The 113,535-nt window shown below is 67.1% G+C and carries 100 protein-coding genes and 1 pseudogene (1 of these 101 cut by a window edge); 39 read left to right on the forward strand and 62 right to left on the reverse strand.

What is annotated here, in order from left to right:
* The first annotated feature begins 116 nt into the window (after nt 1-116).
* The 3 genes from clpB (at nt 117) to IHV25_RS06555 (ending at nt 5,728) form a co-directional block, all read left to right on the forward strand.
* Nucleotides 117-2,696, forward strand: coding sequence for an ATP-dependent chaperone ClpB (clpB, locus tag IHV25_RS06545; RefSeq protein ID WP_192534315.1), 2,580 nt, complete (start codon nt 117-119; stop codon nt 2,694-2,696).
* 544 nt (nt 2,697-3,240) lie between these two features.
* Nucleotides 3,241-4,830: a hypothetical protein gene (locus IHV25_RS06550; protein WP_192534316.1), complete on the forward strand. Its 1,590-nt coding sequence runs from the start codon at nt 3,241-3,243 to the stop codon at nt 4,828-4,830.
* A gap of 145 nt (nt 4,831-4,975) precedes the next feature.
* A complete protein-coding gene (locus IHV25_RS06555) occupies nt 4,976-5,728 on the forward strand; it encodes a methyltransferase domain-containing protein (protein ID WP_192534317.1) in 753 nt (250 codons plus the stop codon).
* A 238-nt stretch (nt 5,729-5,966) separates the two neighbouring features.
* Here IHV25_RS06555 and IHV25_RS06560 read toward each other — a convergent pair whose 3' ends face one another.
* Complete coding sequence (locus IHV25_RS06560; protein ID WP_192534318.1) at nt 5,967-6,503, reverse strand: disulfide bond formation protein B; 537 nt, start codon at nt 6,501-6,503, stop codon at nt 5,967-5,969.
* Between the two features lie 536 nt (nt 6,504-7,039).
* Here IHV25_RS06560 and IHV25_RS06565 point away from each other — a divergent pair.
* From IHV25_RS06565 to IHV25_RS06605, 9 genes are all read left to right on the forward strand, one after another.
* A complete protein-coding gene (locus IHV25_RS06565) occupies nt 7,040-8,020 on the forward strand; it encodes a DMT family transporter (protein WP_192534319.1) in 981 nt (326 codons plus the stop codon).
* 357 nt (nt 8,021-8,377) lie between these two features.
* Entirely contained in the window at nt 8,378-9,922 is a 1,545-nt protein-coding gene (gene gpmI / locus IHV25_RS06570; protein WP_192534320.1) for a 2,3-bisphosphoglycerate-independent phosphoglycerate mutase, read from the forward strand.
* 419 nt (nt 9,923-10,341) lie between these two features.
* Complete coding sequence (locus IHV25_RS06575; protein WP_192534321.1) at nt 10,342-11,697, forward strand: murein hydrolase activator EnvC family protein; 1,356 nt, start codon at nt 10,342-10,344, stop codon at nt 11,695-11,697.
* Nucleotides 11,694-13,064, forward strand: coding sequence for a S41 family peptidase (locus IHV25_RS06580; RefSeq protein WP_192534322.1), 1,371 nt, complete (start codon nt 11,694-11,696; stop codon nt 13,062-13,064). Before IHV25_RS06575 ends, IHV25_RS06580 begins: the two co-directional genes overlap by 4 nt.
* A 34-nt stretch (nt 13,065-13,098) precedes the next feature.
* Nucleotides 13,099-14,898: a divergent polysaccharide deacetylase family protein gene (locus IHV25_RS06585; protein WP_192534323.1), complete on the forward strand. Its 1,800-nt coding sequence runs from the start codon at nt 13,099-13,101 to the stop codon at nt 14,896-14,898.
* On the forward strand, nt 14,898-15,386 hold the full coding sequence (locus IHV25_RS06590) for an RNA pyrophosphohydrolase (protein WP_192534324.1): 489 nt from the start codon (nt 14,898-14,900) through the stop codon (nt 15,384-15,386). The genes IHV25_RS06585 and IHV25_RS06590 overlap by 1 nt, the downstream gene beginning before the upstream one ends.
* A gap of 20 nt (nt 15,387-15,406) precedes the next feature.
* Nucleotides 15,407-16,318, forward strand: coding sequence for a tetratricopeptide repeat protein (locus tag IHV25_RS06595; RefSeq protein ID WP_192534325.1), 912 nt, complete (start codon nt 15,407-15,409; stop codon nt 16,316-16,318).
* A gap of 18 nt (nt 16,319-16,336) precedes the next feature.
* On the forward strand, nt 16,337-17,620 hold the full coding sequence (locus tag IHV25_RS06600) for a M48 family metalloprotease (protein ID WP_192534326.1): 1,284 nt from the start codon (nt 16,337-16,339) through the stop codon (nt 17,618-17,620).
* A gap of 364 nt (nt 17,621-17,984) precedes the next feature.
* Nucleotides 17,985-19,457, forward strand: a complete 1,473-nt coding sequence (locus tag IHV25_RS06605) for a GGDEF domain-containing protein (RefSeq protein WP_192534327.1) — start codon at nt 17,985-17,987, stop codon at nt 19,455-19,457.
* Nucleotides 19,458-20,186: 729 nt separating this feature from the next.
* Here IHV25_RS06605 and IHV25_RS06610 read toward each other — a convergent pair.
* The 7 genes from IHV25_RS06610 to IHV25_RS06640 form a co-directional block, all read right to left on the reverse strand.
* Nucleotides 20,187-21,032, reverse strand: coding sequence for an arylamine N-acetyltransferase family protein (locus IHV25_RS06610; RefSeq protein WP_192534328.1), 846 nt, complete (start codon nt 21,030-21,032; stop codon nt 20,187-20,189).
* Between the two features lie 206 nt (nt 21,033-21,238).
* Nucleotides 21,239-22,135 carry a prephenate dehydratase gene (locus IHV25_RS06615; RefSeq protein ID WP_192534329.1) on the reverse strand — a complete coding sequence of 299 codons (897 nt, stop codon included), beginning with the start codon at nt 22,133-22,135 and terminating at the stop codon, nt 21,239-21,241.
* Between the two features lie 60 nt (nt 22,136-22,195).
* The gene (locus IHV25_RS06620) at nt 22,196-22,942 is read right to left on the reverse strand and encodes a 3-deoxy-manno-octulosonate cytidylyltransferase (protein WP_192534330.1); all 747 of its coding nucleotides are present in this window, start codon (nt 22,940-22,942) and stop codon (nt 22,196-22,198) included.
* A 14-nt stretch (nt 22,943-22,956) separates the two neighbouring features.
* A complete protein-coding gene (locus tag IHV25_RS06625) occupies nt 22,957-24,129 on the reverse strand; it encodes a nicotinate phosphoribosyltransferase (protein ID WP_192534331.1) in 1,173 nt (390 codons plus the stop codon).
* Nucleotides 24,126-25,538 carry a class II 3-deoxy-7-phosphoheptulonate synthase gene (locus IHV25_RS06630; protein ID WP_192534332.1) on the reverse strand — a complete coding sequence of 471 codons (1,413 nt, stop codon included), beginning with the start codon at nt 25,536-25,538 and terminating at the stop codon, nt 24,126-24,128. Before IHV25_RS06630 ends, IHV25_RS06625 begins: the two co-directional genes overlap by 4 nt.
* Before the next feature lie 161 nt (nt 25,539-25,699).
* On the reverse strand, nt 25,700-27,499 hold the full coding sequence (locus tag IHV25_RS06635) for a stimulus-sensing domain-containing protein (RefSeq protein ID WP_192534333.1): 1,800 nt from the start codon (nt 27,497-27,499) through the stop codon (nt 25,700-25,702).
* Between the two features lie 3 nt (nt 27,500-27,502).
* Entirely contained in the window at nt 27,503-28,249 is a 747-nt protein-coding gene (locus IHV25_RS06640) for a response regulator (protein WP_192534334.1), read from the reverse strand.
* A gap of 442 nt (nt 28,250-28,691) precedes the next feature.
* On the opposite strand from IHV25_RS06640, the gene IHV25_RS06645 reads away from it, so the two are divergent.
* The 8 genes from IHV25_RS06645 to pseI all read left to right on the forward strand — a co-directional run bounded on the left by IHV25_RS06645 (nt 28,692) and on the right by pseI (nt 38,832).
* A complete protein-coding gene (locus tag IHV25_RS06645; protein ID WP_192534335.1) occupies nt 28,692-30,824 on the forward strand; it encodes a hypothetical protein in 2,133 nt (710 codons plus the stop codon).
* Nucleotides 30,825-31,027: 203 nt separating this feature from the next.
* Nucleotides 31,028-32,026 carry a UDP-N-acetylglucosamine 4,6-dehydratase (inverting) gene (gene pseB, locus IHV25_RS06650; protein WP_192534336.1) on the forward strand — a complete coding sequence of 333 codons (999 nt, stop codon included), beginning with the start codon at nt 31,028-31,030 and terminating at the stop codon, nt 32,024-32,026.
* A gap of 49 nt (nt 32,027-32,075) precedes the next feature.
* Nucleotides 32,076-33,188 carry a UDP-4-amino-4,6-dideoxy-N-acetyl-beta-L-altrosamine transaminase gene (gene pseC, locus IHV25_RS06655; RefSeq protein WP_192534337.1) on the forward strand — a complete coding sequence of 371 codons (1,113 nt, stop codon included), beginning with the start codon at nt 32,076-32,078 and terminating at the stop codon, nt 33,186-33,188.
* A complete protein-coding gene (locus IHV25_RS06660; RefSeq protein WP_192534338.1) occupies nt 33,185-34,084 on the forward strand; it encodes an aldo/keto reductase in 900 nt (299 codons plus the stop codon). Before pseC ends, IHV25_RS06660 begins: the two co-directional genes overlap by 4 nt.
* Nucleotide 34,085: 1 nt before the next feature.
* Entirely contained in the window at nt 34,086-35,402 is a 1,317-nt protein-coding gene (locus IHV25_RS06665; RefSeq protein ID WP_192534339.1) for an aminotransferase class III-fold pyridoxal phosphate-dependent enzyme, read from the forward strand.
* A gap of 188 nt (nt 35,403-35,590) precedes the next feature.
* The gene (gene pseF / locus IHV25_RS06670; RefSeq protein WP_192534340.1) at nt 35,591-36,289 is read left to right on the forward strand and encodes a pseudaminic acid cytidylyltransferase; all 699 of its coding nucleotides are present in this window, start codon (nt 35,591-35,593) and stop codon (nt 36,287-36,289) included.
* Between the two features lie 3 nt (nt 36,290-36,292).
* The gene (gene pseG / locus IHV25_RS06675) at nt 36,293-37,783 is read left to right on the forward strand and encodes a UDP-2,4-diacetamido-2,4,6-trideoxy-beta-L-altropyranose hydrolase (RefSeq protein ID WP_192534341.1); all 1,491 of its coding nucleotides are present in this window, start codon (nt 36,293-36,295) and stop codon (nt 37,781-37,783) included.
* Entirely contained in the window at nt 37,783-38,832 is a 1,050-nt protein-coding gene (gene pseI, locus IHV25_RS06680) for a pseudaminic acid synthase (protein WP_192534342.1), read from the forward strand. The genes pseG and pseI overlap by 1 nt, the downstream gene beginning before the upstream one ends.
* Before the next feature lie 70 nt (nt 38,833-38,902).
* Here the strand turns inward: pseI and IHV25_RS06685 are convergent, their stop codons facing one another.
* Together IHV25_RS06685 and IHV25_RS06690 are read right to left on the reverse strand one after the other, a co-directional pair.
* Complete coding sequence (locus IHV25_RS06685; RefSeq protein ID WP_192534343.1) at nt 38,903-39,577, reverse strand: NAD(P)H-dependent oxidoreductase; 675 nt, start codon at nt 39,575-39,577, stop codon at nt 38,903-38,905.
* A gap of 64 nt (nt 39,578-39,641) precedes the next feature.
* Nucleotides 39,642-41,933, reverse strand: a complete 2,292-nt coding sequence (locus IHV25_RS06690; RefSeq protein WP_192534344.1) for an ATP-dependent helicase — start codon at nt 41,931-41,933, stop codon at nt 39,642-39,644.
* A 145-nt stretch (nt 41,934-42,078) separates the two neighbouring features.
* Between IHV25_RS06690 and IHV25_RS06695 the strand changes: the two genes are divergently transcribed.
* Nucleotides 42,079-42,459, forward strand: a complete 381-nt coding sequence (locus tag IHV25_RS06695) for a HigA family addiction module antitoxin (protein WP_338048600.1) — start codon at nt 42,079-42,081, stop codon at nt 42,457-42,459.
* A gap of 529 nt (nt 42,460-42,988) precedes the next feature.
* Here IHV25_RS06695 and IHV25_RS06700 read toward each other — a convergent pair.
* Both IHV25_RS06700 and IHV25_RS06705 read right to left on the reverse strand, forming a co-directional pair.
* Nucleotides 42,989-43,171 (reverse strand): light-harvesting protein, encoded by a 183-nt coding sequence (locus tag IHV25_RS06700; RefSeq protein ID WP_242018851.1) that lies wholly within the window; start codon nt 43,169-43,171, stop codon nt 42,989-42,991.
* A 72-nt stretch (nt 43,172-43,243) separates the two neighbouring features.
* The gene (locus IHV25_RS06705; protein ID WP_242018852.1) at nt 43,244-43,393 is read right to left on the reverse strand and encodes a light-harvesting protein; all 150 of its coding nucleotides are present in this window, start codon (nt 43,391-43,393) and stop codon (nt 43,244-43,246) included.
* Nucleotides 43,394-44,110: 717 nt separating this feature from the next.
* On the opposite strand from IHV25_RS06705, the gene IHV25_RS06710 reads away from it, so the two are divergent.
* The 3 genes from IHV25_RS06710 (at nt 44,111) to IHV25_RS06720 (ending at nt 47,409) form a co-directional block, all read left to right on the forward strand.
* Nucleotides 44,111-45,847 (forward strand): NAD-dependent epimerase/dehydratase family protein, encoded by a 1,737-nt coding sequence (locus IHV25_RS06710; protein ID WP_192534347.1) that lies wholly within the window; start codon nt 44,111-44,113, stop codon nt 45,845-45,847.
* Nucleotides 45,848-46,627: 780 nt separating this feature from the next.
* Nucleotides 46,628-47,074, forward strand: coding sequence for a DMT family transporter (locus IHV25_RS06715; protein ID WP_192534348.1), 447 nt, complete (start codon nt 46,628-46,630; stop codon nt 47,072-47,074).
* Entirely contained in the window at nt 47,071-47,409 is a 339-nt protein-coding gene (locus tag IHV25_RS06720) for an SMR family transporter (RefSeq protein WP_197974980.1), read from the forward strand. The genes IHV25_RS06715 and IHV25_RS06720 overlap by 4 nt, the downstream gene beginning before the upstream one ends.
* Before the next feature lie 126 nt (nt 47,410-47,535).
* Here the strand turns inward: IHV25_RS06720 and rpmE are convergent, their stop codons facing one another.
* The 8 genes from rpmE to IHV25_RS06760 all read right to left on the reverse strand — a co-directional run bounded on the left by rpmE (nt 47,536) and on the right by IHV25_RS06760 (nt 53,479).
* Nucleotides 47,536-47,754 carry a 50S ribosomal protein L31 gene (gene rpmE / locus IHV25_RS06725; protein ID WP_192534349.1) on the reverse strand — a complete coding sequence of 73 codons (219 nt, stop codon included), beginning with the start codon at nt 47,752-47,754 and terminating at the stop codon, nt 47,536-47,538.
* Between the two features lie 169 nt (nt 47,755-47,923).
* Complete coding sequence (locus IHV25_RS06730; protein ID WP_192534350.1) at nt 47,924-49,375, reverse strand: alanine/glycine:cation symporter family protein; 1,452 nt, start codon at nt 49,373-49,375, stop codon at nt 47,924-47,926.
* A gap of 403 nt (nt 49,376-49,778) precedes the next feature.
* Nucleotides 49,779-50,273 carry a GNAT family N-acetyltransferase gene (locus tag IHV25_RS06735; protein WP_192534351.1) on the reverse strand — a complete coding sequence of 165 codons (495 nt, stop codon included), beginning with the start codon at nt 50,271-50,273 and terminating at the stop codon, nt 49,779-49,781.
* Nucleotides 50,264-50,914, reverse strand: a complete 651-nt coding sequence (tsaB, locus tag IHV25_RS06740; protein WP_192534352.1) for a tRNA (adenosine(37)-N6)-threonylcarbamoyltransferase complex dimerization subunit type 1 TsaB — start codon at nt 50,912-50,914, stop codon at nt 50,264-50,266. The genes IHV25_RS06735 and tsaB overlap by 10 nt, the downstream gene beginning before the upstream one ends.
* A 4-nt stretch (nt 50,915-50,918) precedes the next feature.
* The gene (gene ddpX, locus IHV25_RS06745; RefSeq protein WP_192534353.1) at nt 50,919-51,545 is read right to left on the reverse strand and encodes a D-alanyl-D-alanine dipeptidase; all 627 of its coding nucleotides are present in this window, start codon (nt 51,543-51,545) and stop codon (nt 50,919-50,921) included.
* Nucleotides 51,546-51,790: 245 nt separating this feature from the next.
* Nucleotides 51,791-52,210 carry a dihydroneopterin aldolase gene (gene folB / locus IHV25_RS06750; RefSeq protein WP_192534354.1) on the reverse strand — a complete coding sequence of 140 codons (420 nt, stop codon included), beginning with the start codon at nt 52,208-52,210 and terminating at the stop codon, nt 51,791-51,793.
* 46 nt (nt 52,211-52,256) lie between these two features.
* On the reverse strand, nt 52,257-53,069 hold the full coding sequence (locus tag IHV25_RS06755) for an SDR family oxidoreductase (RefSeq protein WP_192534355.1): 813 nt from the start codon (nt 53,067-53,069) through the stop codon (nt 52,257-52,259).
* A gap of 203 nt (nt 53,070-53,272) precedes the next feature.
* Nucleotides 53,273-53,479, reverse strand: coding sequence for a DUF3126 family protein (locus IHV25_RS06760; protein ID WP_192534356.1), 207 nt, complete (start codon nt 53,477-53,479; stop codon nt 53,273-53,275).
* Nucleotides 53,480-53,648: 169 nt separating this feature from the next.
* Between IHV25_RS06760 and IHV25_RS06765 the strand changes: the two genes are divergently transcribed.
* Nucleotides 53,649-54,980, forward strand: coding sequence for an AAA family ATPase (locus tag IHV25_RS06765; protein WP_192534357.1), 1,332 nt, complete (start codon nt 53,649-53,651; stop codon nt 54,978-54,980).
* Between the two features lie 130 nt (nt 54,981-55,110).
* Here IHV25_RS06765 and IHV25_RS06770 read toward each other — a convergent pair whose 3' ends face one another.
* From IHV25_RS06770 to IHV25_RS06850, 17 genes are all read right to left on the reverse strand, one after another.
* The gene (locus IHV25_RS06770; RefSeq protein WP_192534358.1) at nt 55,111-55,950 is read right to left on the reverse strand and encodes an undecaprenyl-diphosphate phosphatase; all 840 of its coding nucleotides are present in this window, start codon (nt 55,948-55,950) and stop codon (nt 55,111-55,113) included.
* A gap of 97 nt (nt 55,951-56,047) precedes the next feature.
* A complete protein-coding gene (gene rodA, locus IHV25_RS06775; RefSeq protein ID WP_192534359.1) occupies nt 56,048-57,211 on the reverse strand; it encodes a rod shape-determining protein RodA in 1,164 nt (387 codons plus the stop codon).
* A complete protein-coding gene (gene mrdA / locus IHV25_RS06780) occupies nt 57,211-59,280 on the reverse strand; it encodes a penicillin-binding protein 2 (protein ID WP_192534360.1) in 2,070 nt (689 codons plus the stop codon). The genes rodA and mrdA overlap by 1 nt, the downstream gene beginning before the upstream one ends.
* Nucleotides 59,277-59,831, reverse strand: coding sequence for a rod shape-determining protein MreD (gene mreD / locus IHV25_RS06785; RefSeq protein ID WP_192534361.1), 555 nt, complete (start codon nt 59,829-59,831; stop codon nt 59,277-59,279). The genes mrdA and mreD overlap by 4 nt, the downstream gene beginning before the upstream one ends.
* Before the next feature lie 89 nt (nt 59,832-59,920).
* Nucleotides 59,921-60,811: a rod shape-determining protein MreC gene (gene mreC / locus IHV25_RS06790; RefSeq protein WP_192534362.1), complete on the reverse strand. Its 891-nt coding sequence runs from the start codon at nt 60,809-60,811 to the stop codon at nt 59,921-59,923.
* A 91-nt stretch (nt 60,812-60,902) separates the two neighbouring features.
* Complete coding sequence (locus tag IHV25_RS06795; RefSeq protein WP_197974983.1) at nt 60,903-61,943, reverse strand: rod shape-determining protein; 1,041 nt, start codon at nt 61,941-61,943, stop codon at nt 60,903-60,905.
* A 282-nt stretch (nt 61,944-62,225) separates the two neighbouring features.
* Nucleotides 62,226-63,245: a ketol-acid reductoisomerase gene (gene ilvC / locus IHV25_RS06800; protein WP_192534363.1), complete on the reverse strand. Its 1,020-nt coding sequence runs from the start codon at nt 63,243-63,245 to the stop codon at nt 62,226-62,228.
* 116 nt (nt 63,246-63,361) lie between these two features.
* Complete coding sequence (ilvN, locus tag IHV25_RS06805) at nt 63,362-63,880, reverse strand: acetolactate synthase small subunit (protein ID WP_192534364.1); 519 nt, start codon at nt 63,878-63,880, stop codon at nt 63,362-63,364.
* A gap of 35 nt (nt 63,881-63,915) precedes the next feature.
* Nucleotides 63,916-65,685 carry an acetolactate synthase 3 large subunit gene (locus IHV25_RS06810; RefSeq protein WP_192534365.1) on the reverse strand — a complete coding sequence of 590 codons (1,770 nt, stop codon included), beginning with the start codon at nt 65,683-65,685 and terminating at the stop codon, nt 63,916-63,918.
* A gap of 52 nt (nt 65,686-65,737) precedes the next feature.
* The gene (gene miaA, locus IHV25_RS06815) at nt 65,738-66,712 is read right to left on the reverse strand and encodes a tRNA (adenosine(37)-N6)-dimethylallyltransferase MiaA (RefSeq protein WP_192534366.1); all 975 of its coding nucleotides are present in this window, start codon (nt 66,710-66,712) and stop codon (nt 65,738-65,740) included.
* The gene (gene ccmI / locus IHV25_RS06820; protein ID WP_192534367.1) at nt 66,709-68,274 is read right to left on the reverse strand and encodes a c-type cytochrome biogenesis protein CcmI; all 1,566 of its coding nucleotides are present in this window, start codon (nt 68,272-68,274) and stop codon (nt 66,709-66,711) included. Before ccmI ends, miaA begins: the two co-directional genes overlap by 4 nt.
* A complete protein-coding gene (locus IHV25_RS06825; protein WP_192534368.1) occupies nt 68,274-68,780 on the reverse strand; it encodes a cytochrome c-type biogenesis protein in 507 nt (168 codons plus the stop codon). Before IHV25_RS06825 ends, ccmI begins: the two co-directional genes overlap by 1 nt.
* Nucleotides 68,777-69,367 (reverse strand): DsbE family thiol:disulfide interchange protein, encoded by a 591-nt coding sequence (locus tag IHV25_RS06830; RefSeq protein ID WP_192534369.1) that lies wholly within the window; start codon nt 69,365-69,367, stop codon nt 68,777-68,779. Before IHV25_RS06830 ends, IHV25_RS06825 begins: the two co-directional genes overlap by 4 nt.
* A complete protein-coding gene (locus IHV25_RS06835; protein ID WP_192534370.1) occupies nt 69,364-71,319 on the reverse strand; it encodes a heme lyase CcmF/NrfE family subunit in 1,956 nt (651 codons plus the stop codon). The genes IHV25_RS06830 and IHV25_RS06835 overlap by 4 nt, the downstream gene beginning before the upstream one ends.
* Nucleotides 71,316-71,816, reverse strand: a complete 501-nt coding sequence (gene ccmE, locus IHV25_RS06840; protein WP_192534371.1) for a cytochrome c maturation protein CcmE — start codon at nt 71,814-71,816, stop codon at nt 71,316-71,318. Before ccmE ends, IHV25_RS06835 begins: the two co-directional genes overlap by 4 nt.
* Nucleotides 71,813-71,989: a heme exporter protein CcmD gene (gene ccmD, locus IHV25_RS06845; protein WP_192534372.1), complete on the reverse strand. Its 177-nt coding sequence runs from the start codon at nt 71,987-71,989 to the stop codon at nt 71,813-71,815. The genes ccmE and ccmD overlap by 4 nt, the downstream gene beginning before the upstream one ends.
* A 20-nt stretch (nt 71,990-72,009) precedes the next feature.
* On the reverse strand, nt 72,010-72,726 hold the full coding sequence (locus tag IHV25_RS06850) for a heme ABC transporter permease (protein WP_192534373.1): 717 nt from the start codon (nt 72,724-72,726) through the stop codon (nt 72,010-72,012).
* Between the two features lie 230 nt (nt 72,727-72,956).
* Between IHV25_RS06850 and IHV25_RS10730 the strand changes: the two are divergent.
* Nucleotides 72,957-73,055: pseudogene (locus IHV25_RS10730) on the forward strand (helix-turn-helix domain-containing protein); the annotation flags it as partial.
* Between the two features lie 129 nt (nt 73,056-73,184).
* Here the strand turns inward: IHV25_RS10730 and IHV25_RS06860 are convergent.
* The 10 genes from IHV25_RS06860 to IHV25_RS06905 form a co-directional block, all read right to left on the reverse strand.
* A complete protein-coding gene (locus IHV25_RS06860; RefSeq protein ID WP_192534374.1) occupies nt 73,185-73,616 on the reverse strand; it encodes an ExbD/TolR family protein in 432 nt (143 codons plus the stop codon).
* Nucleotides 73,613-74,083, reverse strand: coding sequence for an ExbD/TolR family protein (locus IHV25_RS06865; protein WP_192534375.1), 471 nt, complete (start codon nt 74,081-74,083; stop codon nt 73,613-73,615). The genes IHV25_RS06860 and IHV25_RS06865 overlap by 4 nt, the downstream gene beginning before the upstream one ends.
* The gene (locus IHV25_RS10655; protein ID WP_338048601.1) at nt 74,067-74,759 is read right to left on the reverse strand and encodes a MotA/TolQ/ExbB proton channel family protein; all 693 of its coding nucleotides are present in this window, start codon (nt 74,757-74,759) and stop codon (nt 74,067-74,069) included. Before IHV25_RS10655 ends, IHV25_RS06865 begins: the two co-directional genes overlap by 17 nt.
* Before the next feature lie 407 nt (nt 74,760-75,166).
* On the reverse strand, nt 75,167-75,424 hold the full coding sequence (locus tag IHV25_RS10660; RefSeq protein WP_192534376.1) for a TonB family protein: 258 nt from the start codon (nt 75,422-75,424) through the stop codon (nt 75,167-75,169).
* Between the two features lie 931 nt (nt 75,425-76,355).
* Nucleotides 76,356-77,027, reverse strand: coding sequence for an MOSC domain-containing protein (locus tag IHV25_RS06880; protein WP_192534377.1), 672 nt, complete (start codon nt 77,025-77,027; stop codon nt 76,356-76,358).
* A gap of 2 nt (nt 77,028-77,029) precedes the next feature.
* Nucleotides 77,030-77,932: a DUF364 domain-containing protein gene (locus IHV25_RS06885; protein ID WP_192534378.1), complete on the reverse strand. Its 903-nt coding sequence runs from the start codon at nt 77,930-77,932 to the stop codon at nt 77,030-77,032.
* 66 nt (nt 77,933-77,998) lie between these two features.
* A complete protein-coding gene (locus IHV25_RS06890) occupies nt 77,999-80,092 on the reverse strand; it encodes a TonB-dependent receptor plug domain-containing protein (protein WP_192534379.1) in 2,094 nt (697 codons plus the stop codon).
* Nucleotides 80,089-80,934 (reverse strand): ABC transporter ATP-binding protein, encoded by an 846-nt coding sequence (locus tag IHV25_RS06895; protein WP_192534380.1) that lies wholly within the window; start codon nt 80,932-80,934, stop codon nt 80,089-80,091. The genes IHV25_RS06890 and IHV25_RS06895 overlap by 4 nt, the downstream gene beginning before the upstream one ends.
* A complete protein-coding gene (locus tag IHV25_RS06900; protein WP_192534381.1) occupies nt 80,931-81,935 on the reverse strand; it encodes a FecCD family ABC transporter permease in 1,005 nt (334 codons plus the stop codon). Before IHV25_RS06900 ends, IHV25_RS06895 begins: the two co-directional genes overlap by 4 nt.
* Nucleotides 81,928-82,893 carry an ABC transporter substrate-binding protein gene (locus IHV25_RS06905; protein WP_192534382.1) on the reverse strand — a complete coding sequence of 322 codons (966 nt, stop codon included), beginning with the start codon at nt 82,891-82,893 and terminating at the stop codon, nt 81,928-81,930. Before IHV25_RS06905 ends, IHV25_RS06900 begins: the two co-directional genes overlap by 8 nt.
* 381 nt (nt 82,894-83,274) lie before the next feature.
* Here IHV25_RS06905 and IHV25_RS06910 point away from each other — a divergent pair, with 381 nt between their 5' ends.
* Nucleotides 83,275-85,017, forward strand: coding sequence for a sigma-54-dependent Fis family transcriptional regulator (locus tag IHV25_RS06910; protein ID WP_192534383.1), 1,743 nt, complete (start codon nt 83,275-83,277; stop codon nt 85,015-85,017).
* Nucleotides 85,018-85,317: 300 nt separating this feature from the next.
* Here the strand turns inward: IHV25_RS06910 and hcp are convergent, their stop codons facing one another.
* The 8 genes from hcp to IHV25_RS06950 all read right to left on the reverse strand — a co-directional run bounded on the left by hcp (nt 85,318) and on the right by IHV25_RS06950 (nt 97,429).
* Nucleotides 85,318-86,979 carry a hydroxylamine reductase gene (gene hcp, locus IHV25_RS06915; RefSeq protein WP_192534384.1) on the reverse strand — a complete coding sequence of 554 codons (1,662 nt, stop codon included), beginning with the start codon at nt 86,977-86,979 and terminating at the stop codon, nt 85,318-85,320.
* A 133-nt stretch (nt 86,980-87,112) separates the two neighbouring features.
* Complete coding sequence (locus IHV25_RS06920) at nt 87,113-87,550, reverse strand: RrF2 family transcriptional regulator (RefSeq protein WP_192534385.1); 438 nt, start codon at nt 87,548-87,550, stop codon at nt 87,113-87,115.
* 419 nt (nt 87,551-87,969) lie between these two features.
* On the reverse strand, nt 87,970-88,665 hold the full coding sequence (gene narI / locus IHV25_RS06925; RefSeq protein ID WP_192534386.1) for a respiratory nitrate reductase subunit gamma: 696 nt from the start codon (nt 88,663-88,665) through the stop codon (nt 87,970-87,972).
* Nucleotides 88,662-89,372: a nitrate reductase molybdenum cofactor assembly chaperone gene (gene narJ / locus IHV25_RS06930; RefSeq protein WP_192534387.1), complete on the reverse strand. Its 711-nt coding sequence runs from the start codon at nt 89,370-89,372 to the stop codon at nt 88,662-88,664. Before narJ ends, narI begins: the two co-directional genes overlap by 4 nt.
* Nucleotides 89,373-89,374: 2 nt before the next feature.
* Nucleotides 89,375-90,946, reverse strand: coding sequence for a nitrate reductase subunit beta (narH, locus tag IHV25_RS06935; protein ID WP_192534388.1), 1,572 nt, complete (start codon nt 90,944-90,946; stop codon nt 89,375-89,377).
* On the reverse strand, nt 90,943-94,701 hold the full coding sequence (locus IHV25_RS06940; protein ID WP_192534389.1) for a nitrate reductase subunit alpha: 3,759 nt from the start codon (nt 94,699-94,701) through the stop codon (nt 90,943-90,945). Before IHV25_RS06940 ends, narH begins: the two co-directional genes overlap by 4 nt.
* 17 nt (nt 94,702-94,718) lie before the next feature.
* Complete coding sequence (locus IHV25_RS06945) at nt 94,719-96,107, reverse strand: NarK family nitrate/nitrite MFS transporter (protein ID WP_192534390.1); 1,389 nt, start codon at nt 96,105-96,107, stop codon at nt 94,719-94,721.
* Nucleotides 96,104-97,429, reverse strand: coding sequence for an MFS transporter (locus IHV25_RS06950; protein ID WP_192534391.1), 1,326 nt, complete (start codon nt 97,427-97,429; stop codon nt 96,104-96,106). Before IHV25_RS06950 ends, IHV25_RS06945 begins: the two co-directional genes overlap by 4 nt.
* A 244-nt stretch (nt 97,430-97,673) precedes the next feature.
* Between IHV25_RS06950 and IHV25_RS06955 the strand changes: the two genes are divergently transcribed.
* From IHV25_RS06955 to IHV25_RS07010, 12 genes are all read left to right on the forward strand, one after another.
* Nucleotides 97,674-99,239 (forward strand): nitrate- and nitrite sensing domain-containing protein, encoded by a 1,566-nt coding sequence (locus IHV25_RS06955; protein ID WP_420825417.1) that lies wholly within the window; start codon nt 97,674-97,676, stop codon nt 99,237-99,239.
* A gap of 96 nt (nt 99,240-99,335) precedes the next feature.
* Complete coding sequence (gene moaA, locus IHV25_RS06960; protein ID WP_192534393.1) at nt 99,336-100,331, forward strand: GTP 3',8-cyclase MoaA; 996 nt, start codon at nt 99,336-99,338, stop codon at nt 100,329-100,331.
* Nucleotides 100,332-100,339: 8 nt separating this feature from the next.
* Nucleotides 100,340-101,395 carry a bifunctional molybdenum cofactor biosynthesis protein MoaC/MoaB gene (gene moaCB / locus IHV25_RS06965; RefSeq protein WP_192534394.1) on the forward strand — a complete coding sequence of 352 codons (1,056 nt, stop codon included), beginning with the start codon at nt 100,340-100,342 and terminating at the stop codon, nt 101,393-101,395.
* Nucleotides 101,379-102,644: a molybdopterin molybdotransferase MoeA gene (locus IHV25_RS06970; RefSeq protein ID WP_192534395.1), complete on the forward strand. Its 1,266-nt coding sequence runs from the start codon at nt 101,379-101,381 to the stop codon at nt 102,642-102,644. Before moaCB ends, IHV25_RS06970 begins: the two co-directional genes overlap by 17 nt.
* Nucleotides 102,638-102,874, forward strand: coding sequence for a MoaD/ThiS family protein (locus IHV25_RS06975; RefSeq protein WP_192534396.1), 237 nt, complete (start codon nt 102,638-102,640; stop codon nt 102,872-102,874). The genes IHV25_RS06970 and IHV25_RS06975 overlap by 7 nt, the downstream gene beginning before the upstream one ends.
* A gap of 4 nt (nt 102,875-102,878) precedes the next feature.
* Nucleotides 102,879-103,331 carry a molybdenum cofactor biosynthesis protein MoaE gene (locus IHV25_RS06980; protein WP_192534397.1) on the forward strand — a complete coding sequence of 151 codons (453 nt, stop codon included), beginning with the start codon at nt 102,879-102,881 and terminating at the stop codon, nt 103,329-103,331.
* The gene (gene mobA, locus IHV25_RS06985; RefSeq protein WP_192534398.1) at nt 103,328-103,888 is read left to right on the forward strand and encodes a molybdenum cofactor guanylyltransferase; all 561 of its coding nucleotides are present in this window, start codon (nt 103,328-103,330) and stop codon (nt 103,886-103,888) included. The genes IHV25_RS06980 and mobA overlap by 4 nt, the downstream gene beginning before the upstream one ends.
* The gene (locus IHV25_RS06990; protein ID WP_192534399.1) at nt 103,885-104,238 is read left to right on the forward strand and encodes a DUF7009 family protein; all 354 of its coding nucleotides are present in this window, start codon (nt 103,885-103,887) and stop codon (nt 104,236-104,238) included. Before mobA ends, IHV25_RS06990 begins: the two co-directional genes overlap by 4 nt.
* A 167-nt stretch (nt 104,239-104,405) precedes the next feature.
* Complete coding sequence (gene modA, locus IHV25_RS06995) at nt 104,406-105,197, forward strand: molybdate ABC transporter substrate-binding protein (protein WP_192534400.1); 792 nt, start codon at nt 104,406-104,408, stop codon at nt 105,195-105,197.
* Nucleotides 105,198-105,203: 6 nt separating this feature from the next.
* Entirely contained in the window at nt 105,204-105,902 is a 699-nt protein-coding gene (modB, locus tag IHV25_RS07000; protein WP_192534401.1) for a molybdate ABC transporter permease subunit, read from the forward strand.
* On the forward strand, nt 105,899-106,969 hold the full coding sequence (gene modC / locus IHV25_RS07005) for a molybdenum ABC transporter ATP-binding protein (protein ID WP_192534402.1): 1,071 nt from the start codon (nt 105,899-105,901) through the stop codon (nt 106,967-106,969). The genes modB and modC overlap by 4 nt, the downstream gene beginning before the upstream one ends.
* 371 nt (nt 106,970-107,340) lie before the next feature.
* Entirely contained in the window at nt 107,341-107,772 is a 432-nt protein-coding gene (locus tag IHV25_RS07010) for a carboxymuconolactone decarboxylase family protein (protein WP_192534403.1), read from the forward strand.
* A 212-nt stretch (nt 107,773-107,984) separates the two neighbouring features.
* Here the strand turns inward: IHV25_RS07010 and IHV25_RS07015 are convergent, their stop codons facing one another.
* The 7 genes from IHV25_RS07015 to IHV25_RS07045 all read right to left on the reverse strand — a co-directional run.
* A complete protein-coding gene (locus IHV25_RS07015) occupies nt 107,985-109,568 on the reverse strand; it encodes a recombinase family protein (RefSeq protein ID WP_192534404.1) in 1,584 nt (527 codons plus the stop codon).
* 504 nt (nt 109,569-110,072) lie between these two features.
* Nucleotides 110,073-111,449, reverse strand: a complete 1,377-nt coding sequence (gene traI, locus IHV25_RS07020; RefSeq protein WP_192534405.1) for a TraI/MobA(P) family conjugative relaxase — start codon at nt 111,447-111,449, stop codon at nt 110,073-110,075.
* Entirely contained in the window at nt 111,446-111,823 is a 378-nt protein-coding gene (locus IHV25_RS07025; protein ID WP_192534406.1) for a plasmid mobilization protein, read from the reverse strand. Before IHV25_RS07025 ends, traI begins: the two co-directional genes overlap by 4 nt.
* Nucleotides 111,824-111,929: 106 nt before the next feature.
* Nucleotides 111,930-112,385, reverse strand: coding sequence for a hypothetical protein (locus tag IHV25_RS07030; protein WP_192534407.1), 456 nt, complete (start codon nt 112,383-112,385; stop codon nt 111,930-111,932).
* Nucleotides 112,386-112,488: 103 nt separating this feature from the next.
* A complete protein-coding gene (locus IHV25_RS07035) occupies nt 112,489-112,749 on the reverse strand; it encodes a hypothetical protein (RefSeq protein WP_192534408.1) in 261 nt (86 codons plus the stop codon).
* Nucleotides 112,750-112,948: 199 nt separating this feature from the next.
* Entirely contained in the window at nt 112,949-113,518 is a 570-nt protein-coding gene (locus tag IHV25_RS07040) for a hypothetical protein (protein ID WP_192534409.1), read from the reverse strand.
* On the reverse strand, nt 113,493-113,535 hold the end of the coding sequence (locus IHV25_RS07045; RefSeq protein WP_192534410.1) for a hypothetical protein. 218 nt of this gene lie beyond the right edge of the window; the window shows 43 of its 261 coding nt (coding positions 219-261); its start codon lies off the right edge, out of view; the stop codon is at nt 113,493-113,495. The genes IHV25_RS07040 and IHV25_RS07045 overlap by 26 nt, the downstream gene beginning before the upstream one ends.

The following is a 113,535-nucleotide window of genomic DNA, read 5'->3' on the forward strand; positions in this document are numbered from 1 at the left end:
AAGGCTTGAAATTCCAGCGGGAAGACCCGATCCTTTTCCTGTGGGGCGACGTTGCCGCTGACGGAACGTCCCCCCGGTCTTTGACATGTGATCTGTAAAGACGAAAGGACTTCACCGTGGATATGGAAAAACTGACCGAGCGCACCCAGGGCTTTCTTGTGGCAGCCCAGACCATCGCGCTGCGGGAGAATAACCCCGAGATTACCACAGAGCATATTCTGAAGGCCCTTCTGGACGACAAGGAGGGCATGGCCGCAACCCTGATCCAGAACGCGGGCGGTGATCCCCGCCGGGCGCTCGACGCTGTGACCGCCGAGGTCGGGAAGCTGCCGAAGGTGCAGGGCGGCGCAAGCCGGGCCTCGTGGACGTCGTCCGCCATGCGCACCCTGGACCAGGCCGGGACTCTTGCCCAGAAGGCGGGGGACTCGTTTGTCACGGCCGAACGGCTTTTGCAGGCCCTGTCCCTGGCCTCGGGCACGCCCTCCGAGCGCATCTTGAAAGAGGCCGGCGTCTCGCCCCAGGCCCTGAACAACGCCATCAATGACATGCGCAAGGGGCGCACCGCGGATTCGGCCACCGCCGAAAGCCAGTACGACGCCCTGAAGAAGTACGCCACCGATATCACGGCCCTGGCCCGGGAGGGCAAGCTGGATCCGGTCATCGGTCGCGACGAGGAAATCCGGCGCACCATCCAGGTTCTGTCCCGGCGCACCAAGAACAACCCGGTCCTGATCGGCGAGCCCGGCGTGGGCAAGACCGCCATCATCGAGGGCCTGGCGCTGCGCATCGTCAACGGCGACGTGCCCGAGAGCCTGAAGGGCAAGACCCTCATGAGCCTGGACCTCGGGGCGCTGGTGGCCGGCGCCAAGTTCCGCGGCGAGTTCGAGGAGCGCCTGAAAGCGGTCCTGAATGAAATCTCGGCCGAGGACGGGCAGATCATCCTGTTTATCGATGAGATGCACACCCTGGTGGGCGCGGGCAAGGGCGAGGGCTCCATGGATGCCTCCAACCTTCTCAAGCCGCCCCTGGCGCGCGGCGAGCTGCGCTGCGTGGGCGCCACCACCCTGGACGAGTACCGCAAGCATGTGGAAAAGGATCCGGCCCTGGCCCGGCGTTTCCAGCCGGTCTTTGTCTCCGAGCCGACGGTGGCGGACACCATCTCGATCCTGCGGGGCATCAAGGAGAAGTACGAGCTCCATCACGGGGTGCGCATTGCGGACTCGGCGCTGGTCTCGGCGGCCACCCTGTCCAACCGCTACATCACAGACCGGTTCCTTCCGGACAAGGCCATCGACCTGATGGACGAGGCGGCCTCCCGGCTGCGCATGCAGGTGGACAGCAAGCCCGAGGCTCTGGACGAGCTGGACCGCCGCGTCATCCAGCTGAAGATCGAGCGCGAGGCCCTTCTGAAGGAGGACGATGCGGGCTCGAAATCCCGGCTGCGGGAGCTGGAGGATGAGCTCTCGGTTCTGGAAACCCGGGCCGAGGCCCTGAACGCGGAGTGGGAAAGCCAGAAAACCGCCCTCTCCCAGGCGACCCATCTCAAGGAGAAGCTGGACCAGGCCCGTATCGAGCTGGAAAACGCCCGGCGCAATTCGGACTGGGCCCGGGCCGGCGAGCTGGAATACGGCGTGATCCCCGAGATCACCCGCAAGCTGGAGGAGGCCGACCAGGCCAACGAGAACGCCGCCACCCCCCTGGGTGAGGTGGTGACCGAGGAAACCATTGCCGAGGTGGTCTCCCGCTGGACTGGCATTCCGGTCGACCGCATGCTGGCGGGCGAGCGCGAGAAGCTTGTCCATATGGAGGACGCCCTGGGCGCCCGGGTGATCGGGCAGGCCGAGGCCATCACCGCCGTCTCGAACGCGGTGCGCCGGGCCCGGGCCGGTCTCCAGGATCCGAACCGCCCCATCGGCTCGTTCCTGTTCCTGGGGCCCACCGGCGTGGGCAAGACCGAGCTGACCAAGGCTCTGGCCGCGTTCCTCTTCGACGATGAGACCGCCCTGATCCGCATGGACATGTCCGAGTACATGGAGAAGCACTCGGTCTCGCGCCTGATCGGGGCGCCTCCGGGCTACGTGGGCTACGACGAGGGCGGAGCCCTGACCGAGGCCGTGCGGCGGCGCCCGTACCAGGTCGTCCTGTTCGACGAGGTCGAGAAGGCCCACCCGGACGTGTTCAACGTTCTGCTCCAGGTGCTGGATGACGGCCGCCTGACCGACGGCCAGGGCCGCACCGTGGACTTCCGCAACACGCTGATCGTCCTGACCTCGAACCTGGGGGCCGACCTTCTGGCGGCCCAGCCCGAGGGCGAGGACTCCAGCGTCGTGCGCAACGATGTGATGGAGGTGGTCCGCGCCGCCTTCCGCCCCGAGTTCCTCAACCGGCTGGACGAGATCCTTCTGTTCCACCGCCTGTTCCGGGACAACATGGCCGCCATCGTGGACATCCAGATTGCCCGCCTCGCCGGACGGCTGAAGGAGCGCAAGATGACCCTGGAGCTGGACGACAGCGCCCGCGAGTGGCTGGCGGAACGGGGCTACGATCCCGCCTACGGCGCGCGTCCGCTGAAGCGGGTCATCCAGCGGTCCCTCGAGAACGTGCTGGCGGACCGGATCCTGAGGGGCGAGCTGGCGGACGGCCAGACCATCCGGGTCTCGGCCGGGTCGGACGGGCTGGAGATCCGGGGCGCGTAAAGGCGCGCGCTTAGCCGGTGGAGTGTGGGCGGGGCGGGGTCACGGGACTCCGCCCCGTCTGTTTTGGTGGGCCTGCGCCCGGTTGGGTACGGCGGGCCTGCGCGCCCCGTCGGGTATGGAGGGGCTGCGCGCTGGTCCCGCGGGGCCTTCCCCGTGTGCCGTTCCCTTGCCGTTTCGGGCCCCCCGCGCCGCCGCGCGTCTTTGGCCGCGGACCCGCAGGGCGCCGGTGCGCACAGGGCCGCGACGGGACGCGAAAACCGGCCACGGACACAGGGGATGCGTGTGGATTCGGAGGTGTGTCCCCGGTTTCTGCCCTGTTCGGGCCCCCTTTTCTCGCCGTGGCGCGGCGTTTTCCGGGCGCCGGTCCGGCTCTGGCGCGATTCGTTTTGGTGTGCCTCGCGTATGACGCTTTTATGGAAGCGTTGATACGAGACCCGCTCTAAAAACTGTGATAGGGTTTTGGGTTCGGATGGCATTCTATTGAAAACGGACAAAGCGGGGTCGTCATCCGGCCCATTCAACTTGTACTGAACAGGCACTTTTCGTGAATCGCGACACGGTAAACTCGAAAGTCCTCGACCTTCTCTCCAAGTTCGGCTCCCTTGACCGGGACGCGCTGATGGCGGAGATCGCCCAGGTGGATGCGAACAAGATTCTCCAGTCCGGGGTTCTTGTGGACAAGACCAACAAGGTGCAGCTGGGACAGGTCGCGGTGATGGAGTCCCTCCTGTCCATGGCGGTCGGGGGCAAGCCGTCGGTGACGCTGCCCCGGTCCCTGGATCCGGTGCGTGACGCTCTGATCTTGTTCCTCAAGCTCAACAACACGGAACGCTTCGGGTTCTCCGCCGACGACACCCCCAAGTCCTGGGCGTTCCGCATCATGGACACCCTGTTTGGCGAGTTCATCCAGCGCAACGCCCTGTCGTTCAAGGACCGCCTTGTTCTGGTGAACGTTGCGAGCAACCCCCTGTGGGAGGGCGCGTTTGTCTACGCCCTTCGGCTTTACCTTGAGGTGGCCATGCGGGGCCGGCCCTTCGTTGTGGCGGTGGAGAAGCCCGCGGTCACGGCGACGGTGAACACCTTCCGCTCGTGCCTGGAGGCGCGCCGGGCCAAGCTCCCCAAGCTGAAGTACGGCAACCCGCTGGCCTCGTTCAAGGAGATCACCGAGTACGCAATTGGCCAGTACTTCAATGGCCTCGATCTGAACGATGCCATGAGCCAGTCCCTGGTTCAGGCCCAGCTTGGGACGTCGGGCCCGGCCGGGAAGGAACGTTTCGAGTCGTTCCTCGCGCAAAACAAGATCACGCCGGAGATGTTCCCCACGACCGCCACCCAGCTGTACGAGCAGGTCACCCGCTCGGTGCAGTTCCGGGGGACGGAAGAGGAGCTGTCCAACGTCCTTTACCTCTATGCGCGCCAGACCCAGCAGGAAAAGCGCATGGAGGCCATGTTCCAGAACTTTGCCGAGGCCTCGTTCCCGGTTGCGGCCAAGATCAGCCGGATGATCTCGTTCTCCGGGCTGGATCTGGACGAGGCCGCCACCATGCTTCTGCGCTGGATCGGCGAGACCGCCGTCCTGTCGGACGTGCGCAGCGCGTCGACCAAGGACCGGATCGAGGCCATCATCACCACCGTGACCCGGACCGAGCTTTCGGACCTGATGGCCTTCCGCTCCGGGCGCATGAACCCGGCGTCCCTGGAGTCCGGCTCGCTTTCAACGTACGTGTCCGGGCGCATCAAGATGCTGCCCCTCAACGCCATGAACGCCAAGATGGAGAGGGTCTCGACCGCCCTGATGGGGCAGATGGAGGCCTCGGCCACGTTCATTGCCCGTCCGGGGACCAATATCCCCAAGGACATGACCTACGGAATCGACGAGTTCTTCCGCACCTTGCGGGCCGTCTTCCGCGATATCTTCGAGGCCGCCGACAAGAACCGGCAGATCCAGACCCAGAGCCTGGACGATTTCCGGGCCCGGTTCGGTCCCCTGTCCGTTATTTCCGTTCTGTACCCCCGGGATCCCAAGATGCCCCTGTCCGCCTGGATCGGTCAGGCCCGCCAGGATCTGTCGGATGTCTCCAACTTCGTGTTTGAAAAGCAGATGCTGGATTTCCAGAAGGCATCGGCGCTCTAGGGGGCTCCGGTCTGCGGTCGGGTCCGGGATCCATCCGGTGCATTGGCCCGGCGGGGCCCGCGGCGGCAGCCCTCCCCCGACGCCCGATGCCCGGCGGCTGCGGACGTGTGCGTGCCCCCGCGGGGGTGAGGGAGGATCAAGGGCCGTGAACAGCACAGAGCTTCTGGTGGATTTTTTCAGGGGAGTGGCGCGGCAGGGGCCCGGCGGCGACGCCGAGACAAAACGCGCCCTGGAGCTGGCCGGACTTGACCGGTCCCGCCCCCTGCGGATTGCGGATCTGGGATGCGGCACCGGATCCTCCGCGCTGGTTCTGGCCAGCGAGCTGGATGCCACCCTGACCGCCGTGGACATTTTTCCCCCGTTTCTTGAGGATCTCCGCGCCCGGGCCCGGGACTGCGGCGTGGAGGACCGGATCACCACGGTGGCCGGGTCCATGGACAGCCTGCCGTTCCAGGACAGCGAGTTCGACGTGATCTGGTCCGAGGGGGCCATCTACAACGTGGGCTTTGCCAACGGGATCCGGTCATGGAGCCGGTTCCTGAAGCCCGGCGGCGTCCTTGTGGTGTCCGAGATCACCTGGCTCGGTTCCCGGCGGCCGCAGGAGCTCCAGTCCTACTGGGAGTGGGAGTACCCCGAGATCGACACCACGTCCTCGAAGATGCGGGTTCTCGAGCAGCACGGCTACACGCCCTGCGCCTATTTCGTGCTGCCGGACCGCTGCTGGCTGGACAACTACTATCACCCGCTGAAGGAGACCTTCGGCTCGTTTCTCGAGCGTCACGGCGACAGCGACCAGGCGAGGGCCATCGTCGAGGCCCAGGAACGGGAAATGGGCCTCTACGAGAAGTACGGCGCGTACTACGGCTACGCGGTCTACGTGGCGCGCAAGGCTCTCTAGCCGGCACGACCGGCGCGCGCGCCCGGGGCGTTTGACCGGGCTGTTCCCCCGGGTGGCGGACGCGGGTGCCAGTGCGGCCGCGGTTCCGTGGGCCGGCGTGAGACAGGCGTGGGACAGGCGCGGTGTCAGGCCGGGCCCGTTGTGCCACTCCCGTTGCCCCGGTCCCTCGTCTTCTGTCTCGCGCCCGGCGTCGGGGTGCCCGGTCCGCCCACGGCCCGGGCGGGCGGACGCGTGCGCCTCAGGGCTTCGGTGCGCGCGTCCCCAGGGCCCGAAGGGCGATCCCGAGGCCCAGGGCCGAGACCAGAGACCCCGCTGCGTTCAACTGGGCCAGGGTGATGGGCACTCCGGCGGACAGGAACTGGGTGTCGTCGCACCGCGCCGCCCGGCGACCCGGAGCGTCCAGCGCCTGCGTCAGGGCCTCGATGCTCTCGATGGGCGCTTGCGATGAGGCCGCGCACAGGGCATCCCCCGCCCACCAGTGGAGCTCGACGCCCACATGATAGAAGGCGAGCACTGCCCCGGCGCCGGTAATCAGGGCGCTGGCCACCAGAAGGCGGACACGGGTTTCGGGGGCTGTTCGCCCCATGACCGCCAGCGCCGAAAGCCCCAGGACCGCGTACCAGGGAAGCCGCTGGTAAAGGCACAGGTCACAGACCGGATAGCCCAGCCCCTTTTCCATCACGAGCGCCGCGCCAAGAACGGCGGTCGCCAGAAGAAGCGCGAGAGCGGCAAGGGTGCGGGTCGGATCCCGGGTGTCGCGGGCAAGGCGGGTCATGGGCTGCGTCTCCGGAGCTGGAGGGCCGTCCCCGGGTTCCCGACCCTGTCGGGGCCGGTGGGGGCCGGAGTGGAACGGACGGAGTGGAACGGTACGGAACGAAAGAAAACGAAACGGACTGGCGGTGCCCGGGGGCGCTCCGGGCGCTCGGGCCCGGCGTCGTCCCGGGTGGGTCGTCACGGGTCGCCGCCCCGATGGTGATCGTCCCGAGGCGCTCACGCCCGCCGGGTCCGGGGCGGGCCCCGCCGGGGACCGCGCCGTTCGTTTATAGGCCCGTTTGCCGCCCGGATGAAGGAAAAGGCGGCGTCGGGCGCCTGAATCGCTCGAGCCGGTTGTGGTGTCGCCCCCGGGTATTGGCAACCGGCATAATCGGTGCGACTCGAGGTTATTGGGTTTGACTTTTGCGTATATCGGTGAGCATGATTCCGGTTGAGAACTGGGAAAGCCAGCACAAAACGGGACACGGATCCGCCTGGCCGGAACGTGTCCGAGGCCGCACAGGTCCGGGCACAACGGACGGCGCCGGGGAGGGAAACATGACGCGCAAGGAGATGCTCTCATTTGTCGCCTTGCTGCTGTGTGCGACGGTCTTCATGGGATCCTCGTTCCCTGCGGGCAAGTTTCTGCTCTCCCACGAGCATCTGCCGCCGTTTTTCCTGGCGGGCTGGCGCTTTGTCTCCGCCGGTCTTGTGGTTCTGTTCTTCTGCCTTGTGCGCTACGGGCACGAGACCGTGGTGCCCCGGTCCGGAGGCTCCATCCTGCGCGGCCTTGGGGTGGTGACGGTGATCGGCTGTCTCCAGACTACCGCCGCCATGGGCTTCCTGAACCTGTCGATGGAGCGGATTGATGCCTCCATTGCCTCGGTCCTGTTCTTCACCAATCCCCTGTGGGTCATGCTGGGGGCCCACCCCCTGGGCATTGACCGGATGCACACCCTGCGCGCCGTTGGCCTTGTGGTGGGCATCGCCGGGGTGGCCCTGTGTCTCGGGGTTCACGGCATGGGCAGCATACCGGGGCTTCTGTTCGCGCTGATGGGGGCCATGAGCTGGGCCCTGTGCACGCTGGTCACCAGCCGGTTCCTGCGCTTTGACAAGCCTCCGTTCACCCTGGCGGGCTGGCAGATGCTGATCGGCGGCGTTGTGCTTCTTGGCATTGCGGCCCTGCGCTCCGAGAGCTTCGTCATGGCGTCCATCACCTCTGCGGGGCTGTTCAATCTCCTGTGGCTGATCCTCCCCGCCTCGGTGGGCTCGTTCACCCTGTGGTTTGTGGCCCTGAAGCGCGGCGGCCCGGCGTTCACCAGTTCGTTCCTGTTTCTCGCGCCGCTGTTTGCCTCCCTGATGTCCGTTGTCCTGCTGGGGGACACGCCCGGTCCCGGTTTCTTCGCGGGCGGCGCCCTGATCTTCCTGTCGATCTATCTCGTGAACACCCGGACGATCCGCCTTCCCCGGCCGTTGAGGTGCCTCCTGTCCCGTCGTCGCGGGGCGGTCGCCGGGCTGGAGGGCGAGGCCTCGCCCTGACTGCGGCCCTGATTTCCGGGTGCGCCGGATCCGCCGGGGCGCTGGAGCGGGGCGTTCGGTGGGTGCGCCGGATCCGCCGGTGCGATGGAGCGGTGCGCTCGGCGCGCACGGGGGGCCGCCCCCTCTGCGGGGCGCCCTCACCCTCACCCTCACCCTCACCCTCACCTCGTCCCGTCCTCGTCCTGAGTCCCCCCTTGGAGTGCTCTCCCCTCCGCGTGCAGGGGAAACGCTGGCGTGGGCACGGATTCTTTTTGACCTTGGCCCGAAGAGCCTCTATCTCAAAACCATAGGGCACGCTTTCGAATGGCTCCGGACGTGTGCCCCCGCCCTTCGGAACCGATTTTCAGGGACATGATCATGACCGGCCCCACCCGTAAGACCCCCCGCCCGATGGTGTTGTGCATTCTGGATGGATGGGGGCACCGCGAGGACAAGGCGGACAACGCCATTGCCCTGGCCCGGACCCCCACTTGGGATCACCTCTACGCGACGTGTCCGCGCACGCTGATCCAGACCAGCGGCCTTGCCGTGGGGCTGCCCGAGGGCCAGATGGGCAACTCCGAGGTGGGCCACATGAACATGGGCGCCGGTCGCGTGGTGATGCAGGAGCTGCCCCGCATTGACCAGGCCGTTCAGGACGGATCCTACAAGACGGCTCCGGCCATGGTGGACTTTGTCGCGAACATGCGCGCAAGCGGCGGAACCGCCCACGTCATGGGCCTGGTGTCCCCGGGCGGCGTCCACTCCCATCAGAAGCACATGTCCGCCATGGCCCGCTACCTGGCGGAGCAGGGCATTCCGGTGAAGGTCCACGCGTTCCTTGACGGCCGCGACACGCCGCCGCGCTCGGCCCCCGGCTTCCTGAAAACCTTCATGGAGGACGCCGGCGACCAGGTTCCCGTCGTGACCGTGACCGGGCGTTTCTACGCCATGGACCGGGACAACCGGTGGGACCGGGTGGAGCAGGCCTGGAAGGCCATGGTCCGGGGCGAGGGGCAGCCCGCGTCCGACGCGATTTCGGCGGTTGAGTCCTTTTACGCGACCCACGACAAGGGCGACGAGTTTGTCATTCCCGCGGTGATCGGCGACTACCGCGGCATGGCGGACGGTGACGGCATTTTCTGCGTCAACTTCCGTTCGGATCGGGCGCGCGAGATCACGCGGGCGCTTCTCCAGCCCGGGTTCGCCTGCTTCCCGGTAGCCAACCCGAAGTTTGCCGCCGCCATGTCCATGACCGAGTACTCCGCCGAGCACAACGCCTTCATGAGCGTGCTGTTCCCGCCCGAGTCCCTGAAGAACATCCTGGGGCAGGTTCTTGCGGACCATCATCTGACCCAGCTCCGCCTGGCCGAGACCGAGAAATACGCCCACGTGACCTTCTTCTTCAACGGCGGGCAGGAGACCTGTTTCGAGGGCGAGGAGCGCATTCTTGTCCCCAGCCCCAAGGTGCCCACCTATGACCTCCAGCCGGAGATGTCGGCTCCCGAGGTGGCCGGAAAGCTTGTGGAGGCCATCGAGAGCGGTCGCTTCGACGTGATTATCGTCAACTTTGCGAACGGGGACATGGTCGGGCATACGGGCATTCTCGAGGCTGCGGAAAAGGCCGCCGAGGCCGTGGATGCGGCCCTGTCCCGCGTGGTTCCGGCCCTGGAGAAGGTGGGCGGCTCCATGCTGCTGACGGCGGATCACGGCAACGCGGAACTGATGCGCGATCCCGAGACCGGACAGCCCTACACGGCCCACACCACGTTCCCGGTGGATCTGCTTTTGATCAACGCCCCCGAGGGGGTTGGCCTGAAGGACGGGGGCCGGCTGGCGGATCTTGCGCCGACCCTCCTGGACCTGATCCAGGTGAAGCAGCCCGCCGAGATGACGGGGCGCTCCCTTCTGCGCCGCGACTGACGGCTGCTGTGACCCGCGGGCCGGGGCGTCTCCCGGCTCCGTCTGATCCGTTTCCCCGCCCCTGATGCCCGGGGGCGGGGCTGCTGGTCCCTCCGGCTTTTGGCGCTCCCGCCGGCGGCGCCGGGGAGAGCGTGCCGGTCTGTCCGGGCCGGGCCCGGTCCGGACCCCGGGGCCGCAGCCGGGGTTAGGCGGCCCGGTTCGCACCGCCCGTTCCCGGTGCTTCGGAAAACTGGGTGGGAGTGCCGCGACACAGTGGACGGCCCGCCCTCGTGCAGGCACAATGCAGTGCGATTCGAATCAACGCAGTGCCAGGGCGCCGGTCCGCACGCTGCGGGCGCTTTGCGACCCCGCCGACCCGACCTGACCTAACCTGACCAACCTGACCCTGCCGACCCGACCGACAACGAGGAATGGTGTCCATGTCCACGACCACAGCCGCCCAGTTGCGCGGTGCCCGTGTCTCCGGGGGCCGGGGTGTGCCCGGGGCTCTGGCCGGTGTGCTGTTGGGGGCGGCGGTTCTGCTGCCTGCAGATCCGGCGTGGGCGGTGGACCGGCGCGACCTCCAGAATGTCGAGCAGGAGCTGAGCCGCCAGAAGGCGGAGGGCGAGCGCCTGCGCCGCGAGGCCGCCTCTGCCCAGGAGGAGGCCCGCTCCCTGTCGTCCCAGATGGTGGATCTGGCCCGCCGGATCCAGGACCAGGAGGAGGCCCTGTCCGCCCTTGAAAAGCGGCTTTCGGCCCTGAAGCGCGAGGAGCAGTCCATCCGCGATGCCCTTGCCCGGCGCCAGGATCAGACCGTCGGGGTTCTGGTGGCGGCCCAGCGCCTTGCGCTTCGCCCGGCGGAAACGCTTCTGGCCCAGCCCACGTCGCCGTCGGACACGGTCCGGGTGGCGATCCTTCTGCGGGAGGCCATTCCCCACATTCGCCGCAATGCGGATGCCCTGACCTCCCAGCTGGGGGCGCTGCACCACCTGGACACGGCGATTCGCGCCCAGAGAGCCCAGATCCGCTCCACCGGCGACAAGATCCGCTCCCAGCACGTGGCGCTGCAGACCCTCACCCGGGACAAGCAGTCCCGGGTTCAGGACTTGCGCCGGCGCTCGAAGGACGTGGAGCAGCGCATGGGCAGCCTCACCCGCGAGGCCAGCGACATGCGCGACCTTCTGCGCCGCCTGGACGAGGAAAAGGAACTCCAGGCCCGGGAGGAGGCCAGTCGCCGCGCCGCGCAGCAGGCCCGGGACGAGGCCGTGCGCAAAGCCGCCGAGGCGCAGCAGGCCACCGGAACCAAACCGGACAGCGGACAGGCCACGGTCTTTGTGCCGCCGCCCCCGCCCGCCCCGGATCCGTCTTCGGCCGCCCGTCCGTTTTCGGGGGCGCGGGGGGCTCTGGTGTCCCCGGCCCGCGGCGACACGGTGGCCAGCTGGGGCCAGAAACTCGAGACCGGCGAAACGGTCAAGGGCCTGCGCATCGCAACCCGGTTCGAGGCCCAGGTTGTGGCGCTCTACGACGGGCAGGTTGTTTTCGCAGGACCGTTCAAGGGATACGGCAATCTCTTGATCGTCGATCACGGCGAGGGCTATCATAGCCTGCTTGCGGGACTGGGCCGAATCGACGTGTCTGTTGGTCAGTCTCTCACCGCAGGCGAGCCGGCAGGAATCATGCCCGCATCGACGGTTAGCTCGGCGCCGCCGGTTCTCTATGTGGAATTGAGACGAAAAGGCCAACCCATCAACCCTCTTCCCTGGCTCTCGGCCAGTAAAGGCAGCACATCCGGATGAAGCTCAAGACCCTGATCACCGCAGGTGCCATCGCCGTCTTCGCGTTTACGGCGGGATACTCGGTAAATACGCAGGCGTTCGCGCAAGGCGGGCGGACCTACGAACTCATGGACCTGTTTGCGGACGTTTTTGAACGCGTCAAACGGGACTACGTTGAAGACGTCAGCGACGAAAAGCTTATCGAGGCGGCCCTGAACGGCATGCTGACCTCCCTGGATCCTCACTCGGCGTACCTGAACGCAAAGAACTTCGAGGACATGCAGATCCAGACCAAGGGGGAATTCGGCGGCCTTGGGATCGAGGTCACGATGGAGGACGGCCTGGTCAAGGTCGTCTCGCCGATCGATGACACGCCGGCGGCGCGCGCGAAGATCCAGCCCAACGACCTGATCACCCACCTGGACGGGGTGTCTGTCATGGGCATGGGCCTGACCGACGCGGTGGAGAAAATGCGCGGCAAGCCCGGCACTGACATCCGGCTCACCATTTTCCGCAAGAGCGAGGAGCGCACGTTCGACGTCACCCTGACCCGTGCGGTGATCACCATCAAGTCTGTGCGCGCCCATCTCGAGGAAGGCGACATCGCCTATATCCGCATCACCACCTTCTCGGAGAAGACCGGTGAGCGCGTGGCGAAGGCGCTGAAGGATCTTGAGAAAGAGGCCAGGAAGCCCATTCGCGGCATCATCCTTGACCTGCGCAACAACCCGGGTGGCCTTCTTGACCAGGCCGTGTCCGTGTCCGACCTGTTCCTTCAGGGCGGGGAGATTGTCTCCACCCGCTCGCGCGATCCGAACGACACCCAGCGCTTCGACGCCCGCCCGGGCGACGTGGCCGCCGGCATCCCCATGGTGGTGCTGGTGAACGGCGGTTCGGCGTCCGCCTCGGAAATCGTGGCCGGTGCGCTCCAGGATCACAAGCGCGCCACGCTGGTGGGCATGCAGACCTTCGGAAAGGGCTCGGTGCAGACCGTCATGCCGCTTCCCGGACACGGGGCCATGCGCATCACCACCGCGCGGTACTACACGCCTTCGGGCCGGTCGATCCAGGCGGTGGGCATCACGCCCGACATTCTCCTGGACGCGGACGGCGTGGCGCACGAGCCCGTGCCTCACGGCGAGGCGCTCCTGCCCAACGCCCTCACCCAGACCGAGAACGAGCGCGTGAAGCCTGCGGCCGCTCCCGTGGCGCCCGACGCCGGCAAGAAGGGCAAGGACGGTGCCCGCCCGGATGCCGCGTCCAAGAAGGACAAGGGCGCCGCCGGTTCCGGCAAGCCGGGGCAGGACGAGAAGAAAGAGGACTTCCAGATGAAGAAGGCCATCGAACTGATCCGCAAGGGCGAGGCCCTCGGAGGTGCGGGGCAGTAACGCCCCGCATCCTGCGCACCCCCGGGGAGGCTGAATGCACCGACGTCCTGTCACATCTCAACCCGACGACGCGTCCGGCGGTGGCCTCGGGCTGCCTCCAACCCTGAAAGGGGAGTCCCGGGAGAGAAAGGACTTCGATCCGTCGGGCCTTCCCCGGTCCATGCCGGAACTGGTTCCCGGAGCCCTCGACGACGGGCGTCCGGGAGCCCTTCGCGACGGTGGGTTCTCACCGGCGGCGGTTCCGTCCGCCCCCGGACCCCACCGGCTGCCCTATGTGCTGCTGGCGCTGGCCCTGGTCCTGTCCATCGGGCCGGGAGCGATCTGGTTCCTGCTGCATGACGACGAGGCCGCCCGGAAGAACGTCGAGATTTCCCAGATGAATGCCTCCGCCGGGGGCATCTTCAAGCCCATCGGGAGCGCCGCCGGGCGCGGCGCCGGTTCCGCGGATGACATGGGGCTGGAGGATGACCTTGATCCCGAGGCCCTGTCCAACCTCACCAACTACGACACCAGCGCGCACGGCGATACGGCTGCGCCCGCCGGAGGCAACGGTGCGTCTGCCGGTGATGCGGATGCGCCTGCCGCCGCACCCGGGACCGCGCCCTCACCGGATGCCGGTTCCGCGGATGCGAGCCCGGCGCCGGAGCCGGGGGCGTCTTCTCCGGAGACCGGAACTGCCCACACCGCTTCGGACCCGCAGCCCGACACGGCCGGGGCCGCCCGAGGCCCGGAGCCCCGTGCTGATGCCCCGGCTCCCGAGGCTACCCAGGCCCCTTCGCCCGCACAGCCCCCGTCGGCGGATACCGCTGCGGGTGGGGCGGTGCACGAGACCAGCCCGGTCAGCGCCCTGGCCTCCGGCGTGCCGGTCTCGGCCCCCCTTCTGCTGGCCGCCGACTGGATCGAGACCACGGTTCCTCCGCGGGCCCTGGAGCCGGGCGAGACCCCGGGACGCATGCCGCGCTATGCGGACCTGCCCGCGCCCCTGCGGCCCCAGTCCCTGCCGCCCGCCCCCGTGGCCGACCTTGTGGAGCAGACGGACCAGGGCGCGCTTCCGGTGATTGGTCCGGGGGGGAAGACCCCGTGGCAGACCTATGCCCGTCCCTTTGAGAACCCCAAAGACCTGCCCCGGGTGGCGATCATCCTGACGGGTCTTGGCATCAACGCCGAGGCGACAAAGGCGGCCATCTACCGCACGCCGTCGGAAATCACCCTTGCCTTCTCGCCGTACGGATCGTCTACGGAAGACTGGATGAAGCGGGCCCGGGCTGCGGGTCACGAGACCCTGATAGAACTCTCGGTGGACGCCGCAAGCGCGAACGGCGAGCGGGTCGATCCCGGCCCCCTGGCCCTGAGGGCCGCCGCTCCGGCCGAGCAGAACGTGGCCCGCCTGCGCTCCCAGATGGTGGTGGGCGCCGGGTATGCGGGCGTCCTTCCGGCCTATGCGGGAGCCTTCACGGACTCCCCGGCCGCGTTGCGCCCGGTGCTGGCCGAGCTGAAGGAGCGCGGCCTTCTGTACATCCAGCGGGGCAGCGTCGAGGCGGTCAACGCGAATTCGGATGTGACGCCGGCCCTGAACCAGGTCATGTCCGTCCTGGATGACCCCTCCTACCAGAAGGCGATTGCCGCCCGGCTGCGGGCCCTGGAGGAGGAGGCCCTGATCAACGGCTACGCCATTGGCGTCCTGCGGGCGACCCCCCTGACCCTGGCCTGCCTTTTTGACTGGTACGATCGGCTGAACGCGCGCGGTGTGCTTCTGGCCCCCGTGTCCAGCACCGTGTCCGGTCCGGCGGTGCCCCTGCCGGTTCCGGAACCGTCCGAGGGAGAACAAAAATAATGGATGATGTGTCGTCTTCTTTTTCCCACCTTCCCTACCGGCGCGGTGTGGGGATCATGCTGGTCAACGCCGAGAACCGGGTCTTCGCCGGGGAGCGCCTCGACATCCGGGGCGCCTGGCAGATGCCCCAGGGCGGGATCGACGAGGGGGAGAACCCCGTTGATGCCGTGTACCGCGAAATGGAGGAGGAGATCGGCACCCGAAAGGCCGAGATCATTGCCGAGACCCCCGATTGGCTGACCTACGACCTCCCCCGGGAGTCTGTCGGCAAGTTCTGGAAGGGCCGCTACCGGGGCCAGGCCCAGAAGTGGTTTGCCCTGCGCTTTACCGGCTCTGACGCCGACATCAATATCCAGACCGAGCACCCGGAGTTCATCGCCTGGCGCTGGATGACGCCCGTGGAGCTGAACGCGCAGATTGTTCCTTTCAAGCGCGATCTGTACGCGGCGGTCTACCGCGAGCTCGCGCCACATGTTCCGTTCCGGTAGGCGGGGCAGTGTGGGAGGATTTGCCAGGCCTGTGGATCATTCCCGCCGGAGCCTTTGCCGGTGGCGTGGTCGGCTATCTTGCATGGCGGCTGTTCGTGTCCGATCCGGGGGCCGGAGACGGGGCTTCTGATCTGACCCTGTCGGCCCCCGCGCCCCGCGGGTCCGCGCCCGCGGCCGGGGGGCTCCCCCGGGATGGGGGCACGCCTGACGCACCGTCTTCGGTCGCATCCGCGGCCACGCCGTCGTCTTCGGGCGCGTCTGCGGCAGGGCCCAAATCCGGGGCCCGTCGCTCCGCCGCCGTCGGTCCGGCTTCGTTGCAGCTTCCCGAGCCGCCGCCCCTTCCGGCCCGCGTGGATCCGGCGGACGTGGCCCGCTCGCACACGGCCCGGGCCGTCCACCACGAGGCCGAGGGGGAGATCCCCCAGGCCCGGGACCACTTCCTGAAGGCCCTGTCCCTTTACGAAAGCGCGGGGGATGTGCACGGTGTGCTGCACACCTGCGACCTTCTGGCCTCCCTCCATGTGTCCGCCCGGGATGTGGCGGGGGCGGAAACCTACTGGCGCTACGCCCTATCCCTGGCCACGGCGCGGGGCCTGCGCACCCGGGAGATCAGCCTTCTGGGGCGTCTCGGGCTGGCGGCTGCCGGCGACGGGCGCTGGGACGACGCCCGCGAACTTCTGGGCGAGGCCCTGAAGATGGAGGAGGCCGCCTGGGGCATTCCGGTGACGGACCAGCCGGACGGGCCTCCGGGGCATCACGGGGCGTCCCGCAGCCTCCCGGACACGGCCCTGGCGTTCCTGGAGCGGGCCGCCGGTCTGGCGCCCGAGGGATCGGAGTTTGCCCGGTACTGCGCCGGGGTTCTGGAGCGGGTTCGGATCCGGGTCTCTCCGGGTCTGGCCGGATCGACGGGATCCGGCAACGGCAACGGCTAGAGGAACAGAGGGCCTTTCATGGTGTCCCCCACAAATAACGGCTCCCGCTCCGCCCTGCCTCTTCCGGGCCTGGAGAACGGAGGAACCCTCAACGGCCTGTTCGTGGCCGGTCCGGGCTTTCCGGCGGTGGCGGTTCTCATTTCCGGAACGGTCCGGCGCCTCGAGATCCGCGATCAGGACGGCTTTCTCATGGCCACCTGGGACTGGGCCGGTGTGGTGGTGGTGCGTCCGCCCCAGCCTCCGGACATGTCGGGGCTGTGCCTTGCGGACCGGCGCTTTCCCTCCCAGCAGCTTGTGGTGACGGACCCCACGCCGCCTCCGGCGCCGCCGCGACCTGCGGCCGAAACCGCGAGCGCCCTTGGCCCCGTCCCCGATCCTGGAGCGGTGCGCCGCATCATCCGGCAAAAGGCCCGCCGTCCCGGCCCCGGCCCTCACTCCGGCGCTCGGGATGCCGGGGGCCGGGCGCCCCGGGAGCGCCGGCCCATGACGGCGGTGCAAAAAGCCGTGCTGGCCTGCGTCGTGTGTGTGCTGGCGGGAACCCTGGCTTTGGTTCCGTTCGCCCGGGATCCGGCCCAGGTCGGGCGCCTGTCCGTGCTGGTGTCCAGTGGGATGGAGGACCGGTGGGGCACCGCCCTTGTCCAGCAGCTGGAGGGCTCGGGACTTCGGGCCTGCACCGGACAGGACGGTACGGCGGTTCTGAACCGCCTGGCCCTGCATCTCGCGGCCTTCCTGGGGCCGCAGGCGACGGCGACGGTTCTGCCCGTCCACTCGGACGTGCCCCAGTGCCTTGCGCTGCCGGGGGGGCATATCGTCGTCACCGGCGCGTTTCTGAGGGCGCTGGAGTCTCCGGACGATGTGGCCGCGGCCCTGGCCCTGGCCCTGGCCCAGGGAGCCGGGCGCAGCGAGGTTTACGCGGTCTTGCGGCGCCAGGGGGTGCGGGCCCTTGCGGCGCTGGTGACCGGCGCCCACTCCGCCGGGAGCATTCGCCTCGAGACGCTGCTGCGCACGGTGCGGGCCGATCCCGATGATCTTCTGGCTGCGGACCGCACGGCGCTGACCCTTCTGCGGGGCGCCGGGTTCCGCCAGAGGGCGCTGGGTGTCCTGCTTCTGGATGCGCGGAAAAATCCCGCCTTCAACCAGCCTCTGGACGACCCCCTCCTGCGCCCCTGGGGGTACACCCAGCCCGTGTCCTCCCAGCGCATGCGGGCCCTTCATGCCGCGCCCCGGGGGGGTGAGAGCCCCATGTCCTGGACGGACTGGCAGGCGGTTCGGAGCCTCTGCGGCCCGGGGGAGGGCAACTAGGGCGCTCCGGTTGGCCGGGCCGGGCCCGGGTGCCCTCCGGTCCGGTCGCGCCCTGTTGGGCGCAACCCGGCGGTGAAAAAACGGTTGCCGGATTTCCCGGCGGCAGGGCGGGTTTTCTGTCGTTTGTCCCTCCGGGGTGGGGCGTCCGGGTCCGGCTGGCCGGACGCGGGTTTTACGGGTGACTCTGGTTTTATGCCCAGAAACGGTTTAAATATAAGGGTGCCCTCACCTGCCGGTCCGGGCGTGCCCGAACCGCGCAAGGCGGTTTCCAGAGCCCTGCCCGGGGCGGGATGACCGGAGCCCGGGCCCTCCGGGGCCGGCGACAGGCCGTGCACGCCGGTGTGATCAGGAAACGGATATTTTTATGGAAAGCAGATCCGACAAATTCCAACTGGGCCTGAAAACGCGAATTTTCCTGGGCTTCCTGTCCTTCCTGCTCCTGCTCTTCGGAACCGTGGGGATCGGTGTCTACTACGTCGCCATGGACGAGCTGAGGAACAGCGTGAAGAGCCGCCTGAAGTTCAGCGCCGCCGTGATCGGTCAGGCCCTGAGCGCCAGTGACCTGGAGGCCATCCGCTCCCCCGAGGCCGTGACCAACCCGCACTATCAGGCCGTCTTGCGCCAGCTGCGGGTTCTTCGGGATCTGGATCCTGATATTGCCTATCTCTACATCCTGCGGCTCGAGGCGGGCCGGGTCTTCTTCGTGGTGGACACGGATGAGGGCAAGCGCCAGGCCCTGCCGGGAACCGAGTACGTGCCCGAGGCCTCGAACCTGTATCGCGGGTTCACGGCCGTGGCGGTGGACGATGCGCCCGCCGCCGACGAGTGGGGTGTCCTGCTGTCCGGCTATGCGCCCCTCAAGGGCGGCGAGGGCCGCTACCTGGTGGGCATCGACATGCGCGGTGACACGGTCATGGAGCAGTACGCCACCTTGAAGCTGGCGGCGCTTTTGGGGCTTTTCGTGTCCATCATCGTCGCGGTTCTGTTTGCCCGGTTCCTGGCGTCCCAGGTGATGAGGCCCATCGACAGGACGGTCGAGAAGTGTGAGGCCATCGCCGCCGGGAACCTGAATGTGCGCCTGACCGACCACACGTACCGGGAACTCGGGCGCCTGTTCCGGTCGTTCAACAAGCTGGCCGAGGCCCTCGCCCGGACAAAGCGCAGCGAGGAGGCGGCCTTCGAGAAGCTCCGCACCGCCAAGGAGGATATGGAGCGCCAGATGCGCCAGTGGAACGCCGAGTTGCGGGAGCTGAACGAGCGCCTTGTCAACGAGAGCGCCGAGCGCCGCAGCGCCCAGACCGAGCTGGAAAAGGCCGTGGTGGTGGACGAACTGACCCGCCTTGTGAACCGTCGCGGCATGATCCAGAGGCTGGGGCACGAGGTTCTCCACTCCCGCCAGAGCCGCCGGCCGTTCACCCTGCTGCTGTTGGACATGGATGACTTCAAGCAGGTGAACGACACGCTCGGTCACGACGCGGGGGACATGGTCCTGTCCGAGGTGGCCATCCGGATCAAGGGGCTTCTGCGCGGTCAGGACGTGACCGCGCGCTGGGGCGGTGACGAGTTCGTCATCATGCTGGCGGACACCCGCTTCGAGAACGGACTGCTTGTGGCGGAGAAGATCCGCTCCCGGATCAAGGACAGCCCTTTCTTCGCGGGCGGCCAGGAGGTCCGGGTCAGCGTCAGCATCGGCGTCGCCGAGTACGAGGGCGAGTACGATGTGGACCAGGTGCTCCGGCGCGTGGACGAGGCCCTGTACCGGGCCAAGCTGGGGGGCCGCAACAAGGTCATGGGCGCTTCCAACCGGGACGAGATCCAGCCCCCCGCGTCCGAGTGATCGGGGGCGGGGGCACGGCGGGGGTACGGGGTGCGTAACTGCTTTTAGGATACCCTTGCGCCGGTTGGGGCTGTTTTCCCTTTGCGGCGGGCGTGGCCGCTCCGGCGTGCCCGTGGCGGGGCCGGGGCTGCCTCCTTTTCCCGTCCACGTTCCGCATTGCCGCTCTGTGTGCCCGCGTTCAGGGTGCCCCGGTGGCGGGGCCCTGTGTAAACGGGCGGGGGGGGATAGAGCCCTGTCGCGTCTCCCGGCCGGGCCTGCGTTCCTGCCCCGGCTCCGCGCTCCTATGCGGCGGGCCTGGGTCGCCCTGTTTCCGGTTTCTGGCCGGTCCCGGACCGGGGCTGTGAGTGCACGCTGTCTCCGGCCCCTGTGGGTTTTTCCCCTGTCTACGGTGTTCTATCGTCCGACGGCGCCTCCGCTGCCTTCAGCTTTCGCGTGCACTCCGTGGGTCTGGAGTAGTCCCCCAAAGCCGCGTTGGCTGCCACACCGGTGTTGGCTCCGGTTTCTGGCCCGTCCTCGCGTGGGCCCCGGGGTGGGGGCGGTTGCGTCGGGATGCTCCCGAGGCGAACCCGCGTGCGTGCGGTCGGGCACGGCGCACAAAAAAACGCGCCCGTGGGGCGCGTTTTCGGAGGTCTGTCACCCCGGAGGTGCCAGGGGATCACCCGGGCGGGAACCGGCCCCTTACCGGTGTCGGTTCCTTACCAGGGCCAGTCCCTTACCAGTGCCAGTCCCCTACCAGTGATTGTCGGGATCGCCCCAGCCTTCGGCGCCGAAGGGGGAACTGCGCGGTCCCTCGGGAACCAGGCAGAACTCCTGCTTCAGGCAGGCCAGGAACTCGGCCTCGTCCTTGAACAGGGTTTCGGTGATCACGCCGTTCTTGTTGCGCCGCAGGGCTCTCGGGGTCGCGCTGATGCGTCCATCCCGGAGCGCCAGGGATGCCAGAGGCTTCTTGACGAACATGGACTTGGGCGACGTCTGCTGGAAGCGGCAGGGCTCCTTGAAGAACAGCAGGGGCCGGGGCTGCGTCCCGAAGACATAGCGGGCCTCGCAGTCATTCGACGACTCGCCACAGACCTTGAACAGGGCCAGCCAGTCGTCCTGCGGGTTCTGCTCGTGCTTGTAGGGGCCGATGCGGAAACGCTCGCCCTCGGGGATGCGGTCCTCCAGGGCCCCGCGCTCGCACAGCGGGTGACGGAAGGACTGGCCGTTGCCCACGTCCACGGCGAAGTTCCGGCCTCCGAGAGGAACGCGCAGGAACATGTGGAGGTCATCCAGGTAGTCGTGCATGAGCGACGGCAGCATCTGGGCCGACATGTAGTCCACCGCGAATCCGATTTCCCGGAGCGCCCAGGCCATCAGGATCGAGTTCTCATAGCAGAACCCGCCCCGGTTCCGCTCGACAATCTTCTCGTAGGCCGCATCCAGATCGAGAGTGATCGTGTTGGCGCCGTAGTGGATATCGAGGTTTTCAAACGGGACGGACAGCAGGAAACGCTCTTGAAGGGTGGACAGGGTTTCCATGTCCGGGCGGGCTTTTCCGGTGTAACCGATGCGTTCGAAAAAACGTTTCAGGTTCATAGACATCCTCCAAATGGAAATATAAAAAATATAACATGAATGATGCCGTGGTCCTACCAAAAAGGCGGCGCCGGAGCGGGCGCGAACCCGCGGCTGCCCCCTCCTGACCCCCCCTCGCCCCCGGGAGCCGCGAGGGCTCCGTTTCCGGGGACACCGGTGGGAAAGGCTGTGTCCGCGCCCGATGGTCCCTGGAGCCGGAGCCGTCCTCAGGCGGTCTCCCCGTCCGGGCTGGCCAGACGTTCCTTGATCCGGGCCTCGAACCGGTAGGGGTGCGCCGGATAGACGCCCAGGATGTGCAGCTCGTGGGTGAAGTGGCGCAGTTCCTCGAAGGCGTGACACATCTGGGGATCGCTGGGGCGGCCCTCCACGTCCGCGTAGAAGCGGGTGGCCACGAAGCTTCCGTCCACCTGGTAGCTTTCCAGCTTGGTGATGTTGATGCCGTTGGTGGCAAAGCCTCCCAGCGCCTTGTAGAGCGCCGCCGGAACGTTGCGCACACGGAACACGAAGGACGTGACCGCGGCCAGGTCGCTGCGGGGCTCCACCGGCTCGCGGGCCATGATGAGGAAGCGGGTGGTGTTGTGGGTCTCGTCCTCGATGTTGCCCTGAAGGCTCTCCAGGCCGTAGATGTCGGCGGCCAGGGCGCTGGCGATGGCGGCCTCGTTGGTGCGCTTGTTCTCGGCGAGCTCGCATGCGGCTCCGGCGGTGTCGGCGTGGACGACCGCGTTCAGGCCCCGGGCCTTGATGAACTTGCGGCACTGGCCAAGCGCGTGGATGTGCGAGCGCACAATGCGCACGTCCTCAAGCCGGGTGCCCGGATTGACCAGCAGGTGGTGGGAGACCTTCAGGAAGTACTCCTGGACGATGTGCAGGCCGGTGCCCGGCATCAGGTGGTGCACGTCGGCGACCCGCCCGGCCACCGAGTTCTCGATGGGCATCATGGCATAGCGGGCCCGCCCCTCGCGGACGGCGGCAAAGACGTCCTCAAACGCCGGGCAGGGCAGCACCGCCATGTTGGGAAACAGCTGCGTGCAGGCCATGTGCGAGTACGCGCCCGGAAGCCCCTGGAAGGCCACGGTCTGGAGAGGATCGTTTTTCGTCGTCATGGGTCACCCGAGAGCAGGGAGGGGACAGGGGGGCGCGGAGCCCGCACCCCCTTTCGGAGTTCAGGATTCCATCATCTGGCGCGCGCGGGCAAGGTCGTCGGCCGTGTCCACGCCCAGGGGCGCGGTGTTCACGAGGACGGCCTGGATGCGCAGCCCGTGTTCCATGGCCCGGAGCTGCTCCAGGTTTTCCCGGCGCTCGAGCACGCTGGTGGGCCAGCGCACGAAGGACTCCAGGGCCTCGCGCTTCCAGACATAGACCCCGATGTGGTGGTAGTGCGGACCCTCGCCCGAGGGCACCGGGGTGCGCGAGAAGTAGAGCGCCGGCGCGCTGGTCTCGCCCGGTCGGAAGCCGACGGCAGCCTTCACCACGTTGGGGTTGGTTTCTTCCGAGGGATCGGTGATGGCGCAGACCGGGGTCGAGATGTCCATGTGGGGCGCGTCAAGAAGGCCCTGGTAGGTCCGGCTCAGGATGGCCGGATCCAGCGTGGGCACGTCGCCCTGCACGTTCATGACCACGTCAAAGCGGCTGTGGCCGGGGTCGATCTTTCCCAGAGCCTGCCAGACGCGGTCCGATCCCGAGGGAAGGTCCGGGTCCGTGAGAACCGCGTTGCCTCCGGCCTTCTCGATGGCGGTCACGATCTCCTGATCTCCGGCGGCGACGAACACGGGGCCCACGTTGGCCTCCATGGCGCGGCGCCAGACCTGCACGATCATGGGCTCCCCTGCAATCAGGGCCAGGGGCTTGTTGGGAAGACGGGTGGCCTTGAGCCGGGCCGGGATAATCACAACGGGAGAGGGCGAACTCATGACTTGCAGATCCTTTAGCGCCCGGAGCGGGGGGTGAGAAGAAATTCGCGACCGATTTTCACCCGGCTTTCTCCGTTGTACCGGATGACATCGGCGGTGGCGTAGGTTTCGTTCCAGTTTTCCGGCAGATAGGAGCCGGTGCCGATCACGTCAATGGGGGCCCGGGCGTAGCCCATGGCCCGGCACTTGGCGGCGGAGAAGCCCGACGAGGCCACGATCTTCACGTTGGGGAAGCCGGCCTCGTTCAGGCTTTCGCGCACGTGCCACAGGGCGGCGGCCGAGACGCCGGTGCCGATCAGATAGCGCAGCTCGGTTTCCGTGCGGTAGGCGCGGATGGCGCCCGGTGCATTCCGGTCCAGCACCTCGTAGGACCGCTGGGGGCCCAGGCCCTCCACATAGCGTCCGCCGTGGGTGTCCAGGCGCAGGCTCAGGCGTCCCTGGGCCGCAAGCTCGGGGAAATGGGCGCAGACCGCAAGGCCGTCGGTGATTTCCTGGCCGAAGTAGTCCACCAGCACCACCAGGTTCACGTCCGGGTGGGTCTCGTGGAACATCTGGGCGGCCCGCAGGGTCGAGCCCGCATAGCCGATCAGGGCGTGGGGCATGGTCCCGAAGCCCTCGGCCTGGTCGAAGAACCGGGCGGTGGCGTCGGTGGCGTTCCCGACAAAGCCCTTTGCGCCCCGGGTGGTCTGGGCGGCCCGGCTGCCGACCGAGGCGGCGTAGGCCATCAGCTCGGCCATCTCGGTGCCCGCGCAGTGGCGGGCGTCCATGGCCAGGAAGGCGACCTCGGGAAGCTCGACGCACATGCTGAAGGCGTTGTAGGCGGCCACGCACGCGGCCCCCAGCTTGCCCAGCAGCAGGGTTTCCAGCTCGGCGAGGGCGGCGAAGGATCCGGTGATGTACAGAAGCGGCTCACCCGCTCCGACCCAGTCCCCCTCCTTGTAGAGGCACTCGATCGCCACGTCCGCGTTCTTTTCCCGGGCGAGGGTCTCGAGCCACAGCAGGGCAAGCCGGGGCGCGAAGACCACCGGGCGGCGCATGAACACCGCGTAGGTGACCTCCGCGTCCCCGTAGCGTTCGATGACGGCCCGGGTCCGGCTGAAATACTTGTCCGTCCAGCGCGGCACCTGGTCGAGGGTCGGCCAGACTTCGGCCAGGTGCGTTTCGTCCGGGGACCGTCCCTGCGTCATCGGGGGCAGGATCCGGTGAGAGCCCGGGTGGCCTCGGCGATGGAGCGTTCCCGGGACCGGGTGCGCTCGTCCTTCAGGGCCTCGGCGATCAGGAAGGCCAGCTCCAGGGACTGGCTCGCGTTCATGCGCGGGTCGCAGTGGGTGTGGTAGCGGTCCGCCAGACGCGCCTCGGTGATCTCCTGGACGCCGCCGGTGCACTCGGTCACGTCGGCGCCGGTCATCTCGAAGTGGACGCCGCCCGGGTGGGTTCCCTCCTCGCGGTGGATGCGGAAGAACTCGCGCACCTCCTGGAGGATGGCCCCGAAGTTCCGGGTCTTGTAGCCGTTGGAGGCCTTGATGGTGTTCCCGTGCATGGGGTCGGAGCTCCAGACCACCGAGCGTCCCTCCCGCTCGACCGCGCGGATCAGTCCGGGCAGGGCGTCGGCAATTTTCGTCGCGCCCATGCGGATGATCAGGGTCAGGCGGCCCGGGTCGTTTTCCGGGTTCAGGGCGTCACACAGGCGGATCACCTCGTCGGGCGAGGCGTCGGGGCCGATCTTCACGCCCACCGGGTTGCGGATGCCCCGGAGGTACTCGATGTGGGCGCCGTCCAGGTTCCGGGTCCGGTCGCCGATCCACAGGAAGTGGGCCGAGCAGGCGTACCAGTCGCCGGTCAGGGAGTCGACGCGCGACAGCACCTCCTCGTAGTTCAGGAGCAGGGCCTCGTGGGACGTGTAGAACGACGTCTCGTGGATCTGGGGCACGGACTCCGGCGTCAGGCCGCAGGCGCGCATGAAGTCCAGCGCCTCGGCGATGCGGCCGGCGAATTCGGCGTAGCGCTCGGCGGCGGGGTTGCCCTTGACGAAGTCCAGGGTCCAGCGGCCGACCTGGTTCAGGTCCGCAAGGCCGCCCTTCGAGAAGGCGCGCAGCAGGTTCAGGGTCGCCGACGACTGGTTGTAGACCTTCAGCAGGCGCTCCGGGTCCGGCCTGCGGGCGTCCGGCTCGAACTCCATAGCGTTGACCATGTCGCCGCGGTAGCTGGGCAGGGCGAGGCCGTCCCGGCTCTCGGTCGGCTCCGAGCGGGGCTTGGCGAACTGGCCCGCCATGCGCCCGACCTTGATGACCGGCAGGGCCGCGCCAAAGGTCAGGATCACCGCCATCTGGAGCAGGACGCGGAACGTGTCCCGGATGGTGTTGGCCGAGAACTCGGCAAAGCTCTCCGCGCAGTCGCCGCCCTGGAGGAGGAACGCCTTTCCAGCCGCCACCCGGGCGAGTTCGGCATGGAGGGAGCGCGCCTCGCCCGCAAACACAAGCGGAGGATACTTGGACAGCATCTGCTCAACGCTTTTGATGTGTTCCGGATCGGGGTATTCGGGCATTTGCCGGGCGGGCTTCGAGCGCCAGCTCTCCGGCGTCCACTGCGTGGCCATGTTCGGGAGTCCTTTATTTTTTCCTGTCGCGGTTGAAATCTGGTTCCGAAGTGATAGCCCAATGAGGGCTCCGGTGACCAGAGAAAAAGCGGGTTCCGGGCCGGGCTTCCGGGGGGCGGAAGGCGGCCCGTGGGCAGGAGTACGGTGGGGTGGGGAGTCGCTCAGCCCTCCGGTTCGGGAGGGTTGGCCGCGGGCAGGTCCACGGTAAATCGGGCGCCCAGGGTCTCGCCCGCCGGATCCTTGCGGTTTGCCGCGCAGATCCGCCCGTCGTAGGTCTCGACGATCTGGCGGGAGATCGCAAGGCCAAGGCCCGAGTGGTTGCCAAACGCCTCGGCGGCGGGGCGTTCGGAGTAGAAGCGGGTGAAGATCCGCTCGAATGCACCCGGCGGAATGCCCGGGCCCTGGTCGTCCACGGTCACAATGACCCGGTCCACGATCTGCGCGGCCTCGATCCGGATGGTGCTGCCCCGGGGCGAGAACGAGAGGGCGTTGGCAATCAGGTTCCGGAAGACCTGGGCCAGGCGGCCCTCGGTGGCGTGGACCTCGAGGATGTTGTCCGGCTCGGCGAGCTCCAGCCGGAGTTTCACACCGTGCCGCTCGGCCTCGCTTTCATAAAGCTGGACCAGGGCCTTTAGCAGGGGGCGCAGGGCCAGGGTTTCGCCGCCGCCCCGGGACAGCTCGGCGTCCAGCCGCGAGGCGTCGCTGATGTCGGTGATCAGGCGGTCCAGGCGCTGGACGTCGTGCAGCACCACGTCCATCAGGCGCTTCTGCTTCTCGGGATCCTTCATGCGCGCGGCCGTCTCCACCGCGCTTTTCAGCGAGGTGAGGGGGTTCTTCAGCTCGTGGGACACGTCGGCGGCAAAGCCCTCGATGGCGTCCATCCGGGCCCAGAGCGCCTCTGTCATGCCCCGCAGGGCGCCGGACAGGTCGCCCAGCTCGTTGTTCTGGCTGGAGTAGTCGGGGATCTCGTGGGAGCGGCCGCTCCGGGAGTTGCGGACCCGGTCCGCCGCCCAGGCCAGGCGCACCAGCGGCCGGGCAATGGTTCCCGCAAGGTACAGGGACAGGGCGATGGTGATCATCAGGGTGACGGTGAAGATCTCCAGGACCATGACCCGCATCTCAAACAGGTTGCGGACGATGTCCTCGCCGTTGCTGGAGATGAGCACCGTTCCCAGCAGCGGCGGCTGGGCGCCGGGCGCTGCCACAGGGGACGCGGGCGGGGATCCGGCCGCGGAGCGGGGAGGGGCGTCCGGCAGCACGGAGAGCGCGGGAATGGGCACGGCCACCGACAGGATCAGGGCCTGCTCGGCGGTGATCCGCAGGGCGTTGGCGGGCCCTGCGCCGGACAGGGCCTTCACGGCCTCCGGGTAGTCGGCGGCGGAGGGGTGCGGAATGTCCGGCTCCAGGGGCAGGCCCCGGGCGTCGGGCTTCAGGGGGATCATGGACTGGTACAGGCGCTTGGCCATGATCAGGCCCAGGCTCTCCCCCTCACTGCCCTGGTCCGCGTCCTCGGCCCCGACCGAGACACCGGGGTGGCTGTCGGCCACCAGGGTTCCGTCGGCGGCGAAGATCCGGGCCCGGATCCGGGCCAACTCCGCCATGGAGAGGAGCGTGGCGCGGGCCTCCGCCGGGTTGGGGAACGGGTGGGGGGCCGCTGTGTCATCCGGGGCGTGGGCGGCGGTCCCGGTGCCCGGGGGGCAGACCGTCCGCGAGATGGCCGCGGCAATCAGGGAGGCCTCGGTCTCCAGGGTGGAGAAGGCGGTCTCGTAGAGGGTCCGCTTGTAGAGATTGAGATAGAGAAGCCCCGCCGCCAGGAACAGGGGCGCGATCAGGTTGATCAGCAGGATGCGGCGCGTCAGGGACGAGCGGAACAGGCCACGACCGCGCCCGCGCGACCAGGTCGCCTTCTTTGCGGCGTTGGGACCGCCGCCGGAGGAGGGCTCGGGGCGGACCGGCTCCATGGGTCAGTAGTCCGTCCCGTCGATGCCGTCGTCCCGGTCGCGGATCGCCGCCGGATCCTTGTAGCGGTAGCCCACGCCATAGAGGGTCTCGATTTCCGAGAACGACCGGTCCGCATCCCGGAACTTCCGCCGCAGCCGCTTGATGTGGCTGTCAATGGTGCGGTCGTCCACGTAGATGTTCTCGCCGTAGGCGGCGTCGATCAACTGGTCGCGGCTTTTGACGTGGCCGGGCCGGGTGGCGAGCGCGTGCAGGATCAGGAATTCGGTCACGGTCAGGTCCACCGGGTGACCCTTCCAGGTGCACAGGTGGCGGTCCGGATCCAGAACCAGATCCCCGCGGGCCATGGCGCTTTTCGAGGGCTCGGTCTCGGCGACCTCGCCGCGCAGGTCCGCCCGCCGCAGAAGGGAGCGGATCCGCTCGATCAGCAGCCTCTGGGAGAACGGCTTCTTGATGTAGTCGTCCGCGCCCAGGCGCAGCCCCATGAGCTCGTCCACCTCGTCGTCCTTCGAGGTCAGGAGGACGATGGGCATGCGGGTGCGCTCCCGGAGTTTCTGGAGAAGCTCCATGCCATCCATGCGGGGCATCTTGACGTCCAGCACCGCAAGGTCGGCGGGCCGGCGCAAAAGACCCTTCAGGGCTTCCGCTCCATCGTTGTAGGTCGTGACGTGAAAGCCCTCCTCCTCGAGCATCAATGAGATCGAGGTCAGGATGTTGCGGTCATCATCAACGAGAACGATATGTCGCTCCACGGCATTTTCTCCTGGCAGGCTGAGAAAAAGATATAGTTTGAGCGGCGTCGCGCGTCAATGTTTCCCCCTGTGCTCCGGTTCGGACGTGTTCGACTTGAGCGGGCGGGGTGTCGCGGTCGGGCGAGCCGGGGCGCTCATGCCCTGAAGGGGCAGGCTTCTCGCGCTCCCCCAGCCGGTTTCCGGCTCTCCACAGGCTCCCCGCTGTCCCCCGTGCACAGGCCCATCCCGGGATAGGGGGCTTGCCCACGGGGCGTCTCCGGCCTCCCGCAGTTTTGTGCGGCCCCGGCCGGGAGGGAGCGGCAGGGACCGGCCGGACCGGCCCGCCGGATGCTGCTGAATGTCTTGCTCGTAATGTAATGCCTGGGTTCTTGCCTGCCTGCGGGGTCCGGTTTCATACTGCGCCCGATTTCCCCTGTCTTCTCCTCCGGAGCGTTGAATTGGTATGAAGGTTTTGAGTCTGGCCTCCCTGTCGAACACGTGGGGGTTTCACGGCTATCAGGAGGCCACCCTGCTCAGGGCGCTCGCGCTTCGTGGGGCGACTGTCGACTACTATGGCTGTGATGCGCTGTCCGGAATCTGCGCCGTTACCCCGGTGGAGCGTTCCCGCAAGGAGCAGGAGGCGTTTTGTCGGCGATGTTTCCGCCGGGGCTCTGCCCGGGCCGCAGAGGCCGGGCTGTCCCTGCGCTCGCTTTGCACGCAGGTTTCCGCCGGGGATCGGGACTGTGCCCGCACCTGGGCAGCGTCCCTGACGCCGGAGATGTTCTCCCGTGCGGTCTACGGGCTCTGGGCCCTGGGTGACTGGGTGGTGGGAACTGTCCTGTCCCAATTTCGGCTGGCAAGCTATGAGCCCGGCAACCCGGATGTGGACGCAGCCTTCCGCCGCTATCTGGAGGGCGGCCTTCTTTGGGCTCTGACGCTGGAGAGGCTTCTGGACCGTGAGGCCTATGACCGGATCGTGCTGTTCAACGGGCGCCATTCAAATGAACGGATTTCCCGCGAGATTGCCGGGATGCGCGGAATCCCCTTCTACACCCACGAGGCCGGGTGGGTTCCGGAAACCATTATCATGGCCCGCAATACCGCGACGGGGGCCACGTCCCGCCTGTCGGAACTGGTCCGGGACTGGGAAGACGTCCCCCTGACCCGCGATGAGATCGAGGAGATCGTGCTTTACCAGTTCCAGCGGGAGTGGGGCAGCCAGACCTCGGTGGGGGGGACGGCCTTTGCCAGCCTGAACTTCGATTCGGATGCGGATCTGTATCGCAAGCTCGGGATCGCGCCGGAAACCTCTGTCTGGGCGGTGTTCCCGTCCTCCACCGATGAGTTGAGTGCCGATCCGGAGTTTGCCAAAGTTCACCCCCCTGGCGAGCAGAACGCCTGGATTCTGAGGGTGCTGGATGAGGCTGCCCGCTATCCGCATGTCCATGTGGTCTTGCGTGTGCATCCGAACATGGCGAGGGGCGGCCTCTATACCCGTGAGGCCCGGGAGGACATCGCCTTCTACCAGTCCCTCAAGGAGAGCGGCCGGGAGCGCCTGACTGTCATTGATGCAGAGGATCCCTTCTCCACCTATGGCCTGATGAAAATCGCGGATGTGGGGCTTTCCTATGCCTCCACGTGTTCTCTGGAGATGGGGCTGCACGGCAAGCAGAACTGCTACGGCTCGCGCCTGTTCCTCAGTGAGTTCCGGGGGACGGAGGTTCTGACCACCCGCGAGAGCATCGCCGAGGCGTTTGCCCGTTACGCTCTGATTCCCAAGGGGTTCCGAAGTGCGGCTTTCCAGCGTCCGGCGTTCCGGCTCCTTTATACCCTCCGCAATCTCTGGGGTTTTCCGTTCCCCTTTGTGGCCATGCCCAACGCCCGTTCCGCACGTCTTGCCTGGCGTGAGCCGGGGGAGCTTGCCCCGAACCGTGATCCGGTCCTGGACTTCCTGTGCGAGGCGGTTCTGACGAACGCGCCGCCACGCCGTCTTCCCGGTCCTGCCGAGCAGGCGCGAACCCGGGAGGACGAGGACCGGATCTGGAGCCAGCCTCTGGACATCGAGCGCGAGGGGCTCAGGCTCGTGCTGGAGAGGGGGACATACGCCCTGCCTCCGGACGGGGTGATCCGCCTTACCTCCCGTGGCGGCAACGGGCAGACCTATGTGCTGGGGGGCTGGCGAAAGCCCCGGGCGGGGTACCGCGCCCTCCAGAGATCCACGGCCCGACTGGCGTTCCAGGCGGGGGACGGGAAGCCGGTTTCAGGGATCACCGTTGATTGTTTCGCCCGGGCCGGAGTGGAGGTGGAGGTGACCCTCAACGGACACTCGCTCACCCGGTTTCCCGGCACGGGCGGGATCGTGAGGGTCTGTCTGCCGGTCTCGGACGGGATTCTGGCCGGACTGAATGTTCTGGCATTCGAGGCGCGGCCGAACGCAGGATCGGTTAAGGATATGGGGCCGCGGGGGCTGTCTCTCGGGGTTCTCCGGCTGGCGTTCTCACAGCCGGGTCGCGAGGCGGTTTTGCCCTCCATGGCTTCGACTCGTTTGCGTTTCGCGCCGCTTCTGGCCGCGCTGAAGCTGGCCCGCAGGCTCTAGGGCGCAGGGCTTCCAAGCGGATGTTGACAAAGCCCCGGCCCGGTTCTAGAGCAGGAGCAGACTGGGGAGCCGGCGTCCGGCCGGTATCAAAACCTCCCTTGTGTCGGTCCGGTTTGGCAAAAATGCTCCCTGCGCGCCTCCACGCGCCTTCCTCCGGGGCGGAGTCCCGGCGGACATGATCTCTCCGTGACAAGGCTGTTCTCATGATTTTCGACGACAAGGCCGTTCTGGTTACCGGCGGCACCGGATCCTTCGGCAGAAAATTCGTTTCGCATCTGCTGGAGCACGCGCGGCCGCGCAAGGTCGTCGTCTTCTCCCGTGACGAGCTCAAGCAGTACGAGATGGCCAACCTGCCGGAGTTCAATCCGGCCAACCGGCCCGAAATCCAGTATTTCATTGGTGACGTCCGGGACATCGAGCGCCTGCGCACGGCCTTCCGGGGTATCGATTTTATCGTTCACGCGGCGGCCCTGAAGCAGGTGCCCGCGTGCGAGTACAACCCCTTCGAGGCCATCAAGACCAACGTTCTTGGGGCGCAGAACATCATCACCGCCGCCATCGAGTGCAACGTCCAGCGGGTTGTGGCCCTGTCCACGGACAAGGCGGCGGCTCCGGTCAACCTGTACGGGGCGACCAAGCTGTGCTCGGACAAGCTGTTCGTTGCGGGCAACATCATGTCCGGCACCGCGCCGACCCGGTTTGCGGTTGTGCGCTATGGCAACGTGGTGGGCTCCCGGGGGTCGGTGTTCCCGTTCTTCCTGAAGCAGGCGAGGGAGAAGGGCCGTCTGTCGGTGACGGACCCGCGCATGACCCGCTTTTCCATCACCCTGGGCGAGGGGGTCCGGTTCGTTATGGACAGCTTCCGCCGCATGCGGGGCGGGGAGGTCTTTGTTCCCAAGATCCCGAGCTACCGGATTTTGGACGTGGCCGAGGCCATCGGCCCGGGGCTTCCGGTGGACATTGTGGGCATCCGCCCCGGTGAGAAGCTGCACGAGGCCATGATCACGGCGGATGACGCGCGCAACACGGTGGAGCTTGCGGACCGCTACGTGATCCAGCCCGAGTTCAACTGGTGGGACGCCTCCTTTGTGTCGGAGGGCACGCCCTGCCCGGATGATTTCTCGTATGTCTCCGGGACAAACGACCGCTGGCTGACGGTCGAGGAACTCCGGACCCTGTGCCAGCAGGAATGCGCCCTCTGAGCCGCGGTGCGGTTCGTCATTGTGTGTCCGCCCCGGATGGAGAAAAGCTGTGAGCGAACGTTTTCTTCCCTATGGACGCCAGAGCATCGATGACAGCGATATCAAGGCGGTTGTCGAGGTTCTGAAATCCGACTGGCTGACCACGGGGCCCGCGGTCGCCCACTTCGAGGAGACGGTGTGCGCCTTCACCGGTGCCGCTCATGCGGTGGCGGTGTCCAGCGGGACGGCGGCTCTTCACGTGACCATGATGGCCCTGGACATCGGCCCCGGTGACGAGGTCATCGTGCCGCCGGTGACCTTCGCGGCCACCTCCAATGCGGTGCTGTACTGCGGGGCCAGGCCCGTGTTCGCGGACGTGGACCCCCGGACCCTGCTTCTGGATCCGGAGGCGGTGGCGGCGGCCATCACGCCGCGCACCCGGGCCATTGTGGGGGTGGACTATGCGGGCCAGCCGTGCGACTGGGACGCCCTCAGGGCTCTGGCCCGCCGTCATGGGCTGGCTCTGGTGGCCGACGCCTGCCACGCGCTGGGCGGCGAATACCGGGGGCGCCGGGTGGGCACCCTGGCGGACGTGACGGTGTTCAGCTTTCATCCCGTCAAGCCCGTGACCACGGGCGAAGGGGGCATGGCCCTGACCGACGACCCGGGCCTTGCCGAGCGGATGCGTCATCTGCGGGGACACGGCATCACCAGCACCGCGGCCCAGAGAGAGGCCGCCGGGGGCTGGTTCTATGAAATGACCAGTCTGGGCTACAACTACCGCATCTGCGATATCCAGTGCGCCCTGGGGACGAGCCAGATGGCCCGCCTGCCGGGCTGGGTGGAGCGGCGCAATGCTCTCGCACGCCGCTATGATGCGGCCCTTGCGGGGACGGCGGTCCGTCCCCTGGAGACCCTTCCGGATATCCGGCACGCCCGTCACCTGTACGTGGTGCGCACGCCGGATCGGGACAGCCGGTTCCGGGCGCTGCGGGCCGCGGGCATCGGTGTGAACGTGCATTACATTCCGGTGTACCTGCATCCCTACTACCGTTCCCTCGGGTACGAGCCGGGCCTGTGTCCGGTGTCCGAGGCGGCCTTTGCCGAGATCCTCACGCTGCCCCTTTGGCCGGGGATGGAGGACGGGGAGGTGGACCGGGTTGTCCGGGAGCTTCTGTCGTGAGCGCCTCGCGTCTTGTCCTGGGGACGGCCCAGCTCGGCCAGCCCTACGGGGTTGCCAACCGGACCGGCCAGCCGGACGCGGATCAGGCGACCGCCGTGGTCCGGGCAGCGCTGGAGTGCGGCGTCACGGGCTTTGACACGGCGCGGGCCTATGGCACCAGCGAGCAGGTTCTGGGGCATGCCCTCGGGGCTTTGGATGCGCAGGCGCAGGCGCGCATCGTGACCAAGCTCCCGCCCGAGCTGACCCTGGCCGACGCCGAAAACATGGACACCATGGTGGAGATCTCCCTGTGCCGCCTGGGCGTGGAGCGCCTGGACTGCCTGATGTTCCACCGCGAGGAGCACCTTGCGTACCTGGAAGAGCCGGGTTTTGTGGTCTATTTCATGGCTCTGATGGAGTCTGGCCTGACCCGGTCCCTGGGCTGCTCGGTCTACACGCCGGAGCGGGCCCTTGAGGCTCTGGACAACCCTTTCCTTCATGCCATCCAGATCCCGGCGAGTGTCTTTGACCGCCGCTTCGAGGACGCCGGCGTCTTCGAGCGCGCCGAGGAGGCGGGAAAGACCGTCCACATCCGCAGCGCCCTGCTTCAGGGTGTTCTCTGCCTCGCTCCCGGGGATCTTCCGCCCTACCTTGCCCCCCTTTCGGACTCGGTGCGGGCGCTTCATGCCCTGTGCCGGAGCCTCGAGGTTCCGGTTGCCGTTCTGGCGGTCCGGTGGCTTCTTGCGCGCTATCCGTCCGCGCGGGTTCTTTTTGGCGCCGAGACGCCGGAGCAGGTCCGCGAGACCGCCCGCGCCGCCCGGGGCCTGCACCTGTCCGGGGACACCCTGTCCGCCCTGGACCGGCTGGTTCCTCCCCAGGAGAACCGGTTGCTCAACCCCTCGCTCTGGAGACACTGACATGTCCCGCTCCCGCCAGCTTCAGGACCGGGCCCGCGCCCGCATTCCCGGCATGACCCAGCTTCTGTCGAAGCGCCCGGACATGTTCAGCTATGGCGTCTGGCCCGGCTACTACGAGAGCGCGAAGGGCGCCCGGATCCGGGACGTGGACGGCCGCGAGTACCTGGACATGTCCATCGCGGGCATTGGGGCCTGCGTGCTGGGCTACGCGGACGACGAGGTGGACGATGCGGTCCGCGCGGCCATCTCCAAGGGGGTGGCGAGCTCCCTGAACTGTCCGGAGGAGGTCGAGCTTGCGGAGCTTCTGTGCTCGCTTCACCCCTGGGCCACGATGGTGCGCTACACCCGCTCGGGGGGCGAGGCCATGGCCATGGCGGTACGCCTGGCCCGGGCCCACACCCGGCGCGACGTGGTGGCCTTCTGCGGCTATCACGGCTGGATGGACTGGTATCTTGCGGCCAACCTGGCCGGGGACTCCGCCCTGGACGGGCACCTGATTCCCGGCCTGGATCCGGCCGGCGTTCCCCGGGGTCTTGCGGGCACGGCGTTCCCGTTCCGCTACAACCACCCGGAGGAACTGGAGCAGATCGCCGCCGACAACCCGGACCGTCTGGCCTGCATCGTGATGGAGCCCATTCGCTCCTGTCCGCCGGCTCCCGGATTTGTGGAGGCCGTGCGCGCCCTGGCGGACCGGACCGGCGCCGTGCTCATCATGGACGAGATTTCCGCCGGGCTGCGCTACACCACCGGAGGCGCCCACCTGGTGCTCCACAACGGGGTGACGCCGGACATGGCCGTCTTCTCCAAGGCCCTGGGCAACGGTTACGCCATGTCGGCGGTCGTGGGGCGCTCCGACGTGATGCAGGCGGCACAGGACACCTTTATTTCCTCCACCAACTGGACCGAGCGCATCGGCCCGGTGGCGGCCCTTGCCACGCTGCGCAAGCATCAGCGCCTGGCCGTGCACGAGCAGTTTGCCCGCCATGGCCGGGCCATCAAGCAGGGCTGGCTGGACGCGGGCGCGCGCCACGGGCTTCCGGTTCAGGTGGACGGCATGGAGGCCATGGCCCACTTCAGCATCGACGGGCCGGACTTTGCCGCCAGCAAGGCGTACTTCGTCCAGCTGATGAAGGAGCAGGGCATTCTGGCCTCCAACCTCTGCTACCTGATGGCCGCCCATACGGATGCGGACGTGGAGCAGTACCTCGGGGCCGTGGACCGCTCGTTCAAAACCCTGGCGGAGGCCCGGGAGTCGGGCACGGTCCGGGACCGGCTGGAGGGCGAGCCCTCGGCGGCCGGCTTCCGGCGCCTGGCCTAGGGCTTCGTCTCCGGCAGCGTCGGAAAACTGCGGGGCACCGGGAAAGCCCGGGGGCAGGGGGGCGCCGTCCGTCTCCCCGGTGGTCCTGCAACAACCGGGCGGGGTTTATCCGGGTGGTGTTCGCCTGTATCCTTTGCCCGGCTCCGGGGTCATGCGGGGCGGCTGTTGTCTTTCGGGAGAACCGGGGCATGAGTGCCATTGCCATCATCACCGCGCGGGGCGGATCGAAACGGATCCCGCGCAAGAACATCCGGCCGTTTCTGGGGCGCCCCATGATCGCGTGGCCTATCGGGGCGGCGCTGGAGTCCGGGGTGTTCGACCGGGTTGTGGTCTCCACCGACGATCCGGACATCGCCGCGGTCGCCCGGGCGGCCGGGGCCGAGGTGCCCGCGCTGCGGCCCTCGGATCTTGCGGACGACTACGCCCCCGCCCACAAGGCGGCCCGCCACATGCTGGAGCTGCTGCGGGAGACCGATCCCGCCATCCGCCATTTCTGCCACATCTATCCGACGGCTCCCCTGCTTTCGGCCGATCTCCTGAGGCAGGGAATGGAGCGCCTGCGCGGGGGCGGCTTCCGGAGCCTCTGGGCCGTGGTGCCCGTTCCCTACCCGGTGTTCCAGCTGATGGGGGCCAGCGGGTCCGGCAGTCTCTACCGTCTGTTTCCTGACGACAAGGCGGCCATGCGCTCCCAGGACATGCCGCAGTCCTACGTGGATGTGGGGCAGGCCTATTTCTTCGAGGTGGACCATTTCCTGGAGCACGAGCTGGCCCTTGGCGAGCATACGGGCCTGATCGAGGTTCCCCCGGACAGCGCGGTGGACATCGACACCGAGGAGGACTGGATCCGCGCCGAGCGGATCGCCACCCGTCTGGCGGCGGAGGGCTGAGACGTGAGCCCCCGTGCCCGCAGCGGCGTCCTGATTTGCGCTGATACCTCGCCCCGCATGGGGACGGGGCACGTGATGCGCTCCCTCGCCCTGATCCAGTCCTGCCGGGCGGCGGGCATCCCGGTTCACCTTGCGAGCCGGATGGATGTCTCCTGGGTGCGCGAGAGGCTGGCCACCGAGGGAGTCCCCTTTTCCCCGTTGTCCGACGCCATTCCCCGCCAGGAAAGCCCGGACGTGCTGCTGGCGCACATCCGGCAGACGGGGCTGGACCCGGCCTGGGTCGTCCTGGACGGATACCACTTCGGCCCCGACTGCCAGAGCGCCCTGCGCGAGGCGGGCTACCGGGTCCTGGTGGTGGACGATTACGCCCACCAGCCCGTGTATCACTGCGATGCGCTTTTGAACCAGAACCTGGGGGCCGAGCATCTCTCCTATCACGGCGACATCGGCCTGCGCCTGTTCGGCCCGCGTCATGCGCTCTTGCGCCGGGAGTTCCGGGAGGCCCAGCGCTCCGTCACGCCCCACTGCGGGAAGACGCCGGTGCGCAGCCTTCTGCTGACCTTTGGCGGGGGCAGCTTTGCGGACGTCCTGCCGTCCCTGGCTCCGGCGCTGGCCCAGCCGGGCCTGGCGGGCTGCACCCTGCGGGTGATCGGCGGCTCCATGAGGGAGCGCCAGGTCCGGGAGGCCCTGGAGGACTGCCCGGCCCGGGTGGAGGTTCTCTACCAGGTGCGCGACATGCCCGCCCTGATGGAGCAGACCGACCTGTGCATCACCGCCGGCGGGTCCACCTGCTGGGAGCTGTGCGCCCTCGGGGTGCCGTTCCTGACCGTCGAGATCGCCGAGAACCAGCGGGCCGCCATCCGGGAGCTGGAGCGCTGTGACCTGGCCTGGCCCTTCAGCGCGGACCGGCTGGCGGGGTTCCTTGCCTCCCCGTCCCTGACCGCCCGGGTTTCGGAGCGGCTGCTGGCCATGGGTGTGGGCGCGGGCGAGGCCGAGCTCATGCGCCTGTTTTCCTCTCCTGCCCTCGCGCTTCGGGACGTGGGGCCGGGGGACTGTGACCCTCTGCTGGACCTGGCCAACGACCCGGCAGTTCGGGGCAACTCCCTGACGACGGACGCCATCGCCCGCCCGGAGCACGAGGCCTGGTTTGCCCGCATGCTGGCCTCCGGGCAGCCGTTTTACATCCTGGAGGCCGACGGCCGCTTTGCCGGGTATGTGCGCTTCAGCGTCAGCGGGCGCCGGGCCACCGTGAGCATCGCCCTGTCCGCTTCCGTCCGGGGGAAGGGGATTGGTGCGCGCGCCCTCTCCCTCGCCCTCGCCCGGCTGTTCGCCTCCGGGGCCGCCGACCGGGTCGAGGCGGTCGTTGTCGCATCGAACGCCGCGTCGGAGCGCCTGTTCCGCCAGGCGGGGTTCACCCTCCAGCGGGAGTGGGGTGAGGGCGGCCGCACCCTGTTGCTGTTCACGATGGATGCCGCCACGTTCGGGAAAGAGTGATGATGAACGCCACCCGCTTTGACCAGTGCCTGAAAGGCCCGTCGCCCCGGGCCTACCTGATTGCCGAGGTCTCGGCCAACCACAACGGCAGCATCGAGCGGGCCGAGGCCATTATCCGTGCCGCCGCCGAGTCCGGGGCCGATGCGGTCAAGCTCCAGACCTACACCGCCGACACCCTGACCCTGGCCTGCGACAACCCGTTCTTCCGGATCCAGGGCACCCTGTGGGAGGGGCGCACTCTCCACGATCTTTATCAGGAGGCGTTCCTTCCCTGGGAGTGGCATCCGCGCCTGATGGCGCTGGCCGCCGACCTGGGGCTGGACTGCTTCTCCACGCCGTTCGATCCGACGGCGGTGGCGTTTCTCGAGGATCTGGGGGTTCCGCTCCACAAGGTGGCCTCCTTCGAGGTGGTGGACATCCCCCTTCTGAAGACCATCGCCCGGACGGGAAAGCCCGTTATCCTGTCCACGGGCATGGCCACCCTTGCGGAAATCGACGAGGCCGTGCGCACCTTGCGCGACAACGGGACGCCGGAGCTGGTCCTGCTGAAATGCACCAGCTCCTACCCCGCTCCGGTGGAGGAGGCAAACCTGCGCACCATTCCCCACCTGTCGGCAGCGTTCGGCTGCCCGGCGGGGCTGTCTGACCACACCCTGGGCAGCACCGTGGCGCTGGCGGCGGTATGCGTGGGGGCCCGGGTGGTGGAAAAGCACTTCACCCTGTCGCGGGCCGACGGGGGGCCTGACTCCGCCTTTTCCATGGAGCCGCACGAGTTCCGCAGCATGGTGGACGCCATTCGCACCGCGGAAGCGGCGCTGGGGACCGTGTCCTACGACCGCACCAAAGCCGAGCAGGGATCGGTGGTGTTCCGCCGGTCGCTGTTTGTGGTGGCGGATGTGCGGGCGGGGGAGCCGTTCACGGCCCAAAATGTGCGGTCCATCCGGCCCGGGCATGGCCTGCACACCCGTCATTATGACGAGGTTCTTGGGCGCCGGGCCCGGTGCGACATTGCCCGGGGCACGCCCCTGTCGCGGGATCTGATCGACTGACACGGGAGCGCCCGGCCCGGCGCGGCAGGGCTCCTGTGTGGGCCAGTGGTCGCGGGTGTGGTCACAGGCGTCAGGCGATCACTTTCACCACCTGCTCCACCGGGCGGCGGGTCTTGGGCCGGGCGGGGCCCTCGGCCTGGTAGCCGAACACGACCATCGCGGCAATCCCGAAGGTTTCCCGGTCCAGGTGGCCCTCGGCGGCCATCAGGGCTTCGAGCTTGTCCTTGTTGAAGCCCTCGATCGGGCAGGAATCGATCCCCATCAGGGCCGAGATCATCAGCATGTTCTGCATGGCCAGGTAGCACTGGCGGCAGGCCCACTCGAAAAAGGCCCGGTCATTGCCGGTCAGCTCGAAATCGTTGGTGACGAAGTCCCGGTACTTTTCCAGCCGCAGGGCCAGAGGCTCCCCCGAGAGATGCTGGGTGTCCGCCATGATGGTTTTGCCCACATAGGGGCTGTCCGGCATCAGGGAGGCTCCCTTGCGGGCCAGGATCATGACCACCCGGCTGGCCCCGGGCATCTGGCGCTGAACGCCCCAGGCGACCTCGGCGATCTTGCTGCGGAGGCCGCGGTCCTCGATGACCAGGAACTGCCAGGGCTCGAGCCCCAGGGAGGAGGGGGCCATGCAGCCCGCTTCCAGGATGGCGGCAAAGTCGGCGTCGGACACGGCCCGCTCGGGATCAAAGACCTTGCAGGCAAAGCGCGAACCGAGGGCGTTCTTGAAGGCTTCGGCGGCCGGTGTCATGGCGGGAGAATCCTTGTGCTGCAAAAATGGGTACGACTGAGAATTGCGGGCCGGGCCGGTTCGGTCAAGAGCCTTCCTTGCGGACGAAACTGGCCATGACCTTGCGCCGCCCCGCGTGGCGGAAATCGATTTCCAGGCGCTCGCCCGAGACATCGACCACGGTGCCCGGGCCAAACTTGTCGTGGTGGACCCGGTCCCCCCGGGCATAGGTCCCGGTGCTTTTGCGCGGGGCCTCCGCCCAGGGCGTGCCGTCGGACTCGAACACCCGTCCGCGCGACAGGCTCTGGTGGGCGGGCTGCTGCCAGCCGCCGACCTGTCCCCAGCCCCCGGGGGCGGGGCGGTAGCCCTGCGCTCCGGAGCCGTAGACGCCGGTCTCGCTCTGGCGCTCCAGAAGATGCTCCGGGAGCTCGCCCAGGAAGCGCGACGGCATGCACACCCGCCAGTCATTGAACAGGCGCCGGCTTCCGGCGTGGGTGATGTACAGGCGCCGCTTGGCCCGGGTGATGCCCACGTAGGCCAGGCGCCGCTCCTCCTCCAGGCCGTCGGCGCCGCCTTCCTCCAGGGCCCGCTTGTGGGGGAAGGTCTCCTCCTCCCAGCCGGGCAGGAAGACGGTCTCGAACTCCAGCCCCTTGGCGCCGTGGAGAGTCATCAGGGTGATGGCGTCCTCTTCGGCCCGGGCCTCGTTCTCCATGACCAGGGAGACGTGTTCCAGGAACTCGCCCAGGGTCTCGAACTCCCGCAGGGCGCCCACCAGCTCCTTGAGGTTTTCCAGGCGGCCCTCGGCGTTCGGAGCCTTGTCCTTGCGCCACATGTCCGTGATGCCGCTCTCGTCCAGGACCAGGGCGCACAGGTCCGAGGGGCTGCGGTCCATGGCCATCAGGCTCCAGCGCGACACGTCCTCGAGGAAGCGGCCGAGAGCGTTGCGGGCGGCGGGGCGCAGCTCGTCGGTCTCGAGGATGCGGCGCGAGGCCTCCACCAGTCCGATGCGCTCAAAACGGGCCAGGCGGTTCAGGGTCTGGACCGTGGCGTCCCCGATCCCCCGGCGGGGCAGGTTCACGATGCGCTCGAACGCCAGCGAGTCGGCGGGCTGGTGGATCAGGCGCAGGTAGGCAAGAGCGTCGCGGATTTCCTGGCGCTCATAGAAGCGCGGGCCGCCGATCACCCGGTAGGGAACTCCGGTGCGGATCAGGTGTTCCTCGAACTCGCGGGTCTGGGCGCCGGTGCGCACCAGGATGGCCATGTCGTTGAGGGCGTGCCCCCGGCGCTGGAGGGTCTCCACCTCCTCGACGATGCGCCGGGCCTCCTCGCCGCCGTCCCAGACGCTGAGCACCTGCACGGGCTCGCCTGCGGGGGCGCTGTCGTCGGCGGCGCGCAGGTCTTTGCCCAGGCGGCCCCGGTTGCCCCGGATCAGGGCGCTGGCCACCTCCAGGATGGTGGGGGTGGAGCGGTAGTTGCGCTCCAGCCGGATGACGCTGGCTCCGGGGAAGTCGTGCTCGAAGCGCAGGATGTTCTCCACCACCGCGCCGCGCCAGGAGTAGATCGACTGGTCATCGTCCCCCACGCAGCAGATGTTCCCCGAGCCCTGCGCCAGAAGGCGGAGCCACAGGTACTGGGCCACGTTCGTGTCCTGGTACTCGTCCACCAGAATGTAGCGGAACTGCCGGTTGTAGTGGGCCAGCACATCCGGGTGGCCGGTAAAGATGGTCAGGCAGTGCAGGAGGATGTCGCCGAAGTCCACGGCGTTCAGGATGCTCAGACGGTCCTGGTAGGCGGTGTAGAGCGCGGCCAGCTTCCCGCCGGCAAACGCGTTGCCCTTTTCCGAGGGGGGCAGGGTGTCGGGCCGGTAGCCCCGGTCCTTCCAGCGCTGGATGAGCCCGCCCGCCATCTGGGGCGTCCACTTCTTGATGTCGATGTCGTCGGCTTCCATGATCTGCTTCAGAAGCCGGACCTGGTCGTCCGTGTCCAGGATGGTGAAGCCGGGCTTCAGGTTCACCAGCTCCGGGTGGCGGCGCAAGATGCGCAGCGCCAGGGAGTGGAACGTGCCCAGCCAGACCGACTCGGCGGCCGGACCGATCAGGCTCGCGGCGCGCTCGTGCATCTCGCGGGCGGCCTTGTTGGTGAAGGTCACGCACAGCACGTTCCAGGGCTTCACCGCGCAGGTGGCCAGAATGTAGGCAAGCCGGGTGGTCAGGACGCGGGTCTTGCCCGTGCCCGCTCCCGAAAGCACAAGGACGGGCCCCTCGGTTGTGGTGACGGCCTGACGCTGCTCGGGGTTCAGGGACTCAACCCAGGGAGGGGTCACCGTGGCCGGCGGGGCCGGGACGAGGTCATCGTCCAGCGAAAAGGGATCGTTCATTCGACTCTCGTGAGAAAAACCTGGACCGTGAACGTCCGCGGATGTGCGTCGCCCGGTGAATATGGGGGCCGGAATGCCGTTGCACGAGGGGACGTTTGGGTTATCGTTACCATGCTCCGGCTCAAAAGGGGGAGGAATCGACGCCGTGGAACGAAAAAACAGGGTGCCGCATCCGGGAGAAGTCCTGCAACGCACGTTCATTGATCCCAACGGGCTGGGGATCAACCAGCTTGCGCGCTATCTGGGGGTGCCCGCGGGGCGCGTCAGTACCATTGTCAACGGGCAGCGGGCGGTCAGCGCGGACACGGCGGTCCGTCTCGCCCGCTTTTTCGGCACGACGGCGCTGTACTGGATGAACCTCCAGGCCCGCTATGACCTGGCGCAGGCGGAGGAGAGCCTCGAGAGGCAGGCGGCGGCGCCCATTCCGACCATGGCCGAGGTGCTGGCCCAGCCGGCCCCGGTTGCGGCTCCGGAAAAGAAGGAGGGGCGCTCGTTCTTGGGCTTCCCCTTTCGCAAGGGCGGCTGAGGGTCGGGGCGGTTCAGGGCGCGGCTGGGGCTGAGGTCCAGTTCATCGCGGGCCGGGGGCGCCGTGCCGCTTGCGCGCCAGGTGGAGTGCGGAGGCACAGGCGTTCCCGCCGTGGGACCGGCGCTCCGGGTGGGGGCTCCGGGGTCTGTTTGAGCCGGGAGCGGGGCGTGCGCCCACACAAGTTCCTGCTGAGGGCGCGGGTGCCCCCGGGGCGTGGCGTCCCGGTTGGTGGTGTTCCCGTCCCTCTCTCAGAGCTCGCCCCTCATTGTGCCCCGCATGGAGTCGCGCCGTTGGGACGCCGGGGTGGCCCCGGCCGCCGATGTCCTTTCGGACTCGGGGTGGCCCGGCCGCCAATCTTCTGTCGGGTTTGTGGTCCGATAACCCGCGAGGGCGTGTCCCGCCCCCGATCCCCTGTCGAGCTCCCCGTCCGTTTGCCCCATAAAAAAAACCGCCCGGCGCGTTCGCTACCGAGCGGTTTTTTTCATTCAGGCGGTGTTACAAGAACACCATCCCTACCCGAACCTGGGGATTAGTGACCCCGGGCGGTCCAGCCCTCGACGAGCGGCTTCAGGAGGGTTTCGCTGAACGGGCTGTTGAAGACGTGCAGGTGCACGACGATGGCGACGAGGGTCGCGACAGCCGAGGAAAAGAACAGCGCGTGAGCCGGGTTAACGATGAGCCAAACTCTCCACATGCCTTTATCTCCGAACATGGGTCTTTTCTCCGAAAAAAAGAAGGTTGCCGTGGTGTATTCTGCAGATCCGGTCAGACCGGAGCGCAAAACTTAGAACCAGGGAACGTAGCTGAAAACGACGACGTGGAAGCAGACAGCGCCCAGCAGGAAGCCGGCGAAGCCGCGCATGTACCACTCACCGAATTCCATCGCTTCTTTTTCAGTGAGGCCCGACGGGTAAACTTTGGTATTGTCAGCCATTGGATTTTCCCTCCAAAGTGCAGTGCACATTAGCCCTTAGAGTAACGCCAGGTAACGTAATTGCTCCCTGACACTCGACAGACGATCAGGATGTCATTCCCGGTTTCGACAAGCGAATGGAACCTTCTTCCTGACCCTCACCAGGCGGCCCTGAATATTGAACTGCTCCGGTGCCTGTGAGACGGACAATAGCAGGATTGTGGCAGGTGTCAACCTGATTTCCGAAAAAAGACATGACATCGCCACATTTGGGCGGTTGGGATGTTTCCTTGTTTTTCAAGGTGTTACGGGCGATTTTCCCGGCGCCCCGGATTTTTTCCAGCGTTAATCTTTTTAAAGGCGCTCTTAAATCCGGCGGGTTCGGGGGGCGGAAATGCGTCAAACGGGGCCCGGATCGCCCCGCTCACCCCCCGGGAGTCCGCCCGGAATCGCCTGAAACCGGGTTCGTGGTGGCTCCGCAGTCCTGGTGCAGCCCTGATTGGGACGTCCCGGCGCCGCAGGTCCGGCATTTCCAGGGTGGGCCGCGCCGGATTTTTTGCGCCGGACCCTCAATTCGGGGTCGTCCGCCGAAATCGTGGTGGTATGATGGCGCGCCGGAGGCCGAATCGCACGCGGGCCGGGGCGGGGCGTCCTGTTCCCTGTGCCACGTGCCGCCCGTCCGCCGGTCCGAATATCGATCTGGTTGGGTTGTTAATCTGCGGAAGGCTTGAAACCACTATGAAGACGATACTCGTTCTCGGAGCCGGCGGCTTCCTGGGATCCCGAATCGCCCGTTTTCTGGCGGCACAGGACGGCATGACCGTGCGAGTCGGCCACCGGGGCAACACGGTTGACCTGCCCGCGGGCCCCGCGTTCCAGCCTGTCATGGCCGATCTCCTTGACGTGTCATCCCTGGAAAAGGCCTTCGATGGCGTGGATGTGGTCGTCAACGCGACCCGCGGAGACCGGCTGGTTTCGGTCAACGGTGTCCAGGCCATTCTTGATGCGGCCCGCACGAAGGGCGTCCGAAGGGTGGTTCACCTCAGCTCGGCGACGGTCTACGGCCGGGCGACCGGAAGCGTGACCGAGGACGCGCCGCTCGATCCGATCCAGGACAGCGATGACGAGGAGACCCTCTGGAAGGTCGAGGCCGAATCCCTGTGTGCCCGGTGTGCGGGTCCGGACCTGTCGGTCGTGGTCCTGCGTCTGCCGGTGGTCTTCGGGGCGGGCGCCACCCACTGGGCGGGCACCATGGCCCGTCGGCTTGCGGAGCGGCGCTGGGGCACCATCGGCGAGTTCGGCGAGGGCCTGTTCAACGCCATCGACCCGCAGGACGTGGGGTCGGCCGTTGCGGCGGCGGCCACCGCGCCCGAGACCGTGGGGGGCGTCTACAACGTGCGCGGTCCGACCGTGACGTCCTGGAACGACTACTTCCGGTCCTATAATGCGGCGCTGGGCTTCGGGGAGCTTGCGCCCCTGTCCATGGGCCGGTTCGGCTACGGCTACCTGTTCGGGGGCCTGACCCGCAAGATGGTCGGCGCCCTGCCGGTGAGCGGGACGGTTCGCGACGCGCTCTCGCCGGACGTCCCCACCACGGCGGAGCTGGACCGCTTCCGCTTCGATGTGATTTACGCAACCGACAAGGCCGCCCGGGACCTGGGCTGGACCCCGCAGGTGCCTCTGGAGCAGTCCATGCAGGAGGCCGCCCGCTGGGCCATGGAGACGGGCCGCGCTGACACCGCCGGGGCAGCCCGCCCCATTGTGACACGGTCGGGGGCATCCGGCTCGGACAACACCAGCGGCGGGCCGGACGCCGCGCAGGAGGGCGCAAAAGCCCTGGGAGAGGAAGTCATGGCTCTTGGCGAGCATCTCAGGAAAGGCGTGGGGGTCTTTGCGAAGACCCTGAAGGACGTGGGCGGGACTCTGGGCGACAAGATCCGCGACGTGAGCGAGGATCTCGGCGACAAGCTGAAGGACGCGGCTGAGAAGACCGGTGGTGACTCGGCCGGTTCCTCTGACGGCACGAAAAAGGCCGGGGGGCTGGGAGAGATCTTCCGGGCCGCCGCCGAGCGCCGCATGCAGCTGCGCGAGGAGATCCAGGCCGAACCCGGGACCGGGGGCGATGCCGGGGAATCGGAGAAGCGCCCCCTGGGCCAGCGCCTGTTCCCCAGCCACATCATCTTCAAGAAGATGCCCGAGGGCGGGCCGGACGTCTCCCTGGGCGAGGCCCTTCTGGAGCTCCGGGGCAAGAAGGTGGACCTGGACGCCATGACCCCCGAGGAGCGGGACGCCTACAAGGCCCACCTCGAGGCCAAGGCCCGGCTCTTTTCCAAGGTGTTCCCGAACCTGATCGCTACCGGCGACGCCAAGGACGAGAAAAAGCCCGGCGCGGCGGGCAGCTCGAACGCGGCGGCCGGGTCGGACACCAAGCCCGGCAGCACGGGCAGCGGCTCCGGGACCGGCGCAGCGTCCTGACACTTCGGGCGCCTCTCCGGTCCGGTCCGGGGAGGTGCCTGTTCGCATGACAGCGGGCCCGGGGCTCCCGAGGCTCGAAGGCGCAGGCCCCGACGGCCCGCCGGGTGGGTACAGGCCCGGCCCGGGCCTTTCGGGGCCTTTCTTTTTCTCCGATGTTTCGCGTTGCCCGAGTCCCCGCCCGGTTTTGCCCCCGCTCCGTCCGGGGGAATCGCCCCGCGTGCCAGCCCCGGGCCTGCCGCCCGGTGTCAGGGCGCCCGTCCGACCATCCGTCCGATTCTCCCGTCCCGGGTGGCCGGCCAGCCCTCACCGGGGCCCGTGTCCTCGTCTTCCGGCGTCGGGGCCGCACCCAGCGTCCGTTCGCAGCATTCTGCCGATTCGCACTGTGATTTTTACGTTCATTTCGGGGCTGCGACACGTTCTCTGCGCGAGCCCCCTTTTCTTTTCCGGAAAAATAACCATATAATCCGGGGTCGAACTCACTTTCGACCTCTTAAAAACGGAAGTAATATGATTTTCAAAACGAGGACGAAACGAAAACCGTAAGGCCGGGGCACCCCTGTTGCCCCCCTGGCAGCGTCCGGCCCTGTTTCGGGCGCTCCCTGACCGGCGGAACCAGTCCGGTCCCCTTCCGGTGTTTCCGTCCGCTCAGCACGTTTTGATCAGCGTCGGGTCTTCTATCCTGTGCCGGACGCCTGAGAACCCTAGGCGCGCACGCCTTGACTGTGCGTGGCCGCCCAGTCTTGAATGACGCGCACTTCTTGCGCAACCCCGAGATTAATCATGGCTTTTCTTTTCAGAAACCGGAGCTGGTTCTACCTGGCGATGGCTATTGTTCTGGAAGTCAGCGGAACCGTTACCATGAAAGTTGCCCATATGCAGGGCAGCGGACTTTCGCCGGCCTCAGCTCTGATGCTGATGTATGTCCTGATCGGCTTTTCTTACGCTTTTCTTGCTCTTGCTGTGACCCGCATGCCCATTGGCGTCGCCTATGCCTTCTGGGAGGGGATCGGCCTGAGCGTGATTACTCTGGTTGGCATCTTCGCCCTGGGCGAGGTGTTCACCTGGCAGCGCTTCCTGGCCCTTGCGGCCATCGTGGCCGGTGCGATCCTGATCCATAACGGCACCGCCATGACTCCGAAGAAGAAAAAGGGCCGCGTGGCCCGCAGGTCCTCGACGGCCACCGAGCCCCTGACGGCCGGTGCCACCAGCGGGAGGACTGTCGGATGACCGAGATGGGCGCTCTTTTCTCCCTGGCCCTTGTGGCGGTGGTTGCCGCCGCGGGCTTGGACATCGTGGCCAACGCCGCTCTGGTGAAGGCCCAGGGCTTCCGCAAGCCCTTCTACACCCTGGCCGCCGTGGCCCTGATCTGTACGGCCTTCACGGGCCTGGCCTACGCGGTTCGGACCATGGATCTCTCGGTGGCCTACGCCCTGTGGGGCGGCTTCGGGATCCTGGGCACCTCCCTGATGGGAGCCGCCTTCTTCGGGCAGAGACTGCGCCCGAGTGCGGTTCTGGGGATGGGGCTTCTGATTGGCGGGATGACCACGCTTCACCTCTCGTAAGTCGGGCCCCTGCGGCAGCGGCCGTTCCCTCCGGGGAGCGGACCGCTTGCCGCCCCGGACCCCGGGCATGAAAAAACCCCTCCGGAAAACCGGAGGGGTTTTTGTTGTCTTGGCGGTGACGGTCGATCAGACCTTCAGACCGAACCCGGCAAAGCGCTTGTTGAACTTCGCCAGCTGGCCTCCGCTGTCGATCAGGCGCTGGACGCCGGTCCAAGCCGGGTGGGACTTGGAGTCGATGTCGAGCCGAAGCGTGTCAGCCTTCAGGGTGGAGCGGGTTTTGAACTCGCTGCCGTCGGTCATTGTCACCGTAATTTCGTGATAATCCGGGTGGATATCTTTTTTCATGGTACCGCTCTCCCGCACAAAAGAGGTCGCCTTATAGCGAAAGACGCACCCGCGTGCAAGACAAATGAGCCCGAAAGGCGAAAAACCGGGCGTTGTGCACACGGGGGTGTCGCCTCCGGGGTGCCGCAGGGCGGCAGGATCCCGGAGGGTGGGTCCGACTCCCGGACGGTCAGGGCCGGGGCGGGTTCTGGTAGAAAAAGCGCCAGCGGCGACGGCGGTACCGGTGGGCCGGGTCGTCAAAGTACTGTCGCGTCATGCGGAACACCACCGGCGACAGCAAAAGCAGGGCCACCAGGTTGGGCAGCGCCATCAGCCCGTTGAACAGGTCGGCGGTGTCCCAGATGAAGTTCAGCTCCAGCATGGCGCCAAGGGGCACCACCAGGGTGAACAGGATCCGGAACGGCAGGGAGATGCGCTCCCCGAACAGGAACATGGCACAGCGCTCGCCGTAGACGCTCCAGCCCAGGATGGTGGAGAAGGCGAACAGCACGATGGCCAGGGTCACCATGTAGCGTCCGGCCTCGAAGCCCGCGATCGAGGGCAGGGCCGCGCCGAAGGCGGTCATGGTCAGGGTGGAGCCGGATCCCGCGCCCGGCACATAGACCCCCGAGAGCAGGATGACCACGGCGGTCATGGTGCAGATGACGATCGTGTCCAGGAACGGGTCGAGCATGCCCAGGAAGCCCTGCCGGACCGGGCTGTTGGTGATGGCGGTGGCGTGGGCGATGGGCGCCGAGCCCATGCCCGCCTCGTTCGAGAACATGCCGCGCGCCATGCCGTACTGCATCGCCACCAGGATGGCCGATCCGGTAAGTCCGCCCACCACCGAGTCCGGCGAGAAGGCGTGGGTGAAGATCATCTGGAAGACCGTGGGGATCATCTCGTAATGGATGATCATGATGGTCAGGCCAAAAATGATATAGAACAGCGCCATGAAGGGGACCAGCACCCCCGCCACCTGGCCGATGCGCTTCAGGCCGCCCACCAGAACGGCGCCCACCAGGAAGAAGACCACGGCTCCGGTGGCCCAGGGGGGCACGTCCAGAAGGGTCTCGAGGTTGGTGGAGATGGCGTTGACCTGGGTCATGTTGCCGATCCCGAAGCTCGCCACCGCGCCGAAGAAGGCGAACAGCAGCGCAAGCCAGGTCCACTTTTTGCCCAGCCCCAGGCGGATATAGTACATCGGCCCGCCCACGTACCGGCCCCGGTGGGTCACCACCCGGAAGCGCACGGCCAGGAAGGCCTCGCAGTACTTGGTCGCCATGCCCACGATGGCGGTGCACCACATCCAGAAGATGGCCCCGGGGCCGCCCAGGATCAGGGCGGTGGCAACGCCCACGATGTTGCCCACCCCGACCGTGGCGGCCATGGAGGTCATCAGGGCGTTGAACGGGGAGAGCTCACCCTTGTGGCTGGCCTCGTGCTTGCGCCCGGTCCACAGGTAGCGGAACGCCGGGAACAGGTAGAGCAGCGGCATGAAGCGCAGGCCGATCATCAGGTAGAGACCGGCACCCAGCAGCAGCGGAATGAGAAGCCAGGGGCCCCAGACGAAGGCGTCCGCCAGCTTGATGTAGTGGTGGAGCGTGGAGATGAAGTCCGAATCGGCGGGCAGGGTGGTCATGAGAACCCCTCTTTTTGCACGGGAGCCAGGGGGATTGGGGGCGATCCCGGTAAGGTTGGCGCTGGAATATAAAACCCGGAGCCGAGTGAAACATACGGATTCGCGGTATTCAAGCCAAAGATCGCGGAGCGCGCGCGGAGTCGGGGACTCGGGGGGCCGGGGAGGGGAACGGTGCCCCGACTCGGGAGGGGAATGGCGCTGGTCGGATGGGGAGAGGTGCCGGTCGGAAGGAAGGGGAGAAGGGAGAGCCCTCAGGCACCGGGGCGGACGCCGTTGCAAGGTATCCGGGATGGCCGCTGCTGCATGGGGCCCCGGGGGGCGGCGGAGGTGCCGGAGCCGTGCGCTCTCGCCGGGCAGATAGTGTTGTGCCGCCGCCAGCCTTCCGGGTGCGCGCTGCCCGGTCCTATGCGGGTGAGGCGGGCGCCAGGGGCAGGGTGTAGACCAGGGCGTCCATCCGGGTGCCGTCCTGGCGCCGGTAGTAGCCGGGGCGGCATCCCGAGTGCTGGAAACCGCGCCCCGTATACAGGGCGATGGCGGCTTCGTTGTCCCGGGCCACTTCCAGGTGCAGGGCCTCGGTTCCCCGGGCCTCCAGCACGTGGGCGATCTCGTCCAGGAGCAGGCGTCCGATGCCCAGGCGCTGGCAGCGTGGGTCCACGCAGATCACGGCGATTTCCGCCTCGCCGCCGGCGTCCAGGATCATGGCCATGCCAACGGGGCCGCTGTCATCGGAGGCGAGAAAGGCGGTCATGCCGGGCAGCTGGGTCAGGGCGGTGATCTCGTCCGCGGTCCAGGGGCGCTCGCCCCGGGGAGAGAACGCGGCCCCGTGCAGGGCGGACAGGGTGGGGGCGTCGGCGGCCCCGGCGATGCGGATCGTTACGGAGGCAGGGGTCAGCTCCAAAGCCGGCCCCCGTTGGGCGCGGGGGTTGCGTCCGCGCTTCGCAGGTAGAGGGGTGTGGTGGGCGCGGGGCGCTGCTCGCTGCGGGCCAGGCGTGCCAGGCGGCGGGGATCGGGATACAGGATGGCGTCCGACTCCAGGGGTTCGCCGTCCACCAGAAGGACGGCCTCCCGCTCCAGGGTGCGGGGCACAACCGCGCCTTCCCCAAGGGCGGCGGGAAGACCTGTGGGGGTCCGTCCCTGGAACGCCTGGCAATAGGCGTCGCCGCGTTTGGTGTCGATCAGAACCTCCACCCGGGCGTCGGGCCGGGCGTCCAGGGCGGCGTCGGCCAGAACCTCGAAGGTGGTCAGGCCCAGGACCGGGCAGCCCATGGCAAGGGCCAGCCCCCGGGCGGTGGACAGTCCCACCCGCAGGCCCGTGAACGAGCCGGGGCCTACGGTTACGGCCACGGCCTCCACGCTGCGGGGGTCGACGCCGGTCCGGTCCAGAAGCTCGCCAACCAGGGGGACCAGGGCCTCGGCCTGCCCGCGCAGCATGGGCCGCACGAGACTGAGGCTCCGCTCCGGTGCCGAGGGATCGTCGAGAGCTACGGAACAGGCGCCCATGGAGGTGTCCAGGGCGAGAATGAGTCCGGGGCGGGTCATGGGCTCAGATCCCGCCGGAGGGGAGGCTGCCGGGCGCCGCGTCGGTGACCACGTCCGGAGCCCGTGGCGTGCCGGGGGGCATCAGGGCCGGGCAGGCCTCGCCATCGCGCAGGACCGGGTAGCGGCCCCGGGGCCGGAACAGCTGATAGTGCCACCATTCCTTGCTGTAGAAGTCCCATCCGGCGGTGCTCATGATCCCGAGCAGCAGGAAGCGGTTGCGCTGGGCTTCGGTGGAGATGGCGGTGCTGCCGTGGTGCGAGGCCTCGCACATGTCATCGAAGCCGGTGCCCATGTCCAGGATTTCTCCGGTGCGGGCGTCCTCGAGGGTCAGGTCGATGGCGGCGCCCATGGAGTGGGGCGAGCCCCGGCGCGGATCCGCCAGGAACTCGGCGTCGGGGGTGTGCCCCCACAGCGCCCACTGGGCCTCGGAGGGGCGGAAGCCGTCAAAGAGCCGCAGGCGGAAGCCCTGGAGGGCGGCCAGGTCGATGGCGTGTTGCAGAAGGGGAACCGCGTCCGCGTGAAGGTAGCAGGCAGCCCGACCGTAGACCGGCTGTCCGGTGAAGTTGTCGGCGCTGGCGTAGCGGAGGTCCAGGCGGACGTCAAAGGCCTCGGGGGTGATTTCGACAAGCATGGGGCTCGGGGCTCGGAACGTGAGAAGGGCGGTGTCTGGTCGGAGACCTGCGTGGGTGTCAGGTCGCAGACCTGCGTGGATATCAGGCCGGTGCCCGGGGCGGCATCGGGGGCCGGGTCAGAGGCCCGTTGGGACCGGGGCAGGCCGCGACACCGGGACGGGCTCCGGATCGGGCCGGACGCCCGGAAACGGGCAGGGGCCGCAGCCCCGGAAGTCGGGCCACCGGGCGCTCAGGCCCCGGGTGGTCAGGAAAAGATGCTGGTGCGCTCGATTTCCACGCCCACGCTGGCGGCGTCCGCGAAGACATCCAGCTTCTCCACCCGGACCCGGACCGAGGCCACCCGGCGGTCCTGCAGGCAGATGGCGGCGATCCGCTCGGCCATGGTTTCCACCAGGTTCACATGCCCGTCGTGCGCGATGGACCGGACCTTGACGATGATCTGCTCGTAGCAGAGCACGTTGTCGAGGCAGTCATCCAGCGGGCCGGTGGCCTCCCGGACGGACAGGTCCAGGTTGATGCGCACGCGCTGGGGGTTGGCCCGCTCGTGGTCGTAGACGCCAACCCGTGCGGAGACGACCAGGTCCCGGACAAAGACATGGCGGATCGCGGGGGACAGCTCGGTGTGATGGAGCGGCTTGATGACCGGGGCGTTGCGTGTGGACACGACAGGGAGACTCCACAAAAGGGAACGGAGCGGCGCGGGGCGCGGATCACTCCATGAACTGGGGAGGCGACGTGGGCTGCGCCCAGCCCAGGTGCTGTCCGCCGTCCAGAGCGATCATTTGCCCCGTTACGGAGGGTGCTTCAAGTAGAAAGCGCAGGGCCCGTCCGATTTCCTCGGGCGAGGTTCCGTGGCCAAGGGGGACCGAGGCGGCCTGGCGGGCAAAGGCCTCGTCTGTCTGGCGCGGGCTCGGCAGGGCCGGTCCGGGGCCAATTCCGTTGACCCGGATGCGCGGCGCCAGGGCCAGGGCCAGGGTCTGTGTCAGTGTCCAAAGTCCCGCCTTGGACAACGTATAGCTGGTGAAGTAGGGCGTCAGATTCCAGACCCTCTGGTCCAGAAGGTTGACAATCAGGCCGGTCCGGTCGGCGGGCAGGGACCGGGCGAAGACCTGGGACAGAAGGAACGGCGCGCGGAGATTGGTCTCCATGTGCAGATCCCAGGAGCCCCGGTCGGCGGTGTCCCACAGGTCCAGCTCGAAGACCGAGGCGTTGTTGACCAGAACGCCCAGTGGCCCGAACACGGAGCCCGCGGCCTCGGCCAAAGCGCTCACCTCGTCTTCCTTCGAGAGGTCGGCCTGAAGGATCTCGGCGCGCTGCCCGAGGGCGCGGACCGCCTGGGCGGTATCCTCGGCCTCATCGCGGGAGGCCCGGTGATGGAGCACCACGTCAAAGCCGAGGGTTGCCAGCTCCAGGGCGCAGGCGCGGCCCAGACGTCGGGCGGCGCCGGTCACAAGAGCGGCGCGCGGGAGCGTCCGGGGATCGGGAGGGGCGGGCGCGGGGGTGGGGGAGCGGTCTGGGGTCACGTGTTTTGGTATCCGGGCCGGACGTCCGGGACGTCCGAAAACAAACTGGGGCGAAAACAAACTGCGGCGGGAACAAACAGGGGCGGAGGCCGTCGGCGCGGCGGGGTCCGGACGAGCGGGCCCCGGCCGTGCGCGGCGCGGGGGTGGTCGGGCGGCCTCTCGCGGATGCGATCGTGCCTGCGTCGCCACCCCGGGCGGCCGGGCTAGAGATCGATGTCGAGGATCACCATGTTGAAGTCGTAGGAGACCTCGCCCTCGTCCTCGTCACGGGCGATGGTTCCAACGAACTCGCCGTTCACAAGAACCTCGCAGGAGCCCTCTTTCCGGGGGGGAGGATTGACGTCGATGTCCTCGTTTCCGAAGAGCTTTCGGAGGTAGGACTGGATTTTCCGGATTTCGGCAGGGTTCATCGGGGCCTCGTTTTCGTGCTCGGTGGAAGGGCAAGTCTAGCCCATCATCCCCTCACCGACTAGGTTTTTGATCCCGGTCCGGCCCGGGCCTCCGGGAGGCTTTGTCCGGGGCGGGGGCTTGGGCTATTCTGGCGCCTGTCTGTTTGTCACTCATCCGGGAGATCTGCGCGTGAACGCAAAAGCCCGTTCCTCGGGGGAGCCCTCCCTCTTTTCTGCGGGCGCGCCCCGGCCCCTTGCGGATCGCCTGCGCCCCGCGACCCTCGCCGAGGTGGTGGGGCAGGGGCATCTGCTGGACGAGGGCAACCCGCTGGCCCGGATGATCGCCGGCGGGCGCCTGTCGTCCATTATCCTGTGGGGGCCTCCGGGGTGTGGCAAGACCACCATCGCCCGGCTTCTTGCGGACTCCTCGGATCTTTATTTCGAGCCCCTGTCGGCGGTGTTCTCCGGCGTTGCGGACCTGCGCCGCGTCTTTGCCGACGCCAAAAAGCGCCGGGAGACGGGGACCGGCACCCTCCTGTTTGTGGACGAGATCCACCGCTTCAACCGGGCCCAGCAGGACGGGTTCCTGCCCTATGTGGAGGACGGGACCGTCATCCTGGTGGGCGCGACCACGGAAAACCCGTCCTTCGAGCTGAACAGCGCCCTTCTGTCCCGCTCCCAGGTGATGGTGCTGAATCCCCTGTCCGATGATGCCCTCGAAACGCTGATCGGGCGGGCGGAGGCGGAGATCGGCCACCGGCTGCCCCTGGACGAGGCCGCCCGGGCCTCACTGAAAGCCATGGCGGACGGGGACGGGCGGTTTCTTGTCAACCTGGTGGAGGTGCTGTCCGACCTGCCCGAGACCCCGGAGCTGGGGACAGACGAGCTCGCCCGCCTGGTCCAGAAGCGCGCCCCGCGCTACGACAAGGACGGGGACAGCCACTTCAACCTGATCAGCGCGGTTCACAAGTCGCTGCGGGCGTCGGACACGGATGCGGCCCTGTACTGGACCGCCCGGATGCTGGATGCGGGCGAGGATCCGGCCTATCTCCTGCGCCGCCTCACCCGTTTCGCGGTGGAGGACGTGGGCCTTGCGGATCCGGACGCCCTGCGCCACGCCATCGCGGCCTGGGAGGCGTATGACCGGCTCGGCTCTCCGGAAGGGGAGCTGGCCATCACCAACCTCGTGATCTACCTGGGAACCGCACCCAAGTCGAATGCGGCCTACGCGGCCCACAAGGCGGCCCGGGCGGCGGCGGGAAAAACCGGGTCGCTGGTGCCTCCGAAGGCCTTCTTGAACGCGCCGACCAAGTTCATGAGGGATCTGGGCTACGGGCAGGGCTACGTCTACGACCACGACCACCCGGACGGGTTCAGCGGCCAGAACTGCTTTCCCGATGCCATGGCCCGGGTCCGGTTCTATGACCCGCCCGAGCGGGGCTTCGAGCGCGACATCCGCAAGCGCCTGGCCTGGTGGGACCGGATCCGGGACGAGCGCTCCCGGGGATCGTCGGAGGACTGAGGCGCGCACGCCCTCCCGTGCCCGCCGGGGCCATACGGGGCTCTCCCGCAGACAAAACGCCGGCTCCTGCAAGGGAACCGGCGTTTTTTTTCATCGGGGATTGCGGGCGGGAATGCGGGCAGCCCCGTTCCTACCAGTCGAGCAGCGGCTCCAGGATCGGGCCCACGGTGGACCAGTAGGCAAAGATCAGAAGCCCGATGCCCAGGAAGATCCGGTAGATCACAAACGGCGTGAACGTGGCCCGGCGGATCCAGGACATGAACAGGGTCAGGGTCACCAGAGCCGTGACGAACGAGATGCCCGCCATCAGCGCCGCCTGGGAGTTGACCTCCACATTGTCCGCCTTCATGAGGCTTCCCAGCATCAGGGTTCCGGCCCCGGCGGTGGCCGGAATGGACAGCAGCATGGAAAACCGCGTCGCCTCCGAGCGCTCGAAGCCCAGGAAGCGTCCGGCGGTGGCCGTGATACCCGAGCGCGATGTGCCGGGAACCAGGGACAGGCACTGCATCAGCCCCACAATCAGCGCATCAAGGGCCGTCATGTGGTCGACGCGGCGCAGGGTCACCGAGAACCGGTCCGCCACATAGAGCAGGATACCGAAGATCAGGGTCGTCCAGCCGATGACGGCGGCGCTGCGGCCCCATTCGGTCAGGCCGTAGCGGCTCCACAGGAAGCCCGCGATGACCACCGGGATCGTCGCGATCAGGACCATGAAGGTCAGGCGCGCCGCCGGGGTCCGGCGTCCGCCCAGAATGTGCAACGTACCCTGGGCCATGGCCAGAACGTCCCGCCAGAAGTACAGCACCACGGCGGCAAGGGTGCCCACGTGGACCGCCATGTCCATGAGGATCCCCTGGTCCGGCCAGTTCGTGAGTTCGGGGACCAGGATCAGGTGCCCCGAGGAGCTGATGGGCAGAAACTCGGTCACGCCCTGGAGAACCGCCAGGACAATTATATTGAGATTTGTCACGGTGTTTGCTCTTCAAGGAAGGAAAAAAGAAAAGGGCGGCCCACCTGCGTGCGTGTGCGTGCGGGCGTCGGGAACGGGGAAGGCGAAGGCGGAGGGCTTACATGTCGAAGGCCCCCCGTTTCGGGAGGCTCACATCGCGGTTGACGTAGACGCACTGGAGAAGCCCGAAGCCCAGAAGCAGGTTCAAAAGCGCCGTCCCGCCATAGCTGATCAGCGGAAGCGGCACGCCCACCACGGGAATCAGGCCCATCACCATGGCCACGTTGATGAACACATAAAGGAAGAAGGTGCTTGTAATCCCCATGGCCACCAGACGGCTGAAGGCGGTCCGGCAGCGGAAGGCGATCACAAACCCGTACAGGATCAAGATGACGTAGAGCGTGAGCAGGATGAGGGCTCCCATCATTCCCAGCTCTTCGGCCATCATGGGGAAGATAAAGTCTGTCTGTCGCTCGGGCAGGAAGTTCAGGGACGACTGGGTGCCGTTCATGTACCCCTTTCCAAACATGCCCCCCGAGCCCAGGGCGATCTTGGACTGGGTGATGTGATACCCCGCGCCCAGAGGATCGTTGTCCGGGTTGAACAGGGTCAGGATGCGCCGTTTCTGGTAGTCGTGCATCATGGACCAGCCGAACACGGCGGTCGGGGGGACGCACAGGGCTCCCAGCAGGAAGACCCACAGGCGCACTCCTGCCAGCCACATGATGATCACACCCCCGGCCAGCAGCATCAGGGCGGTGCCCAGGTCCGGCTGTTTCATCACGAGCGCCGCCGGGGCGGCAATGAGCACAAGGGGCGGAACAAGGTAGATCAGGCGTCCGATCTCCTCCTGGGTCAGGCCGTGGTAGTAGCGCGCCAGAGCCAGGATCGAGGCCACCTTCATCACCTCGGAGGGCTGGAACTGGAGAACCCCGAGGTCAATCCACCGCTGGGCCCCCATGCCGTAGGAGCCCTTGATCTCCACCACAATCAGCAGAACGAACGTGATGGCGTACAGGGCGTAGGCGGTGCGCAGCCAGAACCGGATGTCGGTGGCGGCAATCAGCAGCATCAGCACCAGCCCGACCCCCAGGCGGATGGCCTGCTTGTCGGCCCAGGGCTCCCAGGAGCCTCCGGCGGCGGAGTACAGCACAATCGGGCCGATGGCCGAGGTCAGGGCCACCAGAAGCACCAGGGACCAACTGATCTGCCAGAACCGCTCCCGGTAGGACAGGTCTCCGCGCCTCTGGCGGGTGTGGGCGAACGTGGGTGCGTAGGACATCAGCCGGATACTCCCCCCTGCGGGCCACCGGCCGGAGGCTGGGCAGCCCCGTCGGACGGCGCGGTCCCGTTGGCGCCCCCCGCGTCCGGCGTGAAGGACTCGTAGGCCGCAAGAAGAAGCTCGCGGGCTCTTGGCGGCAGGTCGTCGATGGCCAGTTCCTGCCCCGGAGCCTTCACCGAGGGATCTAGGCGCAGGGCCTCCATCATGATATCCCGGGCAATGGGGGCCGCCACCGAGGATCCGCCTCCCCCGTGCTCCACAATGACCGAGCAGGCGTAGCGGGGGGCGTCGTAGGGCGCATAGCAGACAAAAAGGGCGTGGTCCCGGTGCTCCCAGGGCAGCTGGTGCGCCTTGCGCACGCCGGCGGCCCGTTCGGCGGCCGTGATGCGCCGCACCTGGGTGGTGCCGGTCTTGCCCGCCAGCTCCCAGCCCGGGACGGGGATCGCCGAGCGGCGGGCCGTTCCGCCGCCGCCGTTGATGACGCTCCACATGCCGAACCGGACCAGGTCCAGGTGGGCTTTCGGAATGTTCAGGGACTCAGGCGCGGCCGCCGCCAGGGTCCGGTCCGCGGGGACGCCGGCCAGAAGCTCGTCCGGGGTCTGGCGGCACAGGGTCGGCATGACCTTGAGTCCGCCGTTGGCGATCCGGGCCGTCATGAGCGCAAGCTGGAGGGGGGTGGTCAGGACATAGCCCTGGCCGATCCCCACGTTCAGGGTCTCGCCCGGGTGCCAGTTCTCGCCCCGGGTGGCCAGCTTCCAGGCGCGGGTGGGCATCAGTCCGGGACGCTCGCCGTTCACGCCGATGTCCAGAAGCTCGCCCATGCCCAGCTTCCGGGCCATGGCCGCAATCCGGTCCACGCCGCAGCGCCGGGCGATCTCGTAGAAATAGACGTCGCAGGAACCGGCAAGGGCGGCCACCAGGTTCACGGCGCCGTGCCCGCCCCGCTTCCAGCAGTGGAACCGGTGGGAGCCCAGCTGGGTGTGGCCGGGGCAGTAGATGTACTCGTTGGGGCTCATGACGCCCGCTTCCAGCCCGGCCAGGGCCACCACCATCTTGAAGGTCGAGCCCGGGGAGTACTGGCCGCCCACGGCCTTGTTGATCATGGGGGCGCGGGGGTTCTTGCTCAGCGCGCTCCACTCGTCCGGGGTCAGGCCGCGGGAAAAGGCGTTGGGCTCGTAGCCCGGGGTCGAGACCAGGGCCAGGATCTCGCCGGTGTGCACATCCATGACCACGGCCCCGGCGCTTTCCTCGCCCAGGCGGCGGGCGGCGAACTCCTGCAGGCGCATGTCGATGGTGAGGGCGACCTTCTGCCCGCGGGTGGCCTCCCGGGTCACCTGCTGGGCCATCACCCGGCCATAGGCGTTGACCTCCATGCGCCGCGCCCCCGCCGTACCCCGCAGGGGGCGGTCATAGCTCCGCTCAATGCCCTGCTTGCCGATGCGAAAGCCCGGCAGGTGCAACAGCGGGTCGTCGTCGTCCATCAGGTCTTCCTCGGCGACGGACGACACATAGCCCAGAAGGTGCGAGGACAGCTCGGCCTGGGGATAGAAGCGGGTCAGCCCCTCCTCGATCAGGATACCGGGCAGGGAGGGCTTGTTGACCTGGATGCGGGCCATCTCGTCCCAGGTCAGGTTCTCGCGGATGGGGATCGGCACAAAGGCGCGGTGCTTGCGGACCTCGGTCAGAACCCGCTCGATATCGAACTCGGGGAGGGTGACGACCCGGCCCAGGTGCCGCAGGACGCCGTTCACGGCGGTGATCCGCTCGTCGATGGTGCGGGCCCGGCGGATGATGTCCTCGGAAATGACGCTGACCTGGTAGTTCCGGCGGTTCAGGGCCATGGGGACGCCAAAGCGGTCCGTGATCTCGCCCCGGGGCGGCGGGATCAGGCGGATCGTGAAGCGGTTGCGGTCCGCGGCTCGGCGGAAGGTGTCGGACTCGATGATCTGGAGGTAGTAGAGCCGCCCCACAAGCACCGCCATGAGCGCGGCCTGTCCGCCCCCGAGCAGCAGGGCCCGACGGGTGAAAATCCGGGTGGGATCGGTATCGCGCGGAGTGCGGGGAATCATTCCGGGCTCCGGTAGATCAGAACGTTGACCCAGCCCAGGGCCCAGGCAAAGAGCGGGTAGATGGCGATGGTGATCAGGCTGCAAAAGGCAATGGCCCGCAGGTCCATGACGTGCATGTTGTGCAGGGACACCAGCCCCCACTTCATCACGGCCGCCGTCACGGCCACCACGGAGAACACCCACCAGGTGGGGAAGAAGGTCCGCGCCATGAAGAACCGGGCCTGCGAGTTCACCAGCATGAGCATGAGAAGAAACACCAGCGAGGTGCTGCCCAGGGGGGCGCCGGTCAGGGCGTCCTCGGCGGCTCCCAGAAGGAAGGCGGTCCCGTAGCCGATGGAGCCGGGGCGGGTCACCGCCCAGAAAAACACGCTGATCAGGGACAGCATGGGCGCCACATGGACGAAAAACGGCAGCCGCGACGGCGTCAGGCTGATGAGAATGAGCACCAGAGTGATGCCGGCCGGGGCGAGGGCGCGCAGAAAGTCGTCCAGCCGGACCCAGAGGCCCGGCCGATCCGATCCGAAAGAACTGCGTGTCCCCTTCTGGGCCATGGTGCACTCACATGAAGGGGCCTGCCGGGGCAGGCCGGTTTGGGTCCGTCGTGGCGGTCTGTGTGGCCGGTGTGGCCGTCCTGGTGGTGTCAGTCGTGGTCTTCATCCGGAAGGATTCCGGTCTGCCCGAAATCAACGATACGGACAATATCGATGCGTCCCTGCTCGACGTAAAGGTCCACCCGGATTCCGGTCTGCTCGTTGACCGAGGCGACCACGCCGACGGGGATGCCTTGCTCGAAGACCCGGGCGTCTCCCGAGGTGACCAGGCGGTCTCCCGGGCGGATGGTCACGGGCTCGTGCAGGAAAATCAGCTGGGGCATGTTGGAGTTGTCGCCGCTGAGAATGGCCTTGACGCGGCTGGTCTCCGGCAGCACGGGGCTGTTGGGATTGATCTCGACCAGAACCGGGATGTTGCTGTTGATGTCTGTGAGCAAGATCACCCGGGAGGCCCGCTCCCCCACGTCCACCACGGTGCCCACCAGGCCTTCCGAGGCCACCACGGACTGGCCCTTGCGGACCCCGTCCTTTTTCCCCGCGAGCACGATCAGGGACCGGGCGAACGAGCCCCCCGTGTCGGCGATGACCTTGGCGGAGATGAACCGGGCCTCGGGGGGCGGCACAAAGTGAAGCAGGCCCTTGAGGCGCTGGTTTTCCACCTCCAGGTCGAGGGCGGCGGCTCTCCAGCGCATGAGCCGGGTGTTTTCCGCCACAAGGCGGTCGTTTTTCTCGCGCAGCTCGGCCAGGTCCCGGACGTTCTCGAACACCCCCGCCACGTTCTTGGCCGGGGGCGCGATGAACTCCAGCACGGGCGCGGTGGCGTCCACCATCAGGGCCCGCAGCTTGGGCAGGAAAATCGTGTCGGTTTTGCCGAGGAGGATCAGGCCAAAGGCGAGAAGCAGCAAAAGAGCCAGAGACAGCTTCTGCAGGACAAGCCGCAAAATCGAGACGTTTGTCGATTGGGGCGACTGTGGTTTCACAGATTTCCTCTCTGGCGGCTTGTATGGCTCTCCCGGTCGCGTTCAGGCGGGGCCGGGCCCGGAGGCCCGGGCCAGGCCGTTCGCGGGATGACTAGTACATGCTGGTCAGGACGTTGCGCAGGCGCTTCATTTCCTCGAGCGCACGGCCGGTCCCCAGGGCCACACAGGACAGGGGGTCATCGGCGATGGACACGGGAAGCCCGGTGTGGGCGCGCAGCACGTAGTCGAGGTTCGTCAGAAGGGCCGCACCGCCGGTCAGGACGATGCCCTTGTCCACGATGTCCGCGGCCAGTTCGGGGGCCGTGTGCTCGAGGGCGACCTTGACCGCCTCGACGATGGCGCCCACGGGCTCGGCCAGGCTCTCGGCGATCTGGACCTCGTTGATGGTGATCTCCTTGGGCACGCCGTTCATCAGGTCGCGGCCCTTGATCTCCATGGTGTTGTTGATGCCGTCCTCGGTGGGGCAGGCGCAGCCCACCTCTTTCTTGATGCGCTCGGCCGAGCTCTCGCCGACCAGAAGGTTATGGTTGCGGCGGATGTAGGCGATAATCGCCTCGTCCATCTTGTCGCCGCCGACCCGCGCGGAGCGGGCGTAGACGATGCCCCCCAGGGAGAGAACGGCCACCTCGGTGGTGCCGCCACCGATGTCCACCACCATGGAGCCGGTGGGCTCGGTCACCGGGAGACCGGCACCGATCGCGGCGGCCATGGGCTCCTCGATGAGGAAGACACGCCGGGCTCCGGCGGCTTCGGCCGAGTCCTGGATGGCGCGGCGCTCGACGGCGGTGGAGCCGGAGGGAACGCAGATCACCACCTGCGGGGAGGCGAAGGACCGCCGGTTGTGTACTTTGCGGATGAAATGCTTGATCATTTCTTCCGCGACCTCGAAATCCGCAATGACCCCATCGCGCAGTGGCCGGATGGCCTGGATGTTGCCGGGCGTGCGTCCAAGCATCTGCTTGGCCTCGTCCCCGACAGCAAGAACCTGCTTCTTGCCCTTGATATCAGCAATGGCAACCACGGACGGCTCGTTCAGAACAATGCCGCGCCCCTTCACGTAGACGAGGGTGTTGGCGGTTCCGAGGTCGATGGCCATGTCTGCGGAAAGCAGGCCGGTCATTTTGGAAAACATGCGTTTGCTCACCGATTTGATCGCGCGCTCGGGGTTCTGGCGCGCCGACGACAGGGAATCTCCACCCCGACGAGGAGATTCGGGGACATGCGATCAACTAATCCAATCCGTCCCGGGCCGGTGCGTGACGCACGGTCCGGTCAGCTCTTCCGGCAAGCGCCCGGCGGACCGCGGGAAACGGCCCGTCTTTAAACGCAAAAACTGTGCGGAAGCGCAAACAGGGTGTTTTACGTTCCGCACAGTGAATCGCCGATTCGCTCGTGTGTCAACGGCGAATTACAATTAGTTCCGCTCTTTATCCACCAGACGGTTAGCGGCAATCCAGGGCATCATGCCACGCAGACGGGCGCCGACCTCTTCGATCGGGTGCTCCGCGTTGCGGCGGCGGATGGCCTTGAAGGACGGCTGCCCTGCCTTGCATTCCAGCATCCAGTCGCGCACGAAGCGACCGGTCTGGATGTCCTCGAGGACTTCCTGCATGCGCTGGCGGGTCTCCTTGGTGACCACGCGCGGGCCGGAGACGTAGTCGCCGTACTCGGCCGTGTTCGAGATGGAGTAGCGCATGTTGGCCATGCCGCCCTCATACATCAGGTCGACGATGAGCTTCACCTCGTGGAGGCACTCGAAGTAGGCCATTTCCGGAGCGTAGCCGGCGTCCACCAGGGTCTCGAAGCCGTAGCGGATCAGCTCGGTCAGACCGCCGCAGAGGACCGCCTGCTCGCCGAAGAGGTCGGTTTCGGTCTCTTCCTTGAAGGTGGTCTCGATGATGCCCGAGCGGCCGCCGCCGATGGCGGAGGCGTAGGACAGGGCGATCTCCATCGCGTTGCCCGAGGCGTTCTGGTAGATGGCCACCAGGCAGGGGACGCCGCCGCCCTTCAGGTACTCGCCGCGCACGGTGTGGCCGGGGCCCTTGGGAGCGACCATGAACACGTCCAGGTCCGGGCGGGGCTCGATCAGCTTGAAGTGCACGTTCAGACCGTGGGCGAAGACCAGGGCCGCGCCCTGCTTCATGTTGGCGGCCAGGTCATCCTTGTAGAGGTCGGCCTGGAGCTCGTCCGGGGTCAGGATCATGATCACGTCCGCCCAGGCGGCGGCCTCGGCCGGGGTCATGACCTTGAGGTTTTCCTTCTCGGCCTTCGCGGCCGAGGGCGAGCCCGCGCGCAGGCCGACGCACAGCTCCTTCACGCCGGAATCGCGGAGGTTCAGAATGTGGGCGTGACCCTGCGAGCCGTAGCCGATGACGGCCACTTTCTTGTTCTTGATCAGGTTCACGTCGGCATCGCGGTCATAGTAAACGCGCATTGGGTAGGGATCCTTTCGGTTGGCTCGGGGACTGCCGGACGCAAGCCGCTCCGGCAGGCAGGAAGAACTGTAAATCGCTTGCGTTCCGCGAGGACGGGAACGCGCTGTCCGACTGTCTATAACGCCGAGACGCCGCGCGCAATGGCGAGCGTACCCGTGCGGGCAATATCAATCAGCCCGAGCGGCTCCATAAGGCCGATGAAGGCATCGATCTTCTCGGCCTTGCCAACGATCTCGAAAACGAAGGATTCGTTGGTGGAGTCAACGACCTGGGCCCGGAAAATGTCCGCAATCCGGAGCGCCTCGACCCGCTTCTCGCCCGAGCCCGACACCTTGACCATGGCCAGCTCGCGGGAAACGTGCGGGCCCTCGACCGTCAGGTCCGAGACCTTGTGCACAGGCACCAGGCGCTCGAGTTGGTTCTTGATCTGCTCGATGATCATCGGCGTGCCCGAGGTGACCAGCGTGATGCGCGACAGGGTCTCGACCCGGTCGATTTCCGCGACGGTCAGGCTCTCGATGTTGTAGCCCCGGCCCGAGAACAGGCCGATGACGCGGGCGAGAACGCCGGCCTCGTTATCCACCAGCACCGAAATCGTGTGGCGGGTGACGCCCTGATCCTGCTTGATTTTCATGGAGGTCTTTCCTTCTTGATATCTGTTCGCGAGACCTAGACCAGGATGGCTCCGGCGTCCTTGTCGATGGGCATGGCGTCCGTGTCGTTCTCACCCATCAACATCTGGTTGTGGGGGTTGCCGGCGGGAACCATCGGGAAAACGTTCTCCGAGGGGTCAATGCGGCAGTCAACGATCACCGGTCCATCCGTCTCGAACATGGTGCGAATCGTGGCATCAAGCTCCGAGGGCTTGTCAACCCGAAGCCCCTTCATGCCATAGGCGTCCGCGAGCTTCACCAGGTCGGGCATCATCTCCATGTGGCTTTCCGAGTAGCGGGCCCCGTGCAGCAGCTCCTGCCACTGGCGGACCATGCCCATGTAGTTGTTGTTCATGACGAACATCTTCACGGGCAGGCGGTGCTGCATGATGGTGCCCAGTTCCTGCATGTTCATCTGGAACGAGGACTCGCCGGCGATGGCGATCACCAGGGCGTCGGGGTGGGCGACCTGCGCGCCGATGGCGGCGGGCAGTCCGAAGCCCATGGTCCCCAGCCCGCCCGAGGTCAGGAAGTGCTTGGGTTTTTCCATGGACAGGTGCTGGGCGGCGAACATCTGGTGCTGGCCGACCTCGGTGCTGTAGTACACCTCGCGGCCCGTATCCCGGGCGAGGGCGCCCAGGCGCTCGATGGCGTACTGCGGCTTGATGATGCTGTCCGAGTTCTCGTAGCTCAGGGACTTGCGGGCGCGCCAGCGGTCGATCTGCTTCCACCAGCTTTCCATGGCCTCCGGATCCAGGCGGGCCTGACGGGCGCGCCAGACGTTGCAGAGATCCTCGAGGACATGGCCCACGTCGCCGACGATGCCCACATCCACGATCACGTTCTTGTTGATGGAGGACGGGTCGATATCGATCTGGATCTTGGTCGAGTTGGGCGAGAACGCATCCAGGCGCGAGGTCACACGGTCGTCGAAGCGCACGCCGATGCCGATCATGACGTCACAGTCGTGCATGGCCAGGTTGGCCTCGTAGGTGCCGTGCATGCCGCACATGCCCAGGAACTGGGGATCCGAGGCCGGGTAGCAGCCCAGGCCCATCAGGGTCAGGGTCACGGGGGCGCCGGTGGTGCGGATGAACTGGGACAGCAGCTGGGAGGCATGGCTGCCCGAGTTGATCACGCCGCCGCCGCAGTAGAACAGCGGGCGCTTCGCGCGGGCGATCAGGTCCACGGCGCGCTCGATCTGGCGCACGTCGCCCTTGACCTGCGGGTGGTAGCTCTTGTGACGCACCCGGGACGGGCCCACGTAGGGGGCCTCGGCCATGGTGATGTCCTTGGGGATGTCCACAAGGACCGGGCCGGGGCGGCCGGTGGAGGCCACCTGGAACGCCTCGTGCAGAACCCGGGCAAGATCCTCGGGGCGCTTGACCAGATAGTTGTGCTTGGTGCACGGGCGGGTGATGCCGGTGATGTCCGCCTCCTGGAAGGCGTCATTGCCGATCAGGGTCGTGGCCACCTGGCCCGTCAGACACACCAGGGGAATCGAGTCCATGTTGGCGTTGGCCAGACCGGTCACCGTGTTTGTCGCTCCGGGCCCGGAGGTCACAAGCACAACGCCGACCTTGCCGGTGGAGCGCGCATAGCCCTCGGCCGCATGGACCGCGCCCTGCTCGTGGCGTACGAGAACATGGCGGATGTGGTTCTGCTTGAAAAGCTCGTCGTACAGGGGAAGGACAGCGCCTCCCGGGTAGCCGAAGACGACTTCCACACCCTGATCGACAAGAGCCTTGAGGACGACTTCTGCGCCGGTCTTCTTATGGTCAGCCATGGACGTTACCTGAATGTCTGGAGATAAATTCGGGGAAGCGCAGACTAGTCCCTCAAACGCCATCGGTCAACAGAAAGAGACGAATAAAATTAGCCATATCCGGAGGCAAACTTTCCGGATGTTGCGCCTCGGGTGCGGGCAGCCAGCGAAGCGGCAAACAGACGTCCGCGCGCAACTGGTGACGCAGCCAGGTGGCCTGCCGTTTGGCGTACTGGCGGGTGGCCGCTTTCGCCAGGTCCAGGGCCTCGGACAGGGGGCATTCGCCCGTTGCGGCCCGGGCCAGTTCGGGGACTCCCACGGCCCGCATGACCGGAAGCGACGGATCCAGGCCCCGCTTCAGGAGGGCCGCGACCTCGTCCAGGGCACCGTCCTGGATCATGGCCTCAAGGCGGGCGTCGCAGGCCTGGCGCCGGTCCTCCCTCGGCGGGTCCAGGACCAGAACGCCGCCCCGTCCCGGCAGGCCGGGGACCGCCGGCGGGTCCGCCCACCACTCCCGGAGGGAGCGCCCGGTGGCCTCCAGCATCTCCCAGGCGCGGACGATTCTCTGGGTGTCTCCCGGACGCAGGAGGGCGGCCATGGCCGGATCCCGGTCCTGAAGGCGGGCGTGCAGCGCCGCGGGGCCCAGGTCGCGGGCCAGGCGGCGGGTGCTCTCGCGGATGGGGTCGGGGATGGGGGGCAGGGCGCTCAGGCCCTCGAGGGCGGCCCGGATATAGAGCCCGGTTCCGCCGCACAGCACCGGCAGGCGCCCCGCGGCCCGGGTCTCGGCCACCGCCTCCCGGGCCATCTCCAGCCAGCGGGCCACGGACCCGGTTTCCGATCCGTCCAGAACCCCGTAAAGCCGGTGGGGTACGCGGGCCAGGTCCCGGTTGTCCGGGCGGGCGGAGAGGATGCGCAGGTCCGCATAGACCTGCATGCTGTCGGCGTTGATGATGGTGCCGTTCAGGCGCTCGGCCAGGGTCAGCGCGAGGGCCGACTTCCCGGAGGCAGTCGGCCCGGCGATAACAAGGAAGGGAGCCTCCGCCGTCATTCGGCGGGCAGGGCGTTCAACTGCTGCAGGGCTCCGGCCCGAAGGGGGGAGCCCGCCTGGGTCAGCACCAGCACCTGGGACAGGAGCGTGCGGGCGTCTCCGGTCCGGCCGTTGAGGGCGGCGTCCACGCCCAGGTAGTACAGCATTTCCGCATCCTGGGGGTTTTCGGCGATGATGCCGCGCATCAGGTCCAGGGCCTCTTTCGGCAGGGGCGCCGGGGAGCCGGATTCGGCTGCCTTTTCGGTGAGGCACAGGGCCGCGCCCCGGCGGGCCTCCATATCCCTCGGGTGGATGTCGAGGCCCCCGCGATAGGCCTTCAGGGCGCCGTCATAGTCCCCCAGAACCCGAAGGGAGCGTCCGACCTGCATCCAGGCGGCAAAGTCCCGGGGGGACTCCTGCACCTTGATCCGCCCGGCCTCGGCCATGGCTTCCATCATGGCCTGCTCCATGGGGGTCAGGTGGCGGTTCAGGGTGGGGCCACCGGCCGCCTTCGGCGCGGACAGCGCTGCGGGTCTGTCGGCTCCGGCCTCCGGCCCGCCTGCGGTGTCGGTGCCGCCCGCGGTGTTGGTGTCGCCCGCTCCGTCGGTGTCGGCGCCTGTGTCCGCCGGTCCCGCCGGGAGCGGCAGGGCGGCCCAGCTCGCCGCCGGGTAGTCCAGCGGATGACGGGCCACGATCGCGGCCGCTGACAGATCGCCGCGGGTGGCCACATCCCGGATGCGCTGGTCCAGGTTGATGGACAGTTCGTTGTTATCGGGAAGCTCGGCGCGCAGATCCTTCCAGATGGCGATGGCATCGGAGAACTCGCCGGCCTGCTCGCGGGCCAGGCCCAGGAACAGGCGGGGCACCATCAGGGACCGATCCACGCCCAGGGCCGAGAGGGCCATCTCGCAGGTCTCCCGTGAGACCGTGTCCTCATCCAGAAGGACGGACAGGAACACGCGGTCGGACAGGATTTCCGGATCCTCCGGCGCAAGGCGGACGGCCTCGGCGGCCTGGTAGCGCGCCTCCTTGGGCTTGCCGGCCTCTTTCAGCAGGAACGCGAGGCTCATGCGCAGGCCCGCGTTGAAGGTGTCGGTCTCCACGGCCTTGCGGGCGGCGGCCAGCTTTTTCTGCAGGGTCTCGTTCCCGGCCTTCTCCCGCGCCTGGGCGAGGCGGTTGCTCCAGGGGGCGTCGGGCATGGACGGCTGCCCCAGGAGCCCCACGTACAGCCCGAAGGCCCCAAGGCAGATGAAGGCGATGCTGCCCAGCGCAAAGAGCGGCCCGAGGGTATCCGGTCCGCGCCCTGTGTCCGGGGAGGCCGCCTTCGGGGAGGGCGAGGGCTCGGAGGCCGTCAGCAGGCGCCGCGAAATCTCGATGCGGGCAGCCTCGGCCTCGGCCTCGGAGATCCGTCCGCTGGCCCGGTCGGCGTAGATCTCGCCCAGCTGGTCCTTGTAGACCTCCCGGTCCCAGGCCTGCCGGTCTTCCGCGGCGGCGGGCCGGCGCGCGCGCACGAGCGGCGCCACAACAAGCAGGGACACGCCGATGGACACCACCGTCAGGAGGGCAAGCATAAGGAGGCTCATTACCGGTTCTCCTGCGGTGTTTCATCCAGAAGGGCGCGCAGGCGTTCCTGTTCCTCGGGGGACAGGGGCGCGGGGGCGGTGGGATCGCTGCCGGGAGCGGCGCTGGCGCTCCGGGCCCGGAGTGTGCGCACCAGAGCCCATATCCCCACGACCAGCAGCACCCCGGGGGCAGCCCACAGGGCGTAGGTCGAGGGCTTGACCGGAGGCTCCATCAGGACAAAGTCCCCGTAGCGCTGGACCATGAAGCTGCGGATGTCCGCGTCGCTTTTGCCGTCCTTGAGCAACTCGCGGATGCGCAGGCGCATGTCCCGCGCCAGGTCCACGTTTGATTCGTCGATGTTCTCGCTCTGGCAGACGACGCAGCGCAGCCCCTTGGACAGGGCCCGGGCGCGGCTTTCCAGAGCCGGATCGTCCATGACCTCGTCCGGTCCGATTGCATGGGCGCTCGCGGTGGCCCCCAGCACCAGAGCCAGGCCCAGAAGGCTGGCCCGAAGGGTTTTTCTCATGGCACGTCTTCCTGTGCGGGCACCCGTGCGGTGCACGGGGCGTCTTTCAGTGTCTTGACGGCGGGCGCCAGGATGTCGTCCCAGACCTCTTTCGTCAGGGGGCCCGAGTGCTTGTAGCGGACGACCCCGCACGGATCGATCAGGTAGGTCTCGGGGGCTCCGGTCACGCCCAGGTCAATGGCGAGGCGGGAGTCCGGATCCTGACCCGCCAGAACGTACGGGTCGCCGTTGCGTCTCAGCCAGTCGGCGCCGTCCCGGGGATCCTTCTCATTCCAGTCCACGCCGTGGATGGCAATGCCCTCCTCGGAGCGCAGGCGCACAAGCTCCTCATGCTCGGCTCGGCACGACACGCACCAGGACCCGAACACGTTCAGCAGGCTCACCTCGCCCAGAAGCGCGTCCCGGGTCAGGGCGTTCCCCCGGTCCGGAATGGGCTCGAGGGCGAAGTCCGGCAGGGGGACGTCAATCAGCGTCGAGGGCAGGTTCCGGGGATCCCGGTCCAGGCCGATGTAGAACAGCCCCAGAAGAAGGCCCAGGGCCACAAGGGGAAGCACGCGGAACAGAAGGGTGCGGGTCGATGTGCTCATGACGGGGTCTTCCGGGACCGGGTGGCGGTGTTGCGTTTCGGAGCGCCCACGCGGTAGCGGCCGTCGGTGAGCGAGATCAGGCCGCCCAGGGCCATCAGGCCGGCGCCGTACCACAACAGGGGCACACCCGGGTGATAGAAAAAGCGGGCGGCAAAGGTGCCGTCGCCCGAGGACTCGCCGATCACCGCGTGATAGTCCACCAGCCCGTTCGAGGCGATGGCCGACTCGGTCGTCGGCATGGTCGAGGTGGCGTAGTCCCGGCGCTCCGGGTGGAGAACCGCAACCTCGCGGCCCTTCTCATCGAGCCGGACGGTTGCGCGCAGGGCCGTGTAGTTCGGGCCCTGGACCTCATCGGCCTCCAGCAAGGTGAAGTCCCGGCCTGCCAGGTGCCGGGTCTCGCCCGGGCGCATGGCCTGGACCGTCTCGGTCCGCCAGGAGTAGTCGCAGACAATGCCGATCACCATGGCCGCCATGCCCAGGTGCCCCAGGACCAGGCCCCAGGTCGCCCGGGGCGGCATGCGCCCGCCGCGCAGGCGCAAGGCGAGCTCGGTCAGGGTTCCGGTCGCGAGCCACACCCCAAGGGCCAGGCCGATGGCGGTCCAGTAGCGGTCGGCTCCGGCCAGAACGATCACGGCAATCAGGGTCAGGACAAACGCCGCGTCCGCCACCGTGAGCTTGCGCAGGGCTCCGCGCAGGTCGCCCCGCTTCCAGGGCAGCAGCGGGCCAATGGCCATCAGCACAATGGTGGGGATCATGAGCCACTTGAAGACCAGCTCGTAGAACGGCGGGCCGACCGTGAGCTTGCCCATGTTCAGCACGTCCGCCACCAGCGGATAGAGAACACCGATCAGGACCGTGGCCGCTGCCGTGGTCATCAGCAGGTTGTTGACCAGAAGCGAGCCCTCTTTCGAGTCGGGAGCAAAGAGGGAGCCGCCCTCAAGCTGGGGCGCGCGCCAGGCAAACAGGATCAGGGAGGCGCCGATGGTCAGGCCCAGCAGCACCAGGATGAACACGCCCCGGGTCGGATCCGAGGCAAAGGCGTGGATCGAGGTGATCACCCCGGAGCGCACAATGAAGGTTCCCACAAGGGAGAGGGAGAACGTCAGCACCGCAAGGAACACGGTCCAGACCTTCAGGGCGTTGCGCTTCTCCACCACGATGGCCGAGTGCAGCAGCGCGGTTCCGGCAAGCCAGGGGATGAACGACGCGTTCTCCACCGGATCCCAGGACCACCAGCCGCCCCAGCCCAGCTCGTAGTAGGCCCACCAGGCTCCCAGCGCGATGCCCAGGGTCAGGAAGACCCAGGCGGCCAGGGTCCAGGGGCGGACCCAGCGGGCCCAGGCGGCGTCGACCCGGCCCTCGATCAGGGCGGCGACCGCCAGCGAGAAGGCCATGGAGAAGCCCACGTAGCCCGCGTACAGCAGGGGCGGGTGGAAGGCCAGCGCCGGATCCTGGAGCAGGGGGTTGAGCCCCTGGCCGTTCAGGGGGATGGCCTCCGGCGGAATGCGCCAGAACGGGTTCGAGGTGAACAGGATGAACAGCAGGAAGCCGGCTGTGACCAGGCCCTGGACCGCAATGGCCCGGGAGCGCAAGGTGGGGGGCAGGTTGCGGCCCAGCAGGCTGATGGCGAGCGAGAAGGCCGTGAGGATCAGAACCCACAGCAGCAGGGAGCCCTCGTGGTTGGCCCACACGCCCGAGATCTTGTAAAGGAGCGGCTTGTCCGTGTGGGAGTTCAGCGCCACCACCAGCACCGAGAAGTCCGAGACCACAAACGCCCAGGTCAGGGCCGCAAACGAGGCGCCCACCAGGGCGAACAGGGCCAGGGACGATCCCGTCGCCGTGGCCATGAAGTCCGCCCGCTGGCGTGCGGCTCCGGTCAGCAGAACGACCGCCTGCACCAGGGCCACGAACAGGGCCAGCACCAGGCAGTAGTGTCCAAGCTCGACGATCATGGGCGGGCCTCGTCCGGGGTTTCATGGTCTTTCAGGAACTTGGGCAGTCCGGTGTCGTCCGGGGTGGCGTGCTGCCACTGGCCGGTCTCCTTCAGGCTGTCGGCGACCTCGGGAGGCATGTAGTTCTCGTCATGGCGGGCCAGAACGTTGTCCGCCCGGAAGACCTTGCCGTCCTCGTCCAGCCGGCCCTCGGCGATGACGCCCTGGCCTTCGCGGAACAGGTCCGGGACAAGGCCGGTGTAGACCACCCGCATCTCGTTCAGGCCGTCCGTGATGGTGAAGGCAAGGCTGGTGCCCTCGCGCTCCACCGAGCCCTCCTCGACCAGTCCGCCGACCCGGAAGCGCTTTCCGGACTCGATGCCCTTTTCCGCCAGGTCCGTCGGACTGTAGAAGAAGACGATGTTCCCCTCCATCCCGGCGCGCAGCAGGACGCCGGCCAGAAGAAGGGTGATCACCCCGAGGGCGATGAAGTAAAGCCGACGTTTCCTGCGGTTCACCGGTTTTCTCCTTCGGTGTCGAGCTGGTTCAGAAGGCGCCGCGCCCTCGCCCGCGAGGACAGGCTCTCAGCGGTCAGGGCGGCCACAATCAGGAACACAACGGCGTAGGCGCTCCAGATGAAGGCGCCGTAGCCGCCCATGGCGAAAAAGGATGTGAGGTCGGTGGGGGTCATGGCAGGCGCTCCTTCGGGTTTCAGTCCGTTCCCAGGGCGCCCAGGGACCGCAGGCGCGCGTTTGTGGCTTCCGTCTCGGTCCGGACCAGGACCAGAAGGGCAAACAGAAGGTGAAAGGCCAGGGCCATCAGCAGCAGGGCGGTCAGCTGCTCGGGAGCCATGGAGGGGCCCTGTTTCTTGAACACGGTCGTGGTCTGGTGAAGCGTGTTCCACCACTCGACCGAGAACTTGATCACCGGGATGTTGATCACGCCCACGACGCACAGCAAAGCCGCAGCCCGGGTGCCCCGCGTGAAGTCGTCAAACGCGTTGGACAGGGCCATGTAGCCCAGGTACAGGAACAAAAGCACCAGCATCGAGGTCATGCGGGCGTCCCACTCCCACCAAGTGCCCCACATGGGGCGGCCCCAGAGCGAGCCGGTCACCAGGCACAGCAGGGTGAATACGGCGCCAATCGGGGCAATCGCCCGGGCCAGGTAGTCCGCCAGGGGTTTCTTCCAGATCAGGGACACCAGGGCGCAGGCCGCCATCAGCACGTAGGCCATAAGGCCGATCCAGGCCGAGGGCACGTGGACGTACATGATCCGGATGGTGTCTTTTTGCTGGTAGTCCGGGGGCGAGAGCCAGAGCGCCCAGGGCAGGGCGACGGCCAGGGCCACAACGGTCAGGATCGCGAGCCAGACGACAACGGTGCGGCTCAGGCCGATAAAACGGGCGGGATAGGCATTGGGGAGCATGCGTGACATCCGCTTGGAGCGTGCCCGGAGCCGGCTCCCGAAGTCGGTGTGCCGCGGCCGGGGAAGAGGGCAGGAAACAACGGGGAGGAACCTTAGACCAGTTTGGCTCTTTTTTCCAACAGACTTGATGGCGGCCGGAGCCCGGAGAGCGGGAAAAAGCCGTTTGGCGGGCCCGCGGCGGTGGTTCCTGCCGTGCGCCCCCGTTTTCCGGTGGCAGGCTGGCCGGCCTGGTGCGGGGCGCCCTTGTCGATGCCCTGACCCGGAGCCGGGGCAATGTCACCCGGGCGGCGGCCCTGCTTCAGGTGACACGCCGGGCCTTCAGTCTGCGGCTGAAAAAGTACGCGATCGACTACCGCCTGTTGCGCATCGGAATGCTGTTGTCCCCGGGGCAGCGCCGGATGCCCGGGCCCGGGGGGCTGTCTCAGGGCAAACCTCGGAGAGTGGCACGCAGGGGATGCTCAGGGGCAGAAGGCGGCCGCTCCGGGCCCCGTGACGGGGTCGCCGATCTCCAGGGACAGGGAGGACAGGCCCCGCTGGCGCGCCCGGTCCAGGACCGGAAGAACCAGGCCGTAGGGGGTGTTGCTCGCCACATGGACCCGAATGTCCGGACCCGCCGGGGTCGTGAGCGTCGAGGCCAGGCGCTGCTCCAGGTCCGCAAGCCCGTCCAGAGACTGCCCGTTCCAGGTCACAGTTCCGGTGCGGCCGATGCACAGGTTGATCCGATCATCGGGCGGCTCCGGGGAGGTGTCGAGTGCCCGGGTGGCGCTCAGGTCAACTGTGTGCAGTGTCGGGGGAATGGCCATCATGAGCATGACCAGGAGCACCAGCAGCACATCAATCAGCGGTGTGGCGTTGAGTGTGGCCAGATCCTCGGGTTCCGCGGGAGTCATGGCCGGTTTCCGATCCGCGCGGACGGGATGGCGCGGGCGCCCGGGCCGGGGGGGATCGGTCCCGTAACCAGCGAGACCCGCCGGATCCCCGCCTGGTCCAGAAGCCGGAGGATCGCTTTCACCCGCTCAAAAGGGACGTCCGCGTCGGCTCTCAGCTCGACGGATCCGGTGGCGGGGGTGTCCTGCCCGCGCCCGGCCAGGCGGGCCGCGAGCCCGGACAGCGGGACCGGCTCCCGGTTCCAGTAGACGGTGCCGGTGGCCGTAAGGGTAATGACCGGTGTTCCGGGCGGGGATGCCAGGCGCTCTGCGGTGCGGTCCGGCAGGCGCACGGGGGCGCTGGAGACGATTGCCGGGATCGTGACCATGAAAATGATCAGCAGGACCAGCATCACATCCACCAGGGGGGTGGTGTTGATGTCCGCAAGCAGGAGATCGCCGGAGTCGGGGGTCTTATCGGGTCGGGGCATGGACCGCGCCTCCGTGTTTCGGGGGAGTTGTGCGCAGGAGCTCCATGTATGCGCAGGACATAAGGCGCTCGAGAGCGGACACGATGCGCCGGTTCCGGCGGGCCAGATCGTTGTAGGCCAGCACGGCCGGGACGGCGACCGCCAGCCCGAGGGCCGTCATGATCAGAGCCTCGCCCACCGGGCCGGCCACACTGTCGAGGGAGGCTTCTCCGCTGAGTCCGATGGCCACAAGGGCGTGGTACACCCCCCAGACGGTTCCGAACAGGCCCACAAACGGTGCGGTGGAGGCAATGGACGCGAGAAGGCCCAGTCCTGACTGGAGGCGCTCCACCAGGGCCGAGGTCTCGCGGGTTCCGGCCATGGTCAGCCAGTCGCGCAGCGAGATGTCCGGACGGTCCGCGCTTCGGTAGCGGGCGTATTCGGCCACAAGGCGGCCGGTCGCGGCCTGAAGCCGGGGATGTCCTCCCGGCGCCGGATCCTGTGCCTGCCCCAGGATCGCGGGGGCGTCCAGAGGCGCCAGCGTCCGCAGGCCCCGCACCAGGGCGTATTGGTCCCAGGCTCTGAGCAGCAGGATGCTCCAGGTGGTGACGGACATCGCCAGAAGGAGAACAAAGGTCAGGCGCGTCACCATGTCGCCCTGCTCCCAGGCGTGGCGGGGGCTGTAGGGATCCGCCACGGTGAGATCCGGGCCGAGGGGAGCGGGGCTGAGCAGATCCGGGACGGGAACCGGGTCGGCGGCGCTCTCCCCAGGTGGTGACTCCCGGAGCCCGGATACCGTCTCCGGAGTCGGGTCCGGATGGGTCTGTGTCCCGTCCGGGTTGGGAGCCTGCACTGGATGGGTCTGCGTCCTGTCCGGGTTGGGAGCCTGCACCGGATGGGGCTGCGTCCCGTCCGGGGAGGTGCTTGGGACCGGGCCGGAGACTTCGGGAGCGGCAGCCGGCAGGACCGGGCCGGTCGCAAGGCCGCCGGGGATCCCGATGCTCGGGGTGTCGGCCCGTTGTGCGGAGGCGGGCAAGGCAAGCAGGCAGGCAAGAGACACAGCCGCAACAGGGAGGAAACGTCTCATCATCACGCGGTTCCTTTTCAGTCCAGGGTCCAGACATAGCGGAGCTTGACCCACCCGGGCTCCGGGACGCCGTTCCGCGTTGCGGGGGCGAAACGGCACCGGGCGAGCCCGTTCAGCGCCGCGGTGTCCAGGCGGGCGTGGCCGCTGGACACGACCACAGCCCGGTCGACGAGCCGCCCCGAGGCATCGATTTTCAGGTTCAGGATGACGGTCCCGGTTTCTCCCCGGTGGCGGGCGCCTTCGGGATACGGGGGCCGGGCGCAGGACCGGATCACGGGGGGCGTGTACGCCTGCCCGGTCCCATCCTCGCCGCGTCCGGAGCCTGCGGTTCCCGGTGTGGCTCCGGTCCTTCCGGGGGATATGGCGGGCCGGAGCGCTGTTCCGGAGGCGGGCGGGGCAGCCTGCCCCGTGCCGGGTTGCCCCTCGTGGTCCCGGGCGGGCGTATGTCCCGGCGGCCGCACGGCCGGCGCAGGGGGGCGCCCGTCCGGCGGCGAGGCGACGGGTTGCCGCGGTGGCGGTGCCGGTGGTTGCGGTGGCGGTGGTGGCGACGCCGGCGGTGGCGGATCCGGGGGCCGGGAATGAGCTGCGGGGTGCCGGGGCTGATCCGTCGTTCGGGTGGCCCTGTCCGGTGGGGGGGCGGGTTTGGTCCGCGGGACCGGGTCGGCGGGCGGGGCATCGGCGCGCGTTATTGCCGGTGCCACCCTTGGCGCCACTGTGGATGCCACCGTCGCTCCCCTTGCGGGCGCTGCGGCCGGTGCCGGGTTCCGGGATACCTCCGGATCCGGCAGCCGGTCCGGCAGGGGCGCTTCGGACGTCGGGGCGGCCGGAGCCGGTCCGGCTGCCCCGCGCTCTGCCCCATCCCCGTTGCGCTCCGACGCGGCGGTGTCGGCGGGCGGACGGGGGGTCTGCTTCCCCGCTGTGTCCTCGCCTCCGGTCATCACCAGGCCGACGCTCAGCACCGGGGGGCCGGAGGACGGTGGACCTGCGGGCGCTGGCGGAGCGTTCACAACGAAGGCCCATGCGGCAAAGCCGTGACAGGCAAGAACCAGAGCCGGAACGCCCACGTTTCTTGACAGTCCCATGGTTCCTCCTCCCTGTGCCCGGTCCCGACCCGTCCGGGGGCCGGTTCCCGTTCCAACTCCGCTTTCCGCTCGGCTTCCGCATCCGGGGCGGGCCGGAGATCCCGGCTCCCCGGAACGACCGGTTTCAGTACGTGCCTTCCAGGGCGCCGGTGGTCCCGCGCTGCTCGAACAGCTGGCGCCACTCGGAGGACATCCCCTTGAGACCGGCCAGGGTCTCCAGAGCCTCCGGATCCATCTCGCCCCGATAGATGGCGGCGCCCACCCGCGCGATGCTCCACCGGGGATTGGGGCGCTCCAGAAGGAACAGGGCATCCCCGGAGCGGACATCCCCCTCCCCCAGAACCCGGTAGAACCAGCCGGTTCGGGACAGGCGGTGCATGGTTGGCGCCATCCGGTCGGAACCGAAGCGCCCGTTCATGGTGGAGCAGGCGATCCGGCCGGACGTGACCTGCACGGTGGCCGCCCCGACTTTCAGGACATCGCCGATGCACAGGGTGTTCTCCGTGATCCCGAGGCTGGAGAGGTTTTCGGAAAAGGCGCCCGGACCGGACAGAAGCGCCGCACAGGCGGGCAGGCGCCTGCGCCACGCCGCGTAATGGTCGAAGGCGTAGTGAAGAAGCGCCCGGTCCGGATCGCTGTAGCGCTCCTCCCGGCCGTCCTCGCAGATGAGCCCGTCCAAGACGATGCGGACGCTTCCCTGGATCGGCCCGGTTCCGGGGTGTTCCGGCTCCCGCGCGGCGGCGGTGTGCGCGCACAGAACGGCGGTAATGGTGGTGAGCGGGTGTGTGATGGTCATGGTCAGGCTCCTGCCAGTTCAAAGTGGGGAGTGGTGCGAAAGCCCACCCGGTCCACGAGGGAGTCGAAAAAGAACCGGGTGCCCCCGCCTTCCGTGAGAACGGTCATCAGCGGGTCCACCGCCCGGACGCGCACGCCGCCCAGAACGCTGACGCCCCGGCGCGCGAAGATGTGGGGCACCAGGGGCGTGGTGGGTCCGACGACGGCGATGCGCAGGTCGGGCCGCGCGAAGGCCAGCAGCCCGTCGAGGGAGTCGTTGATCAGCGTTGTTCCTGTGATGATGGCCACGCTGGCCTGGTGCATCACCTTCTCGGCCCGGCTGGCGGGCACATAAAGCGATCGGGCGTCGGGCCGGATGACCTCCGGGTCCAGCTCCAGGATCCAGAAGGGCTGCCCCCGCGCCTGGAGGCGGTCGATATAGCCGTTGAACCCTCCGACCATGACGACGCTGTCCCGGGGCTTCAGGTCCAGGAGATCAAAGGCATCCCGGTTTTCCGCGGGGCTCTGGAGCCCGGGCGGGTGGCCGTTTTGCGGGAGCATGTCCACCAGGGCATTCAGGGTCGCAATGGCCACAACCCTGTGGATCCCCGGCACCCCCGAGGGGCGCAGGATGCCGCCCTCGAACAGGCGCGTCACGGGAAGCCCCGCGAACTGTCCGGGCTCGGGACCGGTCCGGGATCGGCCCTCGGTTGCGGACGCTCCGGGGCCCGTGCCGCACCCCGGCAGGGGGCCGGGCGAGCGCAACATGGTGGCACACAGGCCGCTTGCCCCGTTGTCCAGCTCAACAGCCGTAAAGGACAGGCCCACAACCACGCGGGTAAGGGTCCGCCGGCGCATGCTCTCTCCCAGGCTTTTGGCCAGAAAGGCATGAAGGCTCTCCAGGAGGGTCTCGGTCGGTTCCGTCATTGTGAGGGTCTCCTTCTGTGTTCGGGAACGGCAGGCGCCGAGCGCCCGCCCGGGTGAGTGCGGCGCTCAGTAGCGAACCACCATTCCAAGGAAGAAGGTCCGGCCGGGTTCGGGGTAGGCGTCGGAGAGGGAATAGTTTTTGCCCAGAAGGTTCTCGACGCCCGCCTCCAGGGTGAGGTGTCGGGCCACGTCCCATGTGGCCTTCAGGTCGAAGGTCATGAAACCGTCAAGGCGTCCGGTGTCGTTTGACAGGTAGAAGCGGTCACTGGTGGTGTACATGGCGCCCGTAAGGCGGAACTCGGGCAGCGGAGACCAGACGCCATAAAGCGAGCCCGTCAGGTGGGGTGCGTCGGCCGCGCGTCTCTTGTCCTTGCCCTTCTCGCTGTGGCTCCAGCCGAGGTAGCTGATGGTGCCCCCCAGGGTCAGGGTCGGGTCCAGGGCGGCCTCAAGGCCCAGCTCGGTTCCCCAGAAATGGAATTTTCCACCTCCGTTGACGGCGAATTCCTCGGACCGGGCGCCGACGGAGATGATGCGCTTGCGGACCTCGCTGTAGTAGGCGCTGGCCTGCATCTGGACCGTGTCAAACACCAGGCCCCGGTAGCCCGCCTCGTAGTGCAGGGCCTCTTCCGGATCCAGGGAGTCGGTGACGCCGGCCAGAAGGCGCCCGCGTCCATAGCGCTCGCGCATGGTGGGGAGCCGGGTCTTGCTGGCGAGGGTCGCGAAAATCTGGTGATCCGGGGCCACATCGTAGAACGAGCCCACCTGCCAGTTCAGGGCGTTGTAGCTCTTTTTCTCGCCCCGTCTCGGAGGCTGCCGGGCGTTGCCCGAATTCAGCTGGGTGTGCACCCGGTCGGTGCCCACGGTTGTGTAGGCGGCGCCGAAAACCAGGGTCCAGTCGGGCAGGGGGTTGAAGGTGTACTCGGCGCCCAGGTCCCAGGTGTGGTCCTTGATGTTGCGCTGGAGGGCGCCGGGCAGCTCGCGGGCGGGAAGCTGGGACGAGGTGTAGTCCTTGTGCATCTGGGAGCGGAAGGCCACGCTGGCCCCCAGCTTGTGCATGGGACTGAACCGCCAGCCCCCCTCCAGGCGCCCGCCGAGGGTGCGCTCGTTGTAGTGGCTGCTGAAACTCCGGTCGAGAACCCGGGTCTTCCAGTTCAGGGCGCGGGTTTCGTTCTCGTGGCGGTCATAGTAGAGGGCGCCGCGGATCCAGGCGTTGTCCTCCTGGCCGATCAGGGTGTTCAGGGAGAGGCGCTCCGTATCCCAGACCGGCCAGTTGACCAGAAACCGGGACATTCCCAGTCCGGGGCCCTCCACCCGGTGGGGCGTGTTCTTCCGGGAGTACTGGTTGGTGTAGCTGACCCAGACATCCACCGTGTCTACGGGTGTCAGCCCGGCGATCAGGCTGATCTTGCGGTCGTTGTGTCCCGAGTTGTCACGGCGCCCGCCGTTTTCCTTTTCGGTGCTCTGGAAGGATCCGGGCAGGCTCCAGAACGATTGCCGGTCCTGGGAGAAGGAGACCCGGGCGTAGTATTTCTCCTGGCGTGTGCCCACGCTGGCATCATAGACCCGGCCCTGGTCCGCCAGATGCCGGTCGAAATAGTTGTAGTAGCGGGCCGTGGCCTCGAACGCCTCGCGGGGCTTGGCGCTGACGATGTTGATGACCCCGCCGATGTTGTTGGTTCCGGTCAGTGTGGAGCTGTAGCCTTTCGAGACCTCGATGCGGTCCAGGTCGAAGGTGGCGATGCGGCCGTAGTCGAACTCGTTGCGGAACACGGTGGAGACCGGCAGTCCGTCCACGTAGATCGTGACATCGTAGCGGTTGAAGCCGCGCATGGTGATGTAGCCCTCGCCCCGGGCGCCGGAGCGGGTCAGGGTGACTCCGGGCAGCCCGCGCAGGGCGTCGTAGAGGGTGTTGGCGTTCTTCCTGTCCATGTCGGTGCGGGTGACCACGTCCATGGTGTCCTTGCGGTCCGAGACGTTGATGGTGACGATCCCGTCCTGGGCTGCCGGAGCGGGGTCGGCTGCCAGAGCGGGGTCGGTTGCCAGAGCGGGGTCGGTTGCCGGCGGGGTCCGGGCCAGCCCGGGATGCGGGGCCAGGCAGATCCCCCCCGCCAGCGCAAGCGCGAGGGCGGAGCCGGTGGAAAGCAGTGTCCTGTGTGTCATCGACGTGAGTCCTTCCTGGTGTTCTCCGTGTGGGCCGGAGACGTTGGAGAGGGGAGCGGCCCCGGTCCGGAAACGGGGCGGGGGTCGGGAAACGGAAGCCTCAGGTTCTCGGCCACGGTTTCCTGCGAAAGGCCGTAAAGCCGGCCAAGGCTCTCGGGTGTCATGATGTCGCGGGGCGCTCCCAGCCCGAGGATCCGTCCGTCCCGCATCAGGACGACCCGGTCCGCAGTGCGGGCCGCGTGCTCCGGCTGGTGGGTTGTGAAAAGGATGGAGAGCCCCCGGTTGCGCAGACCCCTCATGTGCTCGAGAACCCGGATCTGGTTGGCGAAATCCAGGCTGGCCGTGGGCTCGTCCATCACGAGGACGGCAGGCTCCTGGGCGAGGGCGCGCGCAATGATCACAAGCTGGCGCTCGCCACCGGACAGGTGCATGTAGTTGCGCCCGGCCAGCGGAAGGATGCCAAGACGCGCGAGGCAGTCCCGTGCCACTGCCCGGTCGGCAGGACCGGGGGCCCCGAACAGGCCAACGTGCGCCGTGCGCCCCATGAGCACCACGTCCTCCACCCGGAACGGGAAGACTGCCGCGTGCGCCTGGGGGACGTAGCCTGTGAAACGGGCCAGCTCCCGCCGGGTCCAGGCGGCCAGAGGTGCTCCGTTCACGTGAAGGGTGCCTTCCAGCGGGGGCAGCAGGCCCAGGATCGTTTTCAGGAGCGTCGTCTTTCCGCACCCGTTCGGCCCCAGAAGGCAGACAATCTCCCCCGCGCCGATGGACAGGGTGATGTCCCGTCCGATCTCCCGTTTGCCGTAGCCCAGGCAGAGGGCGCGCAGGTCCATGACCGTCATCGCCGGTCCCCCCCGCGCACCAGAAGGACCAGGAAGAACGGTACCCCGATGAAGGCCGTCAGAATGCCCAGGGGGATTTCGACGGGCGCCACGGTGCGGGCCGCTGTATCGGTCACCACCAGAAAGAGGGCGCCACTGAGCATGGAGACGGGCAGAAGGATGCGAAAATCCGGCCCGGTCAGGAAGCGGGCCATGTGGGGCACGACCAGGCCGACCCAGCCGATGACCCCCGAGATGGCCACCACCGCCGAGGTCATGAGGGTGGCCGCCACGATGAAGGCGATGCGGGTCCGGGTGACGTCCACGCCCATGGCTCTCGCCTCGTCGTCCTCGAAGCTCAGGAGGTTCATCCGCCAGCGCAGCAGCACCAGGGGCGCAAGGGCCAGGGTGATCCAGGGAAGGGCCCCGAGTACATCGTCCGCGCCGATGGTGTTGAGCCCCCCGAGAAGCCAGAACGTGATGGAACTGAGCTGGCTGTGCGGGTCGGACAGGATCTTGATCAGGGAGATCCCCGAGGCAAACAGGGAGCCGACCGCAACGCCGGACAGGACCAGGGCCAGGATCAGGGAGCGGGTGCGGGCGCACCAGGCAACGGCGCACACCAGCGTGACCGCAAGCAGTCCTCCGGAGAACGCGAACAGCTGGGTCACGCGGACCGAAAAATCCAGGTAGATGGCGAGGACGGCACCCAGTCCGGCTCCGGCGGAGACACCCAGAATGTCCGGCGAGACCAGGGGGTTGCGGAACATGCCCTGATAGGCGGTCCCGGCCACCGACAGGGCGGCTCCCACCACGACCGCCGCCAGAATGCGCGGCAGGCGGATCTTCCAGAGGACCACATCGTCACCGGAGCTCATGTCCACCCCCAGATCCGCGAGGGAGCGGCCCATCGATCGGACGATCGTCGCCGGACTGATGTCGTGCTGGCCAACCAGCAGGGAAACGAGGGATGCGAGGATCAGAAGGCCAAGAAGAAGCAGGATCCGGGACCGATTACTCATGGCCACGAGCCCCGACACCCGCGTTCAGGTCGGCCAGGTCCCGGTCCGTCAGGATGCAGCCGTAGAACAGGCGGAAGAAGGCCGTCAGCAGTGCGGTGTAGTCGTCGTCGGGAAATTCGGCTCCGTGGGCGATCCGGGTCATCCAGATCAGGCCCAGAAGGCGGTTGATCCCCGGAGGGCTCTCGAGCCATCCCCAGGGAAGGGACGGGGACAGGTACAGCCGGTTCTGCTTCACGGCGGGCAGGGCCTGGAACAGGGGGTTCGTCTGCGCCGCCTGAAAGAACGCCTCGCTCTGGGTCACGATAATGTCCGGCGCCCAGGCGACCAGCTGTTCCATCGAGACCCGGGCCAGTCGCGCCTGACCGGCATGGGCGGCCACATTGATGGCGCCGCAGTGCTCAATGGCCTCCGCGTGGATGGACCCGCCCAGGGCCGTTTCCAGCCCGCTGGCCGAGCGGGCCAGATAGACCCGGGGGCGCTCACGGCTCCGCTCCCGGATGCCGGCCAGATGGGCCAGGGTGCTCTGTGTGAAATCGGCCAGGGCCTGCCCCCGCTCGGGAACGCCCAGGCGCTCTCCCAGATCCCGGAGCATGGCCGCCATGTCGGGCAGACGCCCCGAGGCGATCACACAGGGGATGCCTGTGCGCCCGGCGATCTGTTCGAGGGTGCTGATAAAGTGCGTGTCCGCATCGCCCGCGTCCACGACGATGTCCGGGCGAAGGGCCACGATCCGCTCCAGGGACAGGGTCGAGCCCCGGCCCGCAAGGCGCCCCGTTCCCGGCAGATCCCGGGGGATCCGGGGCAGGTATTTGCGCCGCCAGGGCGGCATGTCCAGGCTCGACAGCCCGATGAGTTTTTCCGGCGCCAGGGAGACCAGAAGAACATCCGCAACCGGCCCGGCAGACAGGATGCGCCGGACCGTTTCCGGCGGCGGTCCATGGGCGGGGATTGGTGTCACCGCCCTCGTTCCCCCCCCTGTTCCGGCCCGGGCCGGGGCAGGCCAGTGCAGCAGCGGAAGGCTCGTCAGAAGGGCCCCGGAAAGGCTGAGGAAAGCACGTCTGTCCATTCTGTACTCCCGGCTTCCAGCCCTTGGGAACAGGGCCGGGGATTCTTGGCGCACGGTGTGCGTGCCGGTTAACAGCAAGATTGATGCCAGGCCGCGGACTCCCGCAAAACCGGCTCCGGGCGGGCTTTCCGAGCGAAAAAGAGTACGAAACGGAACACCTGCGTCAGAAACGTACAAAAAAGTGCGAAAGGGACCGCAGACGCCCCTTGTCCCCCCGGACCGGGCGGCGTAGCCTGAACCCAGCCGCCCCCTCGTGCCGGATGGATCACAGGGATGTACCGACAGAGCTCCTATGCCTTGCGTGAGGAGGATCGCTCGGGCCCGGCCTTTTTCCCGGGTTTGTGGACCCGGCCCCGGGACCGGTCCCACGCTCTTCTCTTCCGCGTTGCCGAACGGCTTTCGCGCTTCGGGCCCCTGTCCGAGGCGCTGGAGGACGTTCTTGCGCTTCTTTGTCGCGATCTGGGCTTCTCGTGTGCGGCCGTTCAGCTGTTTGAGGGGGAGACGGACCGGGTCCGTTTCCAGGCGACCGTGGGCCGGCGGGCGGTGTGCCGGTCGGGGGATTTCCTGTTTCCGGGAAGGGCCCTGATCCGGGCGGCCCGGGAGAGCGGGCGCCCCCGGTTCACGGCCCCGATTTCCAGGGAGGAAATCTATCTCCTGCAAGCCGGTGCCCTGTCTTTGGATGGTGACCCCAGTCCGGTTCAGTTTTGTGTTCCGATCCTGTTTCGGGGCCGGGTCGAGGGCGTCGTGTCCGTTGCCGCTCTTTATGACGCCGAGGATCCGGTGTGCCAGGACATCGAGCGGGTGGCGGCTGTGGCCTGCCTTCTGGCCCCCCACGTGGCGGCCGGGGCTGACGGCTGGGATCCCGTTTCGCTGCCTGCGCCCCCGTTGCCTTCGGTCCCGTCGCTCCCTCCCGGATCCGGAGGACGGGCAGGACCGCCACAGTCCACCGATGGGGCCCTCACTGTCCTGGCCCCTGTGCGTGGAACCGGGGCCGTTCCGGTCCCCGCGCTGCCGTCCGGTGCGCCGTCCGGTCCGGTATCCGGTCCGGCGTGCATGCTGGGCACGGCTCCGGCCATGACCCATCTCTTCCGGCTGATTGAAAAGGTCGCCCCCGCGCCGACAACGGTGCTGATCCTGGGGGAGAGCGGTGTCGGCAAGGAGCGGGTGGCCCGGGCCATTCACGAGGGCGGCCGGAACCCCGATGCGCCGTTCGTTGCGGTCAACTGTGCTGCCCTGCCGGAATCGGTTCTGGAAAGCGAGCTGTTCGGTCACGAGAAGGGCTCGTTCACCGGGGCGGTGGCCACCCGCAAGGGCCTGTTCGAGCGGGCCCACGGGGGCACCTTGTTTCTCGACGAGATCGGTGATCTTGGGTTCCTCATGCAGGCAAAGCTCCTGCGGGCTCTTCAGGAAAAGACGATCGAGCGCGTTGGCGGCACTCGCCCGGTCGAGGTGGATGTCCGGGTGCTGGCGGCGACCAACCGGGATCTGGAGCGGATGGTGGCGGAGGGCACATTCCGCGAGGACCTGTTTTTCCGGTTGAACGTGTTTCCCATCACGGTCTGCCCCCTTCGGGAGCGGCGGGAGGATATCCTGCCCCTTGCCGGGAGCATTCTGCGGCGTTTCGCGCGCTCCCATGGAAAACCCGCCCTGAGCGTGTCGCGAGCGGCGCAAGACCTGCTCGTGCAGCATCACTGGCCCGGAAATGTGCGGGAACTTGAGAACGTGCTTGAACGGGCGGTCATCCTGTGTGACGGCCCGGAGATCGGTCCCGGAGACCTTCTGCTGTTCTCCGGGAGTGCGGGTTCGGGCCCGGGGTCGGGTCCGGGAAACGGGCTCCCTGCACCCGCGTTGTCCGGTAGCAGGCTGGCCGACCTGGAGCGGAGCGCCCTTGTCGATGCCCTGACCCGGAGCCGGGGCAATGTCACCCGGGCGGCGGCCCTGCTTCAGGTGACACGCCGGGCCTTCAGTCTGCGGCTGAAAAAGTACGCGATCGACTACCGCCTGTTCCGCATTTGAATGCCGTCGTCTCCGGTCCGCCGGGCGGATACCGCGCGGGTGAGGGGGAGACGGGAGAGCTCCTGCTTGAAAAGGCTGGGCGGGTGTTGGGCGGCGCTGGTGTTGGGCGGCGCCGGGTTCCCGGGGGCCTGGCGTGGGAGTGGCCCAGGCGCCGGTGTCAGGTTGCGCGGGTGTCGGGCGGGACCGCCCGGCGGAGGCGCCGGACGGTCCTGTCGGGGAGGGCGGGGGATGGGGCCGCCCCGTCCCCGACGTCTGCGTCCCCCCGGGCAGGGACGCAGGGGGGGGATCCGGAAGCCCGGGTCAGGCGGCGGGCTGGAGGGTTCCGCCCTCGATCGCGGCCAGATCCACGGCGGCGCTGGGGCCCACGGGCATGACGTTGAACGTCTCCACCAGCACCTTCAGCACCCCCGGGGACACGAACGCGGGCAGGCTCGGCCCCAGGCGGATGTTGCGGATCCCGAGGTGCAGCAGGGCCAGCAGGACGGTCACCGCCTTCTGCTCGTACCAGGAGACCACCAGGGACAGGGGCAGGGCGTTGACGTCAGTCCCGAAGGCCTCGGCCAGGGCCTGGGCCACCCGGATGGCCGAGTAGCTGTCATTGCACTGGCCCATGTCCAGAAGGCGCGGCAGTCCCGCAATTTCCCCCGCGTCCAGGTCCGTGAGCCGGAACTTCCCACATCCCAGCGTCAGGATGATCCAGTCCTTGGGCGCCTGCTCCGCCATGTCGGTGAAGTAGTTGCGGCCGGGCTTGGCGCCATCGCACCCGCCAATCAGCAGGAAGCGCCGGATGTCCCCTTTCTTGACCGCCTCGACCACCGTGCCGGCGACGTCTGTCACGGTCTTGTGTCCGAAGCCGGCCCAGTGGAACCGCACCGGCTCCTGGTCCGCCTCGAAGCCGGGAAGGGCGCGGGCAGCGGCAATGACCTCGGAGAAGTCCCGGGTGGCAAGGTGCCGGATCCCGGGCCAGCCCACGACGGACCGGCTGTACAGGCGCTCCGCATACTCGGGGGACGGCTGCATCAGGCAGTTGGTGGTCATGACAATGGGGCCGGGGAACTGGGGGAACTCGCGCTTCTGAAGCATCCAGGCGCCGCCAAAGTGCCCCGCCAGGTGGGGGAAGCGGCGAAGCTCGGGGTAGGCGTGGGCGGGCAGCATCTCGCCGTGGGTGTAGACGTTGATGCCGGTCCCCTCGGTCTGCTCCAGAAGGGCCCGCAGGTCCGCAAGGTCGTGGCCGGACACCAGAATGGCCTTTCCGCGCACCGCGCCCATCCGGACCCGGGTGGGGACGGGGTGGCCGAGGCTGATGGTGTTGGCCCGGTCCAGAAGGGCCAGGGTTTTGAGGCTGGCCTCGCCGCAGCGCATCACAAGAGCCAGCAGCCCGTCGGGGGACGGGGCGGGGTCGTTCAGCGCGTCCAGGCCCTCCAGCATGAACGCATCCACCTCGGGATCGTGGAAGCCCAGCTCGGCGGCGTGGTGGGCGTAGGCCGCCATGCCCTTCAGGCCGTAGGTCAGCAGCTCCTGGAGGCTGACGATGTCCTCTCCGAAGGCTGTGCGGCGGGCCTGGATGCCGATGGTTTCCGCCAGGGCCATCTGGCCCTCGAGGGTCTCGGGCAGCAGGAAGCTGGCGGCTCCCGGGCAGTCCTGCCCGCCGGAGCACGGGCCTCCCTTTTTCGCCCGGCGCAGGGCGTCGCGCTCGGAGATGGTCGTTTGGATCATGCGGGCAAGGACCGCATCGTCGAAGTTCACGTTGGTGACGGTGGCAAACAGCCCCTCCTGGAGGCGGGTGACCTGGGCCTGCCGGTCCGGTCCGGACACGCCGGAGTGCAGGACGGCGCGGGCCAGGCCGCGGCAGGCATAGACCAGAAGGTCTTGCAGCGCGGCGGTCTCGGGTGTCTTGCTGCACACACCGATGGACGTGCAGCCGGTTTCATTTCGGGTCTGTTCACACTGGAAGCACAGCATGGAAACCTCTCCTGGAACGTGGCCGGAACGCGGGCGAGCGAAAGGGTTTTCGCGGGAAACCGGGTCCGGCGAAGGGTAAAAGGCGTGAAAGTGCGAATGCGGGGCGGCGGGTCGGGTTTTCGGGCGCCGGTCGTCAGTCGCCGCTGGCGGTCATTTTCCAGCCGGCGTCGGTAAAGTCGCGGACTCGGTCGATGGACGTGGTCTGCAAGACCTCCTCGATCCTGGGTTTTATCCCGGACCAGAAGGCGTGGACGGGACACGGACAGCTTCCCGAGCACCCCGGCAGTCCCAGAAGACACTGGTCGGCCCAGTCCTCCCCGTCTATGGCGTGCACCACATCCAGAAGGGAAATCCGGTGTGCCTCGCGGGCAAGCCGCAGGCCGCCGTCGCGCCCGCGCTTGCCCTCCAGAAGTCCGGCCTCCTGCAGGCGGGCCAGAATCTTGGACAGGTAGGGGCGGGGAATGTTGGCCTCCGCCGAGACATCGGCCGCTGCCCGGTACTCCTGCCCCTGCGGGTCAAGGGCGGCAAGAACCAGAACGCCGTAAGCCGTCGAGCGGGAAAGCGAAACCATGGGAACCCCCGGGGAAGCCTCGTACTGGAAGCACCTTCCTCTAAAATGACCCCGGGGTCAACTTTATTGATTACCTCGAGGTACGAATTAATGTTGGGTCGGGGCCGGGGGCGTTCGGGCACCCGCTCAGGCGTGCGGTTCCGGGCTTCAAGGGCAGAAAAAAACCCTGCACAGGATCCCGGAGGGTCTCCCGCACAGGGTTGGAGGTTCCCCGCTCCCGAGGGTCAGAACTTAGGAACGGGGGCGATGCGGTTTCTCCTGTTTTCCCGGCTCAGCCCCGAAACCCGACCGGAGCCAGGAAAGGAAAAACACGCTGTGCAGGTTTCCAAGGGTCCTGCACATTGGATCCTGCCCGAAAGGGCCCGCTCCGAGCGGACAGGATCAACACGGGCGCGCAGGCGGGGAGCCCCGCCGGGGGCTCAGCCTCTCTTGCGCGCAATCTGGAACCCCGAGCGGATCAGGTAGCGGACGGGCGCCGTCAGGCCCGACAGCATGTGAACCAGGCGGGTGAACGGGAACAGGCCGATGATCAGCAGTCCCAGGACGATGTGGGTTTTGAACACCCAGGGCTCGTGGACAATCAGGTCTGCGGCCCCGCTTCGGAAGGTCAGGATGTACTGGGCCCAGTTCGCCAGCGCCATCATGGAGGAGCCGTCCGGAGACCGGGCGCTGAAGGGAATGGTGCCCAGTCCCAGAAGAAGCTGGAGGTAAAGAAGGACCAGAACCACGGTGTCCATGGGTTTGCTGGTCGCCCGAATCCGCGGGTCGAACAGCCGGCGGTACAGAAGCCACGACATCCCCAGAAGGCAGACGATTCCGGCAATTCCCCCCGCCGTCATGGCCAGAAAGGCCTTCTGGGGCGCGCTGATGAACGGCTCGTAGACCGCATGGGGCGTCAGGAGCCCGACCGCATGCCCCAGGAACAGGAAGAGGATCCCGACGTGGAACAGGTTCGAGGCGATGACCATGCCCCGGCTTCTCAGGAGCATGGAGGAGTCGGCCTTCCACGTGTACTGCTCCCGGTCGTAGCGGATGATCGTGGCCACAAGGCACACGCTCAGGCAGAGGTAGGGGAAGTAGCCGAAGAAGAACTCGTGCAGATAGCTCTGGATCATTGGAAACCTCCAGCCTTGAGAGGCGAGGGCGAAACACCACCCGACGGAGCGCCGGGGTGCGAGGCGGTGCCAATCGGGAAGCACGGCGTTTCGAGCGCGCTGTTGGCATCCCGGCTGGCGTCGGGTTCATCCCGGTCGTCGGGCCGGTCGTCGGGCCGCTCCCCGGCGGTGTGCCCCAGCGCGGCAACCCGCACCTCGTCCGGGGCCCTGTCCGACAGGCTTTCAAGCGCGTCGAACACGCAGGCGTAGGGCGAGGCCTTTGCCCGCAGGCGCTGACCGATCAGGGCCACAATCGCGATGGCATCCCCCAGGAACTCCCGGGCCTCCTCCGGGGAGCACTGGGAGAGGAACTCCAGGAAGAGGGGAAGGTAGTCGGGCAGCTCGCGGCTGTCCGGGCTCAGGCCCCTGTCCTCGTAGGTTTGGAGCAGGGCGACCATGGCCGTCCCCCGGTCCCGGGATTCCCCATGGACATGCTCGAACAGGTGCAGGCAGTGGGAGCGGGTCCGGTCGAAGGTGTGGACGTAGTCCTCCTGGATCTCCAGCAGGTCGGTGGTCATCCGCCGCTCGACGAAAAGCCCCAGGGCCCGGAGGTGATCCCCGTGGAGGAGCCCCTCTTCGGCCAGGCGCCCGATCAGGGCCGGGCCGGCGGCGACCACCTCGGCATTCGGGTAATCCAGAAGAAGGCCAAGAATGCGGAACGTCTCCATGGTCAGTTCCTCCGGCCTGTGGACGGGGGCGGGCGGCCGCTCATGGTGTTCGCGTGGGTCGGCGAGCCGAACAGGGAGGCCCGGGTCTGGCCCTCCGACTCCCGGTTGCCGAACGCGAGGCCTCTTTCCGAGCGCCGGGCGAAGGCGAGTTCTTCGTCAAACGGCGTGGGGCCCGAATACTCGGTGTGGTTCGTGGGGACCACAAACCGGTCCTCGTAGGCGGCGAGGGCCATGATCCGGTACATGTCGCTCACCGTGGCCTCGGTGAGTCCCGCTGCCTCCAGGATGGGGTCGGAGCTCACGTTGTTGACGGTCTTGTTGCGCATGACCATGCGCATGGCAATCATCCGCTCCAGGGCCCCGACCACCGGGGCCTCCCGCCCCGCCGTGAGAAGGTTCGCAAGGTAGCGAACGGGAATGCGAAGGCTGTTCACATCCGGCAGGATCCCGTCGTGCGAGGCGGGGATCTGTCCGGCCTCGAAGGCGCTCTGGACGGGGGACAGGGGCGGGATGTACCAGACCATGGGCAAGGTGCGGTACTCCGGGTGAAGCGGGAAGGCCACCTTCCAGTCCAGGGCCATCTTGTAGACCGGAGACCGTTTGGCCGCCTCCAGCCAGCTGTGGGGGACGCCGTCCCGGAGGGCCTGGGCGATGACCTTGGGGTCATGGGGGTCCAGGAACATGTCCAGCTGGGCCTGGTAGAGATCCTGTTCGTCCTCGACCGAGGCCATCTCCCGGATCCGGTCCGCGTCGTAAAGCAGGACGCCCAGATACCGGATCCGCCCCACGCAGGTTTCCGAGCAGACGGTCGGATCCCCGTTCTCGATGCGGGCGTAGCAGAAGGTACATTTCTCGGACTTGCCGGATTGCCAGTTGAAGTAGATCTTCTTGTAGGGGCAGGCCGACACACACATGCGCCAGCCCCGGCACTTCTCCTGGTCGATGAGGACAATCCCGTCCTCCTCGCGCTTGTAGATCGCGCCCGAGGGACAGGCCGCCACGCAGGCCGGATTGAGGCAGTGCTCGCACAGCCGGGGCAGATACATCATGAAGGTGTGTTCAAACTGGCCGTAAATGGCCTTCTGAATGCCCTCGAAGTTGCTGTCCCGGGAGCGCTTCTCGAATTCTCCGCCCAGGATTTCTTCCCAGTTCGGGCCCCAGAGCGGCTTTTCCATGCGTTCGCCGGTGATGGCCGAGCGCATGCGCGCGGTCGGGGGCGTGGACACCTCCGGCGCCTTTTGCAGGTGGTCGTAGTCGAAGGTGAACGGCTCGTAGTAGTCGTCAATCCGGGGAAGGTCCGGATTGGCAAACAGCTTGGCCAGAAGCCAGAGCTTGTGCCCGGATTTGGGGCGGATGCCCCCGTTCTTCAGCCGGGTCCAGCCGCCGTTCCAGCGCGTCTGGTTTTCCCAGTCCACGGGGTAGCCGACCCCGGGCTTGGATTCCACGTTGTTGAACCACGCGTACTCGGTGCCGGCTCTCGACGTCCAGACGTTCTTGCAGGTCACGGAGCAGGTGTGGCACCCGATGCATTTGTCCAGATTGAGGACTTTGCCAATTTGGGCCCGGATTTTCATGGTGTCTCCTCCACCGTTGCGACCAGGGCGGGCTCGTCCTGCCACTCGACCGTGTCCATCTTGCGCACCACGACGAAGTCGTCCCGGTTGGACCCAACGGTTCCGTAGTAGTTGAAGCCGTAGGCCAGCTGGGCGTAGCCGCCGATCATGTGTGTGGGTTTCAGGATGATCCGGACCACCGAGTTGTGGATGCCGCCGCGTTTCCCGGTTGTCTCCGAGATCGGTGTGTTCATGATTTTCTCCTGTGCGTGGTACATCATGGCGAGCCCCTCGGGGACGCGCTGGGAGACCACCGCCCGGGCGACAACGGCACCGTTGGCGTTGTAGCACTCGATCCAGTCGTTATCCCGGATCCCGGCCTTGCGGGCGTCCGTCTCCGACATCCAGACGATGGGCCCTCCGCGCGAGAGGGTGAGCATCAGGAGGTTCTCGCTGTAGGTGGAGTGAATCCCCCATTTCTGGTGGGGCGTGACCCAGTTCAGCACGACCTGCTTTCGGTCCTTGCCCAGGGTGTCGATGACCGAGGCCACGGTGCGGGTGTTGACGGGGGGCCGGTAGACGCAGAAGCCCTCGCCAAAGTCCCTCATCCAGTCGTGGTCCTGATAGAAGTGCTGGCGCCCCGTGAGGGTTCGCCACGGGATCAGCTCGTGGACGTTGGTGTAGCCCGCGTTGTAGGAGACGTGCTCGTCCTCGAGACCGCTCCAGGTCGGCGACGAGATGATCTTGCGCGGCTGGGCCTGGAGATCGCGGAAGCGGAGTTTCTCGTCCTCCCGTGGCCGGGCCAGGTGGGTGTGGTCGCGCCCGGTGAAGACGCCCAGGGCCTCCCAGGCCTTGAGGGCGACTTGGCCGTTGGTTTCCGGCGCGAGGGACAGGACCACCTCGGTGGCGTCGATGTCCGTCTCGATTTTCGGCAGGCCGCAGGACACGCCCTCGTCGGCGCACACGCCGTTCAGGCGTCCCAGGAAGTCCACCTCCGCGTCCGTGTTCCAGGCAATCCCCTTGCCGCCGTTCCCGATGGTTTTCATCAGGGGGCCAAGGGAGGTGTACTTGCGGTGGGTGTCCGGGTAGTTGCGCTCGACCACCGTGAGGTTGGGCAGGGTCCGCCCGGGAACGGGCTCGGCCTCGCCTTTTTTCCAGTCCTCGGGGCCGAAGGGCTGGGCCAGTTCCCCCGGGCTGTCATGCAAGATGGGCTGGGCGACCAGATCCTTCTCCAGCCCCAGGTGTCCGGGGCACATCTCCGAGAACCGGCGGGCAATCTCCCGGTAGATGTCCCAGTCCGAGCGGGACTCCCAGGCCGGGTCCACCGCCCGGGACAGGGGGTGGATGAAGGGGTGCATGTCCGAGGTGTTCAGGTCGTTCTTCTCGTACCAGGTGGCGGTGGGCAGAACGATGTCCGAGTACAGGCACGAGGTGGACATACGGAAGTCCAGGGTCACCAGCAGGTCCAGCTTTCCCCTGGGGCCCTCGTCGCGCCAGACCACCTCGGAGGGCTTGGGCGCGTTTGCCTCGCCCAGGTCCCGGTCCATCACCGAGTTCTGGGTTCCCAGCAGGTGGCGCAGGAAGTACTCGTGCCCCTTGCCCGAGGCGCCCAGAAGGTTCGAGCGCCAGACAAACAGCACCCGGGGGAAGTTCGCCGGGTTGTCCGGATCCTCGCACGACAGGGCCAGGGACCGGTCTTTCAGGCGGGAGACCACATACTCTTTGGGATCCCGGCCCTGGGCCTCGGCCTCGGCGGTGAGCCTCAGCGGGTTTTCCTGGAACTGGGGAGCGGAGGGGAGCCAGCCCATCCGCTCGGCCCGGACGTTGCAGTCAATGAGGGTCTGACCCTCCCATTTCTTCGGATCCGCAAGCGGCGAGAGGATGTCGTCCACCCCCACCTTCTCGTAGCGCCACTGGTCGGTGTGGGCATAGAAGAACGAGGTGGAGTTCATCTGGCGCGGCGGCCGGTGCCAGTCCAGGCCAAAGGCGAGGGGCAGCCACCCCGTCTGGGGGCGCAGCTTTTCCTGCCCCACGTAATGGGACCAGCCGCCGCCGGATTTCCCGATACAGCCGCACATCATCAGCAGGTTGATGATGCCCCGATAGGCCATGTCCATGTGGTACCAGTGATTGATACCCGCTCCCAGGATGACCATGGACCGCCCGCGGGTGCGGTCCGCGTTGTCCGCGAACTCGCGCGCGACACGGATGACGGTCTCCCGCGGCACGCCGGTGATCTTCTCCTGCCAGGCGGGGGTGTAGGGCTCGTCCCCGTCGCTGGACAGGGGCGGATCGCCACAGACCTCGCGGGCCACGCCGTAGTTGGCCAGTTGCAGGTCGAACACCGTCGCCACAAGGGCTGTGGTGCCGTCCGCCAGAAGCACCCGGCGCGCCGGAACCCGGCGTTTCAGGATGCTCTCGTGGTTCGTGTGATCGAAGAGCTGGTCGCTGGGGATGTTGCCGAAATAGGGGAACCCGACCTCGACGATCACGTCGTGGCGCTCGGCGAGGCTCAGGGTCGGCCAGATCTCGGCACCCGTGGTCTCGTCCTTCATCTCCAGGTTCCAGCGCCCCTTCTCGCCCCAGCGGGAGCCGATGGTGCCGTTGGGGATTTTCAGGCTGTCGGTCACGGAATCCCAGAGAACCGGCTTCCACTCGGGATTGTTGTCCGCCCCCAGGGCGCCCTTGATGTCGGAGGCCCGCAAGGTCCGCCCGGCCACGTGGAGGCCACCGGCCTTTTTGTCCAGACGCACCAGGAAGGGCATGTCCGTGTACTGGCGGCAGTAGTCGTCAAAGTACTCCGAGCGGTTCCGGGCGTGGTACTCCGTCAGGATGACGTGCCCCATGGCCATCAGAAGGGCCGCGTCGGTGCCCTGCCGGGGCGCAATCCACTCGTCGGAGAGCTTGGCCACCTCCGAGTAGTCGGGCGTGACCGCCACGGTCCGGGTGCCCTTGTAGCGGACCTCGGTAAAGAAGTGCGCATCCGGGGTCCGGGTCTGGGGCACGTTGGAGCCCCAGGCGATGATGTACGACGAGTTGTACCAGTCCGCGCTCTCGGGCACGTCGGTCTGCTCGCCCCACACCTGGGGGGAGGAGGGCGGCAGGTCGCAGTACCAGTCGTAGAACGACAGGCATGTGCCGCCGATCAGGGACAGGTAGCGTGTCCCCGACGCATACGAGATCATGGACATGGCCGGGATCGGCGAGAAGCCGCACACCCGGTCCGGACCGAAGGTCTTCGCCGTGTAGATGTTGGATGCGGCGATGATCTCGTTCATCTCGTCCCAGTCGGCGCGGACCATGCCGCCCAGACCGCGGGCGGTCTTGTAGGACGCGGTCTTCACCGGGTCGGTCACGATGCTCTCCCAGGCCAGGACCGGGTCGGTGTGCACCTCCCGCGCCTTGCGCCACAGCCTGAGCAGGCGCGAGCGGATCATGGGGTATTTCAGGCGGGTGGCGCTGTAGAGGTACCAGGAGTAGCTGGCTCCGCGCGGGCAGCCTCTCGGCTCGTGGTTGGGCAGGTCCGGGCGGGTGCGGGGGTAGTCGGTGAACTGGGTTTCCCAGGTGACCAGCCCCCCCTTGACGTAGATCTTCCACGAGCACGAGCCGGTGCAGTTCACCCCGTGGGTGGAGCGCACAATCTTGTCGTGGGCCCAGCGTCCGCGATAGGCGTCCTCCCACTGGCGGTTCTCGTCGGTCGTGATCCCGTGTCCGCCGGAATATTTCTCCGGGGCCTTGCGGGTGAAGTAGGTCAGCTTGTCGAGAATGTGACTCATGTGTCTCTCCTGCTCCCTCAACTGGGCTTTTCAGCGTTTTTCCGGGCGTACCACCACCAGGTCACTCCGATGCAGGTGACGTAGTAGGCGATGAAGCCCCACAGGGCCGGCAGGGCCGAGCCGGGGGACACGACAGCACCGCTCGCGTCGGTGACCGTCGTGAGGCGGATGGACCCGCTGAAAACCATGGGAAGAATGAAGGCTCCGTAGGCCGCGATGGCGGCGGAGAAGCCCAGTGCCGGGGCCTTTTCCCGGGGCGGGAAAATGACCCCCATCATGCGGAACACCGACCCGTTGGCCACGCCGGTGGTGATGAAAAGGACCATGAAGAGGGCAAAGAACCCCTGGAAGCTCCGGTGCTCGGGGGTCAGAAACCAGATCACCCCCAGGACGGCGCCGATCATCACGAACAAGGTCACAAGCGTGACCCGGGCGCCGGAGTCCAGGCGGTCGGAGATCCAGCCGCCCACCGGGCGGATCAGCGCCCCCAGAAGCGGTCCGATGAACGCGTAGGCGAGGGGGTTGACCTCGGGAAACTGGTCCTTGATCAGAAGGGGGAACGCCGCCGAGTAGCCGATGAACGATCCGAACGACATGATGTAGAGCCAGGTCGTGAGGTACATGTGCTTGCGCCGGAAAATCACCAGCTGCTCGGACAGGGGCGTGGCCGAGCTCTTCAGGTTGTTCATGCCAAAGGCGGCGGCCACGACCCCCAGGACAATCAGCGGAACCCAGACGAAGGCCGCGTTCTGGAGCCACATCTCCCGGCCGTCGGGCGTGATCCTGGGCTCTCCGCCCAGGGCACCGAAGACCCCGGCCGTGATCACCATGGGCGCCAGGAACTGGAGGGTGCTCACCCCCAGGTTTCCAAGGCCCCCGTTCAGGCCCAGGGCGGTTCCCTGCTCGCGCTTGGGGAAAAAGAAGCTGATGTTGGCCATGGACGAGGAGAAGGCGCCGCCCCCGAAGCCGCAGCTTGCGGACAGGAGAAGGAAGGTCGCAAACGACGTGTTGGGGTTCTGGACCGCAATGCCGACGCCCACAGCCGGGACCAGCAGGAGCGCGGTGGCGATGACCGTCCAGTTCCGCCCGCCGAAGATCGGCACGACGAACGAGTACACAAGGCGGAACGTGGCACCCGAAAGCCCTGCAACGGCGGTCAGCAGGAACAGCTGGGACTTGTCGAAGCGAAAGCCGATCTGGTCCAGGTGCACGGTCACGACGGAGAAAATGACCCACACAGCAAAGGCAAGCAGAAGGCAGTACGTGGAGATCCAGAGGTTCCGCCAGGCGACGGTGCGTCCGCCCGCGTTCCAGCAGGTCGGATCTTCAGGATCCCAGCGGGCGAGATCTGTTCTTGGGGCCGGGATTTCAGGAACCCGGCGGGCAAGAGCTGTTCTGGTTTTCATGGGGACACGTCCTGAGGTTTGGTGGGGTCAAACTCGGGCAGGTCTTTCGGGCCATCCAGCGAGGGATGGATCCGCTTTTCTGCTCTGCGGATGGTCATGTGCATCCAGATCAGGGACACCATGATCAGGACGAACAGGAGCATGAAACAGCTGGTCCGGATGTCGGTCAGGTCGTTCATGAGGCCGAAGCAGATGGGCAGGATCCAGCCTCCCAGCCCTCCGACCAGGCCCACGATTCCGGCGACCGCGCCCACGTCATCGGGGTAGTAGTGGGGGATGTACTTGTAGACAGCCGCCTTGCCGAAGGACATGAACAGGCCAAGGCAGAACACCAGAACGGTGAAGCCGATGACGCCGGTGGCCATGGAGAAGGCTTTGGTTTCCGCGATGCCGTGGACGAGATAGTCCGTGGGCGGGTAGCTGAGCAGGAAGCACGAGATGCCCGTCACCGCGAACGTCCAGTACATGACCTTCCGGGCGCCGTACCGGTCTGACATCCAGCCCCCCAGGGCGCGGAAGCCGGACCCGGCGATGGAAAAGGTGGCCGCAAGGGCGCCCGCCAGGGGCAGGCTCATTCCGTACTGGTCGTGGAAATAGTCGGGCAGCCAGAGGGCGAGCGCGACGAACGCCCCGAACACAACAAAGTAGTAGAGCGAGAACCGCCAGACCTGGAGATGGCGCAGGGGCCTGAGGGATTCCCTGAGGGTCTTGCACCGGTTCCCCGTGTGCCTGCGGGAGCGGAGCTCCGGCTCATTCTTCGTGACGACCCAGAAGCCGACGGCGGTCAGCAGCAGGACCAGCGCCCAGATCCGGGCGGCTCCCTGCCAGCCGATGGCCTGCCCTCCGATGCTGATGGCCATGACCAGCGGCACGAGGAGCTTGGTAAACGCGGTGCCGATGTTGCCCATGCCGAAAATCCCCAGGGCCGTTCCCTGGAGCTCCGGTGGATACCACTTGGACACATAGGTGATGCCGACGGCGAAGGAGCCTCCGGATATCCCCAGTCCGAGGGCCGCCAGAAGCATCATGGGGTACGTGGTCGCGTAGGAGAGGGCGAAGGTCGACAGGCTTCCCGCGATCATCACCAGGGCGAAGACGGGCCGTCCGCCATAGCGGTCCGCCCAGATCCCCAGGAGAAGCCGCACAAGCGACCCCGTGAGGATGGGGGTTCCGATCAGGATGGAGAAGGCCGTCTGGGACAGTCCCAGGTCTTCCTTGATCCGGACACCGATGATGGCAAAAATCGTCCAGACCGCAAAACACACCGTGAACGCCGCTGTCGAGGCAACCAGTGCTGTCGCCCGATCCTGAAGTCGTGTCATCGCTTCTGTCCTCTAACGCCTCGTGATGCTTCTCACGGTGCGTCAGGGGGCCTCGCGGTTCTGTGACCCAGGTCAAAAAAATGCAAAATCCCGAATCTCGTAAAACTCTACAAATAATCGATTCGCAACGCCTGATAGATTCGGGTGAGGTTCGGCGTTGCGCATGTAATTTCTGGAGTCTTGCCAGTTATTGAACTATAATCTCTGCCATTAACGGGGACATCTTTAACATATGGTGGGTGTAATGGCAAAGAAGCTCCTCACCGTGTTGGGAAACGTTGTCCATTGTTTGCAAAGGGAACGCGGGTGCTCGACCCTCTATCTTGCGTCCCGTTCCACACTGTTTTCCGGCCGACTGGACAAGGCCCGCCTTCAGACAAACCGCGGCCTCGAGGATCTGGCATCCCGGCTTCAGGCGCTGGGCCCGACCGGCCCGGATCCGGGACACCGGTCCCCGGTCACGACTTTGGGGGAGACCCGCTCTCACCTGGCCACGTTCCGAAGGGCGGTTTCGGACCTGTCCCTGTCTCCGTCCGAGTGTCTGAGCACGTGCTCCCACACCATGATCGCGCCGTTCATCCGGCTGATGACGGGCATTGCCCGCAGCGGCGCTGTCCCGGTCTCGTCCGTGGACGCCTACGAAAACCTGCTTCTGTGGAAAGACACCGTGGGGCTGGAGCGGGCGCTGGGCGGGCGGGGCCTGGCCACCAATGCCCTCGCCAACGAGGAATTCCTCGAGCGCATCTTTTTCCTGCTGACCGAGCAGGAAAGCCACGAGCGCGCCTTCCTGTCCTGTGCGCCGGACGCGTTGAGGGAGCGCCTCTCCCTCGCCCTGAAGACGGATTCGGGCAAGACCCTGGAGCAGATCCACAGGCGCCTGAAACGCGAACCCGGGCGCGCCTGGGATCCGGGACTCGAGCCGGAAATCTGGTTCGACCTGCTGACCGAGAAGGTGGACGCGCTGCACTCGTGCGAAACCCTGATCTCGGAGGCCCTGCCCCACACCGGGGAGCCCAGTACCTCTCCCGATCCGGGGCACACCTGGCCGGTCACGTGCCAGAGGAGCGAGGAGGCCGTCATCCGGGCCCTGCCCCTGTTTGCGGCCCTGTCCGGCGCCGAGCTGGCCGGGCTTTTGCGCCACGGGGCCGTTCGCCGCCTGCCGAAGGGGCGCCTGCTTTTCCTTGAGGGGGAGCAGCCCCACCACCTGTATATCGTGCTGAGTGGCTGGCTGAAGGTGTTCAAGGCGACGCCGGACGGAGAGGAGGCGGTCCTCCAGATGCTGGGCGAGGGCTGTGCGCTGATGGAGTCGTCCGTCTATCTGGACCGGCCCCTGAGTGCCAGCGTCCAGGTCGCCCAGGACGCAACCCTTCTGTCCCTTCCGGCTCCGGTTCTGCGCGAGCAGATCCGCTCCAGCAACAGCCTGGCTCTCGGGGTGCTGACAAGCATGGCCAGCAATTCCCAGAAGATGATCCGTCAGATCGAGAGCTCCCGCCTCCAGTCGGTGGACGACCGCCTGGGGAACTTCCTCCTGGGCCTTCTGAACGACCAGGGGCGCGTGTCCCGCTCGATTCGGCTGCCCTACGACAAGTCTCTGGTGGCCTCCGGACTGAACATGAAGCGGGAGACCCTCTCCCGGGCCCTGGGGCGCCTCAAGGCAAAGGGATGGCGCGTCGAGAGCAACACGGTGGTGATCCCGACCCTCTCGGCCCTGTGCGGTCACTGTGATCCTGCGCTGTCCGCGGAGTGCCCCAGCCGGGACACGTGTGAGAACTCCGGCGGTGCGAGCCGGGAGACCGCAAAGCCCGCATAAAAAAATCGGGAATTTGATCCAGGTCAAACCCGGCCCCCTTTTCGGGGAGCATGGTGGGGTCATGAGGACGTCTTTACCTCGGAAGGGACGCACACCATGACTTCCGTTCCCCGGACGGCTCCGACTGATTCTCTTGGCCGGCGCCTGGCCTACTTGCGTCTGTCTGTGACTCCGGCGTGCACGTTCCGCTGCGTCTACTGCCTGCCGGACGGGTCCGGCAGCCGGAGTTCCGGGCGTCCTCTGACGGTCCGGGAAATCGGTCGCCTTCTGGCCGGTTTTGCCGGGATCGGTCTGGGCAAGGTGCGCCTGAGCGGTGGCGAGGCCACAACCCGGAGCGACTTTGCCGAGATCATCAGGACCGCTGCGCACACTCCGGGTATCCGGACCGTGGCGCTCACCACGAACGGATACCGCCTGGAGCGCAATGCCCGCATCTGGAGGCAGGCCGGGCTTGCGACCCTGAACGTGAGTGTGGACAGTCTGAACAGGGAGACCTTTGCCCGGATCGCCGGGGTTGACCATCTGCACCAGGTGCTGGGAGGCCTGGAGGCGGCCCTGGAGGCCGGGTTCGAGCGGGTGAAGATCAATACGGTTCTTCTGAAAACCGTGAATGATCGCGAGGTCGGGGCCTTCCTGAATCTCGCGCGGGATCGCCCGCTTGATGTGCGCTTCATTGAGCTGATGCGCACACACGACAACGCGGCGTTTTTTGAACGTCATCATCTGCGGGCGGACACACTCGTCCGGCAGCTTGAGGAACTGGGGTGGGTGCGGCAGGGCCGGGCTTTCGATGATGGGCCGGCGCGAGTCTACACCCACCCCGACTCCCGGGGACGTGTCGGGATCATCGCGCCCTATTCCCGGGACTTCTGCACAGCCTGCAACCGGGTGCGCGTGACGGCGACGGGCGAGCTGCGTTTGTGCCTGTTCGGAACGGAGGGTGTTTCCCTTCGCCCCTACCTTCAGGAGGACCGCCAGCGTCCCCTTCTCCAGCACACGGTGCTTCGGAGCCTCGCTCTCAAGCCCGCAGGCCACCGTCTCGCAAGCGGGGACAGTGGCGTGACGGATCACCTCGCGTCCATTGGGGGATAGGAGGACCGATGTCGGGTATAGCGGAACTGTTCACCACATCCGGCTGGGCGATGGCGGATATCAGCCAAAAGCGCCCGACGCTCCGGCGTGCCCTGGCCATGGGCTCCATCCATGTGGGCCCGGTCGCCTATCCGCATGTGCGCGACGGCACCTTGCCCAAGGGGGACGCCCTGAAGCTGGCCGAGATCGCCGGGCTCCAGGGCGCCAAGAACGCGTCGCAGGCCATTCCCCTGTGCCATCCGGTGGCGCTGGACCATGTTGCGCTGGTGTTCGAGCCACAGAAGGCGAGCCACTCTGTGAGCGTCTACTGCCTCGCGGTGGCCGAGGCCCGGACCGGCGTGGAAATGGAGGCGCTCGCGGGTGTTCTGGCCGCTCTTCTCACGATCTATGACCTGACGAAACCGGTGGAGCCGGCCCTCAGCCTGGGTGAAACCCGTCTGCTGTTCAAGCAGGGGGGCAAGAAGGGGCTCTGGGTGCATCCGCAAGGGGTTCCGCCGGCGGTGGCCCGTCTGCTGCCGGCGCCCGCCCGCCCCCTCGGGAGTGTTGCGGCGGATGTCCTGACCCTGTCCGACCGGGCGTTTGCGGGGCACTACACGGACCGCTCCGGCCCGCTAGTGCAGTCCCTTCTGGAAGAGGCGGGCGCCCGGGTCCGGAGCCATCGGGTGCTGCCCGACAGCCACGAGCTTCTGAGAACCCATCTGATGATCGCAGCCGGGAGCGTGGATCTGATTGTCACAACCGGGGGAACGGGGCTCGGGCAGCGGGACATCACCTGTGACGTGCTGTCCAGCCTTCCCGGAGCCCGCCCTGTGCCGGGCTTTGGCGAGCTTCTGCGCTCCGACGGCGCCCGGGCCACGCCCAACGCCTGGCTCAGCCGCAGTCTCGCGGTGGTCTGGAGCAACACGCTGATTGTCGCCCTTCCCGGAAGCGAGAGGGCCGTGCGCGAGGGGCTGGCCGCCATCGGAGGCATCCTCCCCCATGCTCTGGAGATGATTGCCGGAAAGGACCACGAGCCGTCCCGTGCGGCCGAAGGAAAGGATCCGTCGGATGATTCCCTATCTTGATGCTCTCGAAATCCTGAGGCGGACTCCTCCGCGCCTGCGGTCCGGTTCGGTCCCCCTGGGCGTGGCCAACGGGCGTATCCTCTCGGAGGCCCTAGAGGCCCGGGTGTTCGTGCCCTCCTTTGCCAACGCGGCCATGGACGGGTTTGCCCTTCGGGCCGCGGACACGCTGGAGGCCCCTGTTGACCTGACCGTCCTGTTCCAGGTTCCCGCCGGCAGCACGCCGGGGCCCGTGCGCGGTGGCGCGTGCGAGATCATGACCGGGGCCCCCGTTCCCGAGGGCTGCGATGCGGTGGTGAGGGTGGAGGACGTCACGGTCATGGCCGTGGACCCCATGGGCCGCCCGTTGCGCATTGCCGTGGCGGAGCCTGTGCGTGAAGGGGCCAACATCCGGAAGCCCGGAGAGGACTACTGCCCCCAGGATCCGGTCGCTGCGGCCGGCACCCGAATGACTCCCTCCCAGATCATGGCCTGCGCCGCGCTGGGGATCGACACCGTAACTGTACATTCCCCGATGACGGTCGGTCTCCTGTGCACGGGTGCCGAGGTGGCCGGCGATCCTCGCCTGCCCCTCGGCCCCGGTCACATTCGCGACGCCAACACCCCGTTTCTCTCGGCCGCCCTGGACAGCGCGGGGGCCGTCCCCCGTCACGCGGGCTCGGTCGGCGACAGCGCGGCCCGGTTCGAGATCCTTCTGGAAGAGGCCATGAGCGTGGACGACCTGGTTTTGTCCACCGGCGGGGTGTCCATGGGGGCTCTGGATTTTGTTCCCGCGTCCCTGGAGCGTCTGGGGGCCCGGATCCGTTTCCGGAAAGCCGCCATCAAGCCGGGCAAGCCGATCGTGTTTGCCTCCCTTCCCAACGGGGTTCCGTTTCTGGGCCTTCCGGGCAATCCGGTCTCCACGGCGGTGGGCTTCCGGTTCTTTGTGTGGCCCCTTCTGGAACGGCTGACGGGCCTTGTCCCGGAAATCCTGCCGCGGGCTGTTCTTGCCCACGATGTGCCGGAGCCCGGAAAGGCTGCGGGCCTTCGCCAGTTCCAGAAAGCCCGGGCGTTTCTGGATGACGGCTGCCGGCTGACGGTCCGTCTGCTTCCGGGGCAGGAGTCGTTCAAGATCCATCCCTTCTTGCAGGCCAACTGCTGGGCCGTCCTGCCCGAGAACCGGGGTGCGCTGAAGGCCGGAACTCCGGTCGAGATTGCGTCCCCTGTTCCGGGCCGGCCGGTCGAGTTCCTTGCGGGAGACGTGTCATGCTAGTTCGGGTTCACCTGTATGGTCCGTTTCGCTCCACCGTCGCCGAGCGGAGTTTTGATCTGCCGGACGGCGCGCGGGTTTCCGATCTCCGGGCGGCGTTTGCCCGCGTGGAGATGAACCATCCCCTGTTGGCCCGCTCGCGGTTTGCGACCGAGGAGGGGGTGCTTCAGGAAAACGAGCGCCTTGCGTCGGGCATGATCCTTGCGGTTATCGCCCCCGTTTCGGGAGGGTAGGTCCATGACCAGCGCCACGTTTCTCAATGTCCGCAACGCGGAAACCGAGCCCCTCGATGCCTCGGAGGCGCTGGCCTTCGTCAGCGACCGGGCCAACGGGGCGGCGTTTGTTTTCTGTGGTCAGGTGCGCTGCAGCACCGGAGACGAGCCGCGCGTCTCGGCCATTACCTATGACATTTTCACGCCCCTGTTTATCCGGGTCGTGGGGGCCATTTCCCGGGAGGCCCGTCTCAGTCTGGGGCTCAACCTCAGGATCTACGTGGTGCACGCGAGCGGCCGGGTTGAGGCGGGCCAGAACGCCGTTGTCATTGCCGTCGGGGCACCCCACAGGCGCGAGGCCTTTGATGCCTGCCGCTACCTCATTGACGAGGTGAAGAAGCGCGCTCCGGTCTGGAAGCTGGAGCACTTCGAGGACGGGCCTGAAAAATGGGCCGACGGGGAGACGATCCAGCCATGACACCGGGGCGCACAGCCGGGGTTGTCCTCGCCGGAGGCCTGTCGCGCCGTATGGGCAAGGACAAGGCCGCACTGGTCCTGGAGGGGCGCACCCTTCTGGAGCGGATGACCGAGAGGCTGCGGGCCAGCGGTCTCGGGACGGTTTACATCAGCGGTCCCGGGTGTATCGAGGATCTGTATCCCGGGCAGGGGCCTCTGGGGGGCATCTACAGCGTCCCCGTGACCCTGGGCGACCGGTATGACCGCTACCTGTTCGTGCCGGTGGACATGCCCGCGATCGAGCCCGCCAGTCTTGCCCGCCTTCTGGCCGAGCCCATGGGCCGCAACCCGGTGCTGCGCTTCGGAGAGGTCCCGATGCCCTTCCTGCTGAGGGTGGACGCCCGGGTTCTCGCGCTCATGGAAACGCTTCTGCAGGAGGGGCGCGGCGGCGTGTCCGTCCGGACATTCCAGCGTTTCGCCGGGGTGACCTCGTTGCCCCTGCCCGCCGAGTGGGCGCAGGGGCTGGTCAATCTCAACACGCCCGGGGACTGGTTGACGTTTACGGGAGAAGAGCCATGAACCTGCGCATATCGGGCCAGAGCCTTCGTTTCCGGATCGATCCGGACGAGTGCGACCGACTTCTTGACGGCGGGACGGTGTCGTCCCTGACCCGGCTTCCGTCCGGGAGCAGCCTCGAGATCCGGCTGAGGGCCCGGTCTCTTGACCAGGATGTCCTGTCCCTCGAGGAGGTGGACGCCACCGCTCTGGAGCTTCTGGTTGACTGGGGTGCCCTTGGAGACCTGATGGCCCGCCATCCCAGAATAACGGGCCTTTCCAGCCGCCCGGACACCCCGGACGGGGATCCGCTGGAGCTGTCCCTGGAGATCGATGTGGGCTTCCCGCGGGGCCGGGTCCGCAGGCCGCGGTGAGGCCCGCCCCGTCACGCCGGGAGCGTTGCCACGTCACGCCACGCCACGAAGGCCGCCGTGCGACACGTTGGGGCCCGCCCCGTCACGCCACGGGGGCCTGCCACGCCACACCGGTAGGGCCGCCGTGCGACACGGTGGGCCCGCCGTTTGAAAAGGAACCAGGCGCCATGAGAGATTTTCTTCGCAGAGTGTTGGGCTCGGGCCTCGTGTCCGGTGCGGTGGCCCTGTCCGCGTTTGGGCCGGGCACGGCGGCTGCGGCGGATGTGAGGGTGGCTGTCGCGGCCAACTTCCTTGCCCCCCTGAAACAGCTGGGCGACGCGTGGGAGGCTCTGACCGGCAACCGGATTGTGGTGTCGTCCGGACCGTCTGGGGCCCTGTATGCCCAGATCGTCAACGGAGCGCCCTTTGACCTGTTCTTCTCGGCCGATATCGAGCGCCCCCAGGATCTGGAGCGGGCCGGTCTGGCCGAGGAGGGCACCCGGTTCACCTACGCGGTCGGCGTTCTGGCCCTGTGGTCTCCGAAGGAGGGGAGCGTTCCGCCCGAGGGCCCCGTTCCGGACCCTGACACGGTTCGGTTTCTGGCCATCGCCGATCCCGGCACCGCGCCCTACGGCGCCGCTGCCCGTCAGATTTTGGAAAAGGCAGGGGTCTGGGAGCGCATGAGCCGGGACCGGAAGCTGGTTGTGGGAACCAGTATCGGCCAGACGTACAGCCATGTGGCCTCGGGGGCGGCGCCTCTGGGATTTGTGGCCCTGTCCCAGATTCTTGACCCCCAAAGCGGGACCGTGAGGGGCTCGTTCTGGCTGCCGCCTGCGCAGGACTACACCCCCATACGCCAGCAGGCGGTCCTGCTCCGCTCCGCCGCTGCCCCCGAGGTGGCAAGGGCGTTCCTCGCCTGGGTCCACACGGACGCCGGGGCAAGGGCCATCATCCGCAGCTACGGCTACGAGACGGAGTAGCCTCCGGTGGACGGGTTCCTCTCCCCGGCGGATCTGACGGCGTTAGGGGTCACGCTCCGGCTGGCGATGATCAGCACGGGACTGATGCTTGTGCTCTTCACGCCGCTTGCCTGGGGGCTGGCCCGGATGCGCTCGTCCTCGAAGGCGGTGTTCGAGGCGATTGTGGCCCTTCCCCTGGTTCTGCCGCCAACGGTCCTGGGGTTCTATCTGCTGATCGCGCTCGGCCCCCGGGGCGTGGTGGGCGGGGCCCTTGAGAGCCTTGGTTTCGGTCACCTGGCGTTTTCGTTTTCCGGGCTGGTGATCGGCTCCATGATCTATTCCCTGCCGTTTGTCATGCAGCCGCTTCAGAACGCGTTCCAGGCGCTGGATCCCCGCCTGATGGAGGCGGCCGCCACGTTGCGGGCCTCTCCGCTGGACCGGTTTTTCACGATTGCGGTTCCTTTGGCCTCCCGGGGCTTTCTCAGTGCGGCGGTCCTGTCCTTTGCCCACACCATGGGGGAGTTCGGCGTGGTCATCATGATCGGCGGCAGCATTCCGGGGGAGACCCGGGTCGCGTCCATTGCCATCTTCAACCACGTGGAAACCATGGACTACGCGGCCGCCCACGGCCTGGCGGGCGTGCTGCTTGTGATCTCATTCCTTCTGCTTCTGGGAGTGTTCGCGGTGAACCGCCGGTTTGCGCGCATCACGGGGCCGGGCGCATGAGTATCGAGGCCCGCTTCCGTTGTGACCGGGGGGACTTCGTCCTCGACTTCAACGCCACCTTTCCGGCCCGGGGGGTGACGGCCCTTTTCGGGCCCTCGGGCTGCGGGAAGACGACGGTTCTGCGCTGTGTCGCGGGTCTGGAGCGGGCACCCGGGGGCGTCTTCCGGATCGGGGACGAGACCTGGCAGGACGGACGCGTCTTCCTGCCTGCCCACAGGCGGTCTGTGGGCATGGTGTCCCAGGGGGAGAGCCTGTTTCCCCATCTCCCGGTTCTGGGCAACATGCTGTACGGGCGCAAGCGCTCCCGCATTCCGCCGGATCCGGTCGAGTTCGAGGCGCTGGTTCACCTTCTGGGGCTTGGGGATCTTCTGGCGCGGCGGATCGACACCCTGTCCGGCGGCGAGCGGCAGCGGGTGGCCCTGGCCCGGGCCCTGCTGTGCGGGCCACGGCTTTTGCTGCTGGATGAGCCCCTGTCCGCTCTGGATGCGCCCCGGAAGGCCGGGATCCTCCCCTATCTGGAGCGCCTGTGCGCCCAGACCAGCGTGCCGGTTCTGTATGTCAGCCACGCCCCGGACGAGATCGCGCGTCTGGCGGATCGGGTCATCGTTCTGGATCAGGGGCGTGTGCGGGCTCACGGGTCCGTGGATGAGGTGTTTGTGCGCCTGGACCTGCCCCTGGGGATCGGGCCTGACGCGTGCGCGTTTGTGGAGGCTGTTGTCCGGGCCCACGATGTCACCTCCCACCTCTCGGTGCTGGAGTTCGCGGGCGGGACGCTGCTGGTGGAGCGCAGTGACCGCCCCCCCGGCGCGCGTTTGCGTGTGCGGATTGATGCGCGGGATGTGAGCCTGACGCTGGACAGGCCGGAGCGGTCGTCCATCATCAACAGTTTTCCGGTCCGGGTTGTGGAAACGGCCGATGCGGATACACCGGCCAGCCTGATGGTCCGGCTTGATGCGGGGGGCGCGGGGCTTCTGGCGCGGATCACCCGGTACTCGGCCCAGGCCCTGAACATTGCGCCGGGCCTCGATCTGTGGGCCCAGGTCAAGGGCGTCGCCATTTTCCAGTAGGAGCGGGCGGGGCTCCTGTTTCCAGGGGCGAGAGGCTGCCCGGGCGGGAGCCCTCCGGTTTTCGGGGCGCGCCGCCACCCGGATGGCCGCCACCCGGATGGGACGCGGTCCGGGCGAACAGCCACCGTGGGGGCACTGTGGGGGCGGGCGGATGTCGGCCATGGGGGCTCCATGGGGGCGTCATCGTCTTTCGCTTTTTCGTCCGGATCCGCTGCGGGCGCCCTCCCGCTGGTTCGACCCTGTGACGGGAGCACACCCGGGCCCGTGTCCGTTGTGCCTACCCGTGTTTGTACTGTTGAGGCCCCCGGGGCGGTTAGCCCCCCGGGAACCTGCTGCCTTCCCTCTTACTCGATCTTTTTCGGAGACTGGCCATGAGCGCACTTCGCCTTCCCTACTCGACCCTCTCGCCCGAAGCCTACAAGGGGTTGGGCATGACCAAGAAAGCCCTGGACAAGAGCAGCCTTGGAAAACAGCTGGTGGAACTTGTTTACCTGCGGGTGTCCCAGATGAATGGCTGCGCCTTCTGCCTCGAGATGCACGCAGCCGCCCTGCGTGCCGGGGGTGTGCCCGAGGTGAAGCTGGACAGCCTTGCGGGCTGGCGTGTCAGCGCGCAGTTCAGTGACCGGGAGCGCGCGGCTCTGGCCTGGGCGGAGTCCCTTGTCAACGTGGCCGAGACCCATGCCCCCGACGAGGAGTACGCTCCCCTCAGGGTCCACTTCACGGACGAGGAGATATCGGATCTCACCTTTGCTGTAGCGTTGATGAGCTCTTTCAATCGTCTGGCGATTGGCATGCGGCAGTAAGTACCCGGGAGTGCCGGGGCGTCAGGCCGGGGGGGAGCGTCTGTCCGGGAGCCCGGTCGCCAGCCTTCGGACAACCGCGAGCCCGGGGACACGGAACGGCCGTTGTGCGATGACGCCGGCGTCAGCTGTCTGGCTTTGAAGGGGTACAGCCCGGATCGGACGCGCGGGCCATGGTCGTCTTGAGATCCGGCGGGCGGCTTCAGCGCGTCGGGTTAATCGCCGGTGTCCGCATTCTGGATGACCTGGTCCCAGACTGTGGCCCAGTCGGGGTCGGAGCGCAAAACCACCTCAACGGTTTCGCCGTGGGCCTTGCCGGGGATGGGTGTCAGGACGATCCGTTCCAGGGTGCATTCGAACAGGATGCGGGTTGCCCGCCGGTTTCCCTTGCCGTCGGACAGGCCGATAATCAGGCGATACAGGCTGGAGCGGATGTCGTCCTCGCTTGGAAGGGGGATCTCGCTGCGGCGCAGGAGCTGGTGGATCTCTTTCTGGCGGATCTGGAGCTCCCGGATCCGCTCAACGACCAGGTCCCGGTCCAGTCCGCGGCCAATCGCATCAATGTAGTTTTCAATGGCTGCTTTGACGTCGGTTTCCTCTTTGTGCAGGCTCGCCAAAGGCCCGCACCGGGCCATAATGAGGGGCTCAAGAGTGGGGCGCAGGGGAGGGGCCTCCGCCAGGCGCCGCTCAATCGCCAGAAAGGCCTCGTCAAGCAAAACAGCCTCACGGACGCCCCGTGCGTTGCGGCAGGACCTGCTAACCCGATAGTTGGAGCAAACGTAGCGGGTTGAGTTGCCGATCGTCTTGGGTCCGGAACAGACGCCGCACACAACCCAGCCGGTGAGCGGGTGCTGGTTGTGGGTGTTGATCCGGTTGTCCTCGAGGTAACGGGCTCTTTTTTTCTGCGGCTTGCTGATTTTCTGAGAGATCAGGCGCTCTTGGACCCGGGCCCAGGTGGCGTCATCGATGATGCGAAGCTCCGGCCGCTCCACCACGACCCACGCGGACGGATCGTTGGGCTGCACGGAGAGAGCCCCTGTGGAAGGATTGAGTACCCGTCGTGAGCGGTTGAAAATGACCTGGCCAACGTAAATCGGGTTGTTGAGGATGCCATGCCGGATTGGCTTTGACGGATTATCCAGAGTGGAGATGCGCCAGGCGGGTTTGCGGGGGGACGGAACGCCCTCGGCGTTCAGGTCGGCCACGATCTCTGTCGGTGTTCGGCCCTCCGCATACTCCTGAAAAATGCGGCGGACCGTGGCGGCCTCGTGGGGGACGATTTCCCGCAGCCCGTTGATATAGCGTCCCCGCTCGTCCGTGACCCCACGGACCACGCTGTACCCGTAGGCCGCGCCGCCCATCACGTACCCCGCCCGGGTCCGTCCTTCCTGTCCACGGCGGATCTTGTTTTTCAGGTCCGATAAAAACAAAGCGTTCATTGTCCCTTTGAGCCCAATATGCAGCTCGCTGATGAGTCCTTCCTGAACCGTCCGAATGGGGACGTTTGCGAAATTCGCCAGCTCAAAGATCCGGGCAATATCCGCGAGCGACCGCGAGAGCCGGTCCAAACCCTCGCAGAGGATACCACTGATTTCACGTTTTGCGAGAGCCTCAAGCATGTCTGCCAGTCCAGGGCGGTTCCATGTTGCGCCCGAGCAGGCCGCATCCGTGAACACCCGGACAGCACTGTCGTCCTCACCGGCCGAGCGCAACCACGCGCGGCAGAGCGCGATCTGATCTTCGATCGAGGTTGGGTTTTGCAGGTCCGACGAATAGCGGGCGTAAATGGCGAGGGTCATAAGGGAAGAATGGCCGCCCTTAACAGAGTGATGAAGAACGGTTGTGAATCAAGCCGGTGCCTCCCGCCGGGTCAAGGCGAAAACGATGCAAAGAAATCGACGCACCCTTGGCGCGAAAATCATATCATTATCCCCCAAATGGGCGTGCCTTGCTCCGTTTTGCTCCATTTTGGGGAGCGCCTTGCTCCGTTTTGCTCCGTTTTGCTCCGTTTTGCTCCGTTTTGCTCCGTTTCGGGGCCACCCTACCCCGTTTTGCTCCGTTTCGGGGCCACCCTACCCCGTTTTGCTCCGTTTTGCTCCGTTTCGGGGAGTGCCTTGCTCCGTTTTTCCGCGTATTCTTCTCTGTCGTCCTTCTGGCAGGATATGGCCGGTGGGCCCACCGGCCTTTCCTGTGCCTCCAGCAGGGAGCTTATTCGCACCGGGGTGCTCAACGCGGCGCCCGGGAAACCGGGCACAAAAAAAGGCCCCCGAAGGAGCCTCGAAAGAGCGTCGTCGGGGACGCGATCACCGCTCCATGCCGAAATCCCGATTACGATTCGGGCGGTTCTGTTGACGTCCGGAGCGTTGATCTCCGGGTGATGACGACGGTGGGACTGGGGCGCCCGGGGTGGGTGTCGGCGGCTTGCTCCGGGCGTCCGCCGGAGCGGGCCCGGTGTGACCCGTTCGTGCCGCCATGGCGTCCTCGAGGGACAGGGCGTCCTCGACAAAGGCCTCCAGAACGACGGGAGCGAGAGTGGATTTCTCGCCCTTGAGTGTCTTTTGGAGCTTGTCGGCTATCCGTTGTCGTCTGGCACGGGGAGGCAGGGTGACAACTCCTTTGTGTGTGTTCTCCTTGAAAGCGAGAAGAATGGCAAGGGCCAGGGTATCCCGGTGGGCCTCGGCCATGAGGTGGTCTTTCCAGGAACGGATCCGCACGGCGCCTTTCTCCAGGCCGGGCGCGCTGCGCTCCTGGAGAAACTGTCGCCAGAGCCTGCTCTGACCGGGAAAGCGCGTCAGCGGGCGGCCCCGGAAGGGAAAGCGCGGGGCAGGGCGCCGACCGGCGAGTGCAGCGGATCGTGACCTTTGGTCCCCGGCCTTTGTGTGGGGGGCGGGCTCCCACGGTCCCAGGCGTTTTTCCAGGGCGCCCTTGCCATAGTTCCGGTTCAGCCAGGACGCCCTCACGGTCTTTTGCCCGTCTCTTTCGGCGAAGACCAGACCGGCGCCCCTGCGCCTCAAGGCCACATCGAATTTCGCCAGGGCCGCATGGGCCTCCTGCCAGGTGTTCGCTGCGCCCAGAGCCTCAAGAATGGCCTCCTTGTGCTCCAGAAGGTGGCGCTCGAAGGACTGTTGCCAGGTCCGCGCCTCATGGTCCCGGGCCTGGGGCGGCAGCCGGTTCTTTTCCTTGTCCCGTTCCACATCAACATGGAGGCCATAGCGCTGTTCCATAGCCCGGCAGACCCGTGCAAGCGCGGGAAAATCCCATGAAGGCGAGTGGCACAGGTGGTGTTCCGGATGCACCTTGTTGTATGCAATATGCATGTGAAAGTTATTAGTATTGGTGTGTGTGCCCACAACCCGCTGATGCTCGGTGAACCCCAGAGCCCGGGCGAACTCCCGTTCAATGTCCTGAAGGTTCTGCAAGGACAAACGGTCCTCCTCTCCCGGCCGGAATGAGACAACCAGGTGATAGGTGCGGTCTTCCGACCGTGTGTTAAAGGCGCGGGTGGCATCGATCTCCGCAAGGGCAAGGTCAAGATCATCCAAGTCCGTACCCGCATTGCAATTCTCGATCCAGAAATCTCGCAGCTTCTCGCCGTCCTTAGGGGCGTCGGCAATGTACTGGCCCAAGCGACGGTAATTGTCCGGGACACCGGGCTTGCGGGGGGGCTTGTGGGCAATCATGAAGTCTGCTCGCGCGGGCGTCGGCGAAGGCCATCAAGGTCGAGAACAAGGCTTTTGATGTGGGCTTGTGTGTCCCGGAGAGCGTCACAAAGGCTCAGAATTTGGTCTTTTTCGGGGTCGGTCAAGCTGCCCTCGCCCTCGGTCAGTATCATTTTCTGGAGGTTGCCAAGTCTGGCCAGGTCCGCGTTGACCTTCAGAAGGTCACGGATAGCCTCGGCGCGGGCAAAGCGCTCCGGGTTGGGGAGGGGCTGTCCAAGGACCAGGCGGCGTATCAGCTCGGAGCGCGACAGGCGCACCTGGTCCTTGAAGGCGTCCACCTGCCGGAGTTCTTCGTCGGTGAACGAGACCTTGATTCGTGTGCGGGTCGTAGCCATAGGGGTATCTCTCCTGTTCCGGATCCTGTGCGGGGCCGGCGTGATCGGAGAGATCCCTTCCGCCGCGCGCCCCGGTCTGGAGCCGTTTTTTTCGCAGCTCGGCGGCTCAGCGCTCCAGTGCCGGGCCTTTCGCCGGAGCCGGGCGCTCCCGGCCCAGAGCCGCCTCCTGGAGAGCGATGTAGGTCTTCTCGGCAGCGCGGATGTTCAGTTTGCGCTGCTGGATCAGGGCGCGTTCCTCGGGCGTCATGCGGGCCTTGTCCAGGTTCACCAGACGGGCGGCGTGGGAGCCGAAGAACTGCCGGGCCTCATCCCGGGGTAAACCGCCCACGCGGCTGCGCGGACGGGTATAAGCCTCATCAACAGCCCGGTAGGTCTGCGGGTCGCGAACCTTGGCCACAAGCTTTTCGGTCACAAGCAGACCGTCCAGAGCCTCCTGAAGGCTGCCCTTCGCAGTTCCGCCCGAGGCGTATTTCTCGACTTCATTCTCAAGAAACTGCCGCTCTGTTGCGAGGATAAGGTCAATATCTCCGCTCTTTCCAATGGCCTTAAGCGCATCTTTCATGAGCGACTGCGCGGAGGCCGCTGCGCGTGCCTGAACGGACTGATCTCGCGCGCGGATTGCCTGCTCCTCAATCAGGAACAGTTTGAAAAACGTCTGGGAATAATCAGGCCTCGAGCCAGTTTCGGCCATACTTCGTCTCCGCTGTTTGGGTACGAACCCCGAGATCCCGGATGTAGTCAGCTCCCTTGACGCGTCGCAGCGCCATCAGCGCTTCAGGCGGGAAGTCAACTTGCTTGAGAAGCTCGTCGCCCTTCTCCCAATCGTTCTTCCTTGCGGCCATAATAAGGTCGTGGAGGGTCCGGTCATCCGGCGCCAGGCGATCGTACTCCTCACGGGTCAAATAGGAATCCTCTGTCCAGGCCATGGTGGTTCCTCCTGTTCTGGCGGGGGCGTGCCCCGCTATGGTTGGGGTGTAATGGGGAGAGTCTGACACCATCCCGGGCCTCGGGCAAGATCCGGACAGGCTTCCGGAAGGTCTTGGCCCCGGGGTGCAAGCACAGTGTGGCGCTTACCGTGACTGTCGGGCGCCGGCGCCCTGCGCGGCACTATCGCTCCAGTGCTTGTTACCCTTTTGTCGGGGTCGAACGCTCCCGGCCCAGAGCCGCCTCCTGGAGGGCAACGTAGGTCTTCTCGGCGGCTCGGATGTTCAGCTTGCGCTGTTCCATCAGGGCCCGCTCCTCCGGGATCATGCGGTGCTTGTCCTGGTTGACGAACCGGGCCGCGTGGGACCGGTAGAACTGCCGGGCTTCATCTCGAGGCAGGCCGCCGACGCGGTTTTTCGGAAGGGTCGCTTCCGCATCCACAGTTCTGTAGACCTCCGGGTCGCGGACCTTATGTGCGAGCCGCCGGGCGGCCTCAAGCTCCAGAAGGGAGACCTCAAGGCTGCCCCGGAAGGTCGGTGTGTCGGCGAAGGCTTTCTCGTTTTCCAGACACCGGCGCTCACTTTCGAGAATCAGGTTCAGGTCGCCCGTTTTACCGATGTCGCGCAATGTGTTGCTCAGGTGGACAAGACAGCGGGCCCATTCTCCGGGCTTTGCTTCACAGGCATGGTGCCGATACCACGCCGAGCGTTCCGCAAGTAGGTTCTGGTCAAGCCTCTTCAGGCGGTCATCGGTCGAGCCAGTCTTTTCCATACTTCGCTTCCGCCGTT

This window comes from Phaeovibrio sulfidiphilus (assembly GCF_014861485.1).
In the GTDB taxonomy this organism is placed as follows: Bacteria; Pseudomonadota; Alphaproteobacteria; order Rhodospirillales; family Rhodospirillaceae; genus Phaeovibrio; species Phaeovibrio sulfidiphilus.

What these genes read in the sequence shown, in the direction of transcription:
- IHV25_RS06560 (WP_192534318.1), bottom strand. Translation starts at nt 6,503, where the DNA reads ATGACCCGCCTTGCCCGCGACACCCGGGATCCGACCCGCACCCTTGCC.
- IHV25_RS06565 (WP_192534319.1), top strand. Translation starts at nt 7,040, where the DNA reads ATGACGCGCAAGGAGATGCTCTCATTTGTCGCCTTGCTGCTGTGTGCG.
- gpmI (WP_192534320.1), top strand. Translation starts at nt 8,378, where the DNA reads ATGACCGGCCCCACCCGTAAGACCCCCCGCCCGATGGTGTTGTGCATT.
- IHV25_RS06575 (WP_192534321.1), top strand. Translation starts at nt 10,342, where the DNA reads ATGTCCACGACCACAGCCGCCCAGTTGCGCGGTGCCCGTGTCTCCGGG.
- IHV25_RS06580 (WP_192534322.1), top strand. Translation starts at nt 11,694, where the DNA reads ATGAAGCTCAAGACCCTGATCACCGCAGGTGCCATCGCCGTCTTCGCG.
- IHV25_RS06585 (WP_192534323.1), top strand. Translation starts at nt 13,099, where the DNA reads ATGCACCGACGTCCTGTCACATCTCAACCCGACGACGCGTCCGGCGGT.
- IHV25_RS06590 (WP_192534324.1), top strand. Translation starts at nt 14,898, where the DNA reads ATGGATGATGTGTCGTCTTCTTTTTCCCACCTTCCCTACCGGCGCGGT.
- IHV25_RS06600 (WP_192534326.1), top strand. Translation starts at nt 16,337, where the DNA reads ATGGTGTCCCCCACAAATAACGGCTCCCGCTCCGCCCTGCCTCTTCCG.
- IHV25_RS06605 (WP_192534327.1), top strand. Translation starts at nt 17,985, where the DNA reads ATGGAAAGCAGATCCGACAAATTCCAACTGGGCCTGAAAACGCGAATT.
- IHV25_RS06610 (WP_192534328.1), bottom strand. Translation starts at nt 21,032, where the DNA reads ATGAACCTGAAACGTTTTTTCGAACGCATCGGTTACACCGGAAAAGCC.
- IHV25_RS06615 (WP_192534329.1), bottom strand. Translation starts at nt 22,135, where the DNA reads ATGACGACGAAAAACGATCCTCTCCAGACCGTGGCCTTCCAGGGGCTT.
- IHV25_RS06620 (WP_192534330.1), bottom strand. Translation starts at nt 22,942, where the DNA reads ATGAGTTCGCCCTCTCCCGTTGTGATTATCCCGGCCCGGCTCAAGGCC.
- IHV25_RS06625 (WP_192534331.1), bottom strand. Translation starts at nt 24,129, where the DNA reads ATGACGCAGGGACGGTCCCCGGACGAAACGCACCTGGCCGAAGTCTGG.
- IHV25_RS06630 (WP_192534332.1), bottom strand. Translation starts at nt 25,538, where the DNA reads ATGGCCACGCAGTGGACGCCGGAGAGCTGGCGCTCGAAGCCCGCCCGG.
- IHV25_RS06635 (WP_192534333.1), bottom strand. Translation starts at nt 27,499, where the DNA reads ATGGAGCCGGTCCGCCCCGAGCCCTCCTCCGGCGGCGGTCCCAACGCC.
- IHV25_RS06645 (WP_192534335.1), top strand. Translation starts at nt 28,692, where the DNA reads ATGAAGGTTTTGAGTCTGGCCTCCCTGTCGAACACGTGGGGGTTTCAC.
- pseB (WP_192534336.1), top strand. Translation starts at nt 31,028, where the DNA reads ATGATTTTCGACGACAAGGCCGTTCTGGTTACCGGCGGCACCGGATCC.
- IHV25_RS06665 (WP_192534339.1), top strand. Translation starts at nt 34,086, where the DNA reads ATGTCCCGCTCCCGCCAGCTTCAGGACCGGGCCCGCGCCCGCATTCCC.
- pseF (WP_192534340.1), top strand. Translation starts at nt 35,591, where the DNA reads ATGAGTGCCATTGCCATCATCACCGCGCGGGGCGGATCGAAACGGATC.
- pseI (WP_192534342.1), top strand. Translation starts at nt 37,783, where the DNA reads ATGATGAACGCCACCCGCTTTGACCAGTGCCTGAAAGGCCCGTCGCCC.
- IHV25_RS06685 (WP_192534343.1), bottom strand. Translation starts at nt 39,577, where the DNA reads ATGACACCGGCCGCCGAAGCCTTCAAGAACGCCCTCGGTTCGCGCTTT.
- IHV25_RS06690 (WP_192534344.1), bottom strand. Translation starts at nt 41,933, where the DNA reads ATGAACGATCCCTTTTCGCTGGACGATGACCTCGTCCCGGCCCCGCCG.
- IHV25_RS06700 (WP_242018851.1), bottom strand. Translation starts at nt 43,171, where the DNA reads ATGTTCGGAGATAAAGGCATGTGGAGAGTTTGGCTCATCGTTAACCCG.
- IHV25_RS06705 (WP_242018852.1), bottom strand. Translation starts at nt 43,393, where the DNA reads ATGGCTGACAATACCAAAGTTTACCCGTCGGGCCTCACTGAAAAAGAA.
- IHV25_RS06710 (WP_192534347.1), top strand. Translation starts at nt 44,111, where the DNA reads ATGAAGACGATACTCGTTCTCGGAGCCGGCGGCTTCCTGGGATCCCGA.
- IHV25_RS06715 (WP_192534348.1), top strand. Translation starts at nt 46,628, where the DNA reads ATGGCTTTTCTTTTCAGAAACCGGAGCTGGTTCTACCTGGCGATGGCT.
- IHV25_RS06720 (WP_197974980.1), top strand. Translation starts at nt 47,071, where the DNA reads ATGACCGAGATGGGCGCTCTTTTCTCCCTGGCCCTTGTGGCGGTGGTT.
- rpmE (WP_192534349.1), bottom strand. Translation starts at nt 47,754, where the DNA reads ATGAAAAAAGATATCCACCCGGATTATCACGAAATTACGGTGACAATG.
- IHV25_RS06730 (WP_192534350.1), bottom strand. Translation starts at nt 49,375, where the DNA reads ATGACCACCCTGCCCGCCGATTCGGACTTCATCTCCACGCTCCACCAC.
- tsaB (WP_192534352.1), bottom strand. Translation starts at nt 50,914, where the DNA reads ATGACCCGCCCCGGACTCATTCTCGCCCTGGACACCTCCATGGGCGCC.
- ddpX (WP_192534353.1), bottom strand. Translation starts at nt 51,545, where the DNA reads ATGCTTGTCGAAATCACCCCCGAGGCCTTTGACGTCCGCCTGGACCTC.
- IHV25_RS06760 (WP_192534356.1), bottom strand. Translation starts at nt 53,479, where the DNA reads ATGAACCCTGCCGAAATCCGGAAAATCCAGTCCTACCTCCGAAAGCTC.
- rodA (WP_192534359.1), bottom strand. Translation starts at nt 57,211, where the DNA reads ATGTCCTACGCACCCACGTTCGCCCACACCCGCCAGAGGCGCGGAGAC.
- mrdA (WP_192534360.1), bottom strand. Translation starts at nt 59,280, where the DNA reads ATGATTCCCCGCACTCCGCGCGATACCGATCCCACCCGGATTTTCACC.
- mreD (WP_192534361.1), bottom strand. Translation starts at nt 59,831, where the DNA reads ATGGCCCAGAAGGGGACACGCAGTTCTTTCGGATCGGATCGGCCGGGC.
- IHV25_RS06795 (WP_197974983.1), bottom strand. Translation starts at nt 61,943, where the DNA reads ATGTTTTCCAAAATGACCGGCCTGCTTTCCGCAGACATGGCCATCGAC.
- ilvC (WP_192534363.1), bottom strand. Translation starts at nt 63,245, where the DNA reads ATGCGCGTTTACTATGACCGCGATGCCGACGTGAACCTGATCAAGAAC.
- ilvN (WP_192534364.1), bottom strand. Translation starts at nt 63,880, where the DNA reads ATGAAAATCAAGCAGGATCAGGGCGTCACCCGCCACACGATTTCGGTG.
- IHV25_RS06810 (WP_192534365.1), bottom strand. Translation starts at nt 65,685, where the DNA reads ATGGCTGACCATAAGAAGACCGGCGCAGAAGTCGTCCTCAAGGCTCTT.
- miaA (WP_192534366.1), bottom strand. Translation starts at nt 66,712, where the DNA reads ATGACGGCGGAGGCTCCCTTCCTTGTTATCGCCGGGCCGACTGCCTCC.
- ccmI (WP_192534367.1), bottom strand. Translation starts at nt 68,274, where the DNA reads ATGAGCCTCCTTATGCTTGCCCTCCTGACGGTGGTGTCCATCGGCGTG.
- IHV25_RS06825 (WP_192534368.1), bottom strand. Translation starts at nt 68,780, where the DNA reads ATGAGAAAAACCCTTCGGGCCAGCCTTCTGGGCCTGGCTCTGGTGCTG.
- IHV25_RS06830 (WP_192534369.1), bottom strand. Translation starts at nt 69,367, where the DNA reads ATGAGCACATCGACCCGCACCCTTCTGTTCCGCGTGCTTCCCCTTGTG.
- IHV25_RS06835 (WP_192534370.1), bottom strand. Translation starts at nt 71,319, where the DNA reads ATGATCGTCGAGCTTGGACACTACTGCCTGGTGCTGGCCCTGTTCGTG.
- ccmD (WP_192534372.1), bottom strand. Translation starts at nt 71,989, where the DNA reads ATGACCCCCACCGACCTCACATCCTTTTTCGCCATGGGCGGCTACGGC.
- IHV25_RS06850 (WP_192534373.1), bottom strand. Translation starts at nt 72,726, where the DNA reads ATGCTCCCCAATGCCTATCCCGCCCGTTTTATCGGCCTGAGCCGCACC.
- IHV25_RS06860 (WP_192534374.1), bottom strand. Translation starts at nt 73,616, where the DNA reads ATGACTCCCGCGGAACCCGAGGATCTGGCCACACTCAACGCCACACCG.
- IHV25_RS06865 (WP_192534375.1), bottom strand. Translation starts at nt 74,083, where the DNA reads ATGCCCCGACCCGATAAGACCCCCGACTCCGGCGATCTCCTGCTTGCG.
- IHV25_RS06880 (WP_192534377.1), bottom strand. Translation starts at nt 77,027, where the DNA reads ATGACCATCACACACCCGCTCACCACCATTACCGCCGTTCTGTGCGCG.
- IHV25_RS06885 (WP_192534378.1), bottom strand. Translation starts at nt 77,932, where the DNA reads ATGACGGAACCGACCGAGACCCTCCTGGAGAGCCTTCATGCCTTTCTG.
- IHV25_RS06890 (WP_192534379.1), bottom strand. Translation starts at nt 80,092, where the DNA reads ATGACACACAGGACACTGCTTTCCACCGGCTCCGCCCTCGCGCTTGCG.
- IHV25_RS06895 (WP_192534380.1), bottom strand. Translation starts at nt 80,934, where the DNA reads ATGACGGTCATGGACCTGCGCGCCCTCTGCCTGGGCTACGGCAAACGG.
- IHV25_RS06900 (WP_192534381.1), bottom strand. Translation starts at nt 81,935, where the DNA reads ATGAGTAATCGGTCCCGGATCCTGCTTCTTCTTGGCCTTCTGATCCTC.
- IHV25_RS06910 (WP_192534383.1), top strand. Translation starts at nt 83,275, where the DNA reads ATGTACCGACAGAGCTCCTATGCCTTGCGTGAGGAGGATCGCTCGGGC.
- hcp (WP_192534384.1), bottom strand. Translation starts at nt 86,979, where the DNA reads ATGCTGTGCTTCCAGTGTGAACAGACCCGAAATGAAACCGGCTGCACG.
- IHV25_RS06920 (WP_192534385.1), bottom strand. Translation starts at nt 87,550, where the DNA reads ATGGTTTCGCTTTCCCGCTCGACGGCTTACGGCGTTCTGGTTCTTGCC.
- narI (WP_192534386.1), bottom strand. Translation starts at nt 88,665, where the DNA reads ATGATCCAGAGCTATCTGCACGAGTTCTTCTTCGGCTACTTCCCCTAC.
- narJ (WP_192534387.1), bottom strand. Translation starts at nt 89,372, where the DNA reads ATGGAGACGTTCCGCATTCTTGGCCTTCTTCTGGATTACCCGAATGCC.
- narH (WP_192534388.1), bottom strand. Translation starts at nt 90,946, where the DNA reads ATGAAAATCCGGGCCCAAATTGGCAAAGTCCTCAATCTGGACAAATGC.
- IHV25_RS06940 (WP_192534389.1), bottom strand. Translation starts at nt 94,701, where the DNA reads ATGAGTCACATTCTCGACAAGCTGACCTACTTCACCCGCAAGGCCCCG.
- IHV25_RS06945 (WP_192534390.1), bottom strand. Translation starts at nt 96,107, where the DNA reads ATGAAAACCAGAACAGCTCTTGCCCGCCGGGTTCCTGAAATCCCGGCC.
- IHV25_RS06950 (WP_192534391.1), bottom strand. Translation starts at nt 97,429, where the DNA reads ATGACACGACTTCAGGATCGGGCGACAGCACTGGTTGCCTCGACAGCG.
- IHV25_RS06955 (WP_420825417.1), top strand. Translation starts at nt 97,674, where the DNA reads ATGGCAAAGAAGCTCCTCACCGTGTTGGGAAACGTTGTCCATTGTTTG.
- moaA (WP_192534393.1), top strand. Translation starts at nt 99,336, where the DNA reads ATGACTTCCGTTCCCCGGACGGCTCCGACTGATTCTCTTGGCCGGCGC.
- moaCB (WP_192534394.1), top strand. Translation starts at nt 100,340, where the DNA reads ATGTCGGGTATAGCGGAACTGTTCACCACATCCGGCTGGGCGATGGCG.
- IHV25_RS06970 (WP_192534395.1), top strand. Translation starts at nt 101,379, where the DNA reads ATGATTCCCTATCTTGATGCTCTCGAAATCCTGAGGCGGACTCCTCCG.
- IHV25_RS06975 (WP_192534396.1), top strand. Translation starts at nt 102,638, where the DNA reads ATGCTAGTTCGGGTTCACCTGTATGGTCCGTTTCGCTCCACCGTCGCC.
- IHV25_RS06980 (WP_192534397.1), top strand. Translation starts at nt 102,879, where the DNA reads ATGACCAGCGCCACGTTTCTCAATGTCCGCAACGCGGAAACCGAGCCC.
- mobA (WP_192534398.1), top strand. Translation starts at nt 103,328, where the DNA reads ATGACACCGGGGCGCACAGCCGGGGTTGTCCTCGCCGGAGGCCTGTCG.
- IHV25_RS06990 (WP_192534399.1), top strand. Translation starts at nt 103,885, where the DNA reads ATGAACCTGCGCATATCGGGCCAGAGCCTTCGTTTCCGGATCGATCCG.
- modA (WP_192534400.1), top strand. Translation starts at nt 104,406, where the DNA reads ATGAGAGATTTTCTTCGCAGAGTGTTGGGCTCGGGCCTCGTGTCCGGT.
- modC (WP_192534402.1), top strand. Translation starts at nt 105,899, where the DNA reads ATGAGTATCGAGGCCCGCTTCCGTTGTGACCGGGGGGACTTCGTCCTC.
- IHV25_RS07010 (WP_192534403.1), top strand. Translation starts at nt 107,341, where the DNA reads ATGAGCGCACTTCGCCTTCCCTACTCGACCCTCTCGCCCGAAGCCTAC.
- IHV25_RS07015 (WP_192534404.1), bottom strand. Translation starts at nt 109,568, where the DNA reads ATGACCCTCGCCATTTACGCCCGCTATTCGTCGGACCTGCAAAACCCA.
- traI (WP_192534405.1), bottom strand. Translation starts at nt 111,449, where the DNA reads ATGATTGCCCACAAGCCCCCCCGCAAGCCCGGTGTCCCGGACAATTAC.
- IHV25_RS07025 (WP_192534406.1), bottom strand. Translation starts at nt 111,823, where the DNA reads ATGGCTACGACCCGCACACGAATCAAGGTCTCGTTCACCGACGAAGAA.
- IHV25_RS07030 (WP_192534407.1), bottom strand. Translation starts at nt 112,385, where the DNA reads ATGAAAGATGCGCTTAAGGCCATTGGAAAGAGCGGAGATATTGACCTT.
- IHV25_RS07035 (WP_192534408.1), bottom strand. Translation starts at nt 112,749, where the DNA reads ATGGCCTGGACAGAGGATTCCTATTTGACCCGTGAGGAGTACGATCGC.
- IHV25_RS07040 (WP_192534409.1), bottom strand. Translation starts at nt 113,518, where the DNA reads ATGGAAAAGACTGGCTCGACCGATGACCGCCTGAAGAGGCTTGACCAG.